The sequence below is a fragment of the Clostridioides sp. LIBA-6622 genome (assembly GCF_056716095.1).
Genome location: NZ_CP196998.1, coordinates 3881482 through 3996824, shown reverse-complemented (window position 1 = coordinate 3996824; position 115343 = coordinate 3881482). Strand labels below are relative to the sequence as shown.

General features: G+C 30.2%; 106 protein-coding genes, 3 rRNA genes and 2 riboswitches (2 of these 111 only partly in view). Of the genes, 101 read left to right on the top strand and 8 right to left on the bottom strand.

The window, feature by feature from the left end:
- Both ACTG47_RS18635 and ACTG47_RS18630 read left to right on the top strand, forming a co-directional pair.
- Positions 1-21, top strand: partial view of a cation diffusion facilitator family transporter gene (locus ACTG47_RS18635; RefSeq protein ID WP_169468800.1) — the 3' end only. 876 nt of this gene lie to the left of the window's left edge; the window shows 21 of its 897 coding nt (coding positions 877-897); its start codon lies beyond the left edge, outside the window; it ends in the stop codon at positions 19-21.
- A gap of 69 nt (positions 22-90) precedes the next feature.
- Positions 91-888, top strand: coding sequence for a hypothetical protein (locus ACTG47_RS18630; RefSeq protein ID WP_479925652.1), 798 nt, complete (start codon positions 91-93; stop codon positions 886-888).
- A gap of 56 nt (positions 889-944) precedes the next feature.
- Here the strand turns inward: ACTG47_RS18630 and murC are convergent, their stop codons facing one another.
- Positions 945-2297: a UDP-N-acetylmuramate--L-alanine ligase gene (gene murC / locus ACTG47_RS18625; protein ID WP_169468804.1), complete on the bottom strand. Its 1353-nt coding sequence runs from the start codon at positions 2295-2297 to the stop codon at positions 945-947.
- Positions 2298-2515: 218 nt separating this feature from the next.
- Here murC and purR point away from each other — a divergent pair, with 218 nt between their 5' ends.
- From purR to ACTG47_RS18315, 62 genes are all read left to right on the top strand, one after another.
- On the top strand, positions 2516-3394 hold the full coding sequence (gene purR / locus ACTG47_RS18620; RefSeq protein ID WP_169468806.1) for a pur operon repressor: 879 nt from the start codon (positions 2516-2518) through the stop codon (positions 3392-3394).
- A gap of 155 nt (positions 3395-3549) precedes the next feature.
- On the top strand, positions 3550-3828 hold the full coding sequence (spoVG, locus tag ACTG47_RS18615) for a septation regulator SpoVG (protein ID WP_003421453.1): 279 nt from the start codon (positions 3550-3552) through the stop codon (positions 3826-3828).
- 212 nt (positions 3829-4040) lie between these two features.
- Positions 4041-5420, top strand: coding sequence for a bifunctional UDP-N-acetylglucosamine diphosphorylase/glucosamine-1-phosphate N-acetyltransferase GlmU (gene glmU, locus ACTG47_RS18610; RefSeq protein WP_479925651.1), 1380 nt, complete (start codon positions 4041-4043; stop codon positions 5418-5420).
- Positions 5421-5513: 93 nt separating this feature from the next.
- The gene (locus ACTG47_RS18605; protein WP_054271950.1) at positions 5514-6464 is read left to right on the top strand and encodes a ribose-phosphate diphosphokinase; all 951 of its coding nucleotides are present in this window, start codon (positions 5514-5516) and stop codon (positions 6462-6464) included.
- An 842-nt stretch (positions 6465-7306) separates the two neighbouring features.
- Positions 7307-7392, top strand: a riboswitch (cyclic di-GMP riboswitch).
- A 160-nt stretch (positions 7393-7552) separates the two neighbouring features.
- Positions 7553-8059 (top strand): type II secretion system protein, encoded by a 507-nt coding sequence (locus ACTG47_RS18600; RefSeq protein WP_479925650.1) that lies wholly within the window; start codon positions 7553-7555, stop codon positions 8057-8059.
- Positions 8060-8237: 178 nt separating this feature from the next.
- The gene (locus ACTG47_RS18595) at positions 8238-9914 is read left to right on the top strand and encodes a GspE/PulE family protein (RefSeq protein WP_479925649.1); all 1677 of its coding nucleotides are present in this window, start codon (positions 8238-8240) and stop codon (positions 9912-9914) included.
- Positions 9915-9925: 11 nt separating this feature from the next.
- The gene (locus ACTG47_RS18590; RefSeq protein ID WP_479925648.1) at positions 9926-11134 is read left to right on the top strand and encodes a type II secretion system F family protein; all 1209 of its coding nucleotides are present in this window, start codon (positions 9926-9928) and stop codon (positions 11132-11134) included.
- Positions 11135-11148: 14 nt separating this feature from the next.
- Positions 11149-12861 carry a PilN domain-containing protein gene (locus ACTG47_RS18585; RefSeq protein ID WP_479925647.1) on the top strand — a complete coding sequence of 571 codons (1713 nt, stop codon included), beginning with the start codon at positions 11149-11151 and terminating at the stop codon, positions 12859-12861.
- Complete coding sequence (pilO, locus tag ACTG47_RS18580; protein ID WP_169468815.1) at positions 12854-13762, top strand: type 4a pilus biogenesis protein PilO; 909 nt, start codon at positions 12854-12856, stop codon at positions 13760-13762. Before ACTG47_RS18585 ends, pilO begins: the two co-directional genes overlap by 8 nt.
- Positions 13763-13785: 23 nt before the next feature.
- Positions 13786-14355 (top strand): PilW family protein, encoded by a 570-nt coding sequence (locus ACTG47_RS18575; RefSeq protein ID WP_479925646.1) that lies wholly within the window; start codon positions 13786-13788, stop codon positions 14353-14355.
- A gap of 36 nt (positions 14356-14391) precedes the next feature.
- Complete coding sequence (locus ACTG47_RS18570) at positions 14392-14919, top strand: type II secretion system protein (RefSeq protein ID WP_479925645.1); 528 nt, start codon at positions 14392-14394, stop codon at positions 14917-14919.
- Between the two features lie 20 nt (positions 14920-14939).
- Positions 14940-16478 (top strand): hypothetical protein, encoded by a 1539-nt coding sequence (locus tag ACTG47_RS18565; RefSeq protein WP_479925644.1) that lies wholly within the window; start codon positions 14940-14942, stop codon positions 16476-16478.
- A 104-nt stretch (positions 16479-16582) separates the two neighbouring features.
- Positions 16583-17665 carry a type IV pilus twitching motility protein PilT gene (locus ACTG47_RS18560; protein WP_479925643.1) on the top strand — a complete coding sequence of 361 codons (1083 nt, stop codon included), beginning with the start codon at positions 16583-16585 and terminating at the stop codon, positions 17663-17665.
- Positions 17646-18428: a prepilin peptidase gene (locus tag ACTG47_RS18555; RefSeq protein WP_479925642.1), complete on the top strand. Its 783-nt coding sequence runs from the start codon at positions 17646-17648 to the stop codon at positions 18426-18428. Before ACTG47_RS18560 ends, ACTG47_RS18555 begins: the two co-directional genes overlap by 20 nt.
- A gap of 142 nt (positions 18429-18570) precedes the next feature.
- Positions 18571-19182 carry a prepilin peptidase gene (locus tag ACTG47_RS18550; protein WP_479925641.1) on the top strand — a complete coding sequence of 204 codons (612 nt, stop codon included), beginning with the start codon at positions 18571-18573 and terminating at the stop codon, positions 19180-19182.
- Between the two features lie 13 nt (positions 19183-19195).
- Positions 19196-19756 carry an aminoacyl-tRNA hydrolase gene (gene pth, locus ACTG47_RS18545; RefSeq protein WP_479925640.1) on the top strand — a complete coding sequence of 187 codons (561 nt, stop codon included), beginning with the start codon at positions 19196-19198 and terminating at the stop codon, positions 19754-19756.
- A gap of 16 nt (positions 19757-19772) precedes the next feature.
- Positions 19773-23159, top strand: a complete 3387-nt coding sequence (gene mfd, locus ACTG47_RS18540; RefSeq protein ID WP_169468828.1) for a transcription-repair coupling factor — start codon at positions 19773-19775, stop codon at positions 23157-23159.
- Positions 23160-23189: 30 nt separating this feature from the next.
- The gene (locus ACTG47_RS18535) at positions 23190-24185 is read left to right on the top strand and encodes a peptidylprolyl isomerase (protein WP_479925639.1); all 996 of its coding nucleotides are present in this window, start codon (positions 23190-23192) and stop codon (positions 24183-24185) included.
- Between the two features lie 123 nt (positions 24186-24308).
- Positions 24309-24848: a stage V sporulation protein T gene (gene spoVT, locus ACTG47_RS18530; RefSeq protein ID WP_009892063.1), complete on the top strand. Its 540-nt coding sequence runs from the start codon at positions 24309-24311 to the stop codon at positions 24846-24848.
- A gap of 119 nt (positions 24849-24967) precedes the next feature.
- A complete protein-coding gene (locus ACTG47_RS18525) occupies positions 24968-26581 on the top strand; it encodes a putative polysaccharide biosynthesis protein (RefSeq protein ID WP_479925638.1) in 1614 nt (537 codons plus the stop codon).
- 106 nt (positions 26582-26687) lie between these two features.
- On the top strand, positions 26688-28136 hold the full coding sequence (yabN, locus tag ACTG47_RS18520) for a bifunctional methyltransferase/pyrophosphohydrolase YabN (RefSeq protein WP_479925637.1): 1449 nt from the start codon (positions 26688-26690) through the stop codon (positions 28134-28136).
- An 88-nt stretch (positions 28137-28224) separates the two neighbouring features.
- A complete protein-coding gene (locus ACTG47_RS18515; protein WP_003421415.1) occupies positions 28225-28503 on the top strand; it encodes an HU family DNA-binding protein in 279 nt (92 codons plus the stop codon).
- A 71-nt stretch (positions 28504-28574) separates the two neighbouring features.
- Positions 28575-28817, top strand: a complete 243-nt coding sequence (locus tag ACTG47_RS18510) for an RNA-binding S4 domain-containing protein (protein ID WP_054271933.1) — start codon at positions 28575-28577, stop codon at positions 28815-28817.
- 61 nt (positions 28818-28878) lie between these two features.
- Positions 28879-29133 carry a YabP/YqfC family sporulation protein gene (locus ACTG47_RS18505; RefSeq protein ID WP_003421411.1) on the top strand — a complete coding sequence of 85 codons (255 nt, stop codon included), beginning with the start codon at positions 28879-28881 and terminating at the stop codon, positions 29131-29133.
- Complete coding sequence (gene yabQ / locus ACTG47_RS18500) at positions 29134-29667, top strand: spore cortex biosynthesis protein YabQ (RefSeq protein WP_169468834.1); 534 nt, start codon at positions 29134-29136, stop codon at positions 29665-29667.
- 5 nt (positions 29668-29672) lie between these two features.
- Complete coding sequence (locus ACTG47_RS18495) at positions 29673-29957, top strand: septum formation initiator family protein (protein WP_169468836.1); 285 nt, start codon at positions 29673-29675, stop codon at positions 29955-29957.
- Between the two features lie 112 nt (positions 29958-30069).
- Entirely contained in the window at positions 30070-30990 is a 921-nt protein-coding gene (locus tag ACTG47_RS18490; RefSeq protein WP_479925636.1) for a Ppx/GppA phosphatase family protein, read from the top strand.
- Between the two features lie 89 nt (positions 30991-31079).
- Positions 31080-33452, top strand: a complete 2373-nt coding sequence (spoIIE, locus tag ACTG47_RS18485) for a stage II sporulation protein E (protein WP_169468839.1) — start codon at positions 31080-31082, stop codon at positions 33450-33452.
- Between the two features lie 350 nt (positions 33453-33802).
- Complete coding sequence (gene pepF / locus ACTG47_RS18480) at positions 33803-35692, top strand: oligoendopeptidase F (protein ID WP_479925635.1); 1890 nt, start codon at positions 33803-33805, stop codon at positions 35690-35692.
- Between the two features lie 114 nt (positions 35693-35806).
- The gene (galU, locus tag ACTG47_RS18475; RefSeq protein ID WP_479925634.1) at positions 35807-36772 is read left to right on the top strand and encodes a UTP--glucose-1-phosphate uridylyltransferase GalU; all 966 of its coding nucleotides are present in this window, start codon (positions 35807-35809) and stop codon (positions 36770-36772) included.
- 499 nt (positions 36773-37271) lie between these two features.
- Complete coding sequence (gene rho / locus ACTG47_RS18470) at positions 37272-38876, top strand: transcription termination factor Rho (protein ID WP_479925633.1); 1605 nt, start codon at positions 37272-37274, stop codon at positions 38874-38876.
- Between the two features lie 152 nt (positions 38877-39028).
- Complete coding sequence (gene rpmE / locus ACTG47_RS18465) at positions 39029-39229, top strand: 50S ribosomal protein L31 (RefSeq protein WP_021386394.1); 201 nt, start codon at positions 39029-39031, stop codon at positions 39227-39229.
- 144 nt (positions 39230-39373) lie between these two features.
- Positions 39374-40267 carry a DUF1385 domain-containing protein gene (locus tag ACTG47_RS18460; protein WP_479925632.1) on the top strand — a complete coding sequence of 298 codons (894 nt, stop codon included), beginning with the start codon at positions 39374-39376 and terminating at the stop codon, positions 40265-40267.
- A gap of 17 nt (positions 40268-40284) precedes the next feature.
- Positions 40285-41136, top strand: a complete 852-nt coding sequence (gene prmC, locus ACTG47_RS18455; protein WP_479925631.1) for a peptide chain release factor N(5)-glutamine methyltransferase — start codon at positions 40285-40287, stop codon at positions 41134-41136.
- Between the two features lie 43 nt (positions 41137-41179).
- A complete protein-coding gene (prfA, locus tag ACTG47_RS18450; protein ID WP_169468847.1) occupies positions 41180-42244 on the top strand; it encodes a peptide chain release factor 1 in 1065 nt (354 codons plus the stop codon).
- Positions 42245-42372: 128 nt separating this feature from the next.
- On the top strand, positions 42373-43053 hold the full coding sequence (locus tag ACTG47_RS18445) for a ZIP family metal transporter (RefSeq protein WP_479925630.1): 681 nt from the start codon (positions 42373-42375) through the stop codon (positions 43051-43053).
- A gap of 28 nt (positions 43054-43081) precedes the next feature.
- Positions 43082-44122, top strand: a complete 1041-nt coding sequence (locus ACTG47_RS18440) for an L-threonylcarbamoyladenylate synthase (protein WP_054271921.1) — start codon at positions 43082-43084, stop codon at positions 44120-44122.
- A 16-nt stretch (positions 44123-44138) separates the two neighbouring features.
- Positions 44139-44588, top strand: coding sequence for a low molecular weight protein arginine phosphatase (locus ACTG47_RS18435; protein ID WP_479925629.1), 450 nt, complete (start codon positions 44139-44141; stop codon positions 44586-44588).
- A 16-nt stretch (positions 44589-44604) separates the two neighbouring features.
- Positions 44605-45057 (top strand): ribose 5-phosphate isomerase B, encoded by a 453-nt coding sequence (gene rpiB, locus ACTG47_RS18430; RefSeq protein WP_054271919.1) that lies wholly within the window; start codon positions 44605-44607, stop codon positions 45055-45057.
- Positions 45058-45092: 35 nt separating this feature from the next.
- On the top strand, positions 45093-45722 hold the full coding sequence (gene upp / locus ACTG47_RS18425) for a uracil phosphoribosyltransferase (protein WP_054271918.1): 630 nt from the start codon (positions 45093-45095) through the stop codon (positions 45720-45722).
- A 288-nt stretch (positions 45723-46010) separates the two neighbouring features.
- The gene (gene yqeB / locus ACTG47_RS18420) at positions 46011-46826 is read left to right on the top strand and encodes a selenium-dependent molybdenum cofactor biosynthesis protein YqeB (protein WP_479925628.1); all 816 of its coding nucleotides are present in this window, start codon (positions 46011-46013) and stop codon (positions 46824-46826) included.
- A gap of 225 nt (positions 46827-47051) precedes the next feature.
- The gene (locus tag ACTG47_RS18415) at positions 47052-47489 is read left to right on the top strand and encodes a deoxycytidylate deaminase (RefSeq protein ID WP_003421374.1); all 438 of its coding nucleotides are present in this window, start codon (positions 47052-47054) and stop codon (positions 47487-47489) included.
- Between the two features lie 174 nt (positions 47490-47663).
- Positions 47664-47891, top strand: a complete 228-nt coding sequence (locus ACTG47_RS18410) for an AtpZ/AtpI family protein (protein ID WP_021386436.1) — start codon at positions 47664-47666, stop codon at positions 47889-47891.
- Between the two features lie 4 nt (positions 47892-47895).
- Positions 47896-48282 (top strand): ATP synthase subunit I, encoded by a 387-nt coding sequence (locus ACTG47_RS18405; protein ID WP_169468855.1) that lies wholly within the window; start codon positions 47896-47898, stop codon positions 48280-48282.
- A 2-nt stretch (positions 48283-48284) separates the two neighbouring features.
- Positions 48285-48989, top strand: a complete 705-nt coding sequence (gene atpB / locus ACTG47_RS18400) for a F0F1 ATP synthase subunit A (RefSeq protein WP_054271915.1) — start codon at positions 48285-48287, stop codon at positions 48987-48989.
- A 68-nt stretch (positions 48990-49057) separates the two neighbouring features.
- Complete coding sequence (atpE, locus tag ACTG47_RS18395; RefSeq protein ID WP_479925627.1) at positions 49058-49318, top strand: ATP synthase F0 subunit C; 261 nt, start codon at positions 49058-49060, stop codon at positions 49316-49318.
- A gap of 122 nt (positions 49319-49440) precedes the next feature.
- Entirely contained in the window at positions 49441-49938 is a 498-nt protein-coding gene (gene atpF, locus ACTG47_RS18390; protein WP_479925626.1) for a F0F1 ATP synthase subunit B, read from the top strand.
- Positions 49935-50480 (top strand): F0F1 ATP synthase subunit delta, encoded by a 546-nt coding sequence (locus ACTG47_RS18385; protein WP_479925625.1) that lies wholly within the window; start codon positions 49935-49937, stop codon positions 50478-50480. The genes atpF and ACTG47_RS18385 overlap by 4 nt, the downstream gene beginning before the upstream one ends.
- 16 nt (positions 50481-50496) lie before the next feature.
- Positions 50497-51999, top strand: coding sequence for a F0F1 ATP synthase subunit alpha (gene atpA, locus ACTG47_RS18380; protein ID WP_169468860.1), 1503 nt, complete (start codon positions 50497-50499; stop codon positions 51997-51999).
- Between the two features lie 27 nt (positions 52000-52026).
- Entirely contained in the window at positions 52027-52905 is an 879-nt protein-coding gene (atpG, locus tag ACTG47_RS18375; protein WP_479925624.1) for an ATP synthase F1 subunit gamma, read from the top strand.
- A gap of 12 nt (positions 52906-52917) precedes the next feature.
- Positions 52918-54312, top strand: a complete 1395-nt coding sequence (gene atpD, locus ACTG47_RS18370; RefSeq protein WP_479925623.1) for a F0F1 ATP synthase subunit beta — start codon at positions 52918-52920, stop codon at positions 54310-54312.
- 2 nt (positions 54313-54314) lie between these two features.
- Positions 54315-54575, top strand: coding sequence for an ATP synthase F1 subunit epsilon (gene atpC, locus ACTG47_RS18365; RefSeq protein WP_054271910.1), 261 nt, complete (start codon positions 54315-54317; stop codon positions 54573-54575).
- 460 nt (positions 54576-55035) lie between these two features.
- On the top strand, positions 55036-55416 hold the full coding sequence (gene acpS, locus ACTG47_RS18360) for a holo-ACP synthase (RefSeq protein ID WP_169468865.1): 381 nt from the start codon (positions 55036-55038) through the stop codon (positions 55414-55416).
- 14 nt (positions 55417-55430) lie between these two features.
- The gene (locus ACTG47_RS18355; protein ID WP_479925622.1) at positions 55431-55892 is read left to right on the top strand and encodes a CBS domain-containing protein; all 462 of its coding nucleotides are present in this window, start codon (positions 55431-55433) and stop codon (positions 55890-55892) included.
- Between the two features lie 20 nt (positions 55893-55912).
- A complete protein-coding gene (gene gerS, locus ACTG47_RS18350) occupies positions 55913-56503 on the top strand; it encodes a germination lipoprotein GerS (RefSeq protein ID WP_479925621.1) in 591 nt (196 codons plus the stop codon).
- 14 nt (positions 56504-56517) lie between these two features.
- The gene (gene alr / locus ACTG47_RS18345) at positions 56518-57675 is read left to right on the top strand and encodes an alanine racemase (RefSeq protein WP_479925620.1); all 1158 of its coding nucleotides are present in this window, start codon (positions 56518-56520) and stop codon (positions 57673-57675) included.
- A gap of 32 nt (positions 57676-57707) precedes the next feature.
- Positions 57708-57995, top strand: a complete 288-nt coding sequence (locus tag ACTG47_RS18340; protein ID WP_054271906.1) for a ribbon-helix-helix protein, CopG family — start codon at positions 57708-57710, stop codon at positions 57993-57995.
- On the top strand, positions 57964-58347 hold the full coding sequence (locus tag ACTG47_RS18335; RefSeq protein WP_003421356.1) for a type II toxin-antitoxin system PemK/MazF family toxin: 384 nt from the start codon (positions 57964-57966) through the stop codon (positions 58345-58347). Before ACTG47_RS18340 ends, ACTG47_RS18335 begins: the two co-directional genes overlap by 32 nt.
- Positions 58348-58518: 171 nt before the next feature.
- Positions 58519-59346 carry a transketolase gene (locus ACTG47_RS18330; protein ID WP_169468873.1) on the top strand — a complete coding sequence of 276 codons (828 nt, stop codon included), beginning with the start codon at positions 58519-58521 and terminating at the stop codon, positions 59344-59346.
- Positions 59339-60280 carry a transketolase family protein gene (locus tag ACTG47_RS18325; RefSeq protein ID WP_479925619.1) on the top strand — a complete coding sequence of 314 codons (942 nt, stop codon included), beginning with the start codon at positions 59339-59341 and terminating at the stop codon, positions 60278-60280. Before ACTG47_RS18330 ends, ACTG47_RS18325 begins: the two co-directional genes overlap by 8 nt.
- A 425-nt stretch (positions 60281-60705) precedes the next feature.
- Positions 60706-61800: a YkvI family membrane protein gene (locus ACTG47_RS18320; protein ID WP_479925618.1), complete on the top strand. Its 1095-nt coding sequence runs from the start codon at positions 60706-60708 to the stop codon at positions 61798-61800.
- 222 nt (positions 61801-62022) lie between these two features.
- Positions 62023-62439 carry a hypothetical protein gene (locus ACTG47_RS18315; protein WP_479925617.1) on the top strand — a complete coding sequence of 139 codons (417 nt, stop codon included), beginning with the start codon at positions 62023-62025 and terminating at the stop codon, positions 62437-62439.
- 145 nt (positions 62440-62584) lie between these two features.
- Here ACTG47_RS18315 and ACTG47_RS18310 read toward each other — a convergent pair whose 3' ends face one another.
- Positions 62585-63154, bottom strand: coding sequence for a 5-formyltetrahydrofolate cyclo-ligase (locus ACTG47_RS18310; RefSeq protein WP_479925616.1), 570 nt, complete (start codon positions 63152-63154; stop codon positions 62585-62587).
- Positions 63155-63305: 151 nt separating this feature from the next.
- Between ACTG47_RS18310 and ACTG47_RS18305 the strand changes: the two genes are divergently transcribed.
- A complete protein-coding gene (locus ACTG47_RS18305; protein WP_479925615.1) occupies positions 63306-64463 on the top strand; it encodes a S41 family peptidase in 1158 nt (385 codons plus the stop codon).
- Between the two features lie 165 nt (positions 64464-64628).
- Here the strand turns inward: ACTG47_RS18305 and ACTG47_RS18300 are convergent, their stop codons facing one another.
- Together ACTG47_RS18300 and ACTG47_RS18295 are read right to left on the bottom strand one after the other, a co-directional pair.
- Complete coding sequence (locus tag ACTG47_RS18300; RefSeq protein ID WP_479925614.1) at positions 64629-65501, bottom strand: aldose 1-epimerase family protein; 873 nt, start codon at positions 65499-65501, stop codon at positions 64629-64631.
- Between the two features lie 393 nt (positions 65502-65894).
- Positions 65895-66086: a hypothetical protein gene (locus ACTG47_RS18295; protein WP_003425777.1), complete on the bottom strand. Its 192-nt coding sequence runs from the start codon at positions 66084-66086 to the stop codon at positions 65895-65897.
- A 219-nt stretch (positions 66087-66305) separates the two neighbouring features.
- Between ACTG47_RS18295 and cobT the strand changes: the two genes are divergently transcribed.
- The 35 genes from cobT to ACTG47_RS18120 all read left to right on the top strand — a co-directional run bounded on the left by cobT (position 66306) and on the right by ACTG47_RS18120 (position 108551).
- Entirely contained in the window at positions 66306-67352 is a 1047-nt protein-coding gene (gene cobT, locus ACTG47_RS18290; RefSeq protein ID WP_479925613.1) for a nicotinate-nucleotide--dimethylbenzimidazole phosphoribosyltransferase, read from the top strand.
- Positions 67353-67384: 32 nt separating this feature from the next.
- Positions 67385-67945 (top strand): bifunctional adenosylcobinamide kinase/adenosylcobinamide-phosphate guanylyltransferase, encoded by a 561-nt coding sequence (gene cobU, locus ACTG47_RS18285; protein ID WP_479925612.1) that lies wholly within the window; start codon positions 67385-67387, stop codon positions 67943-67945.
- Positions 67946-67954: 9 nt separating this feature from the next.
- Complete coding sequence (gene cobS / locus ACTG47_RS18280; protein ID WP_479925611.1) at positions 67955-68728, top strand: adenosylcobinamide-GDP ribazoletransferase; 774 nt, start codon at positions 67955-67957, stop codon at positions 68726-68728.
- Positions 68729-68748: 20 nt separating this feature from the next.
- The gene (locus tag ACTG47_RS18275) at positions 68749-69363 is read left to right on the top strand and encodes a histidine phosphatase family protein (protein WP_479925610.1); all 615 of its coding nucleotides are present in this window, start codon (positions 68749-68751) and stop codon (positions 69361-69363) included.
- A 55-nt stretch (positions 69364-69418) separates the two neighbouring features.
- Positions 69419-69597: riboswitch (cobalamin riboswitch) on the top strand.
- 115 nt (positions 69598-69712) lie between these two features.
- The gene (locus ACTG47_RS18270; protein ID WP_479925609.1) at positions 69713-71227 is read left to right on the top strand and encodes a cobyric acid synthase; all 1515 of its coding nucleotides are present in this window, start codon (positions 69713-69715) and stop codon (positions 71225-71227) included.
- A 39-nt stretch (positions 71228-71266) separates the two neighbouring features.
- Positions 71267-72643, top strand: coding sequence for a cobyrinic acid a,c-diamide synthase CobB (locus ACTG47_RS18265; RefSeq protein WP_479925608.1), 1377 nt, complete (start codon positions 71267-71269; stop codon positions 72641-72643).
- Positions 72644-73615 carry an adenosylcobinamide-phosphate synthase CbiB gene (gene cbiB, locus ACTG47_RS18260; RefSeq protein WP_479925607.1) on the top strand — a complete coding sequence of 324 codons (972 nt, stop codon included), beginning with the start codon at positions 72644-72646 and terminating at the stop codon, positions 73613-73615.
- Positions 73616-73646: 31 nt separating this feature from the next.
- Entirely contained in the window at positions 73647-74717 is a 1071-nt protein-coding gene (locus ACTG47_RS18255) for a pyridoxal phosphate-dependent aminotransferase (protein ID WP_479925606.1), read from the top strand.
- A gap of 1 nt (position 74718) precedes the next feature.
- Positions 74719-75606 carry a GHMP family kinase ATP-binding protein gene (locus ACTG47_RS18250; RefSeq protein ID WP_479925605.1) on the top strand — a complete coding sequence of 296 codons (888 nt, stop codon included), beginning with the start codon at positions 74719-74721 and terminating at the stop codon, positions 75604-75606.
- Positions 75594-76226: a cobalt-precorrin-8 methylmutase gene (locus ACTG47_RS18245; RefSeq protein ID WP_169470249.1), complete on the top strand. Its 633-nt coding sequence runs from the start codon at positions 75594-75596 to the stop codon at positions 76224-76226. Before ACTG47_RS18250 ends, ACTG47_RS18245 begins: the two co-directional genes overlap by 13 nt.
- An 8-nt stretch (positions 76227-76234) precedes the next feature.
- Positions 76235-77461, top strand: a complete 1227-nt coding sequence (cbiD, locus tag ACTG47_RS18240; protein WP_479925604.1) for a cobalt-precorrin-5B (C(1))-methyltransferase CbiD — start codon at positions 76235-76237, stop codon at positions 77459-77461.
- The gene (locus ACTG47_RS18235; protein ID WP_479925603.1) at positions 77458-78066 is read left to right on the top strand and encodes a cobalt-precorrin-7 (C(5))-methyltransferase; all 609 of its coding nucleotides are present in this window, start codon (positions 77458-77460) and stop codon (positions 78064-78066) included. The genes cbiD and ACTG47_RS18235 overlap by 4 nt, the downstream gene beginning before the upstream one ends.
- Entirely contained in the window at positions 78056-78631 is a 576-nt protein-coding gene (locus tag ACTG47_RS18230; protein ID WP_479925602.1) for a decarboxylating cobalt-precorrin-6B (C(15))-methyltransferase, read from the top strand. Before ACTG47_RS18235 ends, ACTG47_RS18230 begins: the two co-directional genes overlap by 11 nt.
- A complete protein-coding gene (locus ACTG47_RS18225; protein ID WP_479925601.1) occupies positions 78624-79376 on the top strand; it encodes a cobalt-precorrin-4 methyltransferase in 753 nt (250 codons plus the stop codon). The genes ACTG47_RS18230 and ACTG47_RS18225 overlap by 8 nt, the downstream gene beginning before the upstream one ends.
- The gene (gene cbiG / locus ACTG47_RS18220; RefSeq protein ID WP_479925600.1) at positions 79342-80481 is read left to right on the top strand and encodes a cobalt-precorrin 5A hydrolase; all 1140 of its coding nucleotides are present in this window, start codon (positions 79342-79344) and stop codon (positions 80479-80481) included. The genes ACTG47_RS18225 and cbiG overlap by 35 nt, the downstream gene beginning before the upstream one ends.
- Complete coding sequence (gene cobJ, locus ACTG47_RS18215; RefSeq protein ID WP_169470255.1) at positions 80478-81203, top strand: precorrin-3B C(17)-methyltransferase; 726 nt, start codon at positions 80478-80480, stop codon at positions 81201-81203. Before cbiG ends, cobJ begins: the two co-directional genes overlap by 4 nt.
- Positions 81200-81949, top strand: a complete 750-nt coding sequence (gene cobK / locus ACTG47_RS18210; RefSeq protein ID WP_479925599.1) for a precorrin-6A reductase — start codon at positions 81200-81202, stop codon at positions 81947-81949. The genes cobJ and cobK overlap by 4 nt, the downstream gene beginning before the upstream one ends.
- Before the next feature lie 18 nt (positions 81950-81967).
- The gene (locus ACTG47_RS18205; RefSeq protein WP_479925598.1) at positions 81968-83446 is read left to right on the top strand and encodes a cobalt-factor II C(20)-methyltransferase; all 1479 of its coding nucleotides are present in this window, start codon (positions 81968-81970) and stop codon (positions 83444-83446) included.
- A gap of 30 nt (positions 83447-83476) precedes the next feature.
- The gene (gene hemC / locus ACTG47_RS18200) at positions 83477-84382 is read left to right on the top strand and encodes a hydroxymethylbilane synthase (protein ID WP_169470258.1); all 906 of its coding nucleotides are present in this window, start codon (positions 83477-83479) and stop codon (positions 84380-84382) included.
- Complete coding sequence (cobA, locus tag ACTG47_RS18195) at positions 84372-85871, top strand: uroporphyrinogen-III C-methyltransferase (RefSeq protein WP_479925597.1); 1500 nt, start codon at positions 84372-84374, stop codon at positions 85869-85871. The genes hemC and cobA overlap by 11 nt, the downstream gene beginning before the upstream one ends.
- A gap of 15 nt (positions 85872-85886) precedes the next feature.
- The gene (gene hemB, locus ACTG47_RS18190; protein WP_479925596.1) at positions 85887-86852 is read left to right on the top strand and encodes a porphobilinogen synthase; all 966 of its coding nucleotides are present in this window, start codon (positions 85887-85889) and stop codon (positions 86850-86852) included.
- Positions 86853-87004: 152 nt separating this feature from the next.
- On the top strand, positions 87005-87583 hold the full coding sequence (locus ACTG47_RS18185) for a precorrin-2 dehydrogenase/sirohydrochlorin ferrochelatase family protein (protein ID WP_169470261.1): 579 nt from the start codon (positions 87005-87007) through the stop codon (positions 87581-87583).
- Between the two features lie 193 nt (positions 87584-87776).
- A 16S ribosomal RNA gene (locus tag ACTG47_RS18180) occupies positions 87777-89279 on the top strand.
- A gap of 240 nt (positions 89280-89519) precedes the next feature.
- A 23S ribosomal RNA gene (locus ACTG47_RS18175) occupies positions 89520-92416 on the top strand.
- Positions 92417-92530: 114 nt separating this feature from the next.
- Positions 92531-92647: ribosomal RNA gene (gene rrf, locus ACTG47_RS18170) — 5S ribosomal RNA — on the top strand.
- Together the 16S, 23S and 5S rRNA genes form the textbook arrangement of a ribosomal RNA operon.
- Positions 92648-93113: 466 nt before the next feature.
- Positions 93114-94184 carry an ABC transporter ATP-binding protein gene (locus tag ACTG47_RS18165; protein WP_479925595.1) on the top strand — a complete coding sequence of 357 codons (1071 nt, stop codon included), beginning with the start codon at positions 93114-93116 and terminating at the stop codon, positions 94182-94184.
- Positions 94168-95037 carry a carbohydrate ABC transporter permease gene (locus ACTG47_RS18160; protein ID WP_054271860.1) on the top strand — a complete coding sequence of 290 codons (870 nt, stop codon included), beginning with the start codon at positions 94168-94170 and terminating at the stop codon, positions 95035-95037. Before ACTG47_RS18165 ends, ACTG47_RS18160 begins: the two co-directional genes overlap by 17 nt.
- A 42-nt stretch (positions 95038-95079) precedes the next feature.
- Positions 95080-95940: a carbohydrate ABC transporter permease gene (locus ACTG47_RS18155; protein ID WP_479925594.1), complete on the top strand. Its 861-nt coding sequence runs from the start codon at positions 95080-95082 to the stop codon at positions 95938-95940.
- 30 nt (positions 95941-95970) lie between these two features.
- Positions 95971-97275 carry an ABC transporter substrate-binding protein gene (locus ACTG47_RS18150; protein WP_479925593.1) on the top strand — a complete coding sequence of 435 codons (1305 nt, stop codon included), beginning with the start codon at positions 95971-95973 and terminating at the stop codon, positions 97273-97275.
- A gap of 62 nt (positions 97276-97337) precedes the next feature.
- A complete protein-coding gene (locus ACTG47_RS18145; RefSeq protein WP_479925592.1) occupies positions 97338-98600 on the top strand; it encodes an alkaline phosphatase family protein in 1263 nt (420 codons plus the stop codon).
- A gap of 162 nt (positions 98601-98762) precedes the next feature.
- A complete protein-coding gene (gene uvrB / locus ACTG47_RS18140; RefSeq protein ID WP_479925591.1) occupies positions 98763-100757 on the top strand; it encodes an excinuclease ABC subunit UvrB in 1995 nt (664 codons plus the stop codon).
- An 18-nt stretch (positions 100758-100775) separates the two neighbouring features.
- A complete protein-coding gene (gene uvrA, locus ACTG47_RS18135; protein ID WP_479925590.1) occupies positions 100776-103601 on the top strand; it encodes an excinuclease ABC subunit UvrA in 2826 nt (941 codons plus the stop codon).
- A 260-nt stretch (positions 103602-103861) separates the two neighbouring features.
- Entirely contained in the window at positions 103862-105679 is a 1818-nt protein-coding gene (gene uvrC, locus ACTG47_RS18130) for an excinuclease ABC subunit UvrC (protein ID WP_479925589.1), read from the top strand.
- Positions 105679-106608 (top strand): HPr(Ser) kinase/phosphatase, encoded by a 930-nt coding sequence (hprK, locus tag ACTG47_RS18125; RefSeq protein WP_021386302.1) that lies wholly within the window; start codon positions 105679-105681, stop codon positions 106606-106608. The genes uvrC and hprK overlap by 1 nt, the downstream gene beginning before the upstream one ends.
- A 125-nt stretch (positions 106609-106733) precedes the next feature.
- Complete coding sequence (locus ACTG47_RS18120) at positions 106734-108551, top strand: MutS-related protein (RefSeq protein ID WP_479925588.1); 1818 nt, start codon at positions 106734-106736, stop codon at positions 108549-108551.
- Between the two features lie 121 nt (positions 108552-108672).
- Here ACTG47_RS18120 and ACTG47_RS18115 read toward each other — a convergent pair whose 3' ends face one another.
- The 4 genes from ACTG47_RS18115 to cls form a co-directional block, all read right to left on the bottom strand.
- Positions 108673-110454 (bottom strand): NADH-dependent [FeFe] hydrogenase, group A6, encoded by a 1782-nt coding sequence (locus ACTG47_RS18115; protein ID WP_479925587.1) that lies wholly within the window; start codon positions 110452-110454, stop codon positions 108673-108675.
- 22 nt (positions 110455-110476) lie between these two features.
- The gene (locus ACTG47_RS18110) at positions 110477-112363 is read right to left on the bottom strand and encodes an NADH-ubiquinone oxidoreductase-F iron-sulfur binding region domain-containing protein (protein ID WP_479925586.1); all 1887 of its coding nucleotides are present in this window, start codon (positions 112361-112363) and stop codon (positions 110477-110479) included.
- 16 nt (positions 112364-112379) lie between these two features.
- A complete protein-coding gene (locus ACTG47_RS18105) occupies positions 112380-112877 on the bottom strand; it encodes an NADH-quinone oxidoreductase subunit NuoE family protein (protein ID WP_003416946.1) in 498 nt (165 codons plus the stop codon).
- Positions 112878-113195: 318 nt separating this feature from the next.
- The gene (gene cls / locus ACTG47_RS18100; protein ID WP_169469836.1) at positions 113196-114677 is read right to left on the bottom strand and encodes a cardiolipin synthase; all 1482 of its coding nucleotides are present in this window, start codon (positions 114675-114677) and stop codon (positions 113196-113198) included.
- A 317-nt stretch (positions 114678-114994) separates the two neighbouring features.
- Here cls and ACTG47_RS18095 point away from each other — a divergent pair, with 317 nt between their 5' ends.
- On the top strand, positions 114995-115343 hold the 5' end (the start) of the coding sequence (locus ACTG47_RS18095) for a formate/nitrite transporter family protein (RefSeq protein WP_479925585.1). The gene runs 422 nt beyond the window's last position; only the first 349 of its 771 coding nucleotides appear in the window; its start codon is at positions 114995-114997; its stop codon lies off the right edge, out of view.

The following is a 115343-nucleotide window of genomic DNA, read 5'->3' as shown; positions in this document are numbered from 1 at the left end:
GGAAATAAGTGTAATAAATAATTAAACCTTAAAAAAAAGTGTAAAAAGTTATATAATTGTTTTATGATTATAAACTCTAGGGGTGGTTAAATGAGTAAGAAAAGAAAACTAAAGAAAAAAGCTGCGATATTAATAGGAGTGGTTGTTTTCTTTATAATATACTTTATATCCTTCAAAATAGGCTTGAATATGGAAAAGGATAAAAGTGAAGTTCCAAAGAAGGTAGAAACAGAAGAAGAAGATACTAGGTCTTTAATGACTCAAATAAAAGAGAAGAAGAAGATTTATATATCAGACAAGAATATAGAAAACATAAAGATTGAAGAAGATATGTGGGATGAGATAAAGTTCTTTTTCTCAGATTTTAAGAAGGTAAGAAATACTGCATCTTCTTATGAGGCAGTTTATGAAGGATATTCTGATGATGGTGTTAAGTTTTCTACAGACCTTAATTTCTTTAGAGTATATACTGTAAACAAGGAAGAATATTATAAAGTTCCAGTTGATTCTAAGAATGCCTTTAAGAAGCTTTTAGATGAAAGTATATACACTTCGTTTGACCTTTTAAGTCACTATAAAGATTGGAAAGAAGTGACTATAGCTCATGGAAAAGAAATTAAAAAAGTTCATAGATGGAAGTTTGATGATTTAGCACATAAGATGATTTCAAAGAGGGTTGTAGGGAAAGTTCAGCCTGAGAAAAGCAAGGAAAGAAGTGAGTATAACTTTACTATAAATATAAAAGGTGATAATTTTGCTGTAAAAGTTGAAACAATGGGAAAAGATTATGTGAAAGTCACTTCTAAGAAAACTGTATCTTACTATGAGGTTCATACAAGTTTGTTTGATTATCTTAAAAATGAGATATTCGAAATTGGAAAGAAATAGAATTTTAAGAAGGCTATCAAATTATAGATTTGATAGCCTAAATTACTTTTTATATATTATTTTTCAATCAATAAGTCTGCAACTTTATAAATCGGACCAGCACCAGCAGTTATTACTAAATCATTATCATTAACATTTTCACGTAAATATTTCACTATATCTTCAAATTCTTTTATGTAGATAGCATCTACATTGTTTTGATATAACTTTTCAACTAAGTCTTTAGAATGTATATCTCCTGGGTCTTTCTCCCTAGCAGCATATATATCTGTTATTATAACTTTATCAGCAGCATAGAATGCTTCTGAGAATTCGCCTAAAAGAGATTTTGTTCTAGTATAAGTATGTGGCTGGAAGATACACCATAAAGTAGATTTTTTTAATTTTTTAGCAGCAGCTAAAGTAGCTTTTAATTCAGTTGGATGATGTGCATAATCATCTATTACTAAAGCATTCTTATAATATCCTTTTGTTTCAAATCTTCTTCCTACACCTTTATAAATTTTTATATTTTTTCTTATAGTCTCTAAATCAATACCAGAAACAAGAGCTGCCATTATAGCAGAAGATGCATTGTATATGTTATGAAGACCATATACAGAAAGTTCAAATTCTCCTAAGTCTTTTCCTTGATATTCTATTCTAAATATTCCATGACCACCATTGTCAAAGTGAATATCTTTTATTACAGCATCATTATCAGAGTCTCTACCATATTTTATAATAGTAGCTTTAACATCGTATAATATGTCATCAACATTTTCATCATCACCATTTATTATGAAATAGCCATCTGGAGGTAATAGTTTACCAAATTTGTTAAAAGAAGCCTTAATTTCATCTATACCAGAGAAATAATCAAGATGGTCTTCCTCAACATTTAAGACTATAGATATTTTAGGGTTAAAATTAAGGAAGCTATCTACATATTCACATGCTTCAGTTATAAAATGGTCAGAATTACCTATCTTAACATTACCACCTATCATACTTAAGTTACCACCAACTAATATAGTTGGGTCTAAATCTGCATATTCAAAGATTGTAGATAGCATAGATGTTGTAGAAGTCTTTCCATGTGTTCCAGAAACTGCTATAGAGTTCTTATATTCCCTCATGATTTGGCCTAAAAAAGTAGCTCTGTTCATTACTAATTTATTTTTTTCTTTAGCAGCTATAAGTTCTTCGTTGTCTGGATGAACCGCTGCTGTATAAACAACCATATTTACATTATCTGATATATTCTCTTTTTTCTGACCAATATAGATTGTTGCACCTTGGTCTCTAAGTTTGTCTAATAGGTATGATTCGTTTGAATCCGAACCTGAAACTTGGTAACCTTTATTGATACATATTTCAGCTAATGCACTCATGCTGATACCGCCAATTCCTATAAAGTGTATATTCATAATAAAACCACCTTTCTTTTTAATTAAGTCCTACAATATGAACTATTTTTGTGGTATAATAATATAATGTTCAATATTTTATAATTAATATGCATATAATATTATATGTATTTTATTTTTGAATATAATAAAACATAAGTAATATTATACCACAATAAGAATTGTTATGCATTAGTTAGTTTAACGTTATATAAAGGTACTTGTAGGAGGAAATAGCAATGAAATTTAAAAGAACAGAGAGAATTGGAGCGATAGTTAAAATACTGTCTGATAATCCAAATAAAATATATACATTAAGTTATTTTACAAATCAATTTAATGCAGCAAAATCAACAATAAGTGAAGATTTATTAGTTGTAAAAAACGTATTTGAAAAACTGCATTTAGGTAAAGTTATAACTATCTCAGGAGCAGCAGGGGGAGTAAAATATATACCTAAAACTTCTATAGCAGAAAATGCAGAGTTCTTAATGGAATTATGTGAGAAAATATGTGACAAGTCTAGAATATTATCTGGTGGTTTTTTATACTTGATTGATTTAATTTATGACCCTACAATAGCTGCTAAAATAGGAAAGATATTTGCTTCAAATATTGAGTATGTAGATGCAGATTATGTTGTGACAATGGAGACAAAAGGTATACCTATGGCACTTATGACTGCAAAAGCTATGAATTTGCCCCTAGTTATAATAAGAAAAGATATAAAAGTATCAGAAGGACCTACTCTTAGTATGACATATGTGAGTGGAAATAGAAGCTCTAAGGTTGAGAGTATGAGTTTACCAAGAAAAGCCCTTAAGCCAGATAGTAAAGTTATAATTATAGATGATTTCATGAGGGGTGGAGGTACTATAAAAGGAATGGTAGACCTTATGAATGAATTTGGTGCAGAAGTTATAGGCACTGGAGTATTCATATCTACAACGAACCCTTCAGAAAAGATGGTAAAAGATTATATCTCATTAATTCAGTTGGATGTTGATGGAGATAAAATAGTAGTAGAGCCAAATTTAAAGACTTTTAAAGATGAATATAGAAATGAAGATTTAGATGAAGAAGATTCAGAATTTGAATTTGAGATAGATGAAGATTAATAAAAAAAATATTTAGAAAAATATGTAAAAATAAAAAGAGGATATCCCTAGTTGTTCATAGAATTACTTAAAAAACAGTTTATATTAATTTATTCCAGCGATAATAATTTTAATATAAATTAATTTCTGTCAAAATCAAAGGGGGATATTTTGGTATGAAGATAACTGACGTAAGAGTAAGAAAATTAACAGAAGAAGGTAAGATGAAATGTATAGTTTCAATAACTTTCGATAATTTGTTTGTAGTACATGATATAAAAGTTATAGAAGGCCATAATGGCCTATTTATAGCAATGCCTAGCAGAAAAGTAGGCGAAGGAAATTTCAGAGATATAGCTCATCCAATAAATGCAGAAATGAGACAAGTTTTAGAAGATGCAGTTTTACAAGCGTATCATGAAGCATTAGTTCAATGGGAAGTAGCTGCTGAATAATAATAAATATATAAAATGGAGAGAGCCCGAACATTTAGGCTCTTTTTAAATGGAGAATTTGCATTAAAATATGTACTTTTTAGTAAAAAAGTGCTATATTATTAGTGATAATGTATATGTTGTATACAAATTGTCAAATAAATGTATTATAATGTATATTGATTGAGAGAATAATACGAATAAAATTAAATTAGATTGAATGGAGTGTATCAATGAACTTTAAAGCTATAATCCTTGCCGCAGGTAAAGGAACAAGAATGAAGTCTAAATACCCAAAAGTTATTCATAAAGTATGTGGAAAAGAAATGGTTAACCATATTATAGATGTTTCAAAAAAATCAGGTGTAAAAGATACTGTTGTGATTTTGGGACATGAAGCTGAAGTAGTAAAGGAAAAATTAGCAGAAGAAACTATAATAGCCATGCAAACAGAACAGCTTGGAACAGGGCATGCTGTAAAGATGGCTAAAGAATATATTAATGATGAAGATATAATAGTTGTACTTTGTGGAGATACTCCACTTATAAAGGAAGAGACTTTAAAAAAATTATTTGAATATCATATAGAAAATAAATATCATGCCACAGTTCTTACAACAAGAGTTGGAAATCCAACAGGTTATGGTAGAATAATAAGAGATAAAAAGGGTGACCTTCTTAGAATAGTAGAACAAAAAGATGCAAATTCAGAAGAAAAAATGATAAGTGAGATAAACTCTGGAATTTATTGTTTTAATGGTAAGAGTCTTAGAGAAGCATTAGACTTGTTAAATAATAACAATGCACAAGGCGAATATTATTTAACTGATACTGCTAAAATAATGAGAGACAAAGGTCTTAAAGTTGGTGCATTTGCAGGTTCAACTATTGAAGAGCTTATGGGTGTTAATTCAAGAGTAGAATTATCAAAAGCAGAAGAGATTATGAGAAGAAGAATAAATGAATCTCATATGGTAAATGGAGTGACTATAATAAACACTAACTCTACCTATATAGAATCTGATGTTGAGATAGGTAATGATACTATAATATATCCAGGCGTTATGTTACAAGGGAAAACAAAGATAGGTTCGGATTGTATAATTGGAACAAATTCATCTATAACAAATTCAGAAATAGGTGATGGTACAGAAGTAAAAAATTCAACTATAATTGATAGTAAAGTTGGAGAAAATACTACTATTGGACCATATGCATATCTAAGACCGAAAAGTAACTTAGGAAACAATGTAAAAATAGGTGATTTTGTTGAAGTAAAAAATGCTGTTATAGAAGATGGTTCAAAGGCTTCTCATCTTTCTTACATAGGCGATGCACATGTTGGTAAAAATGTAAATATTGGATGTGGAGTTGTCTTTGTAAACTATGATGGTAAAAATAAATTTAAATCAGTAGTAAAAGATAACGCATTTATAGGTTCAAATTCTAACCTAGTTGCACCAGTAGTTGTAGAAGAAAAAGGGTATATAGCAACTGGTTCAACAATAACACATGATGTTCCAGATGGAGCTTTGGCAATAGCTAGAGAAAGACAAGTTATTAAAGAAGGCTGGGTAGAAAAGAAGAACCAAAAAGATGCAGAAGGTAAGTAATTATTAGTTTATTATTTTGGCTAATAAATTTAGCTCGAAATTATTATAAATTATATTCGTTAAGATTTTAAAATTTTCAGGAGGGTTACATAAATGAATACTAGCGGAAGCGAGATTAAAATTATTGCAGGTAATTCATCGAAAGAGTTAGCACAGAAAATAGCTGACTATATAGGTGTATCAGTGCTAGACTGTGAAGTAGGTACATTCAGTGATGGTGAAATATGTGTAAATATGAATGAGACAGTAAGAGGTTGTGATGTGTTTGTAGTACAATCTACTAACAGTCCAGTAAATGATAACTTAATGGAGTTATTAATCTTAATTGATGCATTAAAGAGAGCATCAGCAGGAAGAATAACAGCAGTTATTCCTTACTATGGATATGCAAGACAAGACAGAAAAGCTAAGGCAAGAGATCCAATCACTGCTAAATTAGTTGCAAACTTAATAACTGCTGCTGGAGCAGACAGAGTATTAACAATGGATTTACATGCAGCTCAAATACAAGGATACTTTGATATACCACTAGACCATTTATTAGGTGGAACAATATTAGCAGATTACTTCAATGAAAAGAAAATAGAAGATTTAGTAGTAGTATCTCCTGACTTAGGAAGTGTTACTAGATCAAGAAAGTTTGCTAATACTTTAAATGGAGAAGTACCAATAGCTATAATAGATAAGAGAAGACCAAAAGCTAATGTATGTGAAGTTATGAACTTAATAGGTGATGTTAAAGGTAAAAATGTTATACTATTAGATGACATGATAGATACAGCAGGAACAATAGTTAATGCGGCAAATGCACTTAAAGAGTTTGGTGCAAAAGATGTTTATGCTTGTTGTACTCATGGTGTATTATCAGGACCAGCTATTGAAAGAATTTCTAATTCAGAGATAAGTGAGTTAATAGTTCTTGATACTATACAACTTCCTGAAGAGAAAAGAATTGATAAGATAAAGATAAAAACTGTAGCTCCTTTATTTGGTGATGCTATAAGAATGATATTCTCTAACGAATCAGTAAGTAAATTATTCTAATTTATTAGATTTATAAGAGTTGTTTAAAAGGATATAAAACTTTTGAGCAACTCTTTTTTGATATTTTAATTTATATAGCTATTTTTTATTATTAGAAGTATGTATGTAATTTTAGGTAAGGATTATAGTTTAAAACTTAGATGTAGTTAAGTAAAAAATAAGTATAAAAAAACATATAATATTATGAATATTATGAATATAAAAAATATTTAGAAAAAGTATTGAAAAATTTCAGATTATGTAGTATTATGTAAATATAAATAAAGAAAGAGGTGTTTCCAATGGGAAGGTCAGAAGATGAACCCCTAATAATTAAATGATTCAGTCACAATCTAGAAGAAATAAAAAAATCTATTGAAAGTTTATTTATAAGAATTGAAAATAGTATCTATTCTATATCTTTAATGTTTGTGAGAGGGTTCTGGATTATATAAAGTTACTGTAAAGAAAGTAATTTTGCACAATAAGCATATCTGTAAATGAAGAATTTCATTTATATAGTGATTGTGACTGAATCATAATTAAAAGAGATAGAATGTTTATATATAGATGATTTTAATAAAATACTATATTGTAATAGCTTCTAGCTTTCAAATAAATATTAGCAAAGGATGGAAATGACAATGATAAAACTAAATGATAATTTATAAATATCTCCTTACGATATATGATAATTGTAGGGAGATGTTTCTTTTTTTGTATAGTATAAATATTTATAGTAATTGTGTTTCAATATGTAAATTATTGGTATATATAAATAATATAAACTTAGTTGATAAAATTTGGTAACTATTATATAATATAAGTGGATATGTATATATTTTATGCATTACCCTGAATTTAATAAAAATAGAAACGTTGATGTATGTTCTGTGATTTGGGCGCCTTGGGACATATGGAGTTAGTGGTGCAACCGGCTATGGAATTGTATTTATTTATGGATACTTTTATTTTCATAGCATTTTTTGTTTTAAAATGGTTATATGCTAGAAATAAATCTGGTTAGTACGTGTAAATAATTTTACTTAGATTTTTAACCAGATATATTATAAGTAAGTATTAATTAAAAAAATTGAGGGGGAATAAAAATGAAGTTAAGAAAGAATAAAAAAGGTTTCACTTTAGTGGAATTATTGGTAGTAATTGCAATTATAGGTATATTAGCAGTAGTAGCAGTTCCAGCTTTATTTAGTAATATAAATAAGGCTAAGGTAGCAAGTGTTGAGTCTGATTATAGTTCAGTTAAGAGTGCAGCATTGTCTTATTATTCAGATAATAATAAAGTTCCTGTTGATGGTACTTTAAGTAGTTTAAGTGCTTATATGGAGACTCTTCCTGATAAAGCAGATATAGGTGGAGAATATCAATTGCTTTCTGTTGGCAATAAATTAGTATTACAGATAGGTAATACTAAGGATAATAAAGTCGAAGGTGCTACATTAACAAAAGAACAAACAAATAAGTTATTGAGTGATTTAGGTAATAAAATATATAAGAATAAAAAAGATACTGAACTTACTGAGCCATTAGAAAAAGATAATACCGTAAAAAATGGGATTATATATATAGTACTTATAGATAATACTGATATGTAGTATTCATATAAAATGTTTAGATGTATTCAAAAAAGAGTTAAAATTATATACACATTGAGTAAGATATCATAAATTTAATAAAAAAGACAGGAAGAAAATCTTCCTGTCTTTTATACTATTTTCTTTAATATACAATCATAAATGATGATATAATTGAGATAGTAAAGGAGTGAAATCTGTGGCTAAAAAAGTTAGAATAGGAGACAAACTGGTTGAAAAAGGATACATAACAGAAGACCAGCTTAAATGGGCATTATCAGAGCAAAAAAACAGTGGAAAAAGACTAGGAGAATTTCTAGTACAAGAAGGTCTTATAGATAGTAACTTATTAATAAGTGTATTAAAAGAACTTTTGGATATAGAAAGTGTATTTTTAGAAGGAACAGAAATAGACACATTAGCTACAAAAATGGTTCCAGAAAATATATGCAAAAGATATGCGATATTTCCATTCAAAATCGATGGAGACAAGATATGTCTAGCCATGTCAGACCCACAAGATAGAGAAGCAGTTCAAGATGTAAGACGTATGTCAGGAAAAGATGTAGAAATATTTATATCGAGTGCAGAAGATATAAACAAAGCAATAGGTCATGCTTATGCTCATTCAGAAATAAATAAGGCAATGACTGAGTACAACAAGAATAGAACTGGTGGAGTAAGAGAAACAGTAATACTTGAAGAAGATGTAAACGCAGCTCCAATAGTAAGATTAGTAAACAACATACTAGAAAATGCAGTAAGAATGGAAGCAAGTGATATACATATAGAACAAAGCGAAAATTACATGCGTGTCAGATTTAGAATAGATGGTATGCTAAGGGAATATATGAGAATGAACTCAGCGCCATACAAAGCAGTAGTAAGTCGTATCAAAATAATGTCAGATATAAATATATCTGAAAAGAGAATCCCACAAGATGGCAGAATCTATTTAAAAGTAGATAACAAACCTATAGATTTTAGGATTTCTACAATGCCAACTAATAGGGATGAAAAGATAGCCATGAGGGTTCTTGATAAGAGTAATTTTATGGTTAGCAAAGAAGTACTAGGAATAGATGAGCATGGCTCTAAGATATATGACGAGTTGATAAACACTCCTTATGGACTTATATTGGTAGTTGGGCCTACTGGAAGTGGAAAGACAACTACATTATATTCAATGTTAAATCAATTAAATACGGAAAATAGGAATCTCCTAACTATAGAAGACCCTATAGAGTATGAATTACCTGGTGTAAATCAATCTCAAATAAATGAAAAAGCAGGTCTTACCTTTGCTAGTGGGCTTAGAGCTTTTATGCGTCAAGACCCAGATATAATAATGGTCGGAGAGATAAGGGATACTGAAACTGCGGAAATAGCAATTAGAGCTTCTCTTACAGGACATTTAGTTTTAAGTACATTACATGCAAATACAGCAGTTGGAGCAATTTCTCGTCTTTTAGATATGGATGTAGAAAGTTTTTTGATAACCTCATCCGTTTTAGGGGTAATATCTCAAAGACTTACAAGAAAAATTTGTGAGCATTGTAGGGTTTCATATGAAGCAGATATTGGGGAAAAAAAAGCTCTTGGTATTGATATAAATGAATCAGTAACTATTTATAAAGGAGAAGGATGTGAAAGATGCAATAATACAGGATATAAGGGGCGTCTAGGTATATTTGAAATGCTTGAAATAACACCAGAAATAAAAGAGTTAATAGATTCATCTGCCAATCAAAGAGAAATTTTAAAGGTAGCTAGACAACAAGGTATGATTAGTCTAAAAGAGGATATAGTTAAAAAGGTTTTAAATGGAAAGACAACAGTAGAAGAAATGATTAGAATAATTTTGATGACTGATTAAAGGATGATATTATGAAAAGTTTTAAGTATACAGTGATAAAAGAGGATGGGAAAAAGCAAACTGATGTGATTGAAGCTAATGATTTTAATGAAGCAAGAAATTTACTTAGAAAAAGAAATCTTAGAGTTCTCGAAATTAAAGAAAGCAAAAGTAAAAACATACGTGCCTTTAGTAGGAAGAGAAAAAAAGACTTAGGAGCTGACCAGATAAGCCACTTTTGTAGACAGTTTGCTATTATAGTATCTTCTGGCATAAATAGTATCTCAGGCTTAGAAACATTAGCCAGAAGGTCAACTAATGTTACATTGAGAGAAGAAATTAATCGTATAGTGGCAGAAATAAAAATAGGTTCTACTATTGCAGATTCAATGCTTTCATCAAAATCAAAGTTTCCAAAGTTACTTGGTGCTATGGTAGCTACAGGTGAGGCCACAGGTAAATTAGATGAAGTACTAAAAAGTATGGCTTCATTTTATTCAAGTGAACATAGAATTAAACAAAAACTTAGAAATGCAGCGACATATCCACTAATAGTTTTAATTTCTTCATTTGTAATGATTTTTATATTTACAGCATTTATGGTACCTAAGATGGTTAATTCAATTACAACAGTAGGGGCATCTCTTCCACTTATAACAAGAATTGTTATGGGGTTTGGTATGTTTATGAAGAAGTTTTGGATAATAGTACTTCTAGCTATTATATTATCTATTTACCAGTTTAAGAAATATCTAAAAACACCAATTGGTAGAGCACATAAAGATAGAGTCATAAATAAGATACCTATTTTAGGAAAAGGAATAAATTGTATGGTAGCTACACGGTTTTCAAGAGCATTGTATCTATTTGTATCAACAGGATACCCATTAGTTCAAGGGCTTGATTATATTATAGACAGTGTAAATAACACCATGGCAGAAAAGATTTTGGCATCAGCTAAAGATGGAATAACAAGAGGTGAGGGCTTAGCAGAGAACTTAGAGAGATATACATATTTTGATTCTGTATTAGTACAGATGATAGCTATAGGGGAGCAGACAGGGGAGTTAGAGAATATAAGCAGACAGATGGCCGAATTCTATGAGTATGAATCCGAAATTTATTTAAATAGGATGGCATCAATGATAGAACCTGTTTTAATAATTGCAGTTGGTATTATAGTTGCGGTACTGGTTGTATCAATATTTATGCCAATGCTTAGTATATATGATGCTATGTAGGAGGGAAAGGACAAATGAACAAGGTTTATGTATCATATTATGGCGATTCTATTTCCATAGTTGAGGGCAGATATAAACATGATAAAGATAAGTTTTATATAAAAAATTTTAATGCGTTTTCAATAGAGGATATTGCACAAGATTTTTCTAAGGAAAAGTATGCTCTATTGAGATACGCATTAGAAAATGTGAAGTTAAAATCAAGACACGTAGTTTTTTGTTTAAATACAAGAGATGTAATTCTAAAACCCCAAAAACTCCCTAAGATGGACAAAAAGGATTTAGACGGATTTATGAAGCTAGAAATGGATGAGATGATGGCTTTGGAATCAGAAGAATATGTGTTTTCATATGAAGTATCTAGTGAAACATCAGATAATTCAACTGGTGAGGAGTCAAGTTTAAATCTTATCATTGGAGCTATAAAAAAAGAAGAAATAAATGCAATTGTAGAGATAATGCATGAGTTCGATTTAATATTAGATAGAATAGATACGTTATCAACAGCTTATTTAAGAATTCTTAAAAATTTAGATTACAACGATATAATGGTAACAAATATAAGTGACAATAGTACAATTATAAATATATATAAGAAAGATACTTTATTTATTAGTGATAATATACCTATAAGAATAACTGCAAAAGATATGGAAATGCAATTATTAAATGTAGTAGAAGAATCAAAAGGTCTTATGAATTACTATTCGTCAAGAAACTTTGGTAAGGTCACAGATACCATATTAATATTAGGAAAAAGATATTCTAATAAATTGATTTATGAGGCTTTTAGCTCTGCATTTTCAAATTATGTTTCTCAAGGTCTTACTGAGATAATGGATATATCTGATATGATAGCTGGAGATATAGACGAAGATGATATAAATTCAATTGTAGAGCTTCTAGGAAGCATGATAGAACCTAAAGGTAAAAAAGATTTTGAAAATATAAATTTTTTACCAATGAATATACTCAAAAAACAGATGAAAGCCAAACAAGTGAAAAGCATATTGAAAATAGCTCCAATAGTTATTTTAGTTCTTGCTATTCCATATTTATGTTTGATTTTTTCAAATAGTTTAGCTAATAAAGAGCTTGAAAATGTCAATGATGAAATAAGAAATATCGAATCTGCATATTATCAGATTGGAAACATAGAAAAAATGATAAAAAGTAAAACTGAAGAAATAAAAGTATATGATATGTTAATTGGGAAAAAGGTAAAGTGGGAAAATTTATTGGATGATATAGATAAAAATACTCCAAATAGAGTTGAACTAACAAGCTTATCAACTACTTATCAAAATCTTGGAACTACTAATAAAACTGAAAACTCAAATAACAATAAGACTACCACAGATAAATCAAGTAGTAATGAAACAAAATCAAACACTAAAAGTAATAGTGATGGAAATAAAACTAGTAGTGATTTAAATGAAGATAAGACTAAAAATGTATCAGAAGCATTAACAGGGGATAGTGAAACTAATGATACAGATACAGAAAAAGATGATAAAACACCACTGTATGATAAAATACCAAATGTTATAAACATAGAAGGAAATGCTAAAGATTCTTCTTATATAGGTCAATTTTTATATAAACTAAAAGGCTTGTATTATTTTGAGGATGTTAAATTACATAGCATAAAAAGTAACGAAGAAGATTCTAACTATACATTTAGCATGACATTATACCTGAAAGAAGGTGTATTAACTAATGAATAAAGATATATTTAAAAAAGATATAAAAGATATATTCAAAATGGAAGTTAGTCTAAAAGGAATTCTTATAAAAGTATTAATTTTACTGGCTATTTTATCATATGGCTACTTTGGGCTTTATCCTCAATACCAAAAATATGTTGCTACAAAAAATTCTGTAAAACAATCTACAGAAAAATTAAATACATATAAAGAGAAAACAGCTCTTATGCCAAAATATGAAAAACAACTTAAGGAAGTTGAAAGTGAACTGAAAGAAAAAAGTAAAAATCTTTTATATGATATGCAAGATGGTCTCTTTCTAATAGGTTTAGACAAAAAAATGAAAGCGTATAACATAGATTTAACTAGTTATGATGTTGGAAATGTTAGAGAATATGAGCATTTTTATGGTATATCAACAACAATAAGTGTTAGAGGCGATTATAGAAACGTCAAGAAATTAATGGCTTACTTAGAAGAACAAAAAAATGTTACTCAGATATTAGATTATACAATGACTTCATATATAGAGCCAGAAAAAGAAGAAAAAGAAACAATAAGTAATAAGGATTTAATTAAAAATGTGAACATAAATAAAGATACAAAGATATATTGGGTAGAAGGCGAAGATAAATGGCACTTATATAATGATTGTCCATTGATAAAAGAAGGAGAAATTCTAAAAAATGATAAACTTTTAGATAGGTCCACTAGTTATCTATGTAATACTTGTGTACTTAGAGCAGCTACAGAAAAAGAAACGCAAAAAGAAGTTGTAGCCCCAGAAGCAGAAGGTGTAGTGGATGCTACATTTAAATTTATAATGTACACTAAGGATAATACTACTATGATACTTGACACAGATAATCCATCTTCATGGAGACCAGGAAAATATAATCCATTTAAGTCTAGTGCAAAATAAAGTTAAATGGGCTTTAAAGATAGGTGATAAACTTGTACAAAAATAATGAAAAGGGTCTTACCTTATTAGAAATAATCGTAGCTGTATTTATATTGACTATAGTTTTAAGTATTTCTTATAAAGTATTTAATGGGATAACATTAGCAGTAAAGAAGCAACAAATCATTACAGATGCTCAAGTAAATATTAATTTGATTAATAAGTATCTAAATAGGGATTTAGAAAACTGTAAAGAGGTAACCAAAGCTAGTTCAGGTGGTAATTATGAATATAATATAGAGACACCAGATAATATTGTAAAGTATGAAGTTTCTATACAAACTAAAAATAATACAGGAGTATATTCTGTAACAAGAATTCAAGAAGATACTTCCGATTCCAAAAGTGCGGTTAGAGAAGAGATAATATCTAATCAACCTCTAGTTCAAAATAATAAAGAAATGAAGGAAACACCATTTAAAATAGAGAAGCAAACTGATAAATCTATTTATACTGTAAGTATATACTATAATGAATCAACACAAGAAAGTCAGAAAGATAGTGATTTAAACAATAAGACTTATACATTTGATGTTATGTCTAGAATTGGGTAATGATAATTTATTTAAAAATAAGTAGGTTGATAAAATATGGGTAAAAAGAGTAATGAAAAAGGTTTTTCTTTAATTGAAGTGTTAGTAGCTCTGGCTATTATGGGAATTATACTATTTGTATTTTTTAATATTATCAATACTAATAACAAAGCCAACACTAAAAATGACACAGATATAAGTTCATTAAACTATGTTCAAAGTGAAATAGAAAATCTGAGAGGAAAAATAAAGAGTGGAGAATTTGATTTTGATAGCTTAGAAAAACGAGAAGATGGAACTGTTGTGTATGAAAAACTAATAGATAATTCAAAAAAAATTGTGTATGATAAAGTGCTTAGTAAGGATGATGTGAGTTTATATGATACTCCATACGAAAAGATTACAACTATAAAAAATAAAGATGGAGATTTAATTGACAAAGAAAGTATTGCAAATAAAATAAAAATTACTGTAGAAGATAAAAATGGTCAAATATATAAAATAACTGCAGCTGGGAAAAGTATGAATGACTATTCAAGTAAAAAAGAAGTTAAAATTGTAACTGAAATATTTAAAGATAAATAATTTTACTTGGGGGTGAGATTTTGAGGAAGTGGAATAAATTTAAAAGTGAAAGAGGGGCAGCCTTAGTTTTAGTTTTGGTTGTAGTAGCATTGCTTTCTATTGTGGGATTGACATTTTCAAATCAGATAGCGAATAGAATAAAATCTACAAAGACTACTAATGAGGGTATACAAGCAAAGTATTTGGCAGAAACATGTGTGGAAAATAGTGTTGATAAAGCATATACAAAATTGTATGATGAACTTGAAAAAATGGATAATGAGTTTAAAAATGAGAATAAAGAAAAATCTATATCTAGGTCAACATTAAGGAATATATCAGAGACAGATATTAATAATCAAGAGGAGGAAAATCTTCCAGAAGAAAGACTAGGTTATATGAATAATATAAAGTCTTATTTAAGTAAGGCTTCTTCTGATTTAGAAAAAGCTAGTATAGAGTTAAAAAAATTACAGGATTTAAATATACTTGATGATAGAGATTTTGAAGAAGTAAATATAAATATTCTATCACATAGAGATTCTATATTAGCAATCTTGAAGAATTATACTTCTGGAGATATAAATAAAATAAGTGAAAGTGTTTTGGATGGAGATATAAGTTCAACTACGATTACTGAAACAAAGTTAATAAATAATGATATCATTTTAAAAATGTTTTTAGAAGAAGGTAAAGTTGATAAAGAACAATTAAATCCTACATTTTCATACACTTATAAAGCACTAGATAATATTTCTCTGGCAATGCAAAATATGATTGAGTATAGACATACATTTCATATTGATGACCCAAAAGTAGAGGTATCTGATGGAATTCCAAATTCTCAACAATATTATGACTTAATACAAAGTCCTATAATGAATAGTAAGAAATATAATTGGAAGGATACATGGGAGAAATTAGAAGAATTATTGAAAGATTTACCAAATCAAACTGAAGGATTTAATTCCTTAAGAGTTCATTTGAAAAATAATGTAAGAAAATTTGAACAGTTAAGTGATAATATATCTAATGGTAATAAAAATACGGCAGAAGCTTTTCTGGAATATAAAGATTTATTATATAAGATATCAGAACAATGCAATCAGTTAAAAAGTATGTCTTATGAGAAGATACCAGTTAGATATGACAACTTGGCTTTAATAACAAGCTTTGATTATATACAAAATAATCTTTTAGCGGAAATAAAATGTAGACTGAAAGAATTAAAACCTCAGGAAGTTGATAAAACAGAAGACACTACTATAAAAATACCTTTTTACAAAGCTGACTACGACATGACAAAAGAAGACTGGCCAGAATTAAAAGAAAATGGTTCAGGGTCAGAGTTAAGCTTAGTAGTAACTGGAGATAAGAACGGAATAAAAGAGGTAGAAGTCAAAGATGGACAAGAAAAAATTCTTGGATTAGGTGTTGAAGAAAACTCAAATTCAAAATATGAAGTTGAAGCTAAAGTTAAATTTAATATAAATGTAGACTCAAATATATTAGATAATTATGATATAAAAGATAAAATTTCAATTAGCCATGACATAAGTTCATACAAAAAAGTAAACTAAACACAAAGATACAACTTAGTATAAACATATAATTAATAAAGTAACTTTATATATTTATTACTAAAAAATAAGTAAACTAATAGAAGATATGGAGATTAAATATTATGTATATTTATGATTTATTGGAGCAAGGTATAAGACTGAACGCATCAGATATACACATAACAGTTGGAACGAATCCTGTAGCTAGAGTAAAAGGTGGATTTGTAAAACTAAGTGAGCAGATACTGACACCAGAAATAACAGTGCAAATGGCAAAAGACATAGCAGGGGAATCTATGTTTAAAGTAATAGAAGAACATGGAGAAGCTGATTTCTCAGCTTCTCTAAAAACAGGTGAAAGATTTAGGGTAAACTCATATAGACAAAAAGGAAATTATGCAATAGCAATAAGAACTATAACAGCAGAGATACCAACTTTTGAGAAATTAGGACTTCCAGAAAACATAAAATCATTTACTGAAAGGCATAAAGGGTTGGTTTTAGTTACAGGTCCAACAGGAAGTGGTAAAAGTACAACACTTGCAAGTATGGTAAATATAATAAATGAAACACAACAAAAACATATAATTACGCTTGAAGACCCAATAGAATATGTACATCATCATAAACAAAGCTTGGTAAATCAAAGAGAAGTAGGAACTGATACAGAAAGTTTTAATTCAGCTCTTAGAGCTATCTTGCGTCAAGACCCAGATGTAATACTAATAGGAGAGATGAGAGACCCTGAAACTGTATCAATAGCATTAACAGCAGCAGAAACAGGGCATTTGGTATTTTCAACACTACATACAGTTGGAGCGGCTAAGACAATTGATAGAATAGTTGATATGTTTCAACCATCCCAACAGCAACAAATAAAGACTCAGCTATCTACAGTTTGTGAAGGGGTAGTGTCACAACAATTACTTCCTACAGCAGATGGAAAAGGGAGAATAGCTGCAATTGAATTGATGTTTGCTACTCCAGCAATAAAAAACTTAATAAGAGAAGGAAAAACATATCAGATTCCAAATATGATACAAACTGGAGTTAAAGCAGGTATGAAAACTATGGACCAAGATTTAATGGAACTTTATAAAAATGGAAAAATTACGAAAGATATGGCACTTAGTAGATGTACTGACCAAGAATTTATGACAAGAATGATAGGTGGAGTAAATTATAATGGACATTATAATCGTTAATTTATACGTATTTATAGTTGGATTAGTATTTGGAAGTTTCTTTAATGTTTGTATTTTTAGGATTCCAGAAGAGATATCTATTTCTAGCCCTCCCTCCCGTTGTATGAGTTGCAACACTAGGCTAAAGCCTATAGATTTAATACCAGTACTAAGCTATTTGATAAGTGGTAGAAAATGTAGATATTGTTATGAGAAAATTTCTAGTAGATATGCTATAGTAGAATTAATTACAGGAATTTTATTTTTAACAGTGTTTATGATATATGGAATATCCACAACAACTATTTATTATTTAGTTCTTGTGTCTTTATTGATTATAATAACATTTATAGATATTGACCACTTTATAATACCAGATAAAATACTTATTTTTGGAGCTATATTTGCTGTAATTTTTAATCTCTTTTTTAAAGAAATACCAATTAAGAATTCGATTATAGGAGCTTTTACTTGTGGAGGTAGTGTTTGGCTTATTGTGCTTTTGATTGAATTTATAGTAAAAAAAGAGTGTATGGGTGGAGGAGACATTAAGCTATTTGCAATGATAGGACTTTATATGGGTGTTAAGAATGGTCTTTTGACTGCCCTACTAAGTGTTTATGTAGGTGCAGTATATGGAATTTGTGTGATAATATTAAGTAAGATAAAGAAAAAGGAATATAATTCTGTTATACCTTATGGTCCATTCATATCAATTGGAGCATTAATAACAATCTTATGTGGGAAACAATTACTTGAACTTTATTTTTCTATTATTATGTAGACAATCGTTAGACTTAAGCAAGTTTTAATTTTTATAAAAATGAATTAAAGTATTCAATAAGGACAATATTATTATTAACCCTATTACTAACGTGCTGTAGATTATGGAGTATATAATAATAATTTCCTTATTTTTTGCGCATTTGATAAATAAATCTCTAAGTATATTTTGTGATATAGAAAAGAAGAATCTATATGATATGTTTTTTATTTACATAATAACTGTAGTTTTATCTATATTAATATATCTAAAATTTGGGATTAGTGTAGAATGTGTACAATATATGGTATTAATCCCATTTCTAATAATTATATCCATTATAGATTACTACACAATATATGTATATGATATAACAATAGTTAGTGGTATAATAGTTCAAGGTATAATTTTTTTGGTTTTTTGCAATATTGTCAAGTTTGACTATATAAATCATATAATTGGACTAGCGATAGGCTTTATTATACCTTATATTATTGCTAAATTAACAAAAGGATTAGGCTATGGAGATGTAGGTCTCTATAGCTTATGTTGCTTTGCATTGGGAAATAATTATGGGCTTTATGTGATAGTTTTATCATTTATTTTAGCGTTTTTGTTTTTTGTTGTTTTATACATAACTAAAATATTTAAAGGTATAAACATAAAAAGGCAAATTCCTTTCACACCTTTTATTTCCTTATCGACAATTATAATAATATTTACAGAGTATAATATATTTGATTTTTATTATAGTTTGTTATACAAATTTATATAACAGGAGGTAAGAAATGTACGTAGTAGTAGGGTTAGGCAATCCAGGAAAGAAGTATGAGAAGACTAGACATAACGTTGGATTTGATGTTATAGATATTCTTGCAAAAGAATACAACATTAGTGTTACTAAAATAAAGCATAAAGCTTTAATTGGTGAAGGAAGAGTAGGTACTGAAAAAGTATTATTAGTAAAACCGCAAACTTATATGAATTTAAGTGGAGAAACATTAATAGATATATATAAATATTATAAGGTTGATTTAAATAATATAGTAGTAGTATATGATGATATAGACTTAGAGGTTGGAAAGATACGTATAAGAAAAAAGGGAAGTGGAGGAACACATAATGGCATGAAGTCTATAACTAAATGCCTAGGTTCAAATGATTTTCCAAGAGTAAGAGTAGGTGTATCTAAGCCAGCAGTTGGTCAAGATTTAGCTGATTTTGTACTTTCTAGATTTAGAAAAGAAGAATCTGATAATATAAATGAAGCATTAGAAAAAGCGGCATGTGCTATTGACTCGATAATAAGAGAAAATATAGATATGTCTATGAACAAATACAATGGATAGTGAGAGGGAGATTTAAATGAATGATGTTTTTTTATATCCTTTGCAAAATTCAAAAGAGTATAAAGATATAATAAACTGTATAAAAAATACAAAAGGTTCATTATTAGTTAATGGACTTTTGCCAGTACAAAAACCTCATATATCTTATTCTATATTTAATGATTTATCACGACAAATGATTTTTATAACAAGTAGTGATTTAGAAGCAAAGAAAGTATATGAAGATTTAAGTTTTTATATTGAAGATAAAGTTGAATATTTAGGATTTCAAGATATTTATTTTTATCACTTAGATGCAAAGGACAGAAATGAAGAGGCAAAAAAATTAAAAGTATTGTTAAAACTAGCCAATAAGGAAAAAATAATTTTAGTAACTTCTATTGAAGCAGTTTTAAGAAAATACATACCAAAACAAGTTTTACTTGATAGTGTATCTCATTATAAAGTGGGAGATAGCTTAGATTTAGAAAAATTAACTGAAAAACTAGTTTCATTAGGATATGAGAGAGTTTCAAAAATAGAGGGGTTTGGTCAATTTAGTATAAGAGGTGGAATTATAGATGTATTTTCACTTGAATATACAAATCCAATTCGTATGGAATTATTTGATGATGAGATAGATTCCATACGAACTTTTGACGTATATTCGCAAAAATCAATTGATAAATTACAACAGTTTTCTATTACCCCATCCAGAGAATTTATTTATCCAGAGAAAACTACAGATGCCTTAGTTAAACTAAAAAAAGAAACAACTAAGACTACTGACGAAGGTACATTTCAAAATATAGACTATATATCAAGCAAGACTTATTTTGAAGGAGTAGAAAATTATATAGATTATATTTACCCAGAAGAAAACAAAAGTATATTTACTTACTTAGCAGATGATGCAATAGTATTTATAAATGATATAACGAGACTTAAAGAAAGATGCGAAAATTATATAAATGAGTTTAGAGAAAATTATAAACTGAATCTTGAAAGAGGTTTAGCTATTAAAAATCAAGGAAAATTACTATATCATTATACAGACTTAGAATATCTAGTAAAAGACAAGTCTGTGGTTTTAAACTCACTATTGCCAAAGTCTATAAATAATTTTTCTATAAAATCTATAATCAACTTTGAAAGTAGAGAAGTTCCTACATTTAATGGAAAAGTAGACTTGTTAATCGAAGAATTAAATCGGCTGAAATACAATGGATACAAAATAATTTTAGCAACAAATACATTGGAAAGAGCAACTAAATTAAGTAAAGATTTATTGGATAAAGGCTTAGAAACAACTGTTTCTAAAAACAGAGACCTTGAAATTAAATCTTCTCAAATTATAATTGTACCTGCACATATAAACAGCGGTTTCCAGTATAAATCCATAAAGTTTGCTGTTATAACAGATAATGAAATGATAGGTGTTTATAAAAGAGCATCTAAAGCGAGCAATAAAAAAGCTAAAAAAGGGAAAAAGATAGAGTCATTTTTAGATTTAAGTGTTGGTGATTATGTAGTACATGAAAATAGTGGTGTAGGTAGATACACAGGTATTGAACAGATTACAGTAAATGCTATTAAAAAAGATTACATGAAAATAGTTTATCAAGGTGGAGATAACCTATATGTGCCAATAGACCAGATGGATAAAGTACAGAAATACATTGGTGCAGAGGTAGAAAAAGTTAAGTTAAATAAGCTTGGAACCAATGAATGGACAAAGGCAAAAGCAAAAGTTAAAAAAGAAATTGAGGACATGACGAAGGACTTAATTGAACTTTACGCAAAACGTGAAAAAATACAAGGATATAAGTTCTCGAAAGATACACCTTGGCAAGCAGAGTTTGAGTCATTGTTTCCATATCAAGAAACAGAAGACCAATTAAAGGCAATAGAAGAAACTAAAAAAGATATGGAATCAAGTAAGGTAATGGACAGACTTGTATGTGGAGATGTTGGTTATGGAAAAACAGAGGTAGCGATTAGAAGTATTTTCAAGGCTTGTATGGATCAAAAACAAGTTGCTGTATTAGTTCCAACAACCATATTAGCCCAACAGCATTATAATACATTTAAAGAAAGATTTGAAAGTTATCCTTTGAGAGTTGAAGTTTTAAGTAGGTTTAAAACTCCAAAACAACAAAAACAAATTATTGAAGATGCTAAAAAAGGATTAGTAGATATCTTGATTGGAACACATAGAATAATATCCAAAGATATAAATTTACCAAACTTAGGTCTAGTAGTTATTGACGAGGAGCAAAGATTTGGGGTAAAACATAAGGAAGCTTTAAAGAAAATTAAATCTACAGTAGATGTACTTACACTTTCAGCAACTCCTATACCAAGAACCTTACATATGTCTCTAAGTGGAATAAGAGATATGAGTGTTATAGAAGAACCTCCACAAGAAAGACATCCTGTAATAACATATGTTACAGAGAGTAAGGAAAGCGTAATTCAAGATGAAATAGAGAGAGAATTAAGTAGAGGTGGACAGGTATTTTTCGTATACAATAGAGTTGAGCATATTGAAGAGATGGCAAGTATGATTCAAAAGCTCGTACCAGACGCTAGAGTAGCTGTTGCACATGGAAGAATGACTTCTAAATCATTAGAAAATATAATCCTAGGATTTTTAAATAAAGACTATGATGTACTAGTTTGTACTACAATAATTGAAACTGGTATGGACATATCCAACGCAAATACAATGATTATATATGATGCAGATAAGATGGGATTAGCTCAACTTTACCAATTGAGAGGTAGGGTTGGAAGAAGCTCAAGACAAGGATATGCATATCTTTTATATGAAAAAGACAAGACTCTAAGTGAGATAGCCGAAAAACGATTAAAAGCTGTCAGGGAGTTTACAGAGTTTGGTTCAGGTTTCAAAATAGCAATGAGAGACCTTGAAATAAGAGGAGCTGGAAATATCTTAGGTTCTCAGCAACATGGTCATATGGCAGTTATAGGTTATGATTTGTATGTTAAAATGCTTAATGACGCAATTAAAAAGGTTAAAGGTGAGCCTATTGTGGAAGAAATTGATGTTGAAATAGACTTAAGTGTAAATGCATACATTCCAGATAATTATATAAAAGATGAATTGATTAAGATTGAAATGTACAAAAAAATTGCTTCTATTGAAAATAAAGAGGATATGCTAGAGATACAAGAAGAACTTGAGGATAGATTCTCTGATATACCTAAACCAGTTCAGACATTACTTACAATAGCTTATATAAAATCATTGTGTAAGGTATTGAAAATAGAAAAAATAAGACAATTAAAAGATGAAATATTATTAGTTCCAATAACAAAGTATAGAACTAAACAGAAAATAGGTTATAATATAGTTACAGAATTAGAAGAATTATTAGAAAAAATGTGCAAGGTAAAATAACTTGTAACTTTAAGAAGGGATGTTTTAAATTTGAAAAAGGTAATAACATTGGCAATAGCTATGATTTTGGTAGTATCTATAACTGCCTGTAGTTCTAGTGAAGGAGAAACTGTGGCGACAGTTGAAGGAACAAAGATATCATCAGATGAATTTAAAAAAACTATAGCTCTTTATAAAGATTCTATGGAACAAACTTATGGAAAAGATATATGGGATAAAGAAGTTGAAAAAGGTGTAAAATATAAGGACAAGTTTAAGGATTTAATTCTTGACCAACTTATAACAACAGAAGTAATATATTCTCAAGCTAAAAAAGATAACTTACTTCCTAAAAAAGAAGATGTTGAGAAAAGTCTTAAAGATTTAAAAGATGCTATGAGTAAAGACGAAAAATATAAAGAACAACTTAAAAAGTTAGGAATAGATGATGCATTTTTAAAAGATCAACAAGAGAAAGATTTAGCTATGCAAAATTATCAAAGTAGCTTTACTAAAAAGACTAAAATATCAGATGAAGAAATGAAAAAATATTATGATTCACATAAAGATGAATTTAAAAAAGATGAAGTAGAAGCTTCTCATATTCTATTGAAAACAGTAGATGATAATAACAAACCACTTTCAGATGATAAAAAAGCAGAAGCTAAGAAAAAGGCTGAAGAAGCGCTTAAAGAAGTTAAAGCAGGTGAAGATTTTGCTAAAGTAGCAAAAAAATATTCACAAGACTCTACAGCGAGCGATGGTGGTAAATTAGGTTTCTTCTCAAGAGGTCAAATGGTTGCTGAGTTTGAAGAAGCTGCTTTTTCTATGAAAAAGGGTGAAGTATCTAATTTAGTTGAAACTCAATATGGATATCATATAATTAAAGTAACAGACAGAGTAAATGAGCAAACTTCATTTGAAGATGCAAAAGAAACTATAAAAGACCAATTATTAAAAAATAAGTATCAAGAGCAAATAGAAAAATTAACTAAAGAAGCTAAAGTAGAAAAAGATGAAAAAGTAATAGATAAAATCACAATCTAAAAACTAAAAAAAGAGTAATATGCTTAAAAAAGCTATATCTAGATAAGATATAGCTTTTTTTGTATATTTTTCTTAACAATGGTAAAAATAAACTTAAAGTAATTTATGGAGGGATTAAAAAATATGAAAGCAACAGGCATAGTTAGAAGAATAGATGATCTTGGAAGGGTAGTTATACCAAAAGAGATAAGAAAGACATTAAGAATTAGAGAAGGAGACCCTTTAGAGATATTCACAGCAAAAGATGGAGAAGTCATACTTAAAAAATACTCTCCAATAGGAGAATTAAATGAATTCTCTCAAGAATATGCTGAGACATTAGCTGAAGTATTAGGATATGGTGTATTGATAACAGATTTAGATTCTATAATAGCTGTATCTAAACTTCCTAAAAAAGATTATAAAGAAAAAAGTATAAGTGACGAGTTAGAAGCAATAATAAGTGAAAGAACAGTAAAATATTCAAAAGATAAAAATATTTTACCTTTATTTAAAGAAGATCAAAAAGAATATACTAGTCAAGTTATAATGCCTATAATTAGTGCATCTGGAGACTGTATAGGTTCAATTGTAGTCGTTTCAAAAGATAAAGATACAATTGCAGAAAGTGAAGAAAAATCTTTAAAAATTGCTGCTAACTTTTTAGGAAAACAAGTTCAATAATTTTATCATAAAGACCTTTTAAATGAAGGTCTTTTGAAGTTTTTGTGTAAAATATTGAATATAGCATTAAAAATATGGTATATTAAAGTTTGTTATATAAACAGTATGGAGGTTATGTTATGAACAATAACAAAAATAAAGACTCCTTTTTAAAAGGAGCCCTTATACTTGGACTAGCGGGTGTAATCGTGAAAATAATGGGAGGATTTTTTAGAATTCCCCTTGGTAACATGATTGGTTCAGAAGGGATGGGATATTATCAGGCTGCTTATCCTGTGTATACTCTATTTTTAACATTAGCTACTGCTGGATTCCCAACAGCTGTGGCAAAATTGGTTTCGGAAAAAGTTGCCATTGGAAATTTTAAAGGTGCAAATAAGATATTTAAGGTATCACATACAGTTTTATTTATGACTGGAATAATATCATTTTGTATATTATTTTTTGGTGCTGACTACATAGTAACAAACGTAATGAAAAATCCAGGTGCATTATACTCTATGAAAGCTATTGCTCCAGCATTATTATTTGTTCCTGCAATGTCTGCATATAGAGGTTATTTCCAAGGGAGACAGGATATGACTAAGATTGCTGTGTCTCAAGTTGCAGAGCAATTTTTTAGAGTTGTATTAGGTCTTACTTTGGCTTATTTACTTATGAAAAGTCTAGGTCAGACTTTTGGGGCAGCTGGTGCCATATCAGGAGCTACAATAGGTTCAATAGCATCTATGATTTATTTGATGTTTGCTTATATGCTAGGTAGAAAAGAGCGTAGAGCAGAGATAGATGCAAGTCAAAGATTTAAAGATGAGAGAGTTTCTTATATTTTTAAAAAGCTTTTAACTGTTGCTATTCCTATAACAATAGGAGCATCAGTAATGCCACTTGTAAATATGATAGATAATGTTATAGTGATAAGAAGACTTATGGAAGCAGGATTTACATACAAAGTGGCAAATTCAATGTTTGGTCAGTTAACAGGTATGGCAATGGCCACAATAAATTTACCAGCTGTTATAACAACTGCAATGAGTATGAGCTTAGTTCCAGCAATTTCTAAAGCATATGCATTAGGAAACAAGTCAAAAGCTAGAAAAGATACTAAGAGTGCAGTTAAGGTAACATTACTTATAGTATTACCTTGTGCGTTTGGTATGGCTTCTTTAGCAATACCAATAATGGGTCTTTTATTTCCACATGAACCATCTTCTGTAGGAACCATTTTATTTACTCTTACTCCATGTGTATTATTTTTAGGATTAATACAAACGTTGACTGGTATAATTCAAGGAATGGGAAAACCAATAGTACCTGTAATAGCATTATGTGCTGGTATGTTATGTAAGATTGTAATAAGTTATACTTTAACAGGAATACCAGATGTTAATGTATTAGGTTCTGCCTTTGGTACAGTTACAGCATACTTTGTGGCAGCTATGATTAACTTGTTATATGTTAAAAAGCACATGAATGTAAACTTCCCTAAAAAAGAATTTATAATAAAGCCATTTATAACAGTTTTGACAATGTTTATAATGGTTAAGTTAAGTTATGGTGCTTTAGTTGGATTCTTGGGAAATAGCATATCTACAATAATTGCAATATGTGTTGGTGGAATTGTATATGTAGTAGTTATACTTGGAATAGGAGGAATTAAAAAAGAAGAAATTTTAACTATGCCAAAAGGTGATAAACTATATAAATTGTTAAAAAAAGTTAAACTTATAAGATAATATAGGAATATATATGCAAATAAAGGAAATACTATACAAATAGTAAAGCTCCTTATTTGTATGATAATACAAAAATAAAGTGAAATTTGCTAATAGGAGTGATGTTATGGGTAAGATAAGTATTGTAGGTCTTGGGCCAGGAGATTATTCTCTTATAAGCCAAGGGGCATTAGAATCTTTAAGAAATAGCCCTAGAGTTTTTTTTAGAACAGAGAAACATCCAATAATTGATAAACTTAAAGAAACTATACAATACACTTCTTTAGACTATTTTTATGAAAATGAAGAAAATTTTGAGAATGTTTATTTAAAAATATCTGAGTTTATCATAGAAGAATCTATAAAAGGTGACTTAATATATGCTGTTCCTGGTCATCCAAGAGTCGCAGAAAAGACTGTAAGTATAATAGAAAGACTAGCCAATGAAAAACACATAACAGTGGAGATATTGCCTTCTATGAGCTTTGTAGACGCTATGTTTAACTATTTGGCTATAGACCCATCTGAGGGATTTAAATTGATAGATGCCTTTGAAATAGAAAATTCATATATAGATTTAGATACTAGTATGATAATAACTCAAGTATATGATAAATTTATAGCATCTAATGTAAAGTTAAAGCTTATGGAATATTATGACTATAATCAAGAAGTATGTATAGTAAATGGAGCAGGTGTCAAAGATTTAGAAAGTAAAAAGTTTATAAAGCTGTGCGAATTGGACAGAAATGAAAACTTTTTTGACTATTTAACTAGCTTATATATACCCAAAAGTTCTAAAAAGATGTATAATACAGTACATGACTTAGAAATAATAGTTAACACACTTAGAAGTCCAGCTGGATGTGAGTGGGATAAAAAACAAACGCATCAATCATTAAAAAATTCTGTTATAGAGGAAGCATATGAACTTTGTAATGCAATTGATAATAATGATATAGATGAAATGGTAGAAGAACTAGGAGATGTTCTTTTACAAGTTATATTCCATTGTCAGATAGGAAATGAGGAAGGCTACTTTGATTTAAAAGAAGTAGTAAATGGAATATGTAAAAAATTAATTCATAGACATCCTCATATATTTAGTGGTGTAAAACTAGATATGTCTAAGTTTGAAAAAACTTGGGAAGAATTAAAAAAAGAAGAAAAGGGCGAAAGTACTATAACAGATGGCCTTAGAAGAATACCAAAGCATCTACCAGCTCTTATGAAGGCTAGTAAAGTTCAACATAAAGCAGCCCTTGTTGGCTTTGATTGGGACAATGTAGAAGATGTATTTAAAAAAATTGAAGAAGAATATCAGGAATTACTTGACGAACACAGGGTCGGGAATATAAAATACATAAAGGAAGAACTAGGCGATTTATTATTTTCGATAGTAAATCTAGCTAGATTTTTAGACATAGACTCAGGAGAAGCCTTGAACTGTACTACCGATAAATTCATAAATAGATTTGAGTTTGTAGAGAAAAGTGCAATGAATTTAAATAAAAAATTAGAAGACATGACACTTGAAGAGATGGATGAATTTTGGAATCAGGCTAAAAAACAATAAAATTGTGGAAGGAAATTTGTCAAAAATCTAGAACTTTTATCACAAAGATAGAAGTCTATATTATAAACATTTTTAGGAGGTAAATATCGTGAATAAAGCTGAATTAGTATCAAAGATGGCAGAAAAAAGTGGATTAACAAAGAAGGAAGCAGAGGCTGCGTTAAACGCATTTATGAGTTCTGTTCAAGATGCACTAGTAAATAACGAAAAAGTTCAATTAGTTGGATTTGGAACATTTGAGACAAGAGAAAGAGCTGCTAGACAAGGAAGAAATCCAAGAGATCCAGAGCAAGTTATAGATATACCAGCTTCTAAAGCACCAGTTTTCAAAGCTGGAAAAGGATTAAAGGATATAATAAATGGATAATTAGAAATCTTGTGAAAAAGTGTGGATAAATTTACCACACTTTTTCTATAGAACTAAGGAAGGTGATAATTATGAGATTAGATAAGTTTTTAAAAGTATCTAGGATTATAAAGAGAAGAACTGTTGCTAAGGATGCATGTGATAAAGGAATTGTCACTATAAATGGAAAAGTTGCTAAATCTTCTTCAGAAGTGAATATTGGAGACACATTAGAAATACAATTTGGAGAGAAGAAGATGAGGCTTAAGATAAATGAAGTAAAAGAGCATGTGTTAAAAAATGATGCAAAAGAAATGTACGAAATTTTAGAATAAAATTGATAGTCCTCTAGTATATTAATAGTAGTATTAGTGAAATATTTACTGGGGGGATATTATGGAACAGAACATAACTTTGAAAGATAGATCAAAGCTGGTTATTTCAGGAGTCGAGCACATATATTCTTTTAATGATAAAAGAGTTGAGCTTAAAACTTCTGTCGGCGAGATGGTAATTGAGGGCGAGAACCTAGATATGAGCAAGCTAAGTATAGACGAAAATATAATTAGCATAGATGGAACTATAAATTCTATGGTGTATGCAAAGCCTAAAAAGCCACAAGAGAGTTTCTTGAAAAAGGTATTTAGATAAATGATACCTTTCACTCAAGACGTAAGCATTTTTTATGCTACTATTTATGGTGGAATACTTATAGGAGTATTGTTTGATTTTTATAGAGGTTTAAGAGGAAACTTTAAATTTATCAATTATTTAGCAATAATCTTTGATGTACTGTTTTGGTTTCTAGCAACAGCTATAATATTTGTAACAATAAATCTTACAGAATTTTTCGATTTAAGATATTACCATTTTGTGGCTTTGTTTATTGGTTTTATTTTATACTATAACACCATAAGTAAAATTGTTTTATCAATTATCAATAAAATAATCTGTTTTGTGAGGAATTTTTTAAAAAAAGTTGTACAATACATAGTCAGTTTTTTAAATAATTTGTATTACGTTATAATCTATTCACTACACCTACTATTTGATATTATATTTTATATACCTAATATATTTATAGCAACAAAGAAAAATATAAAAAGAAAATCAAATAAAAAGTTAAAGAGCAAGAAAAAATCAAAACCTAAGAAGAAAAAAAATAAAACTAAAAAAAGGGTGTAGGGAAAATGAACTTAAGAAAAAAATTTTCAGGACAAATTATTGTTATCAGTTTATTTTTAGGAATATCGCTTTTTAGTATGATGACAGGGTTTGTATTTGAGTACACAAAAGCCAAAGAGTATAAAAAAGAAATAGCAAGTCTAAATAAACAATTAAAAAAGACTGAAGTACAAATAAACAGCTTAAAGAAAGATGAAAAATCATATGAAGGAGACTTAGAAGAAATAGCAAGAAAAAGATTAAATATGGTAAAACCCAATGAAACCGTTTATGTTGATATAAACCGTTGACTAAAACTTGCTAATAGGTTTACAGATGTATTGATTTTAAAATTTAAGATTTAATAAAAAAGTCATTCAGTTTAAGAATGGCTTTTTATTTTTATTGAGGAGGTATTTTATAGTGAAAGTAGGAGCTATAGACATTGGGACAAACTCAATGAGATTATTAATAGCAGATTATAGAGATGGAAATCTCACAAATAGAAAAAAATTTGTTAATACAACTAGAATTGGTCATGGTGTAGATAATGAAGGATATATAAAGGAAGATGCTATTAAAAGAAACATAGATGCATTAAAAGAATTCTCTGATAAGTGTAATGATGAGAAGTGTGAGAAGGTATACTGTATGGGGACATCTGCCCTTAGAGATAGTAAAAATGGAGATTATTTTGTTAAACTCGCAAAAGAAAAAACTGGAATAAATGTTGATGTGGTTACAGGAATAGAAGAATCAAATTTAGGATTTAAGGGTGTCTTAGAAGGAATACAAGGTAATGATGATATTATTGTTATAGATATTGGAGGGGGTTCTACAGAATTTATTATAGGTGACTCAGATGGAATTAAATTTAATAAAAGCGAAAATGTAGGAGCTCTTAGAATGACAGAGAGATTTTTAAAGCATGATATTATTGAAAAAGAAGAGTTTGAAAGTATGAGTACATTTATATATAACGAGCTTTATGAAACTTTAAATTACATAAAAGAAAGAGGATTAAAAAATCTTATAGGTATAGGTGGGACGATTACATCATTATCAGCAATGAATCAAGAATTAGAAGTCTACTCTATGGAAAAAATACATAATAGTAAAATACACAAAAAAGAAATAGAAGAAATTCTACAAAAATTAATAAACATGACATTAAGTGATAAAAAGAACTTAAAAGGGCTACAAGAAAAACGTGCAGATATTATAACTGCTGGTGTAAAAATATTGAATATAATAATGGAAAAATTAGAAATAGAAGAAATAACCGTAAGTGAATACGATAATTTGGAAGGCTTAATATGTCAAAAGTCAAAAAAAATGTATTAATATTTTTTGATTTTTAAAACCGATTATGACAAAAAAAATTACTCCTCTTTGTTACAATTCTTAATATAAACAAATGAGGAGGTTTTTTTATGCAAAGAAGTGTAGCAGTTGTGGAAAGTAAGACTGTAAAACCAAATGTCATAAAATTAATAAGCGGATATATTGATTTTACTACGGTGGCATTCGCCGTAATGGGATTTTTACTTAGTAGGTCTATTATAGTAGACTCTGTAGCTCCTTTAGGAATTGCATTTTTTATATGTGCATCAAAGATTGACAAATACAAGATACCTGTATTCATATCAACGTTATTAGGAATATTGTTATCATCTAATGATTTTGGAAATGTAGCAAAATATGCTGTGTGCCTTACAATATTTATGGCAGTGAATAAAAAGTTGAAATTATCAGATTCAATTGCAAAGGTAGCCTTTATAAGTGCAATGATATTACTTCCAATTTCCATGGGACAAGCTTTCTTCTCAGATAGGTATACGTATAATCTTCTTATAGCAGGTGTAGAAGCAATAATAATGTTTATATCTGTATATGTATTTTCTTATGGGATAGGTCTAATGGCCAACGTCAATAATAGGATGTCTGTACGGACAGAAGAAGCTATATCAATAAGTTTACTGCTAACCTTTAGCATAATGGGAATAGGTGATATATCCTTGTTTGGAATATCGATAAGGACCATTTTATCCACCGTATTGATATTACTGACCTCAATAGTAGGAGGAGCTACGATGGGAGCTTCTAGTGGTGTAATTATTGGAGTAGCATCCATTCTAAATAACATAACATCAGCCATTTATATGGGTATATATTCTTTTTCAGGATTAATAAGTGGTGCATTTAATAAAATAAATAAATATTTCTGTATATTAGGATATATTCTAAGTTGGACAATAATATACCTATATACTTCTGGTGTTGCTTCTAATATGATGCAATTAAGAGATATATTATTGGGGTGTTTGATAGTTATAGTGTTGCCAGAGAAGTTATTTAATAAGATTGAAAAATTAATAAAAAGTAATGTAGCTTCAAATGAAATCGTATACGATTATATTATGAGAAGTAAGAACTTAACTAATAGTCGATTAAATAGTATTTATAAAACTTACGATGACCTTGCAGATACATTTGATAAGATAAGAGAAAAAGATAAGGTATTAGACCAAAGAGATATAGCAAATGTAATAGATATGATTCATAATGATGAATGTAAAAGTTGTAGTATGAGAAGAATGTGCTGGGAATCAAGATTTAATCATACATACACTATGATATATAACATTCTTGAAAAAATTGAGGAGAAAGGGGAGTTAAGCCTAAACGATATACCTAAAAACTTTAGAAAGGAATGTATGAAACCAGAGTCAATAGTGAAAATATCAAATCACTATTACAAAATGTTTGTATTAGATTATGATTGGAGTGTGAAGTTTTCAGAAAGTAGAAAATTAATAGCAAATCAGATAAGAAGTATCTCAAAATCAATTAAATCGTTATCTCAAGATTTAGAGGGCGATATAATGCTGGATATAGAAAAGGAAAAAAATATATATGAGCAATTGGAGAGATATGACATAACTGTTGATAAAGTAAGTTACTTAACAAAGAGTAACAGTGAATTTGAAATATCAATAGAAAAGAAAACTTGCCATGATGGATGTATGTGTGAAGATAAAATTGTAAATATAATTTCAGACCTAGTAGGTGAAAATATGTCTGTTAGAAAAATAGGGTGCCATTGTTTAGGAGGTAAATGTAAGGCAACATTTGTTAAATCCCAAAAATATAAGGCTGTTACAGAAGTTTCAGCTATGTCTAGGGATGGGCATATTCTTTGTGGAGACAATTACACATATATGGAGATAAATGATGGTAAATATATGATGGCTATAAGTGATGGTATGGGGAAAGGCAAAAAAGCATATGAAGAATCTTCCGCCACTATTGATATATTAGAAAAAATGATAGATGCGAAAATTAAAGACGAAATAGTTATAGATACTATAAATAATATGTTGCTATTAAAGTCTTCAGAGGAGATGTTTTCAACTTTAGATTTAGGAATTTTAGATTTAAAACGAGGATGTTTAGAAACTATAAAGATGGGAGCGTGTTCTACCTATATAAAAAGAGATGATGGAGAAGTCGACTTAATATCATCATCATCATTACCTGTGGGTATATTATCTGATGTAAAAATTGATAGAAAAAATGTAAAAGTTAAGGAAGGAGACTATGTTATAATGGTTTCTGATGGAATTGTAGATGCAGGAAGAAATAACAATTTAGGTGATAATTGGTTAATATACTTCTTAAAGAATATAGAGACTACAAATCCAAAAGAAATTTCAAATTTAATATTAGATAGAGCATTAGAGTTACAAGCGTTACAAATCGAAGATGATATGACTGTTTTAGTTACGAAGATATGTACAAAATAAGGTTTATAAAATTATGTGTATAATATGTGGATAACTTGTGTATAATATGTTAATAGACTTTTGAAAAAAGTATAGTTATTAACAAAAAAAACATATAAATCAACAAAATTTGTTGATAAGTATGCCATAAATGTTAATAAAATGTAAAAAAAGAAAAAACAAAAGCTATTATCGAAAGAGATTCATGTTGAAATAACTAAATTTCTAGGAAAACAAAGCCTGTGAATATGTTGATTATTATGTGGATAACTATTAATTCGATATTTATTTATATAGTATGAATAATTGAATAATATATCTAAAAAAAGCCATCCTATTATTAAGTAAATTTATTGAAAGGATGGCTTTTTATGAATAGAAAATTGTGCAAAGCAATAATACCTTTATTTATTTCTATTTTTTGCATGTTAATAATAAGTATAAAAGCTGACCAAGGATATCAAAAAAATAATGATAGAGCAGTTACTGTCATGAATAATGATACTGAAGATGATGCTGAAAAAAAACAAGAAATAGATTATGAAAAAACGTGTTGGAACCTACAATCTTTGTTTAAAAGTGATGACCAATGGAAAAAAGAACTTAAAAGTTTTGATAAAGATACAAAAGAATTAAAAAATTACATAGGTAAAGTAACAAAATCACCAACACACTTGTCTTTTGCCTTAAATATCAAGGAAAAACTTGATATAAGATTAAATAGACTATCTGCCTATGTAAAATTAAAACAAGATACTAATAAAAATTCGTATAAATACCTAGATATGAATGATATTATAAGTAAATCTTATGGTAATTATATGGGGATTTGTTCGGATTTAGAATTAGAGATATTAAAATTATCAAACAAAGATTATAAGAAAATTATTTCAAATAAAAATATAAATAGAAAATATGGTGCATATTTAAGAGATATAAGAAGAAATAAAGTACATTATTTGGATGATAAGTCAGAAGATATACTAAGTAAAGTGTCTTCCATAAGTAGTCTTCCAAGTCAAGTTTATGAATTGTTTAGAAATATGGATAGAAAAACTAATTTGACACCAGCTCAATATGCTAGTGAGCTAGAATCATCAGATAGAGAAAATAGAAAAAAAGCTTATCAAGATGAACTTATAACTTACAATGATAATATAAATACAATTGCAGGTTTAATTACTGGTCAAGTTAAAAAGAATATTTTTTATTCTCAAGAGAGAGGTTATGAGTCTTCTCTAGAAATGTTTTTAGAGTCTGATAATGTAGATGAAAAAGTATACAATAATTTAATAAGAACTGTAAATGGGAACATGGACAGTCTACACAAATATATAGATTTAAGAAAAAAAGTCTTAAAATTAGATAAGGTTCATTCATATGATATGTTTGTACCAATAATTAAAGCTGTTGATGATAATATTAACTATGAAAAAGCACAGAGTATAGTATATTCGGCATTATCACCTTTAGGAAAAGAATATAATGATGTAGTCTATAAAGCTTTCAATGAAAAGTGGATAGATGTTTATTCTCATGAAAATAAAGTAAGTGGTGGATATTGCTTATCTGTTTATGAAAATCATCCGTATATACTTTTGAATTATAATAATTCATTAGGTTCAGTTTCAACTTTATCTCATGAACTTGGTCATGCTGTATATGAATATTTAAGTTCCAAGAATCAAAATTATTTTAATTCAAATCCATCTATATTTACTCATGAGGTTGCATCTACAACTAATGAAGCATTACTTTATGAGATGCTTATAAGAGAAGCTAAGGGTAATGATGAAAAAGCTTATTATATAACACAATATCTAGACTTAATAAAAGATACTCTTTATACACAAACTATGTATGCTGAATTTGAAAAAACTATACATGAGTTAGTGGAAAAAGGAAAAAGTGTAAATGCATTAGTATTAAATGATGTTTGGGGACAACTTCTTAAAAAATATTATGGACAAAGCTATGAATTAGACCAATTATCTAAGGTCGGATGGGCTAGAATCCCACATTTTTACAATAGTTTCTATGTCTATAAATATGCAACAGGTTGTAGTGCAGGAGTAAGTTTTGCCCAAGACATACTAAAAAATGGCTCAGACAACTATATAAATTTTCTTAAAAAAGGAAGCTCAGATTATCCAATAAACTTGTTAAAATCAAGTGGAATAAACTTAACTAATACAAAGCCTATAGAAAATACAATTAAAAAATTTGACAGCTTAGTAGCAGAACTTGAAAAGCTATTATAAAAGATTATTATAATCCACATGGTAAATATATCGAATTAATGATAAAATATACTAAAAGTTTAAAGTCCTATCAAAATAGGGCTTTTTATTTATTAATTAGTGGGAGATGATTCTATGCAAATTAAAGTTAAGAAAGCTGTAATACCAGCAGCAGGTTTAGGGACTAGGTTTTTGCCAGCTACTAAGGCACAACCAAAAGAAATGTTACCAATAGTTGATAAGCCAACTCTACAATACATAATAGAAGAAGCTGTGGCCTCAGGGATAGAGGAAATACTAATAATAACTGGTAGAAATAAAAAATCTATTGAAGACCACTTTGATAAATCCGTAGAATTGGAACTTGACTTGGAGAAAAAAGGCAAAAAGGAATTGTTAGAGATAGTCCAAAATATATCTAACATGATTAACATACATTATATAAGACAGAAAGAGCCAAAAGGATTGGGAGATGCAATTTATTGTGCTAGACACTTTATAGGTGATGAGCCTTTTGCAGTAATGTTAGGTGATGATATTGTAGATAATGATGTTCCTTGTTTAAAGCAATTAACAGATGCATATGAAGAGTATAGAACTACAATATTAGGTGTTCAAAAAGTGAATCCAGAAGATACTAATAAATATGGTATAATAGAGGCAAAAAATATAGAAGGTAGGGTTTATAAGGTAAAAGATATGGTAGAAAAGCCAGAGCCAGGAAAAGCTCCTTCAAATATTGCTATCTTAGGTAGATATATAATAACTCCTGAAATATTTGATATTCTTAAGGATTTACCACCAGGTAAAGGTGGAGAAGTACAACTAACAGATGCTCTAAAAATATTGTCTAAAAAAGAAGCTATGTATGCATACAATTTTGAAGGAAAGAGATACGATGTTGGTGATAAATTAGGATTTTTAGAAGCTACTGTTGATTTTGCTCTAAAAAAAGAAGACCTTAAGAAAGATTTTATCCAGTATTTAAAACATGTATGTGACGAATTTGATAAAGATAAAAATGTGTTATACAATAGTACAGATGAAGAATTTGATTCATCTGAGGTCTGCAACATTAAAGAACTTGAAATTCAAAAATAATTAGTGAAAGGTGATGTACTGTGGCAAAATCAAGTCAGAAAAAAATTAATAGAATAATAGCTGTTGGAATTGTAGGGATTCTTGTCTTAACAAGCATAACAGCTGTTTTAAGTATGCTTGCAACCATGTAATAGGATAAATAACTACAATGGACATACATAAATATAAAAACCATATATAACTTAATGTAGTTAAAAACTTACAACATTTTAGTTATATATGGTTTTTAGAATTTATAAATGTAAAAAAAAAATTTTATAATAGTTGCATATTTTAAAGGAAAATATTATTATAAGATATAAATATAGTGATAAATTTATAAAAATATGCTAAGATTGGACTTGAAATACAATAATATAATAGATGATAGTGTTTTAAATTTTATTTATTGACCATAATGTATAAATAGTGATATTATTAGACTTAACTGTTTAAATAAAACTTTTCTTTTTCATGCCTTCAATTTCCAAAATAAGTATGTATATAAATGAATATATAGATGAGGAGGATTTTTTTGATTTTAGATGATAAAGTATTAGAAGGATTAGGAAGTAAAACCTTAGTTGAGCTACGAGAGATAGCTAAAGAATTAAAAATAAAATCAATTACTACATATAAGAAAAATGAGTTAATTGAGATTATAAATTCTAAAAGTAAAAATGAAGAAAAAGTAAGCGAAGAGATTAAAGAAAAAAATGAAGAGATTAAAGAAGACATAAAAAATAGAAAAGAAAATATAGAGCGTGAGAGTATAGAAAAAGAAGTTGAACATAAGAGCCCTACCAAATCATACAACAAGAAAGAAATAGATACTCAAAATATTTCCCAAAACCAAGAAAACAGAAACCCAAGAAATGATTATAATAAGACAACAAATGTAAATGATTGTAATAAGGCATCAAATATATCTAATAGAATGGTCAGAAATAATAATAAAAACTATTATATGCCTAAACAAGTCGATGAATCTAAGATAGTTGATGAATTTAACACATCAAAGGAAGATGAGGTAGTAGGTGTACTTGAAATTTTGCCAGATGGATTTGGTTTTTTAAGAGGTTCAAATTATTTATCTACTGAAGGAGATGTTTACGTTTCGCCATCTCAAATAAGAAGATTTAATATGAAAACAGGAGATAAAATTAAAGGGATAACTAGACATCCAAAAAGTGGAGAGAAATTTAGAGCGCTTTTATACGTTCAAAAAATAAATGATGAAAACCCTGATACAGCTATACAAAGAAATGCATTTGAGACATTAACACCAATATTCCCAGAAGAGCGACTTACACTGGAAACTAATAGAAATGAAATAGCTACAAGAATTATAGATTTAATTTCTCCGATAGGAAAAGGGCAAAGGGGATTAATAGTAGCACCTCCAAAAGCTGGGAAAACAGTTCTTTTAAAAAGTGTTGCAAATAGCATAGCTAAAAATCATCCAAATGTTGAACTTATAGTACTTCTTATAGATGAAAGACCAGAAGAAGTTACTGACATGAAAGAATCCATTGAAGGAGATGTTATATACTCTACCTTTGACCAAGTATCAAGCCATCATGTTAAAGTTGCAGAGATGGTACTAAATAGAGCTCAAAGATTAGTTGAACATGGGAAAGATGTGGTAATCTTGCTAGATAGTATAACTAGATTAGCAAGAGCATATAACCTTACAATATCTCCTACAGGTAGAACTTTGTCTGGAGGTATTGACCCTGGTGCACTTCATGGACCTAAAAAGTTCTTTGGAGCAGCTAGAAACATTAGACAAGGTGGTTCTTTGACAATACTAGGAACAGCATTAGTCGAAACTGGTTCTAGGATGGACGATGTAATATTTGAGGAATTTAAAGGTACAGGAAATATGGAATTGCATTTAGATAGAAAATTAGCTGAAAAAAGAATATTCCCTGCAATAGATATTTACAAATCTGGGACAAGAAGAGATGACTTATTGCTTGATGATGAAGAAAAGACAGCTCTTTGGAGATTAAGAAGAGAAATGAGTAATAATTCAGTAATGGAAATTACAGATAAAGTTATTGAGCTTATCAAAAGAACTAAAGACAATAAAGAGTTTGTAAAATCAATAAAGAATTTGTAAAGTTAGTAATATAAATGTAAATATAGATTATATAAAGTAATGGAAAAATCACTTGAATGGCACAATAAGTTGTGCTATAATAATGTAGTTGATAATGTAAAAAGAAAGTTAATATAATTAATTTTTTTAAATAAAGAGAAGAGGTGACTATAATGCAAAAGGAAATACAACCAAAATACAATCCAGTTGAAGTGCGTTGTGCTTGTGGGAACACATTTGCTGCTGGTTCAACTAAGGACGAAATAAAAGTTGAAATATGTTCAGAGTGCCATCCATTCTATACAGGAAAACAAAAGAACATAGAAAAAGGTGGAAGAATCGACAAATTCAAAAAAAGATTCAAAATGGATTAATTTTTATAAAAATGGAGTTGGAGGAAGCCAACTCCTATTTTATTACAAAAAAACATTCATATTCTACTTTAAATTGTCTTTTTGTATTATAATAATAAATATGTAAAATTGAGTATTCTAAATACAATAAAATGAGGTGAGTGGATGGCAAAACAAGCTGTAGGTGGGCAAGCTGTTATTGAAGGTGTAATGATGCAGTCAAAAGACAAAAGAGCAGTAGCTGTTAGAAAAAGTGACGGAGAAATAGCACTAAAAGAAGATAGAATAAAAAGTTGGGTAAGAGATAAGAATATAGATAAGATACCTTTTGTTAGAGGTTCTTTTGTTATGATAGATACAATGATTCAAGGTATAAAAAGTTTGAATTTTTCTTCAGAATTTTTTATGGAAGAAGCCGAAGAAGATAAATTTGATTTATTTATAAAGAAAATTTTTAAAGATAAAGCGAATGATATCATTATAATATTTTCATTGGTCATAGCAATGCTACTTTCTGCTGGATTATTTATTTTCATACCTACATTAGTAGGAGGAGCTTTTTCTAAAGTAATGCCTAATGACTTTATGCTCAATTTAATAGAAGGTATTATAAGAATAGTTATATTATTTGCATATATAGTACTAATCTCACGAAGCAAGGATATAGAAAGAGTATTTCAATATCATGGTGCAGAACATAAATCTATATATTGCTATGAAAATGATTTAGAACTTACAGTAGAAAACGCTAGAAAATTTAAAAGGTTACATCCTAGATGTGGTACAAATTTTTTATTTATAGTTATGGCTGTATCAATAATATTATTTGCATTTTTTGGTTGGCCAAATCCAATTCTTAGAATATTTATGAGAATCATATGTGTGCCAATAGTAGCAGGTTTATCTTATGAGGTAATCAGGATTCTTGGAAAATATGATAATAGATTCACTAAAATTGTTGCATACCCAGGGATGATGTTGCAATATTTTACAACAAAAGAGCCTGATGATGAGCAGCTAGAGGTAGCCTTAGAAGCATTAAAGGCAGTAGTAGATTAAAGAAAAGGATATTTATTATGACGATAAGAGATATAATTATTAAATATTCAGATACATTTAAAGATATAAGCGATACTCCAAGATTAGATACAGAGTTATTATTGCAAAAAGCTTTAGGTGATGTTGACAGGCTGTATATTCACTTAAATCTAAATAAAGAGTTAGCTGAAGAACAAGAAACAAAATTTATAGGTTTTGCGCAAGAAAGATTAAATGGAAGACCAATAGCCTATATAGTTGAAAATAGAGAATTTATGGGATTAGATTTCTTTGTTAAGGAAGGTGTATTAATTCCAAGACCAGATACAGAAACTTTAGTAGAAGAAATAATTGAAATATGTAAAGAAAAAAAAGATATAAGCATATTAGACATAGGTACTGGTTCTGGTGCTATTACAGTTAGTTTAGCAAAGTACATTGAAAATTCTAAAGTCATGTCTTTTGATGTATCAGAAATAGCTTTAGAAATAGCTAAAAAAAATTCTATCATAAATGGAGTTGATGAAAAGACAGAGTTCATTAATTCCGACTTATTTACAGCAATAAGTGATAGCAATATAAAATTTGACATCATAGTTTCAAATCCACCATATATTAAAAAACAAGATATAGAAACTTTGCATACACAAGTAAAAGATTATGAGCCATATAATGCTCTTGAAGGTGGAGAAGATGGATTAGATTTTTATAGAAAAATAACAGAGCAAGGTAAGAAATATCTAAGTAGATGTGGAATATTAGCATATGAAGTTGGTCATAATCAAGCTGAGGATGTTATTAATATCATGAAAAGTAATGGATATAAAAAAATATATACAAAGAAGGATATTCAAGGCATTGATAGAGTTGTTATAGGTTACAATATATGATATAATCAACAATTGATATGTTACATTTAATCGAGGTGAAAGTATGTTAAAAAAATTAGAGGTATTGGAAGATACATATAAAGACTTAAGTGAAAAAATAGGTGACCCTGATATAATAAATGATCAAAAAGTTTGGCAAAAGTATATAAAAGAACATGCTGACTTAGAGCCTATAGTTATGAAATACAGAGAGTATAAAAATGTTTTAGATAGTATAAAAGAATCAAAAGATATTTTACAAGAAGAGTCAGATGAAGAATTAAGGGAATTAGCTAAAATGGAGTTAGCTGAGATGGAAGAAAAAGTAGAACCTCTAGAGGACGAAATAAAAATATTATTATTACCTAAAGACCCTAATGATGACAAGAACGTTATAGTTGAAATTAGAGGTGGAGCTGGAGGAGATGAAGCAGCTCTATTTGCAGGCGATTTATTTAGAATGTATTCAAGATATGCTGAGAGAAGAAGATGGAAAATAGAATTATTAAGTGCAAGTGATACTGGAGTCGGTGGATATAAAGAAGTATCTTTTATGATAAAAGGTAAAGGAGCATACTCAAGATTAAAGTATGAGTCTGGAGTTCATAGAGTTCAAAGAATACCATCAACTGAATCTGGTGGAAGAATACACACATCAACTTCTACTGTTGCAGTATTACCAGAAGTTGAAGATGTAGAAGTTGAAATAAATCCAAATGATTTAAGAATAGATGTTTTCCGTTCTTCAGGTAATGGAGGGCAAAGTGTAAACACTACTGACTCTGCAGTTAGGGTAACACATATACCTACAGGTGAAGTAGTATCTTGTCAGGATGGAAAATCACAATTAAAAAATAAAGAGCAAGCTTTAAAAATATTAAAAGCTAGACTTTACGATAAAGCATTGGCAGAACAACACAAAGATATAGCAGCAGAAAGAAAGAGCCAGGTTGGAACAGGAGACAGATCAGAAAGAATAAGAACATATAATTTCCCTCAAGGTAGAATAAGTGACCATAGAATAAATTTAACTTTATATAAGCTAGATGCATTCTTAGATGGAGATATAGATGAAATGATAGATGCTTTAATTACTGTTGACCAAACAGAGAAAATGACTGCAATATAAGTAATGCTTTAAAGGGGCTGTTTCTTTCTAGAAATTATTTTCTATTTTGAAACAGCTATTTTGCATTTTAGGTCATGTTATCATATTCTACTGTATATAATTGTTATATACAAGTATAGGAGGGTTATATGATACTAAAAGTAACAATGATTGGGCTTTTGGCAGGTGTTATAGGGACAGGATTAGGAGGAGTAATATCAGCTATTTTTAAAAAAGAAGTTGATAAATATCTAAATTTCTTTATGGGATTATCTGGCGGAATAATGTTAGCTGTAGTGGTATTTGATTTGATGAAAGAATCAATGGACAAAATGGGAATAATCAATACAGTTATATTTACATTTGTTGGCGCTCTCATAACTATGTACATAAAAACAAAATTAGATGTATCTGGAAGTATGGCATCTGGGTATCTTATATTCATAAGTATATTACTACATAATTTACCAGAGGGATTAGCTATAGGTTCTTCTTTCATGTCAACGGAAAGCTTAGGCATAACTCTTGCTATAGTTATAGGTCTACACAATATACCAGAGGGATTAGCTATGGCATTGGGTTTAGTTTGCAATAAAATGAAATTAGGTAAGGTCATTTTATTTACTTTGATAGCTGGACTACCTATGGGTCTAGGAAGTTTTCTAGGTGTTTATTTTGGAGGGGCATTTACGTCTCTTATAGGTGTATTTCTTGCTACAGCAGGTGGTACAATGATGTATGTTGTATTGGAAGAAATTTTTCCGCATTCAAAAAGTGTGTATTGTATAATTGGTTTTTTGGTAGGTACAATAATTGTAAACTATATATAAAATTAAAATGAAAGCAGGCATACAAAAGATGAAAACTATTATAAGTAGTATTGATATAAATAATATTGATTATGAGGAAATAAAAATACAAGCAAAACTTCTTAGAGAAGGTAAAACAGTTATCTTTCCAACTGAGACAGTATATGGGCTAGGTGCAAATGCGTTAGATGAAAATGCGGTAAAGAAGATTTATGAAGCTAAAGGAAGACCTAGTGATAATCCATTAATAGTGCACATATATGAAAAAGAAGAAGTGTATGATTTAGCTAAAGATGTAAGTGATAAAGCTAAACTTGTTATAGAAAAGCTTTGGCCAGGACCTATAACAATAATATTAAATAAGAAAGATATAATTCCATATAGAACTAGTGGGGGGCTTGATACAGTTGCAATAAGAATGCCTTCTAATGTTATTGCCAGGGCAATAATAAAAGAAGCTGGTGTACCTATTGCAGCGCCTTCTGCAAATATATCTGGGAGACCATCTCCAACAAAAGCAAAACATGTGTATGAAGAAATGAATGGAAGAGTAGATGGAATAGTTTTGGGAGGAGATAGTAACTTTGGATTGGAATCAACTGTGTTAGATTTAACAGAAGAAACTCCAATGATATTGAGACCAGGAAGCATAACTAAAGAAGTTTTGGAAGAACTTCTTGGCGAAGTAAAACTTGACCCATCATTAAGTAAAAAAGAAGATAATCAAAAAGCTAAGGCTCCTGGAATGAAGTATAAACACTATTCTCCAAATGCAGATGTATATATTATATCTGGAAAAAGAGAAAATGTAGCAACAAAGATTAATGATATGATAAAATCTAATAAAGAGAAAGGCCTAAAAACAGGCGTAATGTGTATTAGTAGAAATAGAGAGTTTTATGATGGAGAAGTAATAGATTTAGGAAGCACTCTTGAAGAAGTTGCAAGCAACCTGTTTGATGCTCTTATAGAAATGGATAAAAAGGGTATTGATGTCATATATTCAGAGGAGTTTCCTAAGACTGGTGTTGGACAAGCAATTATGAATAGACTACTTAAGTCAGCAGGATACAAAGTAATAAAGGCTTAAAAGGGAGTTGTAAAATATGAATATACTTATTGTGTGTACAGGCAATACCTGTAGAAGCCCTATGGCTGAGGCTATATTAAAGAAGGCAATTGAAGAATCTGGAAGAAATATTGAAGAATATTGTGTATCATCAGCAGGTATATCCACAGTAGATGGTATGAATGCTTCTAAACATTCTATAGAAGTATTAAAAGAATTGGGTATAGACTTATCAAATCATAGAAGTAAAGTAATTACTAAGGAATTAATTGATAACTCGGATATAATACTAACTATGACTAAATCTCATAAAGAAATTTTAGCACAAGCAGTTCCAAAATGCAAAGAAAAAGTGTATACTTTTAAAGGGTTTGTAAATGAGAATGAGTCAGATATATCTGATCCATTTGGTGGAAATTTAGATACTTATAAAGATACTATGAAAGAAATAATATATTCTGTCAACGAAATAGTAAAAAAAATATAAAATGGAGGATAAACAAATGAAAATAGGATTAGGTTGTGACCATGGAGGATACAATTTAAAAAAAGAGATAATAAGCTATTTAGAAGGTAAAGGGATAGAATGTGTAGATTATGGAACTAATAATGCTACGGATTCTGTTGATTATCCTGTTTATGGAGAAGTAGTTGCAAATGCAGTTGTAGATAAAGAAGTAGATTATGGAATATTATGTTGTGGTACAGGTATAGGAATATCTTTAGCTGCAAATAAGGTTCCTGGAATAAGATGTGCAGTTGTATCAGATGTATTTTCTGCAAAAATGTCAAAAGCACATAATGATGCAAATATGCTGTCATTAGGTGAAAGAGTTTTAGGAAAAGGTCTAGCACTTGAAATAGTTGAAGCATGGATTAACACAGATTTTGAAGGTGATAGACATGCTAGAAGAGTAAATATGATTAAATCAATAGAAGAAAAACATAATAAATAATAAAAATTACAGTTTTATCAGGAGGAATTATCAAAATGAGTAAAGTGGTAGAGACAAATCATCCATTAATACAACATAAATTAACTTTAATGAGAGATAAAAATACTGGTTCTAAGGATTTTAGAGAACTTTTAACTGAAATTGCGATGCTGATGGGATACGAAATAACAAAAGATATACCATTAAAAGATGTAGAAATAGAAACTCCTATTCAAAAAACATCGTCTAAAGTAGTTGCAGGTAAAAAGTTGGCAATAATTCCAATTTTAAGAGCAGGTCTTGGAATGGTGGATGGATTAGTGAGCTTAATGCCAGCAGCAAAAGTTGGACATGTAGGATTATATAGAGACCCAGAAACATTAAAACCAGTTGAATACTATTGTAAACTTCCTCAAGATATAGGAGAAAGAGATATAATAGTAGTTGACCCTATGCTTGCAACAGGTGGGTCTGCTGTAGCAGCTATAGATTTACTTAAATCTAAAGGAGCTAAAAGTATAAAATTAGCTAATTTAGTGGCTGCACCAGAAGGTATAGCAGAAGTACAAAAATATCATGATGATGTTGATATATATGTTGCATCAATTGACGAAAAATTGAATGAACATGGATATATAATTCCTGGTCTTGGTGATGCTGGAGATAGATTGTTTGGAACTAAATAAAAATAAATAACAATAAATATTTCTTGGGGGCCTTCTTATATAATATATAATTTTATATAAGAAGGTTCCTTTTTATGTCTTTTTCTCAAAATAGTAATTCTTGAATTGATAAATTTCTCGAATTGAGAATAAAAAGTTTTTACCAATTAAAAAAGAATGGCTATTTTACAGGAACCTACAAAATATTAGTGTTTTTAAATATGGCATGTTAGTTGCTTACAATTAAGTTGATGTGTATTAATTAAATTAGAAATAGAATATGAATGATATTATTAGGAGTGATAATATATGAAAAATTGTATAGTGGTAAGAGGAGCAGGAGATTTAGCGACAGCAGTTATCCATAAATTACACAATAGTGGTTTTAAAGTAATTGCTCTAGAAATAGAAGAACCATTGGCTATAAGAAGACAAATTTCTTTTTGTGAAGCTGTTTATGAAAAAAAGGTAATTGTTGAAGGGGTAGAGTGCATACTTTGTAATACTGAAAAAGAAATAGAAGAGACATTGTCTCAAGATAAAGTAGCATTAATTATAGACCCAAAAGGAAAAATGCTATCTAAGATAAATCCTATTGTTTTGGTTGATGGGATATTAGCTAAGAAAAACTTGGGTACAACTAAAGATATGGCACCACTTACAATAGCTTTAGGTCCTGGGTTTTGTGCAGGGGAAGATGTAGATATTGTTATAGAAACAATGAGAGGTCATAACCTAGGAAGAATAATAACTAATGGTAAAGCAGAAAAAAATACAGGAATACCAGGTGCAATAAAAGGTTTTGCTAAAGAAAGAGTAATGCATTCACAGCATACTGGGATAATGGAAAATGTATGTAAGATAGGCGATATAGTTGAAAAAGGAGACTTAGTTTGTTATATTAGTGATTATGAAAAAAAGCATGAAGTTAGAGCAACAATACCTGGAGTGCTTAGAGGATTATTAAAAGATGGAGCAAAGGTAAGTGAAAATTTAAAAATACTAGACATAGACCCTAGAAAAGAAGAAGTTAAGAATGCTTTCACAATATCAGATAAAGCTAGATGCATAGCTGGAGGGGTTTTAGAAGCCATATTAAACAATGGAATCTATCCAAAAAATTAAATTATATTAGATAAGACTATTAATATTTTGTTAAGATGATATAATAAATTTAATAGATTAAAGAGAGCATATAACGGGTATTTAAAATTTAAATGGTAAAAATGCTCTTTTTTTATTGGACATTCAATTAACATGTGTATATAATATAAAAATAAGTATTTATTTAGCTTGAAATCTAATAAATATATAAGACCAGTACATAAGCAAAGAGGAGAAAAGTAAATTATGAGACCATCATGGGATGAATACTTCATGGAAATTGCAGAAGTAGTGAAAAAGCGTTCAACTTGTATTAGAAGGCAAGTAGGTGCTGTCATTGTAAGGGACAAACAAATATTAACAACTGGATATAATGGCTCTCCAAGAAATCTTGAACACTGTGAAAATATTGGATGTAAAAGGCAGGAATTGAATATTCCTTCAGGAGAAAGACATGAATTGTGTAGAGCATTACATGCTGAACAAAATGCCATAATACAAGCTGCTCATAATGGTATTAGTGTAGATGGAGCAACTTTGTATGTTACTACAAGGCCTTGTGTTTTGTGTGCAAAAATGTGCATAAATGCGGGTATATTAAAAATTGTTTATGAAGGCGATTATCCAGATGACATGTCTACAGAATTGTTAAAAGAAGCAGGAATAGAGCTCATAAAATTTTAGTAAATAGGAATGACATGACAATAAATGATAAAATATGACAGCAGAATTATATGGTTAAAAGAAAGTGTTTGAAAAATAATCAGATTAGTAGTAAGATATATTTTATAATTAAATAAATTTATGATATAGATTAATTAAATGTTATTTATTTTGTAATAATGAGGGATACTATTTATGAGTAAAAGAAATACACATATGGAAATTGCAAAGTTGTTTAGTTTAATAAGCCAAATAGGATTGATGATTGTAATATCAATATTAGGATGTACTTTCTTAGGAAAATTTTTAGATAGTAAATTAAATACTAGTCCAGTTCTGACAATAATATTTTTATTGTTAGGTGTTGGAGGAGCTTTCAGTGGTGTTTATAAAACTCTAATAGTATATACACGAAGGAAGTGATATATTGGATATAAAATTACTTAACCAAGTAAGGTCAGTAACAAAGGGTATAGTAATATTTGATGTAATTTTAATTGTGCTAATGTTGATAACATCAACATTAAGTAAGCCTGTATTATTGGGACTTATATTTGGCTCTATAATAGCTATGTTAAATTTTAGATTATTGGCAATATCACTGGAAAAATCAGTGACATTTCCTGCTGGAAAAGCACAAGCGTATGCATCAGCACAATATACCATTAGGTTATTTATAATGGCAGTTGTTCTAATTGCTTCAGCTAAAGTACCACATTTAAATATAATCGGAACAGCATTAGGATTATTGAGTACAAAGTTTGTCATATTATCAAAAAACTTTATAAATAAATTAAAGAGGAAGGAGGCATAAGTATGAGTCAAGCGCATTATTATCTCATAGGAAACTTTAAAATTAGTGAAACAATACTAGTGAGTTGGGGAATAATGGCCTTTTTAGCGATAGCATCTTATTTCTTGACTAGAAACTTAAAAAAAGTTCCAACTAGTAAAATCCAAATATTTTTGGAATTTGCAATAGGTGGTCTTGCTAAAATGGTTACAAATGTTATGGGTAAAAACACAATAAAAAGAATGCCATATATGATACCATACATAGGAAGTTTGTTTTTATTTTTCGCATGCTCAAATTTAAGCCCATTACTTGGATTAAGATCACCAACAACCGACTTGGATACAACTGCTGCATGGGCAATGATTACATTTTTTATGATTTATTTTGCAGGAGTTAAATTTAAGGGATTATCGTACTTTAAAGAATTGGCTCAACCACTTCCTGTAATGTTACCAATCAATATTATAGGTGAGTTAGCTAGACCAATATCATTAAGTTTCCGTCCATTTGGGAATATTTTAGGTGGAACAATTATAATGGGTCTATTTTATCAGCTTTTAGGTTTTGTATCTAGTTTAATACCAGGATTATCAATACCAATTGGACAGATACTAATACCAGTACCATTGCACTTGTATTTTGACTTGTTTGCAGGATTGTTACAAGCATATATATTCATAATGTTAACAATGGTGTTTATATCAAGTGCAGGAGAATTAGATTAAGAAATCAACTTATATTAAGATAAAAATAAAATAATTTAAAAATTTAAAGTTTTAAGGAGGAAATAATTATGGAAACAGCAATAGTAGCGGCAGCATCAGCAATAGGTGCAGGAATAGCAGTTGCAACAGGTATAGGTGCAGGGATAGGTCAAGGTGTAGCAGCAGGTAAAGCAGCAGAAGCAGTAGGAAACCAACCAGAAGCTAAAGGTGATATAACTTCAACTTTATTACTAGGTGTTGCTATAGCAGAGTCTTCAGCAATATATGGTTTGGTTATATCAATAATACTTCTATTCGTAAATCCATTCTTTAAATACTTAGGAATGTAGATTTAGTCCTTAAATATTTTGAGATAGGTTTATAGGTAAATCATCTCAAACTTATAATCATGAGAAGAGTTTTTTCTTCTCGTGATTATAAGTAGTTATGATTTATGGAAAGGAGGATAATTATGGAGAAAGCACTAGTAGGTATAACATGGGAATTTGTGTTCCAGATTGTTAATACCTTTATAATATTTTTACTTCTGAGAAAGCTTTTATTTAAGCCAGTATTAAATATAATTCAATCAAGAGAAAATGATATTAAAAATGATTTGGCAGAAGGCGAAAAAGCAAAAAATGAAGGTTTAGCTCTGAAAAAAGAATATGAGTCAAAAATCAATTTTGCTAAAGATGAAGGTCAAGAAATCATAAAACAAGCAACTATAAGAGCAGAACAGAAATCAGATGATATAGTAAATACTGCAAAGAAAGATGCTCTTGATATAAAAGAAAAAGCAAGTAAAGATGTAGAACAAGAAAGACAAAAGGTTATAAATGAAATTAAGAATGATATATCTAATATAGCATTACTTGCAGCATCTAAGGTTATTGAAAAAGATTTAGATAAATCTAAACATGAAGAATTGATAGAAAACTTTATAAAAGAGGTAGGGGAAGCTAAATGATAAATGTAATAGCCAACAGATATGCTGAAGCCCTATTTCAATTAGGAGAAGAAGAAAATTCAACTGATTTATTGTTTAAAGAATTAGAAAAAGTAGTAGATATGATGACTAAAGTTAGTAAAGATTTCTACAAAGTTTTAAAATCACCATTAGTTTCAAAATCAGAAAAGAAAAACTTAGTAGAAATTATTTTTAGTAAAGAAGTAAGTTCTAACATAAAAAACTTCTTGAAGGTCCTGGTAGACAAAGATAGAATATCATATTTAGAAGATATAGAATTAGCTTATAAAGAATTATTAAATAAGAAAAATAATGTAATTGCTGGTGTAGCAATAAGTGCTATTCCAATGAGTGAAACAGATATTAAAGAACTTGAAGTTAAACTTTCAAGTAAATATAATAAAAATGTTACTATAGAAAATGTAGTTGACAAGACTATACTAGGGGGAGTTCTAGTTAGAATTGGAAATGAGCAGATAGATGGCACTGTAAAAACTCGTCTAGATAAGATGAAAGAAAAGCTATCTGAAGTAATATCTTAAGAATGGCGGTGAACCCATGAACTTAAAACCTGAAGAAATAAGTTCTATAATTAAGCAGCAAATAAAAAATTATGAGAATAAAGTTGAGTTGACAGATACAGGTAGTGTTTTAACAGTTGGGGATGGTATAGCGAGTGTATATGGATTAGAGAAAGCTATGTCTGGTGAGTTACTAGAGTTCCCAGGTGAAATATATGGTATGGCACTTAACTTAGAAGAAGAAGTAGTTGGAGCTGTTATACTTGGTGATGACAGTGAAATAAAAGAAGGTGACATAGTTAAGAGGACTGGAAGAATAGTCGAAGTTCCAGTTGGAGAAGCTTTACTAGGTAGAGTTGTAAATTCTCTAGGTCAACCAATAGATGGAAAAGGGCCTGTAGCGTATACAAAAACTAGACCAGTTGAATCTGAGGCACCTGGTATAATAAATAGAAGATCTGTTTATGAACCATTACAAACAGGAATCAAATCAATAGACTCAATGATACCAATTGGTAGAGGTCAAAGGGAGTTAATAATAGGTGACAGACAAACTGGTAAAACATCTATAGTTATTGACACTATATTAAATCAAAAAGGAAAAGATGTTATATGTATATATGTAGCAATTGGGCAAAAACGTTCTACTATAGCTCAATTGGTTAATTCACTAGAAAAAGGTGGAGCTTTAGACTATACAATAGTAGTTTCAGCAACAGCATCAGAATCAGCACCACTTCAATATATAGCACCATATGCTGGAGCAGCAATGGGTGAAGAATTTATGTACAATGGAAAACATGTACTTATAGTATATGATGATTTAAGTAAACAAGCCGTTGCATATAGAGAAATGTCATTATTACTTAGAAGACCACCAGGACGTGAAGCATATCCTGGAGATGTATTCTATTTACATTCAAGATTACTTGAAAGAGCAGCTAAGTTATCAGATGAATTAGGTGGAGGTTCAATGACTGCTTTACCTATAATAGAAACTCAAGCTGGTGACGTTTCTGCATATATACCAACAAATGTTATATCTATAACAGATGGTCAAATATACTTACAACCAGAATTATTCTATTCAGGTGTAAGACCAGCAGTTGACCCTGGTATATCAGTATCGAGGGTTGGTGGTTCTGCGCAAATTAAAGCAATGAAAAAGGTTGCAGGTACATTAAAACTTGCATATTCACAATATAGAGAACTTGCAGCATTCTCACAATTTGGTTCTGACTTAGATGAAGATACTAAAAAGAGACTTGCTCAAGGTGAAAGAATAGTTGAGATATTAAAACAAGGTGAGCATCAACCAATAAAAGTTGAAAATCAAGTTATGATAATATACGCTGTTATAAATAATCATCTAGAGGATATTCCAATAGATAATATAGCGAGATTTGAATCAGAATTGTATGCATTTGTAGATAATAATTATCCAGAAATATCAAGAAAAATATTAAGTGGAGATGACTTCACTCATGATTTAACAGATGCAATAAATGAATTTAAAGAAAAGTTTGTTGTTGAAGTATAATCCTTTTTAAAAAAGGAGGTAAATTAATTGGCAGGAGCTGGAATTAAAGCAATCAAAATACGTATGGGAACTGTTGAAAGTACAAAACAAATAACTAAAGCTATGGAACTAGTTGCATCTTCTAAGCTTAGAAAAGCAAAAGAAAAAGCTGAAGATTCAAGAGAATACTTTAATACTTTGTACGATACAGTAAAAGATATAGCCCAAACAACACGTGGAGTTAGAAATGAATTTTTAAAAGAAAGAGAAGTAAAAAATAAGTGCTATATAGTAGTAGCTGGAGACAGAGGTCTTGCTGGTGGATACAATTCCAATGTGTTAAAGGAGTCTGTATCTCATATGCAAGGTAAAAAGGAAACAGTCATAACTGTAGGAAAGAAAGCTCACGAATTCTTTTCTAAAAGAGATTACAATATAGCAAAAGATATAAATAGTGTTGAAGCTTGTGGATATGAAGATGCGATAGAAATTTCACAAACTATTATTGACTTGTATAAAAAAGGTGAAGTAGATGAAGTTTATATTTCTTATACAAAATTTAAATCAGCTTTATCACAAGAAGTTGAAATTTTAAAATTGCTTCCATTAGTTTTTGAAAAAGATACAGATGACCATGGAATCATAATAAAAGAAGAAAAGCAAAGTAAATCAAAAGTACAATATATACCATCAGCAGAGGCAGTTTTAAGTTATATTGTACCTCAGTTTATATCAGGTACAGTATATGGTGGAATCTTGGAATCTTTTGCATCAGAGCAAGGTGCTAGAAGAACTGCGATGGAATCAGCTACAGATAATGCGAATGAAATGCTATCTAATTTAGAGTTAAGTTATAACAGAGCAAGACAGTCAGCTGTAACTCAAGAAATAACAGAGATAGTTGGTGGAGTTGAAGCTCTAAAATAGGGAGGTTAGGAAATGGCAAATGTAGGTAAAGTAGTACAGATTGTAGGAGCTGTACTAGATGTTAAGTTTGATAGTGAACAAAGCCTACCTAACTTATTAAATGCGTTAGTAATAAAGTTAGGAGATAAAGAAATAGTTGCAGAAGTTGCTCAACATATAGGTGATGATACTGTAAGATGTATATCTATGAGTGCAACAGACGGACTTGTAAGAGGTATGGAAGTTGTAGATACAGGCGGACCAATAAGTGTTCCTGTTGGAGACGAGACTTTAGGTAGAATATTTAATGTTCTTGGAAAACCAGTTGATGGAAAACCAGCTCCGAAATCTGCACCTAAATTACCTATACATAGACCAGCACCAGCGTATGATGAACTAGAAACTACAGCTGAAATACTGGAAACAGGTATTAAGGTAGTTGACTTACTAGCACCATATCTAAAAGGTGGAAAAATAGGTCTATTTGGAGGCGCAGGAGTAGGAAAAACAGTTTTAATACAAGAACTTATAAACAATATTGCTAAGCAACATGGTGGTATTTCTGTATTCTCAGGAGTAGGAGAAAGAACAAGAGAAGGTAATGACCTTTATGGAGAGATGAGTGAGTCTGGGGTTATAAACAAAACTGCTCTAGTGTTTGGTCAGATGAATGAGCCACCTGGAGCAAGAATGAGAGTTGCTTTAACTGGACTTACAATGGCAGAGCATTTTAGAGATGAACAAGGACAAGACGTTTTACTTTTCGTTGATAATATATTCCGTTTCACACAAGCTGGTTCAGAAGTTTCAGCACTTCTAGGACGTATGCCATCAGCTGTTGGTTATCAGCCAACATTAGCTACTGAAATGGGTGCGCTTCAAGAGAGAATAACATCAACTAAGAAAGGTTCAATAACATCTGTTCAAGCAGTATATGTGCCAGCAGATGACTTAACTGACCCAGCACCAGCTACAACATTCTCTCACTTAGATGCAAAAACAGTTTTATCTAGACAGATATCATCATTGGGTATATATCCAGCAGTTGACCCTCTTGAATCTACATCAAGAATTCTTGACCCTAATATAGTAGGAAAGGAACATTATGAAGTAGCCAGAGGAGTACAATCAATACTTCAAAGATATAAAGAACTTCAAGATATAATCGCTATACTTGGTATGGATGAATTGTCTGATGAAGATAAGTTAATAGTTGCACGTGCCAGAAAGATACAAAGATTCTTATCTCAGTCATTTACAGTTGCTGAGCAATTTACAGGAAATCCAGGTCAATATGTTCCTGTTAAAGAGACTGTAAGAGGATTTAAAGAAATCCTTGAGGGTAAACATGATAACTTACCAGAGTCAGCATTCTTGTTTGTAGGAACAATAGAAGATGCTGTTAAAAAAGCGAAGGGAAGTATGTAGTCATGGCTAGTGAATTTTCATTGAAAGTTGTAACTCCAGATAATACTTTTTATGATGGAGATGTTGAAATGATAGTAGTTAGAACTACAAAAGGGGACAAAGGAGTATTGAAAGGTCATATACCATTTGTTTCAGGTATACCTGTAGGAACTTTAAAGATAAAAAAAGATGGAAGTTTTAAAGAGGCGAAGATAGCAGAAGGATTCGTTAATGTAGCTCAAAATAAAACTGTTATATTAACAGAATCTGCTGAATGGATTTAATAAATTAGTTTATAATCTTAAAAGTCATTTTGACCAAAAAATATTTTGGATAAAATGGCTTTTTTTATTTTTGATGTTAATAAAATAACAAAGAAAATGTAATTTTTTAGTGATAATAAATTCACAAAAAATTTAAATTTACTGCAAAATTATGTTGTAATTAAGAATATAAAGAAGGTTTAGATAGGTTTTATGTAAGTGAAAACATCTTCATATAATAAATATATATAAAATTTTTATAAAATTTAAAAAATTTGCTTAGTTGTGTAGTATAATAAATAATATAATAGATTTGTATATAATATTCATTACAAATAATTTTAAAAGTTACAATTTTATTATAATGATTATTAAATTAAGATAAGTAACATAAACTAAATAATAATATGTATTATCAATAGTAAATTTATAAATTCATTATTAATATTTAAAGAATCATTATAAATTTTCTGGAGGAACAATGAATATATTTGATATTGGTGTAGACATAATTGAAATTGACAGAATAAAAAAAGCTGTAGAAAAAAATAACAGGTTTTTGGAAAAAATATTTACTGATAAAGAAATTGAATATTTTAACTCGAAGAATTTTAAAGCAGAAAGTATAGCAGGCAATTTCGCAGCTAAAGAAGCTATAAGTAAATCTATGGGCACAGGGATTAGAGTATTTAACTTTAAAGACATAGAAGTTCTCAGAAATGAAATGGGAAAGCCAATAGTAAAAACTTATAATAATCTCGCAAAAATGTGCATAGATTATAATGTTTTAGAAATAAAAGTTTCAATATCACATTCAAAAGATTATGCTATAGCAAATGCGATAACCATAATTAAGGACTAAGGAGTGATTACATTATGATGGACAAAACAGCAAAAGAAATAATGACAACAGATGTAATAGTAGCAAAACAAGATGATAGTATAGCAGATGTAGCTAATATGCTAATTGCAGAAAAAATAGGAGGTTTGCCTGTTGTAGATTCAGAAAACAGAGTTGTTGGAGTAATTTCTGAAACAGATATTCTTAAAAAGGAAAAATATATAGAAGCACCTCTCTATATAAATCTATTACAAGGATTGATTTTCTTAGATGATTTAAAAAAGGTAGAAAAAGATATAAAGCAAGTGGCTGCTTATAAAGTTGGAGAACTTATGTCTAAAGATATAATAAAGGTTCATGAAGATGATAAGTTTGATGATGTAGCCAATCTAATGATTAAAAAATCAATAAATAGAGTTCCTGTGGTAGATGATGACAATAAACTTAAAGGTATAATTTGTAGATATGATATAATAAAAGCTTTATACAATGAATAAACTAGAGTAGGAGGTGTGATGTGAGAAAAAAGTGGACCATAGTATGTATTATGTTTTTGGCACTGGTTATAATTGTAATAGGATGCCAAAAGCGACAGTCCACAAAAGAAGAAGTATACAAAGACTTTCAAAAGCAGATTTCTGATATGAATTCTTACAGTTGTAAAGCTGAAGTAGAAGTATTTGGAAATAAGAGCCCACACAATTATGTTTTAATTCATACTTATAAAAAAACTGATAACTATAAATTAGAAGTAATTTCCCCAAAACATTTAAAAGGGAAGAGTATAGAGTATCAAGGTGATAAAATATTAGTTAAAAATCCAAATATCAGCGATATAGTGGAATTACCTAATACAGGAAAGAACAATCAATATCTTTTTATAGGAGACTTTATAAAAAATTATCTTCAAAACGAAGAGATGAAAATAAAGTTATCCAAAGGACATTTGGTTCTAGAAACTTTTATTCCTGGGGATAATAAATATTTTAATAAGCAAGTATTATATGTAAATGCTGACACAAAGAACCCTGAAAAAATGGAAGTATTGGATAAAGAAGGAGTGCCAAGATTTACAGTAAAATACAAAAATTTTGAATACAGAAACTAAGGGGGACTAAAGAAATGCAAAAAATAACAGTGCCTACATGGGCAGAGATAAATCTAGATAACTTAAGATTTAACTTAAATAATATTAAAAATTTATTAGAAGAAGATATTAAGGTTTGTGGAGTAATAAAAGCTGATGCATATGGACATGGTGCAGTAGAAGTTGCAAAATTACTAGAAAAAGAAAAAGTAGATTATTTAGCAGTAGCAAGAACTGCTGAAGGAATTGAACTTAGACAAAATGGCATAACACTTCCTATTTTAAATTTAGGATATACTCCAGACGAAGCTTTCGAAGATTCTATAAAAAATAAAATAACTATGACAGTTTATTCTTTAGAAACAGCACAAAAGATAAACGAAGTTGCAAAATCTTTAGGAGAAAAAGCCTGTGTTCACATTAAAATAGACTCAGGAATGACTAGAATAGGTTTCCAACCTAATGAGGAGTCAGTACAGGAAATAATAAAATTAAATAAATTAGAATATATAAATTTAGAAGGTATGTTTACTCATTTCGCTACAGCTGATGAAGTAAGTAAAGAGTACACTTATAAACAAGCTAATAATTATAAATTTATGTCTGATAAGTTGGACGAAGCTGGTGTAAAAATAGCTATAAAACATGTATCAAACAGTGCAGCTATTATGGATTGCCCTGATTTAAGGTTAAATATGGTAAGAGCAGGAATAATATTATATGGTCATTATCCATCTGATGATGTGTTTAAAGAAAGATTAGAACTAAAACCAGCAATGAAATTAAAATCAAAAATCGGACATATAAAACAAGTTGAACCAGGTATAGGAATAAGTTATGGGCTAAAGTATACAACTACTGGTAAAGAAACAATCGCTACAATTCCAATAGGATATGCAGATGGGTTTACTAGAATTCAAAAAAATCCAAAGGTTCTTATTAAAGGAGAAGTGTTTGATGTAGTTGGTAGAATATGTATGGATCAAATAATGGTTAGAATTGACAAAGATATAGACATAAAAGTTGGAGATGAGGTTATACTATTTGGAGAAGGTGAAGTTACAGCTGAACGTATAGCCCAAGACTTAGGAACTATAAACTATGAAGTGTTATGTATGATATCAAGAAGAGTTGACCGTGTTTATATGGAAAATAATGAGCTTGTACAAATAAACAGTTATTTGCTAAAATAAAACCATGATATTATAATCTGGGAGGCGATTTTGTGTACGATAAAAGTAAAGAAAAAATAGAAGTTACTTTACCAGACTCTCTGATTTCTGAAGTTGATAGTATAGTTCAGATGGAGAACAGTAACAGAGAAGATTTTGCAAAAGCTGCTTTTCAGTTCTATATAACTCAGAAAAAGAGAATTCATATTAAAGAATCTATGAAAACGGGTTATAGAGAAATGGGTCAAATCAATCTGTCATTGGCTGAGTTAGGTATGACAGTTGAAGAAGTATCTTCTGATGATAAAAATGAAGGGAAGATTGCCCAAGGTGAGTACTAATTGTGAAATAAAGCGTGGTGATTTATATTACGCTGATTTAAGTCCAGTTGTTGGTTCAGAGCAGGGAGGCGTTAGACCTGTTCTGATAATACAAAATGATGTAGGTAATAAATATAGTCCTACAGTTATAGTATCAGCTATAACATCTCAGATTAATAAAGCCAAATTACCTACTCATGTAGAGATAAGTTCCAATGAATATGGGCTTAATAAAGACTCAGTAATTCTTTTAGAGCAAATTAGAACTATTGATAAAAAGAGACTGAGGGAGAAAATTGGTTGTCTAGATGAAAATATGATGATAAAAGTAGATGATGGACTTCAAATAAGTTTAGGATTGTTTACTTTTTAAAGAGGGATTTGTCTTTTATTAGACAATCCCTCTTTTCTTTAAAAATATCTTTTAGAGTTTAATTTTAATAGGGTGTGTTAAGAAAATCAAAAATAACGCAAAAAAATAGCATAAAAGTGATATAATAATATGGAATTGATATAAAATTACGAACTCAAGGGAGGTAATTGCATGAGAGACCATAAAGGATTAAATGAGATTGCGCGTATCATAAGAAGAGATATAGTTTCTATGATACATAGAGCCAAATCTGGACATCCAGGAGGGTCATTATCAGTAGTTGAAATACTTACTGCGTTATACTTTGATGAAATGAATGTGGATTCTTCAAAGCCTAAAATGGAGGATAGAGATAGATTTGTATTATCAAAAGGACATGCTGCACCAGCATTATATGCTACATTGGCTGAAAAAGGATATTTTGATAAGGAAGAACTAAATGGTCTAAGGAAAATTGGAAGAATGTTACAAGGGCATCCAGATATGAAAGGCACGCCTGGTATAGAGATATCTACAGGCTCTCTAGGGCAAGGTTTTTCAGTTGCATGTGGTATGGCGATGGCATCAAAGTTGGATAATGCCCCATGGAATGTATATACTTTACTTGGTGATGGAGAAGTTCAAGAGGGTATTGTTTGGGAAGCTGCTATGAGTGCAGCGCATTATAAGCTTGATAATTTAATTGCTTTTTTAGATAATAATGGGCTTCAAATAGACGGAGATACGGAAAGTGTAATGAATTTGGGTTCAATAGTTGATAAATTTAAAGCTTTTGGGTGGAATGTAATTGAAATAGATGGACATGATTTTGACCAAATATTTGCTGCTCTTGATATAGCTAAATCAACAGTTAAAAAACCTACAATGATAATTGCAAAAACTATAAAAGGCAAAGGAATATCTTTTATGGAAAATCAAGCAGGATGGCACGGAACAGCTCCAAGTGACGAAGAGTTAGAAAAAGCCTTGCTTGAACTAGGAGGTGCTGACAATGAGTAAAATGGCGACGAGAGAGGCATATGGTAAAGCATTAGTAAAACTAGGTCAAATAAATGACAATGTTGTTGTGTTAGATGCAGACCTATCAAAATCTACAAAAACACATGACTTTTACAAATTATTTCCAGATAGATTTTTTAATATGGGTATAGCGGAACAAAATTTAATAGGTGCTGCTTGTGGATTATCAACTGCTGGCAAAATACCTTTTGCAAGTACTTTTGCTATGTTTGCTACAGGAAGAGCTTTTGAGATTATAAGAAATTCAGTTTGCTATCCAAAACTAAATGTAAAAATCTGTGCTACTCATGCAGGTCTTACTGTTGGAGAAGATGGAGCATCTCATGAAAGTGTGGAGGATATTGCTATAATGAGAGCTATACCAAATATGACAGTTCTTGTTCCAGCTGATGGTATTGAAACAGAGAAAATGATTTTTGAAGTAGCTAAATATAATGGGCCTGTTTATGTTAGGCTAGGAAGAAGTTCAGTACCAGTTTTATTTGATGAAAACTATGAGTTTGAAATAGGAAAAGGTACAGTTTTAAGAGATGGTGATGATGTATCGATTATAGCTTGTGGAATTATGGTAAATGAGGCTATACTGGCACAAGAAAAGTTGCAAGAAGAAGGTATAAGTGCTAGGGTCATAAATATGTCTACAATAAAGCCTATAGATAAAGATTTAATATTAAAAACAGCAAAAGAAACAAATGCAATAGTAACTGTAGAAGAACATAGTATAATTGGAGGACTAGGTTCTGCTGTAAGTGAAGTAGTTGGAGAGTCTTATCCAACTATAGTAAAAAAAGTTGGAGTTAAAGATTCGTTTGGAGAATCTGGTGCCCCAAATGAATTGTTAAAAAAATATGAATTAACTTGTGATGATATAATAAAAGTTGTCAAAGAAGCCATTCTTGCAAAAAGAATTTAAGACATATAAATTATTCATATTTGTTAATAATATAATATATTTGAAGGAGAGATATAAAGGTATGTATTAATTTATATCTCTCTTTTTTATACATGATATCAATATATCAAAAATGTAATAAAATATTCAAATTTTTACAAAAATAGAGAAAATATTCAAATATATATTGACTATTCAGAAAAATATGACTAATATATAGTTTATAGGGAAATTAATTTTATATATAAAAGCTACTTAGACAAAAAAGAATTTATTAAATCTTATGAAGGGAGGTATACTGTATAAAAAATATATTATAAGTTTTAAGTTATTATACTAAAAAGCTCTAAAACAGTTATCATGTATTTTATGTTAAAGGAAATTATAGGTAGTTTATAGAATTGTTTAAGCAGATGAAAAATTTCACGTGGGGAGGTAACTGAGATATGTCAGAAAAGGTAAACGTTAAAACAGTCATAAGTTTTGCAGGAGCTTATGTAGCAACAGTAATTGGTTCTGGATTTGCAACAGGACAGGAAATAATGCAATTTTTCACTTTTTATGGTTTTGCAGGAGTTATTGGTGGGATAATTTCAATGGTATTATTCTCATGGATGGGTGCTTCAGTTATGTCAAAAGGTAAAGAACTTCAACTTAAAGAGCCTATTAAAATTTATCGTGTTTATTGTGGTAAGTATTTAGGAATATTCTTTGAGTGGTTTGGACCATTATTCTTATTTGGTGTTTTCGTAGTAATGATTTCAGGAGCAGGAGCAACTTTAACTGAGTACTATGGATTAAATCCATTTGTAGGTAGAGTTGGTATGGCAGTAGTAGCATTATTAACTGTTTCACTAGGTCTTGATAAATTATCAAAGATACTGGGTGGAATAGGACCTATAATAATAATCTTTACACTTTTAGTTGGTGGTATAAGTTTAGCTCATAATATAGGTAATATAGGTCAAGCAGCAGAAGTTCTTAGTACTGTAAAAATATCTAAGCCAGTTCCAAATGCGTACCTATCTGGTGTAATATACACTACTTATAATACAATCGTTGTCATGGCGTTCTTAACAGGTTTAGGAGCAAGTGCTGCTAATAAAAAAGAAGCCGTTTGTGGTGGTATATTAGGTGGGGTAGCACTTATGGCAGCAGCTATAATGATGCATTTAGCTATTCTTTCTGATATAGGAAACTTATATTCAAAAGCAATACCTTCATTATTCTTAGCTGATAAGATTTCACCAATAGTTGGAGTTTTATTCTCAATAATTCTTATATTAGGTATATATACAACAGCTGTACCTCTATTATGGTCAGTAACTAATAGATTTGTTGATGATAATCATCCTAAGTTTAAAATAATAACATTAATAACAGCTATATTAGGTCTTATAGGTGGATTCCTACCATTTGATAAGCTGGTTGGTATTTTATATCCATACACTGGATATATGGGAGTCATAATACTGGTCTGTGTCCTTTATAGACAGATTACAAAGACCTCTGGATATCAAGAAGGCGTTAGTGATAAATAAATATTTTAAGATTGAAAATCAAAGAGCTATATTAAAACAATTAAATTGTTTTAATATAGCTCTTTTTATTTTATGTTTTATTTATTAAAAAATATCGAAAACATGTTTTTTTATTGTATTACATATATTTATAATTATGGATAAACATATTCTAATCAATAATTTAGAGTCTAAGATAAGGTTGTAAATCATATATTTAAATAGATAGGAGGAGTGATAAGATTGAATGTAAAGTTTAATATTAAAGGTATAATTTATGGAGTTATAGCTCTTGTATTTGTTATAGGTGGATTTATATTCATACCAAGTATGTTTGTAGAGAAATCTAAGCCTGTAGATTATACTATATTACAAAGAAATTCAATACCAGAAAAAATACTTGATGTCATGGATAAGTATACAAATGAAGAAAGAGCATTGGCAGCTAAAATTGATGACAAAATATACATCATAGTAACTAGAGGAAATAATAAATATGGTATAGAAATGAACAAAATAGAAAGTGTGAGTGAAGAAGGGAAGAATGTTTTAAGAGTCAAGATAAAGTATAAAGATAAGGAGGATTCTTATCCGTACATAGTTGTTGAAACAAATATGAGTGAGCTTCCAGATAGGATAGAATTAAATTCAATTAAATAAAAATATGTTTTATAGCTAAACGACTAAGTGATTTATATAATAAAGTCATGGTTTTTATTATTATGAGTAAATGATATATGTTTATTATTCTTTTAAAAGCCATGACTTAAGATGTTTATTATATAATATTAAAATATTTGCTGTCCTAATTGTCTGGTGTGATAATTCTAGTTTCAGTAACTATATAATTTAATTGTGCATCATGAGTTTCTTTTGGGATAGAATTGAATATTTGGAAATCAAATGCTATTCCTATAGTTATAGCATCTTTTCTTAAGTCTTCTAAAAACCTATCATAAAATCCTCCACCATATCCTAGTCTATAGCAATTTATATCATATGCTACAGCTGGTACAATTACAACATCTAAGGTCTTAATATCGATTGTAGGCGATTTTTCTTTAGGTTCTCTTATTCCATATGCTCCAATTCTCAATCCTTCTTTTAAATCTGTTATTTGAGTAGGGATTAATGTATGATTTTCTTTTATTGTTATAGGGCTTGAGACTATTTTCTTCAGGGATAAAAGTTTTTGGATTAAGTTATCTGTTTGAACTTCATTATTGAAGTCGAGATAAAGCATTATATTAGTTGCATTTCTTATATCTTTCATCTGAAGTAATTTTTCTGTTATTAAATTTGAATTATTAAGTACAAAATCTGCATTCTTATTTTTTCTGGTCTCAATAACTTTTTTTCTAAATTCTTTTTTCATAAAATATTCCCCCTTAATGTGTTATAATGTGTAAAGCAATTGTATTTAATATAAATTTTAGTATAGTTTATAATAATAAAGCAATATATTTGGGTAAATGTAATAAAAATAACAGCTAGTCATATAATAATAATAGTTTATGTAAAAGGAGATGTATCTTGTGATTTCAAAGAAGAAAGCTATTTTTTTAGGGGTGATTTTAGTAATTATAACGGCGATGACTACATCAGCCTTTCAGTTAACATTGGGAAATAAGGTTGTAATATCGAAAGAACTCTATGAGGACTATAAAAAATATGATAAGTTGTTAGGATTAGAGACTATTATAAAACAAGATTTTTATAAAAAAGTATCTGATGCTGACTTAGTAGATGGAGCATCAAAAGGATTATTCTTAGGTACAAATGATAAGTACTCTGGTTATTACACTAAAGATGAAATGGAAGACTTAATAAATGATAGTGAAGGCTCATATGTTGGTGTAGGTATGTATATAGGTGCATCAAAAGATGGAGGACTAGTGGTAGTTCCTATGAAAGATTCCCCAGCAGAAAAAGCAGGTGTAAAAGCAGGGGATAAACTAGTAAAAGTTAATGGAAAATCTGTATCATATAAGAATTCAGATGAAGCTGTGCGTATGATGAAAGGTAAAAAAGGAAAAGTAGTAGAGTTGACTATATTAAGAGAAGACAAACATCTAAACTTTAAAGTAAAGACAGAGCAAATAGTTGAGAAAAGTATAGAAAGTAAAGTAATTGATAATGATTTAGGATATATAGAAATCACTCAATTTATATCAAGTACATATACTGACTTTGACAAAGCTTTAAAAGAATTAAAAGCAAAGAATATTAAGGGGTTAGTAATAGACCTTAGAAACAATCCTGGTGGAATGCTGGATATATGTAAAGAAGTTGCTGATGAGCTAATTGGTGAAGGAACTATAGTATATACAAAAGATAATAAAGGAAATACTGAGTACTTGAAATCTGATAAAGAAAAATTAGGACTCCCAATAGTTGTCTTAACTAATGGAGAAAGTGCTTCTGCGGCTGAGATATTAACAGCTGCAATCGTTGATAATAAAGAAGGTATTTCTGTAGGGACAACAACTTTTGGTAAAGGGTTAGTACAGTCAGTTGTAAGATTAAAAGATGGAACAGGATACAAACTAACTACTGCTCAATATTTTACACCTAATGGAGATTATATCAATGAAAAAGGAATAAAGCCTACAATTGAAGAAAAAGATGAAAATAAGCAACTGGATGTAGCAACTAAGTGGCTTAGAGAGCAGATTGATAAATAGGATTTAATTCTTGTAAACTTATACTATAAAATAAAGTGTACTATAAAAGAGTGGATAATTGAAAATATCCACTCTTTATTTTTAATAGAAACTTTTCATATTAATTTACTATAATATTTTACAAAAATGCGAACCTAAAAATACAACTTTTTAACTGACTTTTATTTAATGTATATTTATACTGTAAGAAGCAGTAAAAACTTTTCCTTTACCAAGTTTATTAATGAACTTCTTGTCTTTATAAATTTTATTAGAATGTATACTATCAGCAAGACCATACCAAGGTTCTATACATAAAAATGGAGCAGTAGAATTAGTTTCACTATAATAAGGAGTCCAAATACCAACTAGAGGGAAATCTTGCATAGATAGAGTTATATACTTGTTATCATTGTTATTACAGATAGATACTTCATCTATATTAGTGTATATCAAGGCATCATTCTTGAATAATTCTGGACTTAACTGTAAGTTTTTTAAATCTCCAATAAATGTTATATCGTCTGTAAAAGAAGTATTTAAATTGATTTTTTCCACATCATTTCTTTTTTTAAATTCAAGATGATATTTAGAAAAATCATTTTGTTCAAAAAGAGGAAGATTAAATGCAGGATGTCCACCTATAGAAAAGAATATATCTTTAGAGTCAGTATTTTTTACAATCCACTCTATATTTATACTGTTATCATTTAATGTGTAATTTATGATTAGCTCAAAAGAATATGGATACTTTTTTAAAGTAGATTCATTATCTGCTAACTTATAAGATATGAATGTATCTCCTTTATCTACAATCTCAAAATCCATATTTCTAGCAAACCCATGCTGAGTCATGTTGTATAAATTTTCCTCTATTATAGTTTCATTATCAAAAAGCTTACCTACTATAGGAAATAATATAGGTGATTGTCTACCCCAATATTTTTTATTACCATTCCAAAGAATGTCTCTATCATATTTTTTAGAAAATATTTTAGTGAGTTCAGCACCAGTATTGTTTGATTCTATAATTAACTTTTCATTTTGTAATATATTCATTTAAAATCTCCTTTATTATATTTTATGAGTATATTATACTATAAAGTATAAGGATTATTAAATTTTATTTGATATTATATTTGAAAGGTAGATTTTAGTATATTTTGAAAATTTTGTTTTGAAAATTTGGGATTATTTAAGAAATTTTGTATTATAAATAGAAGGAAATAGATAAATTGTATAGAATAAAATATATTAAGATAAGTTAATAATGTTAAATGGGAAGTGAGTTTATGGAAAAACCAAATACAAGAGTTGTTAACTTTCAAGAGTATAAGGACAGAAAAAATGAAAGAGAAGTAAACCGAGACGAACTTTTAAAGCTTATAAAAAAAATTGTGACTTCAAAATAGGGAGTTGTTAAACTCCCTATTTTAATGGGTTTCATAATATTTAAGACATTCTGAGTCCATCTATATAATCTTTGAATTGTGAGAAATCTGATTCACTACTTAACTCGATAGTTTCTGAACCTTCCGTATAAAAATTCTTAAGATAGATAGTATAATTATTATCTACACAATCATGATAAATACATCTATATCCATCTTCATATAAATTTTTTAATTTAGAAAAATCATCCACAATATCATCTCCTTAAAGTTCTTTTAAGTATATTTTTACAAAAATCATCTAATTGTATGCAAATTCATAATGGAAAATAAAGGAAATACAGATAAAATGTAGAATAATTTCTGTAAGTATGTAAAAATAAAAATAAAAAGTTGAAATTTTTAGAAAATAAGAGTATTTTTTATCTAAAAAGATAATTTAAAAAATAAAAAAATGTTGGGAGGATAGAAAATGAGTTTATTAGAAAGTATATCAAAAAATATATATTCTTTAGATAATGCTTCTATTGAAAAAACAAAGCAAAGATTGGACAGGCTTATACATCCAACTGGAAGCTTAGGAAAAATAGAAGACATTTGTATGCAATTATCAGGAATATTTGGCAATGAAAATTTTGATACAAGTAAAAAAGTCATAATAGCTTTTGCAGGAGACCATGGTGTATATGAAGAAGGAGTGGCACCTGACCCTCAAAATATAACAAAACTACAATTTCCAAATTTTTCAAAGGGATTGTGTGGAGTAGGAGTAATAAGTAAATTTGTAGGGGCAGATGTTGTAGCTGTAGATGTAGGAATAAACTGTGATGAAAAACTAGATGGAGTATTAGATTACAAGATTAGAAAAGGAACATCAAATATGGCGAAAGGGCCAGCTATGAGTAAACAAGAAGCTGTTAGATGCTTAGAGATAGGAATTGAAATAGCAGAACAGTGTATAGAAAAAGATTATAAGGTTATTGGTATTGGAGAGATGGGTATAGCAAATACTACTCCAAGTACAGCAATAATATCTGTAATTTCAGGATGTGACCCATTAGAAGTTACTGGTATAGGTGCAGGTCTTAAAAAAGAGAGACTAAAACATAAAGCTGAAGTAATTAGAAAAGCTATTGAGATTAATAATCCAAACCCAACTGATGGAGTAGATATTTTATCTAAAGTAGGTGGATTTGAAATAGGTTCAATGGCAGGTGTAATATTAGGATGTAGTGCTAATAGAATTCCAGTAGTAATCGATGGATTTATTTCTTATGCAGCAGCATTGATTGCGTATAAGATAAATCCAAAAACTAGAGAATATATGATAGCATCTCATCTGTCAGCAGAATCAGGAACTAAGAGAGCCTTAGATATATTGAAATTAGACCCTTTACTAAATATGGATATGAGATTGGGTGAAGGAAGTGGAGCTGCATTAGCATTTAACATAATAGAAGCTTCAAATTATACTTATAAGAATATGGCAACTTTCGATGAAATTGACATGGGAAGATAAGGTATAAAAATTTAATATGTAGGAGTGTTTTGATGAGTGAAATTGTTCTGGTAACAGGAGGAGCTAGGTCAGGAAAGAGTAACTTTGCAGAAAAGCTATGTTTAAATAGGAATAATAAGACAGCTTATATAGCAACTTCTATTCCATTTGATGATGAGATGAAAGATAGGGTAAAAAAGCATCAAGAGGATAGACCTAGAAATTGGGATACATATGAAATATATGAAGATATATATTCCATAATTAGACAGCTATACAAAGAACATGAAACTGTTATACTAGATTGTGTAACTTTATTAGTAAATAACCTAATGTTTAAACACAATCTAAATATAGAAGAGTCTACTCAAGAAGAAATAAATAACTTGGAAGAGTATATAAAAGAACAAGTTATAAAACTTATTGAAGAAATAGAAAAAACAAATCTATACTTTGTATTTGTTACAAATGAATTAGGTATGGGAATTGTTCCTGGGAATAAACTTAGTAGGATATATGCTGATATTGTAGGTCGCATAAATCAATACATAGCATCAAAAAGTAATGAAGTTTATTTTGTAGTTAGTGGCATACCTATGAAAATAAAGGAGTAGTATGTGACTATGAAAAGATTTATTTTAATACTACAGTTTTTAACAAGGATACCTATAAAATTAAATGTAGGATTTGATGATGAATTTTATAAATCAATAGTGTATTTTCCACTTGTAGGTTTTGTCATTGGTATATTATCCTACTTAATAGGATGGATTTCTATGCTTTTATTTGACCCATTTATAGCTTCTATAATAATAACTCTAGCAGGAGTATTAATTACTGGAGGTCTTCATATAGACGGACTAGGAGATACATTTGATGCAATATATAGCTATAGAGATAAAGAAAAAATGCTTGAAATAATGAAAGATTCAAGATTAGGTACAAATTCACTTTTGGCAATTATGTTTGTGCTTTTATTAAAGGTTGGATTCATATACAATATAATAAGTAATAATTCATTATGGATTATAATATTTATGCCAATGATTGCAAGGTTAGGAGTAATGTTATTGACATATAAAACTGTGACACCAAGAGAAAAAGGAATGGGAAATTTATTTATAGGAAAACTGACTACAAATATGTTAATAACAGCTATAGTATACACATCATTGATAGTTATTCTTATTACTAAATTTATATTTTTATTACCTGATATAGTATTGATTAAAATATTAGGTTCAGCTATAGTAGTTTTTGTATTTATAACATTGTTCAAAAAACATATCTATAAAAAGATTGATGGAGTAACTGGAGATATATTAGGTTGTGGAATAGAACTTTCAGAACTTGTATATTTGATTTATATATATTTGTTAATTTTTATGTTTTTTTAAAAATAAAAAGTGGTGATAATGTGATAAGATTAATACTAATAAGACATGCATTGACAAATGATAATAAAAAAGGAAGATTATCAGGTCACATAAATAGTTGTATAAGTGAAGAAGGCAAAATGCAAATAGATAAAATTACTGAATACCTAACTCATGAAAATATAGACCGAATTTACACAACACCATCTTCACGCACCAAGGATACAATAGAAAAAATATCAAGATTAAAATTAATAGAAATAGAAGAAAAGGGAGCTTTAAGAGAAATTAGTTTTGGAGACTTTGAAGGAATAACTTTTGAAGAAATTAAAGTCAAATATCCCGAAGAGTTTGAAAAAATGATAGAAGAAGGTAACAACTATAGATATCCAAATGGAGAAAGTCTTATAGACTCTTATAAAAGAGTGGCAAAAGAAATTGATAATATACTTTTAGAAAATGATAGTCATTCAGATATAAAAACAATACTTATATGTTCTCATGCAGGAACAATAAGAAATATAATAACACATTTGATTTCTGGTAGTTATAAATATCATTGGAACTTTAAAATTGATAATGCATCTATTACAGTTTTAGAAGTTAATAGTGGTTTTACTGTAGTAGATAAAATGAATTTTACAAACTTTATATAATTTAATCAAAATTAAACATTACAATATATATTTGTAAAATTATCAATGAAAATAGAATATTAGATTAAAATTAGGTTCTTAATTATATGTTAAAAGGGAAAAAGGTTAGATGCCTTTGCAGCCCCCGCTACTGTGAAACCAACGAAACTATAAATACCACTGTCAATTTGATGGGAAGGTTATAGAAGTAGGATGAAGTTAAGCCAGGATACCTGCCTAATTTAATTTAAAACAAGAGGTCTTCGGGGTGAAAGATTTTTAATTAATACGTATAAAAGTCCTATCTTTAGAAGCAATAGGACTTTTTTTATTGGAATTTTAGTAAATTTTAACAAGGAGGGGTTAGAAAGTGGGGAAAAAAATAATGCTACAAGGAACGGCATCAAACGTAGGTAAAAGTATCTTAGTAGCAGGTTTGTGCAGAATATTTAAACAAGATGGTTATACTGTTGCTCCTTTTAAGTCTCAAAATATGGCTTTAAATTCCTTTATAACTAAAGAAGGATTAGAAATGGGAAGAGCACAAGTATTTCAAGCCGAGGCAGCAAAAATAGAGCCAATAGCTGATATGAATCCAGTTTTATTAAAACCTTCTGGAAATAACAAAAGTCAAGTTATTGTAAGAGGGAAAGTTATAGGGGAGATGCCTTCTTCTCAATATCATGATTACAAACTAGAATTAGTAGATATATTGAAAGATACTTTTGATAGCTTGAATTCAACTTATGATATTGTAGTTATGGAAGGTGCAGGCAGTAATGCAGAGATAAATTTAAAAGATAGAGATATATCTAATATGGGTATGGCAGAAATAGCAGATGCACCTGTAATAATAGTTGGAGATATTGATAGGGGAGGAGTATTCGCCTCATTAGTAGGGACAATGCTTTTATTAAATGAAGATGAGAAAAAAAGAGTAAAAGGTGTAATAATTAATAAATTTAGAGGAAAAAAAGAGCTTTTACAAGATGGAGTAAAGATGCTAGAAGACATCATAAAAGTACCTGTTATAGGAGTAGTTCCTTATACAGATATAAAAATAGAAGATGAGGATAGTGTGACTACTAGATTTAAGAAAAAAATGAATAAAGGTGACATACACATAGAAATAATTAGAACTCCCCACATGTCAAACTTTACAGATTTCAATATATTTGAAACACAAGAAGATGTAAGTATCAGGTATGTAGATTATGGAGAATCTTTAGGAAATCCAGATATAGTAATAATACCTGGAACTAAAAGTACTATAGATGATTTAACATATATAAGAAAAAGTGGTCTTGAATCACAAATTAAAAATTTACATGGTCAGGGTAAATTGATATTTGGTATATGTGGTGGTTATCAAATGCTAGGTAAGAAATTAAAAGACCCTTATCATGTTGAGAGTGAAATTGAAGAAGTTGATGGTATAGGTCTCTTAGATACAGAAACAATATTTGAAAAAGTAAAGACTACTACGCAGGTAGAAGCTACTATTGTTGAATGTACGGGTGAATATATGAATGACCTTAAAGGAAAGAAAGTAAAAGGTTATGAAATTCATATGGGTATTACAAATCGAGGTGATGGTGTAAGAAGCTTAGATTTGATAACAAAAAAATTAGACGAAGAAGTGAACTACACTGAAGGAAGTATAAATAAAGATGGTAATATAATTGGAACTTATATTCATGGAATTTTTGATGAAATAAGTTTTACAAGAACAATTTTAAATAACATAAGGAAGAAAAAGGGTCTACAAGAATTAGAAAGCAAGGTAAATTCTTTTGATGAATTCAAAGATAAAGAATATGATAAATTGGCTGATTTTTTAAGAGAACATTTAGATATGAAGAAAATATATGAGATTATGAAATAATAATTATTCTGTATTTATAATTTAGGTAGGAGGTGTATTATGAAAAAAATTTTAATTGCGGGTACTAGTAGTGGAGTAGGCAAGACGACAATTTCATTAGGAATAATGCAAGCTTTAGTTAAGAGAAATATGAAAGTACAACCATATAAAGTAGGGCCAGACTATATAGACCCTTCATACCACACTTTTATAACTGGAAGACATTCCAGAAATCTAGATTCTTATATGTTAGATGATGAAAAAATAAAGTATATAGTAAATAAATCCTCAAAAGATGCAGACATATCAGTAATAGAAGGTGTTATGGGGTTGTATGATGGTTTTGGAATAGATTTAGATAACTGTACAAGCTCACATACTTCGAAGGTGTTAAAATCACCTGTTATATTAGTTATAAATGGGAAATCTATGGCGGCATCTAGTGCTGCTATGGTGCTAGGATATAAGGAATTAGATAAAGATGTAAATATAAAAGGTGTCATAGTAAATAATGTTAAGACTAATAGCCATTATCAAATAATTAAGAACTCTATAGAGAAATACTGTAATGTTGAAGTATTGGGATATTTTCCTCCAAATAATAAATTTTCTTTAGAGTCTAGACATTTAGGATTGGTTCCTAGTGTGGAGATGAAATCTTTAAGAGAAAAATTTTACACTTTAGCTGATGAAATTGAAAGTTATATAGATATTGATAGAATAATTGAAATTTCAGAAAGTGATGAGTTTGAGAGTGATTTTGATTTTCAAACTTTGATAGAAGGTAATGAAATAAAAAAGCATGTTAAGAATAAATCAATAGCTATAGCATATGATAAGGCATTTAATTTTTATTATAGAGAAAATATAGAGCTTTTAGAAGAGCTTGGATTGGAGATAAACTATTTTAGCCCTCTTGAAGATACATCAGTTCCAACTTCAGATTATATTTATATTGGAGGAGGATTTCCAGAGATATTTGGAAAAGAATTGGAGGCAAATGAGTCAATGAGAGCCTCTATATTAGAAGCACATAACAATAACATCCCAATTTATGCAGAATGTGGGGGGCTGATGTACCTAGGTGAGAAACTATTGAATCAAGAAGAACAAGAATTTAATATGGTTGGTATATTCAGTGGAATTAGTAAGATGACATCTTCTTTAAAAAGATTTGGATACTGTATTGGTGTAGCTAAAGAAAACACTCTTTTATCCAAAAAAGGAGAGGTTATTAAAGGGCATGAGTTTCATCATTCAATATTTGAAAGTGATGAAAAATGTGCATATTCAATGAAAAAAGAAAGAGATGGAACTATAGTGGAAGAATGGGATGGCGGTTATAGTAAAGGAAATACTTTAGCCACATATCTTCATACGCATTTTTATAATAATTTAAACTGTATAGAAAATTTTTTAAATAAAGGAAATAAGTAAATGAATATTTTATCTATTTATATAGGGTATGTGACAGATTTAATTGTAGGAGACCCATATTCTTTTCCTCATCCAGTGAGGTTTATTGGTAAACTTATAAATTTTACTCAAGATATGATAAGAAAAGTCTTTAAGAGTGATAAGCAGTTAAAGTTTGGCGGATTTATATTATGGTTTATAACTGTTGGAATAACTTATTTAATAACCTATGCTATAGTGAAGTTATTTAGTTTTAATGGATTATTGAGTGTTGTAGTAAATGGTTTTATAATTTATACAACACTAGCTACAAAATGTTTGAAAGATGAAGCATTAAAAATTTATGATGTATTAAAAACTGGAGATATAGAAAAATCTAGAACCCAGTTATCTTATATAGTAGGTAGAGATACTACTAATCTAAGTGAATCTGAGATAATAAGGGCAACTGTAGAAACTGTTGCAGAAAATACTGTAGATGGTATAATTGCACCTATGTTTTATGCATTTATTGGAGGAGCACCGCTTGCTATGGCATATAAAGCTATAAATACATTAGATTCAACTGTTGGGTATAAAAATGAAAAATATAAAGATATTGGCTTTGCTTCTGCTAAGATTGATGATATAGCTAATTATATACCAGCCAGAATATCTATTGTCCTTATGACTATTGGAAGCTTCTTTTTACATTATAACTATAGGAATTGTTTTAAAATATCTATTAGAGATAGAAAGAATCATAAAAGTCCAAATTGTGCTTTTTCAGAGGGTGCAGTATCTGGTGCTTTAGGAATCCAACTAGGAGGTACTAACTTTTATTTTGGGGAAAAAGTATATAAGCCAACAATAGGGGATAAGCTTAGAGAAATAGATAAAGAGGATATAATTAAAACGAATAAAATTATGTATGCATCTTCGTTTACATCTATATTGGTATTTACACTAGTATATGTGTTATGTAGGATGATTTTAATTAAATTAATTATATAAATGATGGTTTGCGAACTTAAGGGGGACATAGATGAAGGATTTAGGGCATGGTGCCAATGTAGATGAAATGGCGAAATTATATGGGAAAGACCCAAAAGAAATAATAGATTTTAGTTCAAATATAAATCCAAATGTATTACCAAATTTAGAAAGATACATTTTAAAAGGATTGGAAGAGTGTAGGAATTATCCAGATATAAACTATACAAACCTGAGAGAAAATATATCAAAATATATAGGTATAAATTCAAACTTTATAATACCTGGAAATGGTGCTACAGAAGTGATTTATTTGCTTATGAAGAGTCTTAAAAAAAGATTAGCTATAATAAATCCTACATTTTCAGAATATAGAAGAAGTGCTAAGTTAAACAATCTAGATATTATAGATTTAGAGTTAGATTCAGAAAATAACTTTAAAATTGATATAGATATAATAAAAAATAACATTGAAAAATTCGATAGCTTATTTATATGCAACCCAAATAATCCTAGTGGAAATGTTCAAGACTTAAAGGAACTTGTTTATCTATTAGGTCAATATAATAAGCTGTTAATAATTGATGAAACTTTTATGGAATTTGTCGAAGATGAAAATGAATATAGCTTAGTCAAATATATAGAATCAAACAAAAATATATTCATAATTAAAGCTGTGACTAAGTTTTTTGGTATGCCTGGCTTGAGGTTAGGATATGGTATTACAAGTAATACTAACATTATGAACAAAATTTATGAATACAAAGAGCCATGGACTATAAACTCTTTTGCAGATATACTGTCTGATTTTATTTTTGAAGATAAAGAGTATATTAGAAATAGTAAAGAGTATTACATAGAAGAAAGAAAATATATGTTACAAGAGTTGAGAAACGTAAAAAATATAAAGGTCTATAACACAGATGCTAATTTTATTTTGATAAAAACTTATAAAAAAACATCTATAGAATTGAAAAAAGATTTGTTTAAGCAAGGAAATCTATTGGTTAGAGATGCTTCTAACTTTGTGGGATTAGATGATAGCTTTATAAGAGTGGCTATAAAATCTCATGAAGATAATAAAATTCTTATAGAAAATATAAAAAATTTATTGGGTGATTAAAATGAAATCTTATGGAATATGCCCAGCATCTTGTGGAGAGTTTGTACAAGGAATAATTGATAGTGAAGAATATCTATGCTCATATGCAATAGATATGTATTCCAAGGTGTATATTGAAGAAAAATTAATAGATATAAATTTAGGTAGACGTAAGTCAAGGCTAGCAATTGAGAAGGTATTTGAAAAGTTTAATCTGCCTAAAAAAGATACTAAAAATCTTTCTTTAAATATAGATAGCAAAATACCTGTTGGAAAAGGGATGGCAAGTTCTACTGCTGATATAGGAGCTACTATAAAGGCAACATTGTCATTGATAGATAAAGATTTGAGTAGTGAAGAAATTTGTAAATTAGCAGCAGAAATAGAACCAACAGATTCTATATTTATAGATAAAAATAGTATATTTAATCCTCTAAATGGAACTGTTATAAAATACTTAGGGAATCTAAGCAATGCAAAAGTTATAATACTTGAACCAAACAAAGTACTAGATACTATGAAAATCAGACTGAGGAAAGATTATAACACCTTAAAAATAGAAAATAGAGAAGTTATAAAAAAGTCATTTACTATTTTGGAAGAAGGATTAAAAAAAGATAACTTATCCCTAGTTGGAGAAGCTTGTACTTTAAGTAGCTTAGCAAACGAAAATATAGAAAAAAAAGAGTACCTAAGTGAAATAATAAAAATATCAAAAAAATGTGGCGCATATGGAGTAAACATTGCTCACAGTGGTACAGTAGTAGGTATTTTAATTGATAAATTTATGGATGATAAAAAGATAATAGATGTATTATGTGAATCTAATATAGATTCTGTTTATAATAAGATTTATACATTGAACATAATAAATGGAGGAATTAAGGGGGAAATAGAATGCAATATATAAAGAATCCTATGAAAATAGAAGAAAAAAGTTTTGAATTAATACAAGAAATAATAGATGAGATTAGACCAGATTATAGCTTTAAGAATAATATTGAAGAGAAAATAATAAAAAGGGCCATACATACTACTGCTGATTTTGATTACTTAGACATATTAAAAATATCAGATGAAGCAGTAGATAGTATAATAGATGCACTAAAAAATAATGCTAGTATTTATACTGATACAAATATGGCTCTTAGTGGGATAAATAAAAGAAAACTAGAAGCATTAGGATGTAAATATAAATGTTTAGTGGCAGATGAAGAAACTGCGAAATTAGCTAAAGAAAAAGGAATTACCCGTTCTATGGCAGCAGTAGAAATTGCAGCTAAAGAAGATGGAAGAAAGATATTTGTTTTGGGAAATGCACCAACCGCTTTATATAAGGTTATGGAGATGAAATCAGAAGGAAAATTAGATTTAGATGCAGTTATAGGAGTCCCTGTAGGTTTTGTAGGAGCACAAGAATCAAAAGATGAAGTTGAAAAAACAGATATACCATATATAATTTCTAAAGGTAGAAAAGGTGGTAGTAATTTAGCAGCAGCAATCGTAAATGCTATATTATATACTATGTAGGTATATGTATGGAAGAATATGTGTATATAGATGGTAAAAAATATCGAAGAGGATATACTACAGGTTCATGTGCAACAGGTGCGTCTAAGGCTGCTGTATATATGCTGATGACAAAAAATAAAATTGATACTATAAACATAGATACTCCTAAAGGGATACCATTATCATTAAAGGTTGATAATATAAATATTTCTAACACTTTTGTGGAATGTTCCATAAAAAAAGATGGTGGGGATGACATAGATGCAACTCATACTATGGATATTTATGCAAGAGCTGAAATCGTGTCCAAAAATGATGGGGATAAAGAGTATCTTACCTTATATGATATTGATGATATAAATACTAATGATGATAGTCAAAATGAACTTCATAAGTATATTAGAGTTTATGGTGGAACTGGTATTGGAGTAGTAACAAAAAAAGGATTAAGTGTAGATATTGGTAAGCCAGCTATAAATCCGGCTCCAATTAAAATGATAAATAAGGAAATAAGAAAGCTTATAGGAAGTAATTTTGAATCTATCCTTGGAGATAATAAAGTTTTAAAAATAACAATCTTTGCTCCACAAGGAGAAACAATAGCAAAGAAAACATTTAATCCAAGATTAGGTATAGTTGGAGGAATATCTATAATAGGTACAACTGGTATTGTTGAACCTATGAGTGATGAAGGATGGAAAAAATCCTTGTCCATAGAACTTCAAATGAAAAAAGAGCAAGGTTTAGATAAAATAATATTGGTTCCAGGAAATCATGGGGAACAGTTTATAAGAGAAAAACTAAACTTGGACATTAAGTATGTAGTCAGAACAAGTAATTTTGTAGGATATATGATTAAAGAAGCTCAAAGAATAGGATATAAAAAAATATTGATGGCTGGTCATATAGGTAAGTTTATAAAACTATCTGCTGGTATTTTTAATACCCATAGTAAAGTGGCAGATGCTAGAAGTGAGATATTAGTGGCAAATCTAGCCTTAATGGGAGCTACATATGAATTTTTAAATAAAATAAATCAGTGTCTAACATCTGAAGAAGCTGTAGATATAATAAATAACAGTGAATATAAACAAGTGTATAATATATTGAGTAACAAATGTAGGGATAGAGTAAAACAATACTTAAATGAAGATTCGGATGATATTGATGTGGAAGTAATAATATTTTCAATGGATAAGTCATTATTAGGGAAATCGGATAATACAGATGCATTAGTGGAGGTTTTTATATGATAAACATAATAGGTCTAGGGCCTGGAAACTTGGACTATATAACAAAAAAAGGTGAAAATCTAATTTCCACTTCTGATGTATTAATTGGTGGTAAGAGGAATCTAGAATCTATAAAAAACTTCGAAGGAGAAAAAATAATCCTAGATTCTAATCTGAGAGAAATTATAGAGTACATAAATAATAATAAAGAAAAGCAAATATCAGTAATAGCTTCTGGTGACCCATTAATATATGGTATAGGCAGATACTTATCTAATAATATTGACAATAAGATGATAAATATGGTTTCTGGAATTAGTTCATTACAATACATATTTTCAAAAATATATGTGGATATGAATGATGTATATATCACAAGTAGTCATGGTAAAGTACCAGATTTTGATTATATACTATCACATAAAAAAGTATGTATGGTTACAGATTCTAAAATAGGGCCAAAACAAATAAGTAAGGAAATAATGGATAGAAATTTAAATAAGATTATTGTAGTAGGAGAAAATTTATCATATGAAAATGAAAAAATAACAATAGCTAAACCAGAAGAGATAATAAGAATGAATAATTTCGAGATGAATGTTGTGGTGATTTTAGATGAAGAATAGTGAATTTATAACAGGTAAAGTTCCAATTACTAAAGAAGAAGTTAGAGCAATATCAATAAGTAAGTTGAATTTAGTGAATGCTAAAAACTTTATAGATATAGGGGCTGGTACAGGAAGTGTAAGTATTGAGGCTGCATATAATTATCCTAATCTAAATGTTATATCTATAGAGAAAAATGATGTTGCTATAGAACTTATAGAGAAAAATATAAAAAAGTTCGACTTAAAGAATATAGAAGTAATAAAAGGATATGCTCCAATTGATATAGGTTTAAATAGCCAAGTTGAGTCTATTTTTCTTGGTGGGACAGGAAATAATTTAGAAGAAATAATAGAATGGTCTAAAAATAATTTAGTTATAGGAGGAAGACTCGTAGCTAATTTTATAATAATTGATACTTTTAATCAAACTTTAAAATTACTTAGAAAACATGGATTTAAAGAAATAGATGTATGCGTTTTGAATGTTTCTAAACTAGAGAAACTAGGAAAAGGTGAATACTTTAAACCACTAAATCCTATATATATAATATCTTGTGAAAAAGGGGAAAATGATTATGAATAAAGTACATTTTGTAGGAGCAGGACCTGGAGATAAAGAATTAATAACATTAAAAGGATACAAATTATTAAGTAATGCAGATGTAGTAATATATGCAGGTTCACTTGTTAATCCTGAACTTTTGGAATACTGTAAAGAAGATTGCAAAATACATAATAGCGCACATATGGATTTACAAGAGATAATAGATGTCATGAGAGAAGGTATAGAAAATAATAAGTCTGTTGTAAGATTGCAAACAGGTGATTTTTCTATATATGGTTCAATTAGAGAACAAGTGGAGGACTTAAATAAATTGAATATAGATTATGATTGTACTCCAGGAGTAAGTTCTTTTTTAGGAGCAGCTTCATCTTTAGGGGTTGAATATACAGTCCCAGAAATTTCTCAAAGTGTAATTATAACAAGAATGGAAGGAAGAACTCCGGTTCCAGAGAAGGAATCAATACAATCATATGCTAAGCATCAGACATCTATGGTAATATTTTTATCTGTTCAAGAAATTGAGAAAGTTGTGTCTAGATTACTGGAAGGTGGATATCCAAAAGATACTCCTATAGCAGTTATATATAAAGCAACTTGGGCGGATGAAAAAGTAGTTAAAGGAACTTTAAGTGATATAGCTGTAAAAGTTAAAGAAAATAACATAAATAAAACTGCTTTAATAATGGTTGGAAGATTTTTAGGAGAAGAATATAATAACTCAAAGTTATATGACAAGGATTTTAAACATGAATATAGAGGGTAATATTGCTATAATCTGTATTACAGAAAATGGTAAGAATCTAGCTATAAAGATAAAATCTCTAGTAGATAATTGTGTTGTATATCAAATAAAAAATAAAAAAACTAATTTAAATTTGCAAGAAACATGTGTACATATAGTTCAAAAGAAGCTGAGTGATTTTGTTGGAGAAGTGTTTAATAAATTTGATTACATAGTATTTATAATGGCTACAGGTATAGTTGTACGAAGTATAGCACCTTATATAGTGAGTAAGTTTAGCGACCCTGCAATTTTAGTACTAGATGAGAAAGGTAAAAACGTAATAAGTTTATTGAGTGGGCATGTTGGAGGAGCAAATAATTTAACACAGTATATAAGTAATCTTATTGGTGCTAACCCAGTAATAACAACAGCCACTGATATAAATCAAAAAGCTTCATTAGACATGATAGCAAAAAAACTAGGTGCACACATTGATAATTTTAGAGAAAATGTAAAAGAAGTAAATTCTATGTTAGTTAACAATAAATGTGTTGGCTTATATGCTGATAAAGAGTATCAAGTTGATAATAGAGGATTTAAGCTTATAGAAAACATTGATGAATTAAAAGAGAGTTTATTAGATAAGTACGTAGAAAAAATAGTTATAATAAGCCACAAAATAAGTTGTATTAGAGATGCTAAACATTTAAACACAGATAACAAGTCTGAGGATGACTATATTAATGAAAAAATAATAAGAGTAATTCCAAAAGATATAGTAATAGGAATTGGTTGTAGAAGAAATACAGATAGTGAGTTAATGTATAACTCCCTTGTAGAATTTCTTAATAAACAAAATATAGATATAAGAGCAATAAGCACGATTGGGAGTATAGAGCTGAAAAAAGATGAGAAGGCAATCATTGATTTATCAAAAGTACTACAAATACCATTTAAAACATTTTCAATAGACGAAATATCAAAGGTTGATAATTTATTTGAGAAATCCGATTTTGTTAAAAAAAATGTGGGTGTGTATTCAGTAGCAGAGCCAGTGGCATATCTTTTAAGCAAAGGAAACTTAATAGTTGAAAAACACAAATATAAAGGAATAACTTTTTCAGTGGGGAGAATAAAAATATGATATATGTTGTAGGAATTGGTCCAGGAAGTAAAGATACCATGACTTTAGAGGCAATAAAAGCAATAGAAGATTCTGAGGCTATTGTTGGATATAAGACTTATATAAATTTAATAGAAGAATTTATACAAAATAAAGAAATAATTCAAAATGGTATGAGACAAGAGGTTGATAGATGTAAACAAGCGGTAGAGGAAGCTAAAAAAGGAAAAAAAGTAGCAGTTGTAAGTAGTGGAGATGCTGGGATATATGGAATGGCAGGACTTATTTTAGAATTAATATCTAAAGAAAAAGAAGATATAAAAGTAAAAGTGATTCCAGGTGTTACTGCAAGTATTGGTGCAGCGGCTATACTTGGAGCCCCTATTATGCATGATTTTTGTCATATAAGTTTAAGTGATTTAATGACTCCATGGGAAGTGATTGAAAAAAGATTGAAATTAGCTGCTGAAGCTGACTTTGTAATTTGTTTATATAATCCAAGAAGTAAAGGAAGAAGTGAACATCTAAGTAAAGCATTTAAGATAATGGGTGAATTTAAAAGTGGAAATACACCTGTTGGAGTGGTCAAAGATGTAGGAAGAGAAAAGGAAGAAAAATTTGTATGTACTTTTGAAAATATGGATTTTGAAAAAGTTGATATGACCACAATGGTTATAATCGGAAATAAATCTACTTATATTGATGGTGAGTTGATGATAACTCCAAGAGGTTATACAGTATGATTTTGATTTTAGGAGGGACTTCAGATAGCTTATCTATATGCGATAAGATAAATGAACTAAAGCAACCATACATCCTTTCAGTGACCACAGATTATGGAAAGGAGCTTGCACAACGACATACGAAGAATATAATTTTAGGGAAACTCGGACAAGAAGAAATGCTAAAATTTATAAAAGCTAATCATATAGTAAAACTAATAGATGCAACTCATCCTTATGCAGTTGAAGTATCTAAAAATGCTATGTATTGCGCAAAGCTATTGAATATAGAATATATAAGATTTGAGAGAAAATCTCTAATTGAAGAAATAGAATATGATAATAAGTTTATAGTAAATACAATTGAAGAAGCCTGTGAAATAGCAAATAAAATAGGAAAAAATATATTTATAGGAACAGGAAGTAAGAATCTAAATAGATTTATAGAAAAAATAAATGATAAAAACTTAGTAGTTAGAGTTCTTCCAACTAGTGAAGTTATACTAAGCTGTGAAAAATTAGGTTTAAATGCAGACAATATAATAGCTATGAAAGGTCCGTTTAGCCAGTGTATAAACGAAGAAACGTATAAACATTATGGTATAGACTTAGTTATAACAAAAGAAAGTGGAATAGCAGGTGGTTTCTTAGAAAAAGTAAATGCATGTAAAAGTTTCAATATACCAGTAATAATTATTAAGCGAGAATCAATTAACTATGAAAATGTAATTAATGATATAAATAAAATTAAAGACATACTTGTGTAATTTTTAGGAGGAGAACATATGAAGAAGGCCTTATTAGTAGTGAGTTTTGGTACAAGCTACCATGAAACGAGAGAAAAGACAATAGATATGTGTGAAAATAAAATAAAAGATTCATTAAGAAACTATGATTTTTTTAGAGCTTATACATCAAATATGATAATAAATAAAATAAAAAAAAGAGACGGAATAGAGATAGATAATCCGATACAAGCTTTAGATAAAATATATGAACAAGGATATGATGAAGTAATAATTCAAACGCTTCATATTATATGTGGAGAAGAATTTAACAAGTTAAAAGAGCAAGTGGAAGGCTACTCATCTAAATTTAAAAAGATTGTATTAGGTAGACCTTTACTTACACATATTGAAGACTATCAAGAATCTGTAGAGGCAATTAAACATCAAATCCCTCATATGAAAAATGATGAAGCAGTAGTATTTATGGGTCATGGTACTATTCATGAATCACATTCAGCATATCCAGCATTAGAATATATGCTTAGAGATAATGGAATAAATGCTTATGTTGGTACAGTTGAAGGTTATCCAGAAATAGAGCATGTAATAAGAAGATTGAAAGAAGGTAATATAAAAACTGTTAATCTGATGCCATTTATGTTAGTTGCAGGTGACCATGCTATAAATGATATGGCAGGAGATGAAGAAGATTCGTGGAAAACAATCTTAGAAGAGAGTGGGTTTAATGTAAATATACATTTAAAAGGCTTAGGTGAAAATCCTTATATACAAGATAAGTTTGTTCGTCATGCGAATAAATGTGCAGAAAATGTTAAGTTTTATGGTATAGGAGCAGGACCAGGAGATAGTTCTTTACTTACAATGAAAGCAGTTAGTACATTAAAGAAATTAGATATTTTATATACTCCAGAATCAAAAAAAGGTGGAGATAGCTTAGCTCTATCAATAGTTAAAGAATACTTAAATGAATCAATAGAGATAAAATCTAGACATTTTCCAATGTGTTTTGATGGTAATGAAAAAAATATAGCATGGGATAATGTAGCTGAAGAGATTGTTGTAGATGTTAAGAATGGAAAAAATGTAGGATTTGTAACACTAGGAGACCCTATGATTTATAGTACATATGTGTATATAATGAACAGAATATCAGACGAAATAGAAGTGGAAACTATACCAGGGATTTCATCATTTTCTAATATAGCATCTAATCAAAATTTCCCATTAGTTATGGATAAGGAAGCTTTGGTAATAGTTCCTTGTACTATGGAAGATGATAAAATAGAACATGCTTTACAAAATTATAATTCAATAGTATTGATGAAAGTTTATAAGAACTTTAAAGAAATAATAAAAAAACTAGAAAAATACAATCTGATAGAATATGCTATTTTAGTAAGTAATTCGTCTCAAGAAGGTGAAACTGTATTTAAAGATTTACGAGAGGCACATCTTGAAGATAAGATATCTTATTTTTCTACAATACTAGTAAATAAAGAGAACAAAATAAAATAGATAAAGGTAATATTTTAAAGGAGATTTAGTATGAATATCGTGGTTGGAACTAGGGGTAGTAATCTAGCACTTATACAAACAGAATGGGTAATTAATGAACTAAAAAAGAAGTATCAAGATATTAGTTTTGAGGTTAAAGTCATAAAGACAAAAGGGGATTTGATTCAAAATGTTTCCCTAGATAAAATAGGCGATAAAGGATTGTTTGTTAAAGAAATAGAGCAGCAATTATTGGATAGAAAGATAGATATAGCAGTACATAGTATGAAAGATATGCCATCTTATTTAGCAGATGGACTAAAATTTGCTCATACACCTAAGAGAGAAGACCCAAGAGATGTTCTAATACTTAGAGAAGGATATAAAAGTTTAGATGATTTACCTCATGGAGCAGTAATAGGAACGGGAAGTAAAAGAAGAAAATTTCAATTATTAAAACAGAGACCCGACCTAAATATAGTACAAGTTAGAGGTAATGTGGAAACTAGAATACGAAAAATAAAAGATGAAAATATGCATGGTATTGTGTTGGCTGCATCAGGAATAATAAGAGCCAATTTACAAGAAAAAATAAGTTCTTATTTACCTGTTGATGTTGTTATACCAGCTCCTGCTCAAGGAGCCTTGGCTATAGAAATAAGAAGTAATGATAGTAATATAGAAGAAATAGTAAATTCGCTAAAAGATGATAATACAGAAATCCAAATACTAGCTGAGAGAGGTTTTTTGGATGGTGTTAACGGAAGTTGCCATATTCCAATGGCTGCTTATTGTGAAATAATCCAAGATAAGATACATCTTACTGGTTTATATGGAGATTCAGAAGGAACTAAAGTAGTAATTAAATCTATGGAGGGAGATATTTCTTCTCCTAGAGAGTTAGGTTTAAAGCTGGCTAAACTTGTATTGGAGGAGTATGAAAATTATGAAGGGTAAAGTTTACTTAGTAGGTGCAGGACCAGGTGATTATAAACTCATGACTTTAAAAGGTTTAGAGTGCATAAAAAAATCAGATGTGATAGTGTATGATAGATTAGCAAATAGTAGTTATTTAAGAGAAGCTAAGCCTGATTGTGAGCTTATATATGTAGGAAAGGCATCAAGTAATCATATTTTGCCACAGGAAGATATAAATAGAATTATAGCGGAAAAAGCTAAAGAAGGAAAATATGTGACTCGCCTTAAGGGAGGAGACCCTTATGTATTTGGTAGAGGGGGAGAAGAAGCAGAGACTTTAGTAGATGAGGGTATAGAATTTGAAGTAGTTCCAGGAATAACTTCTGCTATAGGAGGTTTATGTTATGCTGGTATACCTATAACACATAGAGAACATGCTTCATCATTTCATGTAATAACAGGTCATTTGAAGGGTGATGATAGTGGAGAATTAAATTGGAATGCTCTTGCAAATAATAAAGGTACTCTTGTGTTTTTAATGGGAATATCAAATTTAAAGAAAATAAGTGAAAATTTAATGAAAGAGGGAAAAGATAAGGATACACCAGTTGCTCTTATAAGTTGGGCAACTAGATATAATCAAAGGGTCGTTACATCTACACTTGAGAATGTTTATGAAACTGCTATTAAAGAAGAAGTAAAACCACCAACCCTTATAGTAGTTGGAAGTGTTGTAGCTCTTAGAGAAAAGTTGAATTTCTTTGAGAATAAACCTTTATTTGGGAAAAGTATTGCTGTGACTAGGTCTAGGAATCAAAATAGTGTATTGGTGGAAAAGATAATGGATTTAGGTGGAAATCCAGTTGAAATACCTACTATAAAGATAGAAAAGCTACAAGATAATATTAAGTTAGAAAATGAGATAAAAAATATAAATAAATATAATTATCTAATATTAACTAGTAAAAATGCTGTAGAAATCTTTTTTGAAAAAATAATTGAAATGAATTTTGATTTAAGAATATTATCTAATTTAAAAATATGTGCTATAGGCTCTGCTACATCAAATGAATTGAAAAAAAGAGGAATTATAGCAGATATAGTACCTAAAAAATTTGTAGCAGAATCACTATATGAAGAGCTAATGCCTATCTTGAAAAGCAGTGATAATATACTTATACCTAGAGCGGAAAATGCTAGAGATTATCTAGTTGACAAGCTTAAGGATATTTGTGAAGTAACAGAAGTGCATACATATAAAACAGTAATAGATGAAGATAAAAAAGATGAGATATTAGATATTTTAAATTCTAATGATATAGATTATATAACATTTACTAGTTCATCAACAGTAAACAATCTCATTGAAATTATAGGAAAAGAAAATATTAAAATATTAGACAAAATAAAAACACTATCTATAGGGCCTATAACTACAGAGACAATAAAAAGTTTAGGAATAAAGTTATATAAAGAAGCCACTACATCTACTATAGATTCATTAGTAGATTTAATCATAAAAAATTAATTTTGGAGGATTATCATGTTAAGAAGACCAAGAAGATTGAGAGCAAGTAAAGCAATTAGAAACTTAGTAAGAGAGACTAAAGTGAATGTAGAAGATTTAATATATCCACTGTTTGTAGTAGAAGGAGAAAATATAAAAGAAGAAATTAAATCTTTACCAGATGTTTATCATCTATCTATAGATATGTTAGAGGAAGAAATAAAAGAAATAAGTGAGTTAGGCATTGAACATATAATGTTGTTTGGTGTGCCGAATGAGAAAGATGAGTGTGCTTCACAAGCTTTTAATGATAATGGAATAGTTCAAAAGGCAATCAGAAAAGTTAAAGAAATAAATCCAGAGATGAATGTAATAACAGATGTCTGTATGTGTCAATATACAAGCCATGGACATTGTGGAATTTTAACTGATACTGGTTATGTTGATAATGATAAATCATTAGAGTATTTAGCTAAAATATCTGTAAGTCATGCTAAAGCTGGAGCAGATATGGTAGCTCCATCTGATATGATGGATGGAAGAATACAAGCGATAAGAGAAGCTTTAGATGAAAATGGGTTAGAGAATATAGGAATAATGGCTTATAGCGTTAAATATGCTTCAAATTACTATGGACCTTTTAGAGAAGCAGCTCATTCAGCACCATCTTTTGGAGATAGAAAAACATATCAAATGGACCCAGCAAATAGCAATGAAGCCATAAGAGAAACTGAGCTTGATATATTAGAAGGTGCAGATATACTTATGGTTAAACCTGCATTATCATATTTAGATATCATAAGAAGAGTTAAAGACAACTTTGATTTACCTCTAGCAGCTTATAATGTAAGTGGAGAATATTCTATGCTTAAATATGCTGTGAAAGAAGGTTTATTAAATGAAGATGTGATTCTTGAATCAATTACATCTATAAAAAGAGCAGGTGCAGATATAATAATAACTTATTTTGCTAAAGACATTGCTAAGTTGTTACAAAAATAAATTTTAGAAAGAAAAATAATTTTAAAAAGTATAGGAATTGTAATTAGATATTTTAGAGTGTTTTTATTTAGAGTTTCATCAAATAAGAATAGATACTAATTTATAATTTCTATACTTTATTTATGTAATTAAATAAATTTCGGAGGTATAAAATGCTATATCCTATTAATTTAGAATTAGATGATTTAGATGTAGTTATAATCGGTGGAGGAGAAGTTGCATATAGGAAATGTAAAAATCTTTTAAATTTCAATAAAAGTGTTACTATAGTTTCTAAACAAATTTTAAATAAGTTTTATGATTTGGAAGGCGATATAAAGATAATAAAAGATGATTACAAAGAAATGTATATAAAAAATGCCTCTGTAATAATTGCTGCAACAAATAATAGAGAATTGAATATGGAAATAGGATTATATTGTAGAGAGGAAAATAAGTTGGTAAATGTTGTTGATAATGTAGAGGTATCAAATTTTACTGTCCCATCATATATAAAAAGAGGCGATTTACTTATAAGTATATCTACTGGAGGCAAGAGTCCTTCACTATCATCAAAGATAAAAAAGGAACTTGAAGATATATATACTGAAGAGTATGAGGAATATTTAAATGTATTAGGCGATATTAGAAAAAAAGTTATAGAAAAATATGAAGATAAAAGTAAAAGAAAAAATATACTTAACATGTTGATAACACTCGATTTAGAAGAGTTAAAGAAACTTGATGTCTAAAAAATAAAATAAAAAATATTGAAAAGGTGTTGACGGATTATTTTTAAGGTGATATAGTATTACTTGTCCTTAAGAAAAGGGCAAACATGAAAAATGAACTTTGAAAATTAAACAGTAGGTTAATTTATAAAACAAGAAACAAACCATAAAGCCAGATATTTTGATAACAATAGTATCTGAGCCTGATAAACTTTTATTTGAGAGTTTGATCCTGGCTCAGGATGAACGCTGGCGGCGTGCCTAACACATGCAAGTTGAGCGATTTACTTCGGTAAAGAGCGGCGGACGGGTGAGTAACGCGTGGGTAACCTACCCTGTACACACGGATAACATACCGAAAGGTATGCTAATACGGGATAACATATTTGAGAGGCATCTCTTAAATATCAAAGGTGAGCCAGTACAGGATGGACCCGCGTCTGATTAGCTAGTTGGTAAGGTAACGGCTTACCAAGGCGACGATCAGTAGCCGACCTGAGAGGGTGATCGGCCACATTGGAACTGAGACACGGTCCAAACTCCTACGGGAGGCAGCAGTGGGGAATATTGCACAATGGGCGAAAGCCTGATGCAGCAACGCCGCGTGAGTGATGAAGGCCTTCGGGTCGTAAAACTCTGTCCTCAAGGAAGATAATGACGGTACTTGAGGAGGAAGCCCCGGCTAACTACGTGCCAGCAGCCGCGGTAATACGTAGGGGGCTAGCGTTATCCGGATTTACTGGGCGTAAAGGGTGCGTAGGCGGTCTTTCAAGTCAGGAGTGAAAGGCTACGGCTCAACCGTAGTAAGCTCTTGAAACTGGGAGACTTGAGTGCAGGAGAGGAGAGTGGAATTCCTAGTGTAGCGGTGAAATGCGTAGATATTAGGAGGAACACCAGTTGCGAAGGCGGCTCTCTGGACTGTAACTGACGCTGAGGCACGAAAGCGTGGGGAGCAAACAGGATTAGATACCCTGGTAGTCCACGCTGTAAACGATGAGTACTAGGTGTTGGGGGTTACCCCCCTCGGTGCCGCAGCTAACGCATTAAGTACTCCGCCTGGGAAGTACGCTCGCAAGAGTGAAACTCAAAGGAATTGACGGGGACCCGCACAAGTAGCGGAGCATGTGGTTTAATTCGAAGCAACGCGAAGAACCTTACCTAAGCTTGACATCCCAATGACATCTCCTTAATCGGAGAGTTCCCTTCGGGGACATTGGTGACAGGTGGTGCATGGTTGTCGTCAGCTCGTGTCGTGAGATGTTGGGTTAAGTCCCGCAACGAGCGCAACCCTTGTCTTTAGTTGCCATCATTAAGTTGGGCACTCTAGAGAGACTGCCAGGGATAACCTGGAGGAAGGTGGGGATGACGTCAAATCATCATGCCCCTTATGCTTAGGGCTACACACGTGCTACAATGGGTAGTACAGAGGGTTGCCAAGCCGTAAGGTGGAGCTAATCCCTTAAAGCTACTCTCAGTTCGGATTGTAGGCTGAAACTCGCCTACATGAAGCTGGAGTTACTAGTAATCGCAGATCAGAATGCTGCGGTGAATGCGTTCCCGGGTCTTGTACACACCGCCCGTCACACCACGGGAGTTGGAGACGCCCGAAGCCGATTATCTAACCTTTTGGAAGAAGTCGTCGAAGGTGGAATCAATAACTGGGGTGAAGTCGTAACAAGGTAGCCGTATCGGAAGGTGCGGCTGGATCACCTCCTTTCTAAGGAGAATTGCCTACTGTTTAATTTTGAGGGTTCGTTTTTACGAATACTCAAAATTAGCACTTGAATCAACCAAATAAACTAAACCAATGTGAAGTTTGTTTGTTGAAGATGTGCGTTAGCACCTTAAAAACTGCATATATATTTAGTGATATGACATCTAATTTGTAATATATAAAGCTGATAACTTTTTAAAATTATCAAGTTGATAGACTTTAATCTATCAAACCTTTTTAACTGGTCAAGTTATTAAGGGTGCAGGGCGGATGCCTTGGCACTAGGAGCCGATGAAGGACGCGATAAGCTGCGATAAGCTTCGGGGAGTTGCACGTAAACTTTGATCCGAAGATTTCCGAATGAGGAAACTCACTTAGAGTAATGTCTAAGTATCATTAAGTGAATTCATAGCTTAATGAGGGGAACTCAGGGAACTGAAACATCTAAGTACCTGAAGGAAGAGAAAGAAATTCGATTTCGTAAGTAGCGGCGAGCGAACGCGGAAGAGCCCAAACCAATAAAGTTTTCTTTATTGGGGTTGCGGACATATCATAACGAAGAGGTATCGTAATTGAAGAGGTTTGGAAAGACCCACCACAGAAGGTAATAGTCCTGTATGTTAAACGAGAAGACTTTAGATATGATCCAGAGTACCACGGGACACGTGAAACCCTGTGGGAAGCAGGAGGGACCACCCTCCAAGGCTAAATACTACCTAGTGACCGATAGCGTATAGTACCGTGAGGGAAAGGTGAAAAGAACCCCGGGAGGGGAGTGAAATAGAACCTGAAACCCTGCACTTACAAGCTGTGGAAGCACATTTCTTGTGTGACCGCGTACTTTTTGTAGAACGGGCCAACGAGTTACGTTAAGTAGCAAGGTTAAGCACTTAAGGTGTGGAGCCGTAGCGAAAGCGAGTTTTAACTGAGCGTTCAGTTACTTGACGTAGACCCGAAACCGGGCGACCTACCCATGAGCAGGATGAAGCGAAAGTAAAATTTCGTGGAGGTCCGAACCCACGAGCGTTGAAAAGCTCGGGGATGACTTGTGGGTAGCAGTGAAATTCCAATCGAGCCCGGAGATAGCTGGTTCTCCCCGAAATAGCTTTAGGGCTAGCCTCAAGGTGAGAGATACGGAGGTAGAGCACTGAATGTCCTAGGGGGTATTGCACCTACCGAAGACTATCAAACTCCGAATGCCGTCATCTTATACTTGGGAGTCAGACTGTGGGTGATAAGATTCATAGTCGAAAGGGCAACAGCCCAGATCGTCAGCTAAGGTCCCTAAATGTAAGTTAAGTGGTAAAGGATGTGGGATTGCACAGACAACCAGGATGTTGGCTTAGAAGCAGCCACTCATTCAAAGAGTGCGTAATAGCTCACTGGTCGAGTGATCCTGCGCCGAAGATTTCCGGGGCTAAAACTTACTACCGAAGCTACGGCATCATTATGATGGGTAGGGGAGCTTCCCATACGGGTTGAAGCATGACCGTAAGGACATGTGGACAGTATGGGAGTGAGAATGTTGGCATGAGTAGCGAGATGTGGGTGAGAATCCCACAGGCCGTAAACCCAAGGTTTCCAGGGGAAGGTTCGTCCGCCCTGGGTTAGTCGGGACCTAAGCTGAGGCCGAAAGGCGTAGGTGATGGACAACAGGTTGATATTCCTGTACTACCGATAACCGTTTGAGAGATGGGATGACACAGTAGGATAAGCTAAGCACACTGTTGGTTATGTGTGCCCAAGCATTGAGGCAGTCAGAGTAGGTAAATCCGCTTTGATAATGCTGGGATGTGATGGGGAGCGAAATTTAGTAGCGAAGTAGCTGATTTCACACTGTCAAGAAAAGTCTCTATCGAGGTTAAAGGTACCCGTACCGCAAACCGACACAGGTGGGTGAGGAGAGTATCCTAAGGCCCGCGAGAGAACTGTTGTTAAGGAACTCGGCAAAATGACCCCGTAACTTAGGGATAAGGGGTGCCACCATCTGGTGGCCGCAGAGAATAGGCCCAAGCGACTGTTTACCAAAAACATAGGTTTCTGCTAAGTCGCAAGACGATGTATAGGAGCTGACGCCTGCCCGGTGCTGGAAGGTTAAGGGGATCTGTTAGAGCAATCGAAGCAGTGAACTTAAGCCCCAGTAAACGGCGGCCGTAACTATAACGGTCCTAAGGTAGCGAAATTCCTTGTCGGGTAAGTTCCGACCCGCACGAAAGGCGTAACGATTTGGGCACTGTCTCAACAACAGACTCGGTGAAATTGTAATTCCGGTGAAGATGCCGGATACCTGCGACAGGACGGAAAGACCCCATGGAGCTTTACTGTAGCTTGACATTGGGTCTTGGTACTACATGTACAGGATAGGTGGGAGGCTTTGAAACCAGGACGCCAGTTTTGGCGGAGCCATCCTTGGGATACCACCCTTGTAGTACTGGGACTCTAACCATAGGCCATGAATCTGGTCTTGGGACACTGTCAGGTGGGCAGTTTGACTGGGGCGGTCGCCTCCCAAAAGGTAACGGAGGCGCTCAAAGGTTCTCTCAGTACGGTCGGAAATCGTACGTAGAGTGTAAAGGCAAAAGAGAGCTTGATTGCAAGACATACAGGTCGAGCAAGGATGAAAATCGGACTTAGTGATCCGGTGGTTCTGCGTGGAAGGGCCATCGCTCAACGGATAAAAGCTACCCTGGGGATAACAGGCTTATCTCCCCCAAGAGTCCACATCGACGGGGAGGTTTGGCACCTCGATGTCGGCTCATCACATCCTGGGGCTGTAGTAGGTCCCAAGGGTTGGGCTGTTCGCCCATTAAAGTGGTACGCGAGCTGGGTTCAGAACGTCGTGAGACAGTTCGGTCCCTATCCGTCGCAGGCGTAGGAAATTTGAGAAGACCTGTCCTTAGTACGAGAGGACCGGGATGGACGTACCTCTGGTGTACCAGTTGTTCTGCCAAGGGCATGGCTGGGTAGCTATGTACGGAATGGATAAGCGCTGAAAGCATCTAAGCGCGAAGCCGACTTCAAGATAAGATTTCCCACCGCAAGGGTAAGACCCCAGAAAGACTATCTGGTTGATAGGTCGAAGGTGTAAGTGCAGCAATGTATTTAGCTTATCGATACTAATAGGTCGAGGACTTGACCAAATTATTTGATGTTCATTCAGTAAAATATATGTGCAGTTTTTAGAGTGTTAACTCTAAAGAAACTAGTATTACTAGATTCTAAAAACTTAATAGAGATATTAAGCATAAAGATTATGTGGTTACAATAGCAGAGAGGATACACCTGTTCCCATTCCGAACACAGAAGTTAAGCTCTCTAGCGCTGATGGTACTTGGTGGGAAACTGCCTGGGAGAGTAGGACGTAGCCACGTAATTTTTTTTTGAGTAAATTTATTAAAATTAAAAAAAGTTTTGTTTTTTATGTTTAGACACTGCAAATTTGGGACATAATATAATTGTAAAACTTAATATAGCAAAAATAAATTACTCAATCTCCCCCACTTAAAGGCCTCTATCCCCCATAGAGGTCTTTTTTATTTTCTTTTATTTTCAACTCTAATCTCATAAAAATAAAAAGTCTTATATATCATTCTGTAAATTAGAATTATATTGTTATACTAAACACTAAATATAGAAACTATAGAAAGTTATAAATAATATAAATAGCATATTTATTTAACTTTAGTATATTTAACAAAAAATGTTTACAATTTAACCTTCATTTTAATAAGTTTACTATATATTCACTTTGTCTTAATATACCCTTTACAAATTAAGAGTATTATTAATCTATAAGTAAATCATAAAATAAAATCAAATATTTTAGGAGGATAAAAAATGGCAGATATAAGACTAGAAAATGTCACAAAATCTTATAATAAAAAAAATCCTGTTATAGAAAACTTAAATCTTACTATAGAAGACGGTTCTTTTACAGTGTTGGTAGGCCCAAGTGGCTGTGGTAAATCTACTACACTAAGAATGATTGCAGGCCTTGAAGATATAACTTCAGGTAAATTAAAAATTGAAGAAAATGATGTAACAAAGACAGATGCCAGTAAAAGAGATATAGCTATGGTATTTCAGAACTATGCATTATATCCACATATGACTGTCAAAGAAAATATAGAATTTGGTCTTAAGAATAAGAAAGTATCTAAGGGAAAAAGAGAAGAGCTTATAACAGAAGTTATTGATGTGGTAGGATTACAAGAATATTTAAATGTGAAACCAGGTAATCTATCTGGAGGTCAAAGACAAAGAGTAGCACTTGCTAGAGCGATGGTTAAAAATCCAAAGGTATTTTTAATGGATGAACCATTATCGAATTTAGATGCTAAATTAAGAAATCAAATGAGAACAGAATTAATACAATTACATCAAAAATTAAAATCTACATTTGTTTATGTAACTCATGACCAAGTTGAGGCAATGTCAATGGCGGATAAGATAGTGATAATGAACAAAGGTAAGATAATGCAAATAGGTTCCCCAAAGAAAATATATCAAAATCCTAAAAATTTATTTGTAGCCCAGTTTATTGGAAATCCTTGTATGAATATATTAAATATCAAAAATGATGTTAAGTTTGGATTTAGACCAGAAAAAGCAACACTAGAGAGTATAAATATAGATGGAAAAAATGATGGTGTATTTAGCTTGTTTGGAAAAGTAGTTACTAAAGAAGTCTTGGGAAATGAAACTATATACTGTTTATCTGTTCTTGATAGTGAGATAAGAGTTAAAACAGAAAATGATATATTTGATATTGGAAGAACCTTAAGAATAAGTGTGTTAGAAAAAGATTTATATTATTTTGACAAAGATGGAGAAAGAATAGAAGATTTAAAAAAATGTAAAAATATGTATTCTAAAATCAAAGGAGATATTTATGAAAAAGCGATTTAACAAAGCATATTTATATATAACACCTGCTATTATAGGAACTCTTTTGTTTATAGTATATCCAATAATCAAGACAATATCTCTAAGCTTTAAATCAGGTAGCCTTCTTAGCTCGACTTTTGAAAATGTAGGATTAAACAACTATACAGAACTTTTAAAGAATCCAGAATTTATACAAACTATAACTAATACAGCAATTTATACTTTTTTTATGGTAGTTATATCTATTTCATTAGCTATAGTACTTGCTGTTTGGTTAAATAAAAACTCTATAATACACAATTTGACGCAAAGTATAATCTTTACACCACATGTAATTTCACTAGTATCTGTAGCTGTATTGTGGCTTTGGATTATGGAGCCACAGTATGGTTTTTTAAACTGGATACTGTCAACATTACATTTACCAACATCAAAATGGCTTTCAAGTGAAAGTTCAGCTTTAATGTCATTGATTCTAATAGGAATATGGAAAACTCTTGGGTATAATATTTTAATCGTGTTGTCAGGTCTCAAATCCATACCAAACTATATATATGAGGCATCTAAACTAGATAATGCAAACAAGATAACTAATTTCTTTAAAGTGACATTACCATTACTGTCACCAACAATATTTTTTCTTATGATAACAACAACAACTGCATCATTTCAAGTATTTGATGAGATAAGTATAATGACACAAGGTGGACCATTAGGTTCAACTAACATGTTATCTTATTATATATATGAGTCTGGATTTATATATTATGATATAGGACAAGCAAGTGCGGCAAGCATGTTTTTACTAGCTATAGTTATGATTGCTACATATGCTAATTTCAGATTATTGTCAAAGAAAGTTCACTATCAATAAATAAAAAAAGACAGTATAAGGCCTATCAAGAAGGAGGATAAAATGGATATTATACAACCTATCAAAAAAGACAAAGTTGATATAAAAAAAATAGCATCAAAATCAATAGAAGTATTAATTTTATTACTTTTATCTGCAGTATTTATATTCCCTTTTATATGGATGTTATCTACATCTTTTAAAAATCCACAAGAAATGATGCAATTACCACCTACTATAATACCAAATGATATAGTGTTAGAAAATTATAGTACAGCATGGAACTCAGGTCCATTTTTTAGATATTTACTAAACAGTGTGTTTGTAACAGGAAGTGTTTTAGTTATACAGTTTTTAGTGATGGTTCCAGCAGCATATGCATTTTCTAAAATTAAATTTAAAGGCGAAAAAGTATTATTTGGGCTTTTGCTTATAGGTCTAATGATTCCACCACAGGTGACTTTTTTACCAGTATATATGATGATGAGTAAGTTTGGATTTATAAATACATATGTTCCACTTATAATTCCATTTATGACATCTTCATTTGGTATATTTCTACTTAGACAAAATTTTATGCAGATTTCAGATGAGATTATTGAAGCAGCTAAACTAGATAATGCTTCTGATTTAAAAATAATGTTTAAGATAATGGTTCCTATGGCAAAACCAGCAGTAATAACATTTATATTATTCAATTTTATATATCATTGGAATAACTACTTCTGGCCTCTAGTAATGACAAATACAGATGCTATAAGAACTTTACCTATAGGAGTAGCACTTCTTAAATCTTCAGAAGGGATTACTGCATGGAATGTAATAATGGCAGGAAATATAATTCTAATTTTACCAATAATTCTTGTATATATATTTGCAAATAAAAAGGTAAAAGAAGCTTTTATGTATTCAGGAATAAAATAAAAAATTAAAGACTAAATTTGGAGGATGAAAATGAAGCTTAAAAGAAAATTAGCAACAGGATTAGCAATAACATTATTATTAGGTTCTTTAGTTGGGTGTTCAAATTCTAATGATTCAAATACATCTAAAGGAGAAAAGACTGATAGCAATATTACAAAGATAGATTTCTGGGCTCCTTTAGGCGGTACTAATGGTGAAACTGCACAAAAAATGGTTGACCAGTTTAATAGTGAGCATAAAGATGTACAAGTAAATATGCTAAAACAGAAAGATTACTATGAAAATGCAACAAAATTACAAGCAGCTTTAACTTCTAAAGACCAACCAGATGTAACATTATTAGAAATAACTCAAACAGGTACATTCGCATCAGCAGGAGCTTTAGTGGATATGAGCAAGTATTTCGATAAAACATACCAAGAAAGATTTTTTTCTGGTCTTTTAACAAATTCTTATTATGAAAACAAATTTGTTGGGATGCCATTTAATAGAAGTACCCCAATATTATACATAAATAAAGATATGGCAACTAAAGCAAGTCTTGACCCTTCAGGTCCAAAGTCATGGGAAGAACTTAAAGATTATGCTAGTAAGATGACAAATAAATTGGAAGATACTTATGGTTTTGAAACACCAATAGATATTTGGTTCTATGAAGCTATGGTAATGCAAAGTGGAGGAGAAATAACTAATGGTAAAAAAGTAGCATTTAATAATGAAGCAGGACAAGCACCAGTTAAATTCTGGCAAGATATGATGAAAGATGGAATAATGAAAATGCCTCCTGGTGAAGACTATAATGCCTGGGATGTGGCAAAACAAGACTTTGTAAATGGTAAAGTAGGTATGATATTTACATCAACAGCAGATTTAGCAGGACTTATGCAACAAACAGAAGGTAAATTTGAAATATCAACAGCATTTTTACCAAAGAATCAAAAATACGCAACTCCTACAGGTGGAGCAAACCTAGTTATGCTTGAAGGAGGAACAGATAAAGAAAAAGAAGCAAGTGCAGAGTTTATAAAATGGATGACTCAAACAGATAAGATAGTTCAGTTTAGCTCATCAACAGGGTACTTACCAACAACTGAAGATGCGACAAAGTCAGAAAAATTACAAACGCTATATAAAGAGAAACCTCAATATAAAGTCGCAACTGACCAATTACAATATGCTGTTGCACTTCCAATGTTAAATGGATATAAAGAAGCAACTGATAAGCTAATGGATGAGATTAAAAAGGGACTTACTGATTTAAATGTATCTCCAAAAGATGCAGTAAACAAAGGGACTTCTGCAATGCAAGCAGTAATAGACAAAACAAATAAATAATCATGTATACTTGTAAGTTAATTAAAAGTATTTAATAATATATGAATGAAGAGGTAATGTAAATGACAAAAGTTATAGTATTATCAGTAGATTCTTTATTTGAAAAAGACTTAGAATTCGTAAAAAATCTACCAAATTTTAAATCTATATTAGAAAATTGTTCTATAGTAAAAAATATAAATTGTGTGTATCCTACTTTAACATATCCATGCCATACTAGTATGGTTACAGGAGTATATCCTAAAAAACATGGTATATATCATAATGAAAAATTTGACCCAAATAAAGAAAATAAAGATTGGTACTGGTATTCAAAGGACATAAAAACAAAAACTATTGTAGATGTAGCAAAAGAAAACAATCTAACTACCTCTAGTGTATTATGGCCTGTAATGGGGGCAAATCCAAATATAGACTATAACATTGCAGAAATATGGGCTCCTAATAGAGAAGATGACCCAAGAGAGACTTTTGAAAAAAGCTCTAGTAAGGTTATAATGGATGGTATTTACAATAAACATTGTCATTACATTGATTGGAAGTTAGAACCTAACATGGATTTGTTTGGAGTAAACTGTGCAGTAGATATTATAAAGGACTATAAGCCAGATTTAATGTTGATACATTTGGCAACATTGGACCATACAAGACATAATTATGGCTTATTTAATGAGCAAGTAGACAAAGCATTGAAAATGAATGATGAATGGTTAGGAGATATAATTCAAGCTACAAAGGATGCGGGTACATATGAAGATACAAATTTTATAATACTTGGAGACCATGGTCATCTTAGAGTTGATAAAGTTATAAATCTAAATGTTTTACTTAAATCAAGAGGATTTATAACAGTAGAAGATAGAGAAGTTAAACATTTTGATGCTTATGTAAATTCTTCTGGTATATCAGCTCAAATAATAGTAAATAACTTAGATAGATTAACCGAGCTAAAAGAGCTACTTGAGGAATTTAAAGAAGAATTATTTATAGAGAATATTTTTAGCAAAGAGGAAGCATCTGAACTTGGTCTTGAAGGCGATTTCGAAATGGTAATTGAAGGTATTGAAGGAATTTCATTTGGTAATGATTTAGAGGGAAGTATTATAAAGGATTCAGATATAAAGGATTATAAATTCGCTGTTGCGACACATGGTCATTTACCTACTAAGGGTAATAGACCTCCATTTATAGCTTTTGGTCCAAATATTAAAAGTGGTGTGATTATAGAAACAGGAGATTTGAGAGCACATGCAGCAACTATATTAAAGTTATTCAATTTAAAGTTGGACGAAGCTGAAAAAGAAGCATTTGATTTTATTATATAAGTTGAAGAAAGTATTTATTTTCCATATATTATAGACTTCTATTGTAAAGATAGAAGTCTTTTTTTATATTTTAGATTTAAGTAAAATTTAAATGGGTAAAATATTTAAAATAACTTAAACAATTTTATAAAGGTATGATATAATAATAAATGTCAGGAACTAATGTTCGAAAGAAGGAGTGATACCGTGGATTTTAAAATAAAATCAGACTTCAAACCTACAGGTGACCAACCAGAAGCTATTAAATCAATAGTGGATTCTATAAATAAAAATGAGAAATTTTCAACATTATTAGGAGTAACGGGTTCAGGAAAAACATTCACAATGGCAAACATCATTCAGCAAGTTAAAAAACCTACCCTAATAATGGCTCACAATAAGACACTAGCAGCACAGCTTTACAGTGAGTTTAAAGAATTTTTCCCAGACAATGCAGTTGAATATTTTGTAAGTTACTATGATTACTATCAACCAGAAGCATATGTAGCTCACAGTGACACTTATATAGAAAAAGATGCAAGCATAAATGATGAAATAGATAAACTTCGACATTCTGCTACAGCATCTATTTTAGAAAGAAGAGATACTATAATAATATCATCTGTATCTTGTATATATGGATTGGGTGATCCAAAAGATTATAAAGAACTTATGCTATCTATAAGACCAGGTATGCAAAGAGACAGAGATGATGTAATAAAAAGGTTAATAGAGATACAATACGAAAGAAATGATATAAACTTTACAAGAGGTACCTTTAGAGTCAGAGGAGATATACTAGAGATATTTCCAGCAAGTAACGATGAAAAAGCAATAAGAATAGAGTTTTTTGGTGATGAGGTAGATAGAATAACAGAGATTGATTATGTAACAGGAAAGATTGTTGGCACTAGAAACCACATTGTTATATTCCCCGCATCTCACTACGTAACAACACCAGAAAGAATTGAAAATGCAATTGTAGAAATAGAAGAAGAACTTCAAGAGCAAATAAAAGCTTTTAAGGAAAATGATAGACTTTTAGAAGCTCAAAGAATTGAACAAAGAACTAAGTACGATATAGAAATGCTAAAGGAAATAGGGTTTTGTCAAGGTATAGAGAACTACTCAAGACATATTACAGGTAGAGAAGAAGGAGAAAAGCCATATACTTTAATGGATTTCTTTCCAGATGATTATTTGATAATTGTAGATGAGGCACATGTTACTATACCACAAGTAAGAGGTATGTATGCAGGAGATAGGTCTAGAAAGACATCCCTTATAGAGAATGGATTCAGATTACCTTCTGCACTTGACAATAGACCATTAAACTTTCAAGAATTTGAAGGAAATATAAATCAAATGTTGTTTGTAAGTGCTACACCAGGACCTTATGAAATTCAACATTCAGAAACTATAGCAGAACAGATAATAAGACCAACTGGGCTTTTAGACCCAATTGTAGAAGTAAGACCTATCAATAATCAAATAGACAATTTGGTAGGAGAAATAACTAAAAATATAGAAAAAAACGAAAGAGTGCTTATAACTACTTTAACTAAAAAAATGAGTGAGGACTTGACTAATTATCTTAAAGAGATAGGGATAAAAGTTAAATATTTGCATTCAGATATAGTTACATTAGAAAGAACAGAAATAATAAGAGATTTAAGACTAGGAAAGTTTGATGTACTTGTAGGAATAAATCTACTTAGAGAAGGATTAGATATACCAGAGGTTTCACTTATAGCGATTTTGGATGCTGATAAAGAAGGTTTCTTACGTTCCGAAACAGCTTTAATACAGACTATTGGACGTGCAGCGAGAAATGAAAATGGAAGAGTAATTATGTACGCAGATAGAATAACCGACTCAATGCAAAATGCTATTGATGAAACAAGGAGAAGAAGAGATATACAAAATCTATATAATGAAGAACATAACATCACTCCTAAGACTATACAGAAAAGTATAAGAGATAGTATAGAAGCTACTAAGGTAGCAGAGGAAGAAGTTGTATATGGAATATCTGACACAGATGATAAAGATGAAATAAGAGATAATATAGAAAAATTAAAATCAGAGATGATGGAAGCTGCTCAAAACTTACAATTTGAGAGAGCAGCAGAACTTAGAGATAAAGTAAAACAATTAGAAGAAAAATTGGAAAAATAGAGAGGTAAAAACAAAATTATGGAAGATAAAATTATAATAAGAGGGGCAAAAGAACATAATTTAAAAAATGTAGATTTAGAATTACCAAGAGACAAATTTATTGTTTTTACTGGGTTGTCAGGTTCTGGAAAGTCTTCTTTGGCATTCGATACAATATATGCAGAAGGTCAAAGAAGATATGTAGAGAGTCTATCAGCCTATGCTAGACAATTTTTAGGTCAAATGGAAAAGCCAAATGTAGAATATATTGAGGGTTTATCACCAGCTATATCAATTGACCAAAAGACTACTTCAAAAAACCCACGTTCTACTGTTGGAACAGTAACAGAAATATACGACTATTTAAGATTATTATTTGCAAGAGTAGGAGATGTATACTGCCCTACATGTGGTGAAAAAATAAGTCAAATGACTATTCAAGAAATAGTTGATAAAATGCTAGATTTTCCAGATAGAACGAAGTTACAAATACTTTCACCAATTGTTAGAGGACAAAAAGGTACACATAAAAAGGTCTTTGACAATATCAAAAAAGAAGGATTTGTAAGAGTTAGAGTTAATGGCGAAAACTATGAGGTTAGTGATGATATAGTTCTAAATAAAAACCAAAAACATAATATAGAAGTTGTAGTAGACAGAATAGTAATTAAAGATGGAATTGAATCTAGATTAGCAGATTCAATTGAAACTGCAGTTAAGTTATCAGATGGACTTGTAATAGCTCAAATAATAGATGGAGAAGAAATTCTTTTTTCAACTAAATTTGCATGCCCAGAACATGGAATTGGTATAGAAGAATTATCTCCAAGAATGTTTTCATTTAATGCTCCTTTTGGTGCTTGTGATGTTTGTAATGGTCTTGGAGAAAGTAAAGAAGTTGACCCAGAATTAGTAGTACCAAATAAAGAATTATCAATAAAACAAGGTGCAGTTGCAGCATGGGGGTCAACAGGTGTTAATGATGATACTTATTATAGTAAAATGATAAAAAGCTTAGCAGAACATTTTAATGTATCTTTGACAACACCATTTAAAGATTTACCAGAAGATTTTGTTGAGGAATTACTTTATGGTAAGGACAATATAATTGTAGAGTTTACTTATGAATCAAAATTTGGAGGAACTAGAAATTATAAGTCATACTTTGAAGGAGTAATAGTAAATTTAGAGAGAAGATACAACGAAACTAACTCAGAGTACATGAGAGATAAGATTGAAGAATATATGGCAGAGAGACCATGTCCAAAATGTAAAGGGATGAGACTCAAAAAGGAAGTTTTATCTGTTTTGGTTGATGGAAAAAATATAATGGAAGTTACAAACTTATCTGTAAATGAATTAATTGACTTTATGGAAAATATAAGTCTTACAGAAAAACAGAGATTTATAGCTCATGAGATTATAAAAGAGATAAAAGGAAGAGCTATGTTCTTAAGAGATGTAGGTCTTGATTATTTAAATTTATCAAGAAAAGCTGGAACTCTATCAGGAGGAGAAGCACAACGTATAAGATTAGCGACTCAAATAGGTTCTGCATTGGTTGGAGTTTTATATGTACTTGATGAGCCAAGTATAGGACTTCATCAAAGAGACAATGATAGGCTTATAGGTACCCTTAGACACCTAACAGACTTAGGAAATACATTAATTGTTGTAGAGCATGATGAAGATACAATGAGAGAAGCTGATTATGTTTTAGATATTGGACCAGGTGCAGGTATACATGGTGGTGAAATAGTTGCACAGGGGACTTTGGATGAAATAATTGAAAATGAGAACTCAATAACAGGTCAGTATCTAAGTGGTAAAAAACAAATATTACTTCCTGAGACTACTAGAGAAGGAAATGGAAATTTTATAGAAATAGTTAAAGCATCAGAAAATAATCTAAAAAATATTGATATAAAATTCCCATTAGGTAAATTTACATGTATAACAGGTGTTTCAGGTTCTGGAAAAAGTACACTGATAAACGATATACTTTACAAAGGTGTTGCAAGTAAAGTAAATAGACTTAAACAAAGAGCTGGTAAACATAAGGAAATAAAAGGAATTGAAAATATAGATAAAGTTATAAACATAGACCAAAGCCCAATTGGTAGAACGCCTCGTTCAAATCCTGCTACTTATACAGGCGTATTTGATTTTATAAGAGATATCTTTGCAGCAACTAATGAAGCTAAGGCAAGAGGTTATAAAAAAGGAAGATTTAGTTTCAATGTAAAAGGCGGTAGATGTGAAGCTTGTAAGGGTGATGGAATAATAAAAATAGAAATGCATTTCTTACCTGATGTATATGTTCCTTGTGAGATTTGTAAGGGTGAAAGATATAATAGAGAAACACTACAAGTAAAATATAAAGATAAAACTATATCTGATATACTTGATATGAATGTGGAAGAAGCTGTTGAATTTTTCGAAAATATACCAAATATAAAAAGAAAACTAGATACTTTAATGGATGTAGGACTTTCATATATAAAATTAGGACAGCCTTCAACTCAATTATCAGGAGGAGAAGCACAACGTATAAAATTAGCTGCCGAACTTAGTAAAAGACCAACAGGTAAGACCTTGTATATATTAGATGAGCCTACTACTGGACTTCACATGGCAGATGTAGACAAGCTAATTCAAGTATTACAAAGATTAGCAGATACAGGAAATACAATTATAGTTATAGAGCATAATTTAGACGTTATAAAGACTTGTGATTATGTAATAGACCTAGGACCAGAAGGTGGAGATAAAGGTGGAACTGTAGTTGCAACTGGAACACCAAAAGAAGTATCTAAAGTTGATGGTTCTTATACAGGTCAATTCTTAAAGAAATATTTTTCTTAAATTATATAAAATGTGATAAATATTAAAATTAGAGACATAAGTTAATTACATTTTTTAGAAGTTAGTTAACTATAAGTTATAAGTAGTCAACAAAATTATAAAGTCCATATTACTCTTCATATTTAGGTTTGTTTTTGAATCAATTATAGAAGGGGGATATGGACTTTAACTTGTCTAAAGTATTGGAAATTGTATAACTTTTTAAATTTCACATTTTAGGGTATAATTTTAATATAAAATTTAATGTTTTGGAGGGCGAGATGTTTGATATACAAGAACATTTAAAAAAATTACCTTCTGAGCCCGGAGTATATTTAATGAAAGATAAATACGACCATATAATATATGTGGGAAAGGCCATATCTTTAAAAAATAGGGTAAGGCAGTATTTTCAATCTTCAAAAAACCATACATCTAAAGTAAAATCTATGGTTAAAAATATATATAAATTTGAGTATATTATAACGGATTCAGAGTTGGAGGCATTAATACTTGAATGTAATCTAATAAAAAGATACAGACCTAAGTATAATGTAGTACTTAGAGATGATAAAACTTATCCATATATCAAAGTAACTACAAATGAAGATTATCCAAGAATCTTAAAGGTTAGAAGAGTTCTTAAGGATAAGGCAAAGTATTTTGGACCATATACTAATATAACTGCTGTAAATGATACTTTGGAACTTATAAATAGTACCTATCCAATAAGAAGTTGTAAAATAGATATCGAAAAAGCAATAAAGAATAAAACAAGACCTTGTTTAAATCTGCACATAAATAAATGTCTAGGACCTTGTACAGGAAATATTTCTAAAGAGGAATATGGAAAGATGATAGAAGAAATTATAATGTGTCTATCTGGTAAAGAAGAAAAATTGATGGAGCTTTTAAAGGAAAAGATGAATGAGAGTTCTATGAATTTTAGATTTGAGGAAGCTGCTGTATATAGAGATAAAATAAAGAGTCTTGAAGAGTTGATACAGAAACAAAAAATAGATACTAATGTAAGTGACTTAAATCAAGATGTAGTTGCAATGGCAAGGGCTCATAATGAAGCCTGTGTACAGGTATTTTTTATCAGAAATGGTAAGATTGTAGGTAGGGAACACTTTATATTAGAAGGTGTAATGGATAGCCCAAGAGCTTCTATATTAGGTTCATTTGTAAAACAATTTTACAATGAGCAAGAGTATATACCTAAAGAATTAATTATAGAAGACGAGATAGAAGATAGCTCTATATTAGAAGAATGGTTATCATCTAAAAAAGGTCAAAAAGTAACAATAAGAGTCCCACAAAAGGGAGAAAAGAAAAGTCTTGTTGAAATGGTAAGAAAAAATGCTGTAGAGTATCTTGAAAAGTTTTCTGATATGAACAAAAGAAAATATGAAAAGAGTATTGGAGCATTAGAAGAATTAAAACGTCTATTAAATCTAGAAAAATTACCAATAAGAATAGAGGCTTATGATATATCGAATATACAAGGTGTAGATTCGATTGGTTCTATGGTAGTATATACAAATGCTAAAAAAGATAAAAAAGAATACAGAAGATATAAAATAAAAACAGTCATTGGACCTAATGATTATGATTCTATGGCTGAAATTGTAGACAGAAGATTAAAACATGGAAATTTACCTGACTTGATATTGTTGGATGGTGGAAAAGGGCAAGTTAGTGCAGTAAAAAAAGTATTAGAACTTAATGATGTAGAGATACCTCTTTGGGGAATGTACAAAGATGATAAGCATAGAACCAAAGGATTGATATGCAAAGGAAAAGAAATAGAGCTAGATAAAACAAGCAATTTATATAGATTTATTGCTAGTATACAAGAAGAAGTTCACAATTATGCAATAACATATCATCGAAGCTTAAGAAATAAAGCTTTGACAAAATCTATCTTAGATGATATACAAGGAATAGGTGAAAAAAGAAAGAAATCATTACTGAATCACTTTAAGGATATAGAGGCTATAAAAAAAGCTACTATGGAAGAACTACTAGAAGTAGATGGAATGAATAAAAGCATCGCAGATAATGTTTATAATTTTTTTAGGAAGGAAGAAAACTAATGGAAACTAGCAATAAGGTATCAATAAGAGAGATAATAAAAGACTTGAAGTTAAAAGTTGTGTACATGCCAGATGATGTAGATTATTATGTCTACTCTCAAGATATAAATAGACCAGGATTACAGTTTGCAGGATATTTTGATTACTTTGCGTATGAAAGAATACAAATAGTTGGAAAAACAGAATATAATTTCTTTGGATTGATGGATAATAATATTAGAGAAGAAGTGTTAAATAGATTTTTTTCATATGAAATACCCGCTCTAATAATCTCTAGAGACTTGGAAATCAAGCCAGATGTAATTGAAAAAGCTAAAAAATATAAAAGAATACTTTTGAGTACAAATAGAAATACAACTAGACTTATAAATAGACTATCAAATTATTTGGATAACAAGTTAGCACCACACACAACAATTCATGGTGTGTTAGTTGATATTTATGGGATAGGTGTACTGATAAAAGGTGAAAGTAGTATAGGAAAGTCAGAAACAGCATTAGAATTGATTCAAAGAGGAAATAGACTAGTTGCAGATGATGCTGTGGAAATAAGAAAACTGGATGAAAGTATGTTGATGGGGCAGTCACCTGAATTAATAAGACATTTCCTTGAAATAAGAGGAATAGGAATAATAGATGTCAGAAGTCTGTATGGTGTAGGAGCAATTAAAAATTCTAAAATGATTGATTTAGTAGTTCATCTAGAAGCTTGGGATGAAACTAAGTATTATGATAGACTTGGACTTGATAAAGAATATGAAGAGATACTTGGTGTTAATGTAGAAAAATTAGTTGTACCTGTTAAGCCTGGAAGAAATACTGCTATGATATTAGAAGTAGCAGCAATGAATTTTAGACAAAGAGGAATGGGATATGATGCAGCTCAAGAGTTTACTAAAAAACTATCAAAATTAATTGATACTAAGTAGTATAGAATAATATTAAAATTAAGTTGTATATAATATTTATTAATAATATATATCAGATAAGGATAATTTAAAGTAATAGATTAAAATTACACTAGATTAATTTTATATTTAGATTTTATTATATAATGAGAAAGTTGGAATTTTTTATGGGAATAGACTATTTTAGTAAACTTTTAGAAAGTACTACTGAAAGAGAATTGCTCTTAAGCAAAAAGTCAAATAATATAAGCACAACTAGATTAATCTCTTTTTTGATAGTAGTAGCAGGATTTGCTATTGGGCTTTATAATAAAAATATAGCTGGTATTTTTGTTGGAGTTGTAGCAATTGTAGTGTTTATAGTACTCTTAGTTGTTCATAATAAAGTAAAAGAAGAAGAAATATATTTTAAAAGTAAGATTGATGTAGTCGATAAGTATATCAAACGATTTGGAGATGACTGGAAAGACTTCAAGATAGATGGGAAAGAATATTTAGAAGATGAGAACTCACAAGCAAAAGATTTAGATTTGTTTGGAAGAGCTTCGTTGTATCAATATATCTGTGTGGCTAATACGTCTTATGGGAAGAAATCTTTGGCTAAGTCATTATGGAATGAAAATCCAGATGAGAAGATAATATCAGAGAGACAAATAGCAATAAAAGAGCTTTTATCAAAAGATGATTTTTCTATTCATATTCAAACACTAAGCAATATAATTGGTAAGGAGCAAAAAAATAATTCTGATGGTAGTATAGAAGCCTTTATAGATTATGGAGAAAATAAAGATATATATATACCAAAATGGATGCATATTTTTACTTGGGGTTTACCTACTGCTACAATCCTATCTTTTATATTTTTCACATTAGGTTTTTTACCTATTTTACCTGTTTTTCTACTTTTTATAATACAGTTAGGATTTAGTGGTTTTGGGCATACAAAACTTATGCAAACTCTTTCTCCATTATTTTCATTTAGTAGAAATATACAGGTGTATGAAAAAATGTTTGAGGTTTTAGAAAAAGAGAAATTTGAAAGTGCTTACTTAAAAGAATTACAAGAAAAACTTTCTAAGGGAAGTGGTGTTTCAAAAGGTATTAAACAATTGAATTCAATAGGAAATGCTGTGAATTTAAGATATAATCAGATATTATATATAGTTGCTTGTGGTGTTCTTATGTGGAATTATCATTGTGCAGAATCACTGGAACGATGGAAAGGTGTGTATGGAAATCAAATTAGAGGCTGGTTAGAATCTATTGGAGAATTTGAGGCTCTAATAAGTTTAACAGTTATTGGCCATGTAAAGGATAATACATGCTTTCCAGAAATAAAATATGAAGATACTCCAAGGTTAAATGTAGGAGAAGTATATCATCCATTGATAGCAGAAAAAAATGTTATAGCAAATTCAATACAATTAAACTCTCAGACATGTATTATTACAGGTTCAAATATGTCTGGAAAAACAACATTTTTAAGAAGTATAGGAGTGAACTTAGTGTTAGCATACGCAGGAGGACCAGTATGTGCTAAGAATTTTGATGCAACTTGCATGGCTATATTTACATCTATGAGAATACAAGATGATGTAAGCCAAGGAATATCAACTTTTTATGCTGAGATTCTCAGAATAAAATCAATGATTCAATATAGTTTGAAGGAATTACCAATGTTGGTTTTAGTGGATGAGATTTTTAAGGGAACTAACTCTGCTGATAGAATTATTGGAGCAAGTGAGGCAGTAAAGAAACTATCAAGACCATGGGTTATAAGTATGGTTACAACACATGATTTTGAGTTATGTGACCTTTCAGGTAGTGGAGATGTTGAAGTTGTGAACTATCACTTTTCAGAATACTATGTAGATGATAAAATTCATTTTGACTATATGATAAAAAATGGAAGATGTAAAACTACAAATGCAAAACAACTTATGAGAATGGCTGGAATTCTTTAATTTATAGGAGTCTAAAAAATTGTATTAAATTAAACTAATAAAGGATTGTCTTAAAGTACTTAAGAGTATTTTAAGGCAATCCTTTTATTTAAGAACACTTAATTTCTATAATTATTAGAACTTATTTAGATTCCTCACAAGCACATTCTTGTGGACATTCTCCATAAATACAACTCTTATCGAAGTAATGAGTATGAAGATATTTATGAGCAACATCACTATTTGGGTCTCCAAAGAAGTCTTTATAAATAGCTTGTAAATCAGGATTTTCATGAGACTTACGTATAGCTTTATTTCTATCTATTTCATATAATGCATTTGCACGTCTATCAACTATTTCAGTATTACCATGGTGATAAGGTTGACCAGCACCTCCAACACATCCACCAGGACATGCCATAACTTCTATAATATGATATTTACATTCTCCACTTCTGACCTTATCCATAATCTTTCTAGCATTTTTAAGTGTATTTACAATACACACATTAACTGTAGTTCCATCAACATCTATACTTGCTTCTCTGATTCCTTTAAGACCTCTGACAGTAGTGAAGTTTACATTATCTAAAGTCTTATTAGTTATCTTCTCATATGAAGTACGTAGAGCAGCTTCTAGAACTCCACCACTTGCTCCAAATATAGATGCAGCACCTGTAGATTTTCCTAAAGGATTATCAAAATCTTGGTCTTGAAGATTAGGCAAATCAATAGCAGCTTCTTTTATCATTTTAGCTAACTCTCTAGTAGTTATAGAAAGGTCAACATCTAGTATTCCAGATTCACTTAATTCTTCTCTTGAAGCTTCATATTTTTTAGCTACACAAGGCATTACAGATACAACATAAAGCTCTTCAGGATTGATTCCTAATATTTTAGGTGCATAGTAATTTTTAGCTATAGAACCAAACATACCTTGAGGAGACTTACAGCTAGATGCTAAATTTAACTTATCTGGGTAATTGTGCTCTAAGAAGTTTACCCATGCAGGACAACAACTAGTCAATATAGGAAGATTTTCACCACTTTGGATTCTTTCTATAAATTCAGTAGCTTCTTCCATGATAGTGAAGTCTGCACCAAAGTTTGTATCAAAGACATGTTCAAATCCAAGTGCTTTTAAAGCAGCTACCATTTTTCCTGTAGAAATTGAACCTGGTTCTAATCCAAATTCTTCACCAATTGCAACTCTTACAGCAGGAGCAACTTGAACTACTATAGTTTTTTCTTTTTTATTTAAAACATCCCAAAGTTTAGGTACATTATCTACTTCTGTTAATGCTCCAGTTGGACAGACAGATATACATTGACCACAGAATGTACACTCTGTTTCAACCATATCAGAGTTAAAGAATGTACTAACTAAAGTATTAAATCCACGATTAACTCCAGACAATGCTCCTACTGTCTGTATATCATTACATACAGTTTCACATCTTCTACATAATATACACTTAGAGTGGTCTTTAACTAAAGACTTAGTAGAAGTATCTTTACCTGCAAAAGATTTAGAACCTTGATATCTTATTTTTCTTACTCCTAAATCAGCAGCTATAGTTTGTAATTCACAATCTCCATTTTTTTCACATACAAAACAATCTTGTGGATGGTCTGATAACAATAATTCAACAATAGTTCTACGAGCATTTAATGCTTTTGCACTATTAGTTTGAACTCTCATACCTTCCTTTATAACTGTTCCACAAGCTGGAACTAAGCCTCTCTCTGTCTCAACCATACAAACACGACAAGAAGCACAAGTGTCAAGCTTATCTATTTCATTCATATGTAAATGACAAAGGTTGTGTATTTTTATATTTATTAATTTCGCAGCATCTAAGATAGAAGTTCCACTAGGTGCTGAAACGTGTTTGCCATTAATAGTTAAATTAACTAAACTCATTGTTATTCCTCCTCCAAATAAGTTATTTCTTGATTATAGCATTAAATGTACAATTATCTATACAAGCACCACATTTTAGACACTTAGAAGTATCTATTGTATGTTGTTCCTTAACAGAACCTGTTATACAACCAGCAGGACACACTCTAGAACATTTTGTACAACCCTTACAAGCATCTGTTATAAAGTAAGAAAGTAAGTTTTGGCATTTGCCAGCAGGACATTTCTTATCCACAACATGAGCTATATACTCATCTTTGAAGTATTGAAGAGTACTTAAAACAGGGTTTGGAGCAGCTTTACCAAGACCACATAATGAAGCAGTTTGTATAGTTTCAGCAAGGTTTTCTAGGTCATCTAAATCTTGTAGAGTACCATTACCTTCTGTAATTTTAGTTAATATTTCTAATAATCTTGTAGTACCTATACGACAAGGTGTACATTTACCACAAGATTCTTCAACAGTAAATTCAAGGAAGAACTTGGCTATATCTACCATACAGTCAGATTCATCAAGAACAAGCATACCACCAGAACCCATCATTGAACCTATAGAACTTAATGAACCAAAATCTATAGGAATGTCCAAATGTTCAGTTGGTATACATCCACCAGATGGTCCACCTGTTTGAACTGCCTTGAATTGTTTACCTTCAGGGATTCCTCCACCAATTTCAAATACAATATCTCTTAAAGTAGTACCCATTGGAACTTCAACAAGCCCTACATTTTCCACTTTTCCACCAAGAGCAAAGACTTTAGTACCACTAGAATCTTCAGTACCTAAGTTAGCAAACCAACTTCCACCATTCAGTATGATTGCTGGTATATTTGCAAAAGTTTCAACATTGTTTAAGCAAGTAGGAGATTTCCATAAACCACTCTTAGAAGAACTGTAAGTCTTCATTCTAGGTTCACCACGTCTACCTTCAATTGAATGCATTAGAGCTGTACCTTCACCGCAAACGAAAGCTCCTGCACCGTATTTTAATTCTAATTTGAAGTTAAATCCAGTACCTAATATATTTTCACCAAGTAAACCATATTTTTCAGCTTGAGCTATAGCTACTTTTAATCTTTCTATAGATTTTGGATATTCTGCTCTTATGTATATGTAACCTGTATCAGAACCTATAGCATATCCGCATATTGCCATAGCTTCAAGTACACTATGAGGGTCACCTTCAAGTACTGACCTATCCATAAATGCACCTGGGTCACCTTCGTCAGCATTACAGACAACAAACTTTTTATCTGTTGGGCCAGCAGGATTTTTTGAAGCAGCTTCCCATTTAGAACCTGTAGGGAAACCAGCACCACCTCTACCACGAAGACCAGAAGTTTTTACTTCTGCAATAACTTCTTGAGGAGTAAGAGAAGTTAAACATTTGCCTAGAGCTAAATAACCATCATTGGCAATATATTCTTCTATGCTATCTGGGTCTATAAGTCCACAGTTTTTTAAAGCTATACGTAATTGCTTTTTGTAGAAAGACATTTCCTCTTGTTCTTCTACTTTTTTGCTTAAAGATTCTTCTTCATATAATAATTCCTCAACAACTGTATTTCTGATTAAGTGACTTTGAACTATCTTTTCAGCATCTGATGGCTCAACCTTCACGTAGAAAACGTTATCAGGATAAACTTTTACGATAGGACCTTGAGCACAGAAACCAAAACAACCTGTCAAACGAACAGTAACTTTGTCTTGGATTCCTGATTTTTTTATTTCATTTTCTAATTCACTAACTATTTCTATACTGTTTGAAGATGTACACCCAGTATCACAACAAACAAGTAATTCTCTTCTTAATACATTTTCCTTAGAATAATTTTTTCTTAAGCTAAGATTAGGTTTCAGCTCATCAGCTAAAACTTTTAATTCATCAAATGAATTTACTTTACGCATTATTTATTCACCCCTCTTAACAATTCAATTCTAATTCTCTATAAGTATCTAATATTTCGCTTACTTGGTCAGGTTTTACCTTACCATAAACTTTACCATTTACAGTAACAACTGGAGCTAAACCACATGCCCCCAAACATCTTAAACCTTCTAAAGAAAATTTAAAATCACTAGTAGTTTCTCCAACTTTTATACCAAGTTGTTTTTCAAAAGCGCTTAATATTTTGTCAGCACCTTTTACAAAACATACAGTACCTAGACAGACACTGATTTTATACTTACCTACAGGTTCTGTAGTAAAATAAGAATAGAATGTAACAACCCCATATACCTTTGCAGGAGCTACTCCAAGTTTTCTAGCAACATGAAGCTGAACTTCTTTTGGAAGATATCCAAAAATACCTTGTGCCTCATGTAGAACTTGTATTAACGCACCTTCCTTTGTTGCAAGAGAGTCAATAAATATATCTAGTTCGTCAAATAATTGCTTGTTGTGTGAAATAAAATCGCACATAACAAATCCCCCTTTTCTTTTTAAAGTTATTATTTCTCAAAAAATAATTAACCATGAGTTGACCCCAACCTTAATGTTGGTGAACAAAACCAAAACAATAAAGAAAGAACAATATACAACAATTTCTTTATTCATAAAAACAATGCAAAAAAGTTACCTATTAAAATAAAAACTATACTAGTCTATTATAATATAAAATAATTCAGAATAGTTAAAAAAAAATAAAAAAAATGAACTGAATTCAATAAAAAAAAAATAATATATATAAAAAACTTTAAAAAATAAACCGAAATATAAAATTTTTATAAAATAAAAGATTTATAAAACTGCTGATAATAGTCTAGAAATTGATTCCTTAATTTTTATATAAGTGGACCTAGAATTATATATCTCTAATGTTATTTCTTTTGACTCTAAAATATCATTTTCAAATATAATCCTTTGTTCCAATGCTTTTTTTGAAGAGTACATAAATGCATTTACTTCAAAATTAAGCTCGAAACTTCTTATATCCATATTGGCTGTTCCTATAGAGCAGATAGAATCATCTATAACTATCGTCTTAGCATGTAAAAATGCATTTTGTCCATAAGTATAAATTTTAGCTCCAAAATTTAAAAGTTCTCCAGCATATGAATATGATGCCCAGTATACAAAAGGATGGTCAGGTTTAGAAGGAATCATAATTCTTACATCAACACCAGATAAACAAGCTATTTTTAAAGTATCTATAAATGTTGAGTCAAGTATTAAATAAGGACTCTGTATATATATATACTTTCTAGCCTTCTGAATCATTTTAAGGTAACCGTATTTAATTTCGTCAAGCTCTGATATATCTGGACCACTTGATACTATCTGAATCCCAATATTTTCAGAAGGATGATTAGAGTTTGTTTCTTCTTCTATAAAGTACTTTTCTAAGTCTAAATCCTCTTTAGTTGTGTATCTCCAATCAAGGATAAATCTCATGTTTAGGTCAATTACACAATCACCAGTAAGTTTAGTATGTGTATCTCTCCATAGACCAAATTTTGGATTTCTACCTAAATATTCATCACCAACATTATATCCACCTACAAACCCTACTTTACCATCAATGACAACAATTTTTCGGTGATTTCTATAGTTTAAGTTAAAGTTTACAATTTTTAAAAATGATGGGAAGAAACTTCCAACCTTAACACCACTTTCTTTAAGTCTAGAAAGTGTACTATTTTTTAGTGTTCTACCACCAACGGCGTCAAATAAAAGTCTTACCTCGACACCTTCTTTAGCTTTAGCTACTAGAATGTCGATTATTTCAGTTCCGATTTTGTCATCTTTGAAAATGTAAAATTGTATGTTTATATATTTTTTAGCCTTTTTAAGTTCATCAAGAAGACTGTTAAAAAATTGACTAGACTCAGCATAAATCCACACATCATTATTATTGGTATAATGAGCATTATTTGAATTAGCTAATGCATAAATCATATCCTTATGTTGATGTATGTCTGAATCAATTTCAGAAGTAGATTGTAACTTAACCTGAGTATCTAGTATGTTACTTTTGATTATCTTGTCATCCTTTTCTTTTAATCTAAACATATTGTTTTTTGAAATGTTTCTACCAAAAGCTATATAAAGTATGAATCCAAGTGCAGGGATTAATACTAATATAAGAAGCCATGTTAGAGTTGTATTTATGTTTCTTTTTTCCCTAAAGATAAGGTTTAGTATAACCATGAAATTAATTATATATATTGTAGTAACTGCTATTTCATATATTGACACTTCGAAAAATGATATATCAAACATAAAATTTCCTCCTTCAAATATTTATTAAAATAAGTAATTATATATAATAACACAAACATATATCTATTATATATAATACCTCAACAATAAAAAAGTAAAATAAATAATCGAGAGGTAAATTTTTCAAATTCAATATAAATTATTTCGAAATTAACAAAGTTGGTATATAATAAATAATATAATTATATGAGACAACTATATATATGCATATAGTATATTTTTTATATTAATAAAATTTATTATATATCATATTGTTATTATATAATTATTGCCATAAAAAGACAAGGAAAAGTATAATTTTTAAGGGGGAAGGATTTATGAGTAAAGGATTCTTGACACCTGGGGAAACAGCACAAGCAACAATAAGTGCTGGCATCAAAAAAGCGAATATTTCAACACAAAATGCAATTTTATTAGGTTTATTTGGAGGAGCATTTATAGGGTTAGGGGCATTGGGAAGTATGATAGTTAGTCAGACTTTTGCTAAGATAGACCCAGGGGTAGCTAGTTTTTTAAGTGCTATGGTCTTTCCAGTAGGTCTTATGCTTGTAGTGGTAGCAGGAGCAGAGTTATTCACTGGAAATACTTTAATGCTTATTCCACTTATGGACAAAAAAATAACATTAGGAAAAATGTTAAGAAACTGGGGACTGGTTTATTTTGCAA

Excerpts from the sequence above, each read along its gene's own strand:
- ACTG47_RS18115 (WP_479925587.1), bottom strand. The coding sequence starts at position 110,454 with ATGAGTTTAGTTAATTTAACTATTAATGGCAAACACGTTTCAGCACCT.
- ACTG47_RS18310 (WP_479925616.1), bottom strand. The coding sequence starts at position 63,154 with ATGAAAAAAGAATTTAGAAAAAAAGTTATTGAGACCAGAAAAAATAAG.
- hemB (WP_479925596.1), top strand. The coding sequence starts at position 85,887 with ATGTTAAGAAGACCAAGAAGATTGAGAGCAAGTAAAGCAATTAGAAAC.
- cobK (WP_479925599.1), top strand. The coding sequence starts at position 81,200 with ATGATTTTGATTTTAGGAGGGACTTCAGATAGCTTATCTATATGCGAT.
- ACTG47_RS18155 (WP_479925594.1), top strand. The coding sequence starts at position 95,080 with ATGGATATTATACAACCTATCAAAAAAGACAAAGTTGATATAAAAAAA.
- ACTG47_RS18205 (WP_479925598.1), top strand. The coding sequence starts at position 81,968 with ATGAAGAAGGCCTTATTAGTAGTGAGTTTTGGTACAAGCTACCATGAA.
- ACTG47_RS18320 (WP_479925618.1), top strand. The coding sequence starts at position 60,706 with ATGTCAGAAAAGGTAAACGTTAAAACAGTCATAAGTTTTGCAGGAGCT.
- atpF (WP_479925626.1), top strand. The coding sequence starts at position 49,441 with ATGGAGAAAGCACTAGTAGGTATAACATGGGAATTTGTGTTCCAGATT.
- acpS (WP_169468865.1), top strand. The coding sequence starts at position 55,036 with ATGAATATATTTGATATTGGTGTAGACATAATTGAAATTGACAGAATA.
- ACTG47_RS18230 (WP_479925602.1), top strand. The coding sequence starts at position 78,056 with ATGAAGAATAGTGAATTTATAACAGGTAAAGTTCCAATTACTAAAGAA.
- cobS (WP_479925611.1), top strand. The coding sequence starts at position 67,955 with ATGAAAAGATTTATTTTAATACTACAGTTTTTAACAAGGATACCTATA.
- cbiG (WP_479925600.1), top strand. The coding sequence starts at position 79,342 with ATGACAAGGATTTTAAACATGAATATAGAGGGTAATATTGCTATAATC.
- ACTG47_RS18120 (WP_479925588.1), top strand. The coding sequence starts at position 106,734 with ATGAGAAAGTTGGAATTTTTTATGGGAATAGACTATTTTAGTAAACTT.
- ACTG47_RS18560 (WP_479925643.1), top strand. The coding sequence starts at position 16,583 with ATGTATATTTATGATTTATTGGAGCAAGGTATAAGACTGAACGCATCA.
- ACTG47_RS18300 (WP_479925614.1), bottom strand. The coding sequence starts at position 65,501 with ATGAATATATTACAAAATGAAAAGTTAATTATAGAATCAAACAATACT.
- ACTG47_RS18435 (WP_479925629.1), top strand. The coding sequence starts at position 44,139 with ATGAATATACTTATTGTGTGTACAGGCAATACCTGTAGAAGCCCTATG.
- murC (WP_169468804.1), bottom strand. The coding sequence starts at position 2,297 with ATGAATATACACTTTATAGGAATTGGCGGTATCAGCATGAGTGCATTA.
- ACTG47_RS18505 (WP_003421411.1), top strand. The coding sequence starts at position 28,879 with ATGGAACAGAACATAACTTTGAAAGATAGATCAAAGCTGGTTATTTCA.
- cls (WP_169469836.1), bottom strand. The coding sequence starts at position 114,677 with ATGTTTGATATATCATTTTTCGAAGTGTCAATATATGAAATAGCAGTT.
- ACTG47_RS18185 (WP_169470261.1), top strand. The coding sequence starts at position 87,005 with ATGCTATATCCTATTAATTTAGAATTAGATGATTTAGATGTAGTTATA.
- ACTG47_RS18255 (WP_479925606.1), top strand. The coding sequence starts at position 73,647 with ATGAAGGATTTAGGGCATGGTGCCAATGTAGATGAAATGGCGAAATTA.
- ACTG47_RS18555 (WP_479925642.1), top strand. The coding sequence starts at position 17,646 with ATGGACATTATAATCGTTAATTTATACGTATTTATAGTTGGATTAGTA.
- hemC (WP_169470258.1), top strand. The coding sequence starts at position 83,477 with ATGAATATCGTGGTTGGAACTAGGGGTAGTAATCTAGCACTTATACAA.
- atpD (WP_479925623.1), top strand. The coding sequence starts at position 52,918 with ATGGCAAATGTAGGTAAAGTAGTACAGATTGTAGGAGCTGTACTAGAT.
- ACTG47_RS18335 (WP_003421356.1), top strand. The coding sequence starts at position 57,964 with ATGAAGGGAAGATTGCCCAAGGTGAGTACTAATTGTGAAATAAAGCGT.
- ACTG47_RS18630 (WP_479925652.1), top strand. The coding sequence starts at position 91 with ATGAGTAAGAAAAGAAAACTAAAGAAAAAAGCTGCGATATTAATAGGA.
- ACTG47_RS18570 (WP_479925645.1), top strand. The coding sequence starts at position 14,392 with ATGGGTAAAAAGAGTAATGAAAAAGGTTTTTCTTTAATTGAAGTGTTA.
- ACTG47_RS18445 (WP_479925630.1), top strand. The coding sequence starts at position 42,373 with ATGATACTAAAAGTAACAATGATTGGGCTTTTGGCAGGTGTTATAGGG.
- cobU (WP_479925612.1), top strand. The coding sequence starts at position 67,385 with ATGAGTGAAATTGTTCTGGTAACAGGAGGAGCTAGGTCAGGAAAGAGT.
- prfA (WP_169468847.1), top strand. The coding sequence starts at position 41,180 with ATGTTAAAAAAATTAGAGGTATTGGAAGATACATATAAAGACTTAAGT.
- cbiD (WP_479925604.1), top strand. The coding sequence starts at position 76,235 with ATGGAAGAATATGTGTATATAGATGGTAAAAAATATCGAAGAGGATAT.
- uvrB (WP_479925591.1), top strand. The coding sequence starts at position 98,763 with ATGTTCGAAAGAAGGAGTGATACCGTGGATTTTAAAATAAAATCAGAC.
- ACTG47_RS18410 (WP_021386436.1), top strand. The coding sequence starts at position 47,664 with ATGAGTAAAAGAAATACACATATGGAAATTGCAAAGTTGTTTAGTTTA.
- ACTG47_RS18160 (WP_054271860.1), top strand. The coding sequence starts at position 94,168 with ATGAAAAAGCGATTTAACAAAGCATATTTATATATAACACCTGCTATT.
- ACTG47_RS18355 (WP_479925622.1), top strand. The coding sequence starts at position 55,431 with ATGATGGACAAAACAGCAAAAGAAATAATGACAACAGATGTAATAGTA.
- cobJ (WP_169470255.1), top strand. The coding sequence starts at position 80,478 with ATGATATATGTTGTAGGAATTGGTCCAGGAAGTAAAGATACCATGACT.
- ACTG47_RS18150 (WP_479925593.1), top strand. The coding sequence starts at position 95,971 with ATGAAGCTTAAAAGAAAATTAGCAACAGGATTAGCAATAACATTATTA.
- pepF (WP_479925635.1), top strand. The coding sequence starts at position 33,803 with ATGAATAGAAAATTGTGCAAAGCAATAATACCTTTATTTATTTCTATT.
- upp (WP_054271918.1), top strand. The coding sequence starts at position 45,093 with ATGAGTAAAGTGGTAGAGACAAATCATCCATTAATACAACATAAATTA.
- ACTG47_RS18265 (WP_479925608.1), top strand. The coding sequence starts at position 71,267 with ATGAAAAAAATTTTAATTGCGGGTACTAGTAGTGGAGTAGGCAAGACG.
- yqeB (WP_479925628.1), top strand. The coding sequence starts at position 46,011 with ATGAAAAATTGTATAGTGGTAAGAGGAGCAGGAGATTTAGCGACAGCA.
- ACTG47_RS18605 (WP_054271950.1), top strand. The coding sequence starts at position 5,514 with ATGAATACTAGCGGAAGCGAGATTAAAATTATTGCAGGTAATTCATCG.
- ACTG47_RS18600 (WP_479925650.1), top strand. The coding sequence starts at position 7,553 with ATGAAGTTAAGAAAGAATAAAAAAGGTTTCACTTTAGTGGAATTATTG.
- ACTG47_RS18440 (WP_054271921.1), top strand. The coding sequence starts at position 43,082 with ATGAAAACTATTATAAGTAGTATTGATATAAATAATATTGATTATGAG.
- ACTG47_RS18385 (WP_479925625.1), top strand. The coding sequence starts at position 49,935 with ATGATAAATGTAATAGCCAACAGATATGCTGAAGCCCTATTTCAATTA.
- mfd (WP_169468828.1), top strand. The coding sequence starts at position 19,773 with ATGAATGATGTTTTTTTATATCCTTTGCAAAATTCAAAAGAGTATAAA.
- ACTG47_RS18110 (WP_479925586.1), bottom strand. The coding sequence starts at position 112,363 with ATGCGTAAAGTAAATTCATTTGATGAATTAAAAGTTTTAGCTGATGAG.
- pilO (WP_169468815.1), top strand. The coding sequence starts at position 12,854 with ATGAATAAAGATATATTTAAAAAAGATATAAAAGATATATTCAAAATG.
- cobA (WP_479925597.1), top strand. The coding sequence starts at position 84,372 with ATGAAGGGTAAAGTTTACTTAGTAGGTGCAGGACCAGGTGATTATAAA.
- ACTG47_RS18235 (WP_479925603.1), top strand. The coding sequence starts at position 77,458 with ATGATAAACATAATAGGTCTAGGGCCTGGAAACTTGGACTATATAACA.
- uvrC (WP_479925589.1), top strand. The coding sequence starts at position 103,862 with ATGTTTGATATACAAGAACATTTAAAAAAATTACCTTCTGAGCCCGGA.
- ACTG47_RS18105 (WP_003416946.1), bottom strand. The coding sequence starts at position 112,877 with ATGTGCGATTTTATTTCACACAACAAGCAATTATTTGACGAACTAGAT.
- ACTG47_RS18225 (WP_479925601.1), top strand. The coding sequence starts at position 78,624 with ATGAATAAAGTACATTTTGTAGGAGCAGGACCTGGAGATAAAGAATTA.
- rpmE (WP_021386394.1), top strand. The coding sequence starts at position 39,029 with ATGCAAAAGGAAATACAACCAAAATACAATCCAGTTGAAGTGCGTTGT.
- rpiB (WP_054271919.1), top strand. The coding sequence starts at position 44,605 with ATGAAAATAGGATTAGGTTGTGACCATGGAGGATACAATTTAAAAAAA.
- ACTG47_RS18510 (WP_054271933.1), top strand. The coding sequence starts at position 28,575 with ATGAGATTAGATAAGTTTTTAAAAGTATCTAGGATTATAAAGAGAAGA.
- ACTG47_RS18585 (WP_479925647.1), top strand. The coding sequence starts at position 11,149 with ATGAACAAGGTTTATGTATCATATTATGGCGATTCTATTTCCATAGTT.
- ACTG47_RS18325 (WP_479925619.1), top strand. The coding sequence starts at position 59,339 with ATGAGTAAAATGGCGACGAGAGAGGCATATGGTAAAGCATTAGTAAAA.
- atpB (WP_054271915.1), top strand. The coding sequence starts at position 48,285 with ATGAGTCAAGCGCATTATTATCTCATAGGAAACTTTAAAATTAGTGAA.
- atpC (WP_054271910.1), top strand. The coding sequence starts at position 54,315 with ATGGCTAGTGAATTTTCATTGAAAGTTGTAACTCCAGATAATACTTTT.
- ACTG47_RS18165 (WP_479925595.1), top strand. The coding sequence starts at position 93,114 with ATGGCAGATATAAGACTAGAAAATGTCACAAAATCTTATAATAAAAAA.
- ACTG47_RS18145 (WP_479925592.1), top strand. The coding sequence starts at position 97,338 with ATGACAAAAGTTATAGTATTATCAGTAGATTCTTTATTTGAAAAAGAC.
- spoVG (WP_003421453.1), top strand. The coding sequence starts at position 3,550 with ATGAAGATAACTGACGTAAGAGTAAGAAAATTAACAGAAGAAGGTAAG.
- ACTG47_RS18460 (WP_479925632.1), top strand. The coding sequence starts at position 39,374 with ATGGCAAAACAAGCTGTAGGTGGGCAAGCTGTTATTGAAGGTGTAATG.
- ACTG47_RS18305 (WP_479925615.1), top strand. The coding sequence starts at position 63,306 with ATGTATCTTGTGATTTCAAAGAAGAAAGCTATTTTTTTAGGGGTGATT.
- spoVT (WP_009892063.1), top strand. The coding sequence starts at position 24,309 with ATGAAAGCAACAGGCATAGTTAGAAGAATAGATGATCTTGGAAGGGTA.
- prmC (WP_479925631.1), top strand. The coding sequence starts at position 40,285 with ATGACGATAAGAGATATAATTATTAAATATTCAGATACATTTAAAGAT.
- atpE (WP_479925627.1), top strand. The coding sequence starts at position 49,058 with ATGGAAACAGCAATAGTAGCGGCAGCATCAGCAATAGGTGCAGGAATA.
- ACTG47_RS18495 (WP_169468836.1), top strand. The coding sequence starts at position 29,673 with ATGAACTTAAGAAAAAAATTTTCAGGACAAATTATTGTTATCAGTTTA.
- pth (WP_479925640.1), top strand. The coding sequence starts at position 19,196 with ATGTACGTAGTAGTAGGGTTAGGCAATCCAGGAAAGAAGTATGAGAAG.
- ACTG47_RS18415 (WP_003421374.1), top strand. The coding sequence starts at position 47,052 with ATGAGACCATCATGGGATGAATACTTCATGGAAATTGCAGAAGTAGTG.
- uvrA (WP_479925590.1), top strand. The coding sequence starts at position 100,776 with ATGGAAGATAAAATTATAATAAGAGGGGCAAAAGAACATAATTTAAAA.
- hprK (WP_021386302.1), top strand. The coding sequence starts at position 105,679 with ATGGAAACTAGCAATAAGGTATCAATAAGAGAGATAATAAAAGACTTG.
- alr (WP_479925620.1), top strand. The coding sequence starts at position 56,518 with ATGCAAAAAATAACAGTGCCTACATGGGCAGAGATAAATCTAGATAAC.
- ACTG47_RS18250 (WP_479925605.1), top strand. The coding sequence starts at position 74,719 with ATGAAATCTTATGGAATATGCCCAGCATCTTGTGGAGAGTTTGTACAA.
- cbiB (WP_479925607.1), top strand. The coding sequence starts at position 72,644 with ATGAATATTTTATCTATTTATATAGGGTATGTGACAGATTTAATTGTA.
- yabQ (WP_169468834.1), top strand. The coding sequence starts at position 29,134 with ATGATACCTTTCACTCAAGACGTAAGCATTTTTTATGCTACTATTTAT.
- purR (WP_169468806.1), top strand. The coding sequence starts at position 2,516 with ATGAAATTTAAAAGAACAGAGAGAATTGGAGCGATAGTTAAAATACTG.
- ACTG47_RS18525 (WP_479925638.1), top strand. The coding sequence starts at position 24,968 with ATGAACAATAACAAAAATAAAGACTCCTTTTTAAAAGGAGCCCTTATA.
- cobT (WP_479925613.1), top strand. The coding sequence starts at position 66,306 with ATGAGTTTATTAGAAAGTATATCAAAAAATATATATTCTTTAGATAAT.
- spoIIE (WP_169468839.1), top strand. The coding sequence starts at position 31,080 with ATGCAAAGAAGTGTAGCAGTTGTGGAAAGTAAGACTGTAAAACCAAAT.
- rho (WP_479925633.1), top strand. The coding sequence starts at position 37,272 with ATGAGGAGGATTTTTTTGATTTTAGATGATAAAGTATTAGAAGGATTA.
- galU (WP_479925634.1), top strand. The coding sequence starts at position 35,807 with ATGCAAATTAAAGTTAAGAAAGCTGTAATACCAGCAGCAGGTTTAGGG.
- atpA (WP_169468860.1), top strand. The coding sequence starts at position 50,497 with ATGAACTTAAAACCTGAAGAAATAAGTTCTATAATTAAGCAGCAAATA.
- yabN (WP_479925637.1), top strand. The coding sequence starts at position 26,688 with ATGGGTAAGATAAGTATTGTAGGTCTTGGGCCAGGAGATTATTCTCTT.
- ACTG47_RS18330 (WP_169468873.1), top strand. The coding sequence starts at position 58,519 with ATGAGAGACCATAAAGGATTAAATGAGATTGCGCGTATCATAAGAAGA.
- glmU (WP_479925651.1), top strand. The coding sequence starts at position 4,041 with ATGAACTTTAAAGCTATAATCCTTGCCGCAGGTAAAGGAACAAGAATG.
- ACTG47_RS18245 (WP_169470249.1), top strand. The coding sequence starts at position 75,594 with ATGCAATATATAAAGAATCCTATGAAAATAGAAGAAAAAAGTTTTGAA.
- ACTG47_RS18590 (WP_479925648.1), top strand. The coding sequence starts at position 9,926 with ATGAAAAGTTTTAAGTATACAGTGATAAAAGAGGATGGGAAAAAGCAA.